The sequence below is a fragment of the Autumnicola patrickiae genome, assembly GCF_031846525.1.
GTDB classification, from domain to species: domain Bacteria; phylum Bacteroidota; class Bacteroidia; order Flavobacteriales; family Flavobacteriaceae; genus Autumnicola; species Autumnicola patrickiae.
Map to the genome: position 1 here is coordinate 346,029 of NZ_JAVRHM010000001.1, position 115,343 is coordinate 461,371.

The window sequence follows — 115,343 nt, forward strand, 5'->3', positions numbered from 1 at the left end:
CTGTTTTTCCCGCTTCCCTGGAAAGCATAATATCGCCACCGCTTACCTTTGGAAAGCTTTGCAGCGTATTATCCAGGATCTGGTTAAACAGATTCACGTTGATGTTCAGTTTTTTCAGCAGGAACGGAGTAACATTTTCATCTACTTTTGTGATAGCCTTAAAAATGTGCTCGTTTTCTATTTGCTGATGGCTCATTTCCTGAGCAAGCTGCTGAGCCTGCTGTATGGCCTCCTGTGATTTTATTGTATAGTTATTGAAATTCATGGTTCAGTTTTTTCTTCAGAAATAGCAATTTATGTACCCAACAACAAATAAGACAAAATGACATACATTCTGGATGATGTTAACGACAAAACGACACATCCTGTTAAGTTTAATTAAAATTAGCCGTTAGGATTGCTATTAAATTTATTAAGAATTAATTTTACAAAAAAGAGAAACCTATGGGATTATTTGATAAAGTATTTAAAAGTGAGCGGGATATAGCTAAGGAAGAGGTAAAAAAAGTCCCATGGAATGAACTCACGACAATTGAACAACTGGATGATATTGAAAAGGAATCAGCAGATCATGCGGTCGCTATTCTAAAACATTCCACACGCTGCGGAATAAGCCGAATGGTTTTGAAGCAATTCGAGACAGATTACAAAGAGGAGTATAAAGATGTAAAACTTTATTTTCTGGACCTGCTGAATCACAGGGAAATTTCTGATGAAATAGCATCACGTTTTGAAGTACGCCATGAAAGTCCGCAGCTAATCATTTTAAGGGATGGGAGAGTAGCACACCATGCGTCTCATCAGGATATCCATGCCGAAACATTGGCGAATCACCTGAAGTAGCGAAAAACTTTTCAATATTTTAATATCTACTGTTAAACATTATTAATCTCATGGGAATAGTTTTTCATCATTTGTAAATTTATATTATAAAAGATAAAAATTATGGTTGATAAAGAGATTGATATAAAAGAACTTGAAAAAAGATGGGACGCAATAAAAAGGGCTGACGGGAACCGCGAGCAGAAAGAGTTTCGGGATGCCACCCAGAAAAAGAAAGAGGTATTGGATTCCGATTCCAAAGATGACACTCCAGATGTGAGAACAAAAGAGGAGAGTGGTCTTACTTTCCAGGACGTGAAGCGGGAAGCTAACGAGCGGGAACAAAAGAATAAAAAATAAGAAAATCAGGATATGAAAAAAGCTGCCGGAAATGGCAGCTTTTTTTTTACTTTTTATCCGTAATAATATTATTTCTTTTTAAACTCAAACACGGGAAGCAACTTTGTTTTCACTTCACCAAAGCCTATTCTACGACCCTCGCTCTGGCAGTAACCGCGCATTATCACGGTATCGTTATCTTCAATAAATTTTCTTTCACTCCCATCCTTGAGTTTTAGAGGCTCTTTACCGCTCCAGGTAAGTTCCAGCATAGATCCATAAGAATCTTTTTCTGTTCCCGAAATTGTTCCTGAGGCCATCATATCCCCGGAATTTACCGGACAACCATTTACAGTATGATGAGCTAACTGTTGGCTCATATTCCAGTAAAGATTTTTGAAGTTGGACCTGGAGACAACCGTTTCTTCAGCATTATCAGGTTGTAATGCAACTTCAAGATTAATGTCAAAAGTCTTTTTGCCTTTGTACTTAAGATAGGAAAGCAGCTCTTTTTCCGGTTCCGGACTTTTAGTTCTAAAAGGTTCGAGTGCATCCATGGTTACGATCCATGGTGAAATAGAAGAGGCAAAGTTCTTCGCCAAAAATGGTCCAAGTGGAGCATATTCCCATTTCTGGATATCCCGTGCGCTCCAGTCATTAAACACGACCATTCCAAAAATATAATCTTCGGCTTCATCTACCGGGATTGGTTCTCCCAAAGGATTAGCATCTGTAGTAATAAAGGCCATTTCCAGTTCAAAATCCACTTTTTGTGAAGGTCCGAAAATCGGAGCATCTGCACCTTCAGGCATCGTTTGTCCTTTAGGCCTGTGAACCGGAATTCCGCTTGGGATTATAGAAGAACTCCTTCCGTGGTAACCTACAGGAATATGCAGCCAGTTTGGTAGAAGCGCATTTTCAGGATCCCGAAACATAGAACCCACGTTTGTTGCATGTTCTTTACTGGAATAAAAATCTGTATAATCCCCAACCTGAACCGGCATTTGCATTTCGATTTCGTCGAGGGTGAATAGGACCGTTTTTCTATGGTCCTGATTATCTTTTAATTCAGAGTTCTTAGCGTCAAAAATATCAGCAATTCTGTTTCTTACAAGACGCCAGGTTTTCTTTCCGTCAGAAATAAAATCATTCAAAGTATCCTGTAAAAAAATATCGTCAGTTAATGGAATTCCGTCAAAATATCCAAGTTGGTGCAGAGCTCCCAGGTCTATGGCGTAATCTCCAATTCTGGTCCCGATAGTAATAATGTCATCCCTTGTAAGAAAAACTCCAAAAGGGATATTCTGTATAGGAAAATCGGTATCCTCAGGAATATTAAGCCAGGTTTTTCGCCCCGGGTCATTAGCAGTAATTGGCATAGAAATTTTTTGTTTTTTGATAAAATCTAATGTACTCAAATATATTATTTTCCTGTAATTAACGGAATGTATTTATTACTTTTGGTGAATATTTAACGAAAAAAATCAAAATGCAACGAGACAACCAGGTTTTTAATTTAATAGAGGAGGAAAAAGAACGTCAATTAAATGGTTTAGAGCTTATTGCCAGTGAAAATTTTGTGAGTGAACAGGTGCTGGAAGCAGCAGGATCTGTCCTTACAAATAAGTATGCAGAGGGTTATCCCGGTAAAAGATATTACGGCGGGTGTGAAGTGGTAGATAAGGTCGAGCAACTAGCTATTGATCGATTAAAAGAGCTTTTTGGAGCCGAATATGCAAATGTGCAACCACATTCCGGTTCCCAGGCAAATACAGCGGTTTTCGCCACCTGTATGAATCCAGGTGATAAATTTTTAGGTTTCGACCTTTCTCATGGCGGGCACCTCACTCACGGTTCTCCTGTGAATTTCTCCGGAAGATTATACAACCCCGTTTTTTACGGAGTAGACAAAGAAACCGGTTTAATAGATTATGATAAAGTTGCTGAAATTGCTGAAAAAGAAAAGCCGAAAATGATCATTGCCGGTGCTTCAGCATATTCGCGTGAAATAGATTATAAGAGGTTCAGGGAAATAGCGGACAGTGTTGGGGCTATCTTATTTGCCGATATTGCGCATCCTGCAGGGCTCATTGCAAAAGGTCTTTTAAGCGATCCTATTCCACATTGTCACATCGTAACTTCTACTACCCATAAAACCCTACGCGGTCCAAGAGGGGGTATTATTATGATGGGTAAGGATTTTGACAATCCTTTTGGAGAGAAGTTGAAAAACGGAAAGCTAAAAAAAATGTCGGCTATGCTTAATAGCGGAATTTTCCCCGGAAACCAGGGAGGGCCGCTAGAGCATATTATCGCAGCAAAAGCTGTTGCTTTTGGAGAAGCTTTGACCGATGAGTTTTTACATTACGCGGTTCAGGTAAAGAAGAATGCAAAGAAAATGGCTGAAGCTTTTGTTGAAAAAGACTATAAAATTATTTCTGGCGGAACTGATAATCACTGCATGCTAATCGACTTAAGAAATAAAGATATAAGTGGTAAAGAAGCTGAAGAAGCTTTAACAAAAGCAGATATTACTGTAAACAAGAATATGGTTCCTTTCGATGACAAATCTCCGTTTGTCACTTCCGGAATCAGAATTGGTACCGCAGCAATTACCACACGCGGACTTATAGAGGAAGATATGCCGAAAATTGTAGATTTGATCGACCGGGTTGTAAATAATATTGAAGATCAGGCCGAACTTACTAAAGTAAAGGCTGAAGTAAATTCTTTAATGCACGGCAGACCACTTTTTCAATAAAATTTTTGATCTTAAATTACAGAAAGGTTGTCTTTATATGGCAACCTTTTTTTGTTGAAGATACTGTAGGTCGAAAACTGGCATTGTTGGTCTATAACTTATCTCCTGAATTTAGTTCTGACTGGAAACAAAGAGACACCTCAAAAATGGCGATTATCGACCTAGTCACCCTGAGCCTGACGAAGTGCAGTCTCCAACTTTTTTTCTGCTCTAAATGATAATAAAGAGGCATCTCAAAAATGACTATTATTAATTTAAGTATGCTCTCTGTGCATTTAACAGCATCTAAAGGTTAAAAAAGTGTCTATAGGCTCCTCTACAAGCAAACACAGTTTCTTTACTTAGTATTTAATCTCAACAAATTCTCCAGAGCTCATAAAGGCACCAGAACTATAAACTTTTTCTTATTTTGCTGTCTCAAATCAATCTCAATGTACAGGCAGCTCATACTTCTTTTTCTTATAATTTCTTCATCTTCAGTTTTAGCACAAATCACCGGAAAAGTTACCGATACCCGCGGCGAAGCTTTGTCGTACGTAAATGTATATACCGATAATGGGCATTTTGGGACCACCACCAATGAGAACGGAATTTATAGCTTAAAGACGTCAAAACCGGGAACTTATAACCTTATATTCCAGTTTTTGGGATATAAAAGTGTGAAAAAAGAGGTAAATGTTCAGGAATTTCCTTTTGAATTAGATATTTCGATGACTGAAGAGACCACGAGCCTTTCTGAAGTTACTGTAGATGCCAATGAGAATCCTGCAAATGCTATTATAGAGAAAGCGATCCAATTTCGTGAAGAAAATGCTTCAAAAGTTGAAGAATATACCGCAGATTTCTATTCCCGCGGACTGTGGAGAATAAAAGATGCACCCGAAAAAATACTGGGACAGGAAGTTGGGGATTTAGGAGGCAGTCTTGATTCCACCCGCAGCGGTATTGTGTATTTAAGTGAAACTATTTCAGAAATTGCTTATCGAAAACCAGATGATTTTAAAGAAAAGATCATTGCTTCCAAAGTGAGCGGGGATGACAACGGATTTAGTCTCAACTCTGCGCAGGAAGCTTATTTCTCCTTTTACCAGAACACTATTGAAATCAACAGTGAAATAGTTTCTCCAATTGCAGATTATGCATTCAATTACTATCGCTACAAGCTGGAAGGTACATTCTATGATGATAATGGCCATTTAATCAATAAGGTTAAAGTAACTCCCAAACGTCCTGAAGACCGTGTCTTCTCCGGTTATATTTATATCGCAGAAGATTTCTGGCAAATATTTGGAGTGGATCTCGAAACAACAGGAAAGGCCATTCAGGTTCCTCCAATTGAAACCCTTCAGTTTAAGCAGAATTATAAGTTTTCTGAAGAGAATGGCTTTTACATTCAGATTTCACAAACAGTGGATTTTAAATTTTCCATGTTTGGGATCTCCGGAGACGGCAGGTTCACTGCAGTTTACAGCAACTACAATTTTCAGCCAGATTTTAATGCGCGTATTTTTGGAAAAGAAGTTCTTGCTTTTGCCCCTGCAGCAAACCTGAAAGATTCAATTTTTTGGAAGAATTTGAGACCGGTGCCCCTCACTTCCGAAGAAAGAAATGACTACGAAAAAAAAGATAGCATCCAGGAAAAAAGACAATCCCGACAGTACCTTGACTCTATTGATACCGAAAGGAACACGTTAAAAATCACAGATCTTTTAACGGGTTATAACTATAACAATTCCTTTGAAAAAAGAAGTTTCAGCATTAGTTCCCCCATCCTTGGAGCAGGATATAATACAGTGCAGGGATGGAATACTTATGTAGATTTGGAATTTCACCAAAGCCAGTCTGATAATAACACAGAATACTGGAGCATCTTTTCTGAATTAAATTACGGATTGGCCGATAAAAGATTTAGAATTAACGGTGGTGTTGAAAAAAAATTTAATGCAATTAATAATACTACCCTGAAGATTTCCGGTGGTGTTGAAACTGCACAAATTAACACCCGGGAACCAATTAGAAGAATCGTTAACACTGCCGCCACGCTTTATTTCGAGCGCAACTACATGAAATTGTACGAGCGCTCTTTTGCAGAAATCAATTTTAGTCAGGAATTATTTAATGGTTTTAATTTAAATTCAAACTTTTCTTTTGAAGAACGCACACCTTTAACCAATTCTACAGACCGTGTACTTATAGATTGGGATGATGTGGAATATACCTCTAACAATCCGCTACAGCCAGATAATTTTGGCTCTGTTCCATTTGAAGAGCACCAGATTTTCAAGTTGAATATTTCCGGAGAAATTAATTTTGGTCAGAAATATATGAGTTATCCAGACAGGAAGTTTAATATTCCGAATGAAAAATATCCAAAACTGATCCTTGCTTACGAAAAAGGTTTTGGGGCTACTGCTGAAAATTACAATTTTGATCAATTTAAGGCGCTTGTGATCCAGCAGGTAAGTCTTGGCAATAAAGGAGAATTTGGTTACAGTGCAAGTGGCGGCACCTTTTTAAATGCTGAAGATATTGCTCTTGTAGACTATCAGCATTTTAATGGAAATCAGACGAGGATTGGCTTTGGAAGCTATCTTCAAACTTTTAACCTGCTTCCCTATTATGCACTAAGTACAAACCAAACGTATGCAGAAGGACATCTGGAGCATAATTTCCAGGGCTGGATTTTGGGAAAACTGCCTCTTATAAATAAACTGAATTTTAATTTACTTCTTGGTGCTCATGCGCTGTACACGCAGGAAAACAAACCATATTCAGAATATTCTGTAGGTATAGATAACCTCGGATTTGGCAAATATCGGTTCTTGCGGCTGGATTATGTAGTCTCTAACCAGGATGGAAATCGGGACGGGGCAATTATCTTCGGACTCAAATTTTAGAAAAAGAAGAGCCGGACAAAAGTTTTGAATTCATTCAGGGAAATTCAAATTTAAGTCCGGCCAGTTAAATATTGGTAAGCGAAGTCTATTCTTCTTCGTCTTTCGTTTTTTCTTCAGCAGATTCCTTAGAAAAATCTGTAAATCCGTTCTTGATCAACAGGTTGTACCATTGGATAATCTTCTTAATATCGCTCGCGTATACCCGGTCCACATCGTATTCCGGAAGAACTTCAGCAAAATAATCTTCCAGCTTTGCTTTAGAAGATTTGTGGTCTATTGCCTCTCCCCCATCTTCCTTTTCTTTAATCTTCTGAAGCACCTCTCCTAACGGAACTTCTTCAGTATAAGTATAAATAGCTATTTCGCTTAGCACACTTACATTATGGCGCAAGTTCACAGATATCTTCTTCCCGTCCACGATAGAAGTTGCAATAAACCCTCCGCGGGTTTGTGCATTCATTTCGTATAATCCCGGTTTACCTGAGATTGCCAGTATTTTTTCTAAACCCATAGTTCCTTTTAAATTTGGGTGGCAAATATGATATTCCTGCCCCAATTATCAAAATGATTATCTGCCTTTTTTCATCTCCGGAAAACGCATCTTATATTCAATGCTGATTTTTCCTTTTGAAATGTTACCTAGCTTACTTTTTATAAGTCGTTTCTTTAAACTGGAAAGCTTATCTGTAAACAAAATTCCTTCAATATGATCATATTCATGCTGAATCACCCTTGCGGCCAGTCCGGAATAACTTTCCTTATGCGTATTAAAATCTTCATCCTGATATTCAATCACAATATCCGGCTTTCTAAAAACGTCTTCCCGAACTTCAGGAATGCTGAGGCAACCTTCGTTAAAAGCCCATTCTTCACCTTCTTCCTGAATAATCTTTGGATTAATAAAAACTTTTCTAAGATTAAGAAGCTGTTCTTTTTCCTTTTCATCCAGTTCTTCATCTTCTGCAAAAGGCGCAGGATCTATCATGAACATCCTTACCGGTATTCCCACTTGTGGCGCGGCCAATCCCACCCCATAGGCGTTATACATCGTATCCCACATATTATTTATTAACTCTTCCAGTTTAGGAAAATCTTCAGGAATTTCTTTTGCTTTCTTCCTTAAAACCGGATCTCCATAAGCTACAATAGGTAAAATCATTTCTATTAGTTTAAAGTTTAAAGTTCCAAGTTTAAAGTTTAAGGCAGAGCCTCTTCACTTTTCACTCTTCACTTTCAGCCCTTAATCATTTATAAAGGTATGTTTGTAATATTATCGTAGCACTAATTTCATCAACCAGTGCCTTATCTTTTCTCTTCTTCTTGGACATCCCGCTATCAATCATGCTCTGAAATGCCATTTTTGAAGTAAAGCGTTCGTCTACTCTTTTCATTTGCATCTGCGGAAATTTTTCAGAAAATTTCTTTAAAAACTCCTGAATGTGAACTTCACTTTCTGAAGCCGAATTGTCCATTTGCTTCGGCTCTCCAATTAGCACGAGCTCCACATTTTCTGATTTAAAATAGGTCTCCAGGTAAGGTAACAACTCTTTAGTAGCAACTGTGGCAAGCCCTGAAGCTATAATCTGCAACTCATCTGTAACTGCAATGCCTGTACGCTTTACACCATAATCCAGTGCCAAAATCCGGGCCATATCAAAAATTTGCACAAATGTAAGGTTTATATCACTATGCATCCAAAATTTAGCTATAAGCTGTTATCTTTGCTAAAAACATTTAAGAATGGATCAATTACAAGCAAAAATTACAGAAGCCTGGGGAAACCGGGACTTACTTCAAAATAAAGAAACAACAGATGCTATACGTGAGGTCATCGAACTTCTTGACCAGGGAAAGCTTAGAACAGCAGAACCGACAGCAAACGGATGGCAGGTAAATGAGTGGGTTAAGAAAGCAGTGGTATTGTATTTCCCTATTCAGAAAATGGAAACACTTGAGGCAGGAATTTTTGAATATCACGATAAAATGCCTTTAAAAAGAGGTTATAAAGAAAAAGGCATCCGTGTAGTTCCAAATGCAGTTGCACGACATGGTGCTTATATTTCCAGCGGAGTAATTATGATGCCAAGTTATGTAAATATTGGTGCTTATGTAGACGAAGGAACTATGGTGGATACCTGGGCCACAGTAGGAAGTTGTGCCCAGATAGGCAAGAATGTACACCTTAGCGGTGGCGTTGGAATTGGGGGAGTTTTAGAACCTTTGCAGGCCGCTCCTGTTATTATTGAAGATAATGCATTTTTAGGCTCCAGAAGCATTGTGGTAGAAGGAATACGGGTGGAAAAGGAAGCCGTACTTGGTGCAAATGTGGTGCTTACAGCTTCTACAAAAATTATTGATGTTACAGGTGATGAACCTAAACAGTTTGAAGGTTATGTACCGGCAAGATCTGTGGTAATTCCAGGAAGTTACACCAAAAAATTCCCTGCTGGTGAATACCAGGTCCCTTGTGCTCTTATTATTGGGAAACGAAAGGAAAGCACCAATAAAAAAACATCGCTGAATGATGCTTTAAGGGAGTACAGCGTAGCAGTCTAATTCCCCCAGCCCCGACTAGAAGGGGAGTAAAAAAATTAAAAAACGTAAAAAGTTCCTCCTTTGGAGGTATCTAGGGAGGAATGAAAATACTTGTAATACAGCAAAAAATGATTGGGGATGTCCTTACATCCTCAATCTTATTTGAAGCCCTTCGGAAAGAATATCCAAAAGCGAAATTGCATTATCTAATTCATCCGCACACTACCCCTGTTGTTGAAAATAACCCCTTTATTGACAAAATTATAACCTATGATCCTCAACTAAATAGAAATCCCCTTGGTTTTCTAAGGTTTTCTAGCAGGATCAGGGAAAATAATTATACTGCTGTTATTGATGTATACTCCAAAATAAGCACAGGCATGATTAGCCGTTTTTCAGGAGCTGTTATCAGATTGAGTTTTGAAAAAAAGTATACCAGCGTTCTATATTCCCGTACTTTTAGATATCTCACCACTCCTAAAACGGCAGCAGGATTAGCAGTAGAAAACAGAATGCAACTTTTACAAGGCTTAAATAAAAACTTCCCCCAAGAATTAAAGCCAAAAATCTACCTATCTGAGAGTGAAAAACAGGCAGCCCGTGAGAAGCTTAGAAAAGCAAACATGGATATGGAAAAACCTTTGGTAATGTGTGGAGTTCTTGGAAGTTCACCGTCCAAAAGCTACCCCCTTAAATTTATGGCTACAGTTTTAAATGAGCTGGCTGATACTTTAAATAATGTTCAAATATTATTTAATTACCTGCCATCCCAGAGAAAAGAAGCGGAAAAAATTTACAATTACTGCTCTGAAGAAACAAGATCACGAATTTTTCTGAATATCTATGAAAAGGAATTAAAAGGCTTTATCTTGAACTGCGCCAACTGTGATTTATTTATTGGAAATGAAGGCGGTGCTGCAAACATCGCCAAAGCACTTGAAATCCCTACCTTTTCTATTTATTCCCCTTCTGTTAAAAAATCATATTGGGCAATATATGAAGATGGCTTGCAAAACAAATCTATACATTTGGAAGATTACCCGATTGAAGAAAGAAATCCTAAAAATAACAAAGGTTTAAAACCCGAATATTTCCTACATGAATTGAGAGATTTCGTTACTGAAATTTTCCTTAATAACTCAAAAATAAAGAAATGATCATAGGCTACGAAGCAAAAAGAATTTTTCATAATGCTACGGGTTTAGGTAATTACAGTCGGGATTTAATTAAAATCCTGAGTAAACTGTATCCGGAAAACAGCTATAATTTGTACAATCCAAAGCCTGGGAAAATTTCTATTCATGATCCAGGAAAAACCGTAGAAGAAAAACTGCCTCGAAAAAAATTAGATAAGATCTTTAAAAATTATTGGAGAAGAAAGAACATTATCAAAGATCTTAAAAGAGATAAAATTGAAGTTTTTCACGGACTGTCTGGCGAAATTCCTTTTAACTTGAAAGAGAATAACATCAAAAGTGTAGTTACTATACATGATTTAATTTTTTTACGGTTTCCGGAATTTTATTCGTTTCTGGACAGATATATATACAAAAAGAAGTTTCTGCATGCCGCCCGGAAAGCCGATGTTGTTATTGCTGTAAGTGAACAAACAAAGTCCGATATTGTTGAATTTTTAAGCATTGATGAATCAAAAATAAAGGTGATCTACCAGGGTTGCCAAAAAGAATATAAAACACGCTACCAATCTTCAGAAATAACAAATTTTTGTAAAGAAAAGAAAATACCCGAAAATTATATTCTTAATGTGGGAACTGTCGAAAGCAGGAAAAATATTCTTTCAGCGATAAAAGCAATTAAAGACATTGATACTCATCTCGTAATTGTAGGCTCCTTTACGGCATATAGCAAAAAAGTAAAGGAATATGTTGAACAGGAGCAATTGCATGAAAAAGTAATTTTTTTAGGCGGACTTAGCACCTACGAACTTGCCTTACTTTACCAGGGAGCAAAAATTTTTATTTATCCTTCTCTTTTTGAAGGCTTCGGAATTCCAATTATTGAGGCTCTTTACTCGCAAACACCAGTAATAACCACAAATTACGGCTGCTTTCCTGAAGCTGGAGGACCTGATAGCATATATGTTGATCCCAAAAATATTTCCGAAATTTCAGAAGCTATTCATTCTCTTTTAAATGATCCAGCAAAGAGGAAATTCATTTCAGAAAAAAGCTTTAACTATGTGCAGAGGTTCAATGATGAAAATATTGCTTCGCAAATAATTTCTTTGTATAAAGATCTGCTGAAATGAAGATCATTCACGTTAATCTTGCAAAAACCTGGCGGGGAGGCGAGCGGCAGGTAGCTTTGCTTATGCAGGGATTACATGAACAGGGAATACAACAGGTACTTGTTTGTAGAAAAGGAAGTGCGCTAGAGGAAGAAGCAAAAAAGAATAATATTACCTGTTATTCCTTTAATACTCTGCCATTCTTGCCGCTCTTTCAGTCACGTGTCTTTAGAAAACTGGAAAAAAAAGGGTATAAAATTATACACTGTCATGAATCCAGGGCTCATACGTTTGGCATTCTTGGAAAAATTTTCTGGAGTAAAGATCAAAAGCTAATTTTACATAGACGGGTTATTTTTCCTATACTTAAAAAACCTACTACAGGAATTAAATATTCTGAAAAATACATAGACAAGATAATATGTATTTCCAGGGCCGTGGAAACCACTGTAAAGGAAAGTATAGGATTTCAGAACACAATTGTTATTCCAAGTATGATAAATTTGGATTCTGAAGAAATTCAAAAATATGAATTGCGGGAGAAATGGAAAATAAAAACCAGATTCGTAATAGGTTACATTGCTGCTCTTACTGAAGAAAAAGATCACATTACATTTTTAAGAACTGCAAAACAGCTCTTAGAGCAACACCGGAAGGATATTCATTTCGTTATAATTGGGGAAGGACCGCTTAAAGAGGATTTAATACAGTTCGCCCGGAAAAGCGGAATATTGAAGTATGTAACTTTTACAGGTTTTGTCAAAAACATCTCGGGTGCTATACAAGAAATAGATCTTCTTCTCTTCACTTCTGTTGCTGAAGGTTTGGGAAGTACCATTCTTGATTTCTTTGTAGCGGGCAAACCGGTAGTGGCCACGAAGAATGGTGGTTCTGAAGAACTAATTACAAATGGAAGAACCGGATACTTATGCGATGTTGGCGATTTTGAAACATTAGCAGAACGTGTAAATTTTTTACTTGAAAATCCAAAGAAAAAAGAGGAGATAATAAAAGAAGCCCGGTCTTTCTCAAGGCAGTTTGGTATTTCCAGTGTAACTTCAAAAATTGTAGAAGTTTATAAAGAGGTATTATGAAAGTAAAAAAAATTCTGGTAACCGGGCAGGAAATAGACACACGCTACAACAGGACACTTGTAATTCTCAACGGATTAAAAAAACTTGGATTTGAAATTATAGAATATAATTTTAAAAAATTCGATAAAGAATCTGCGAGAAAAATCAGAGAGTTAAGCGCAGAAGCCTATTTCACCTATATACCCAGTTTTGGGCATAAATCTGTAAGTTTTGTAAAGAAGAATTCTGTTTGTGATGTAGTGTTTGATCCTCTTATCTCAAAGTACATGACAAATATAAAGGATTATCGTCTTAGTAATCCCTATGGCTACGAAGCTTTTAGATCTAAATACCGGGACAGGAGTTCAGTTCGTAAAGCAGACTTTGTGATTTTTGATACCTATGCGCACCAGGATTACTTTATCAAAAATTACAAGCTTGATATTCAGAAGACGGGAGTTGTACATATTGGTGCGAATTTGCCGGACAATCAAGAGAAAGCCCCTACAATTTCCAAACTGGAAGGAATATTTAGAATTGGCTTTGTTGGCCATTTTATTCCCTTGCAGGGGGTGGTACGTATCTTAGAAACCGCCCGCTTAATGAGCAACGAAAAAGATGTAGAGTTCTTCTTTATCGGTAAAGGGTTCGAGTTTGAACTAGCAAAAAAATATGTAGAAGAACATCAGCTAAACCGGGTTGTTTTTGAAGGAATGGTAGATTATAATGCCTTGGAGAGCTACATTAAAAGCTTCGATTTGTGCATGGGTATATTCGGAAATACTTTAAAGGCTGACGTAGTGATTCCAAACAAAATTTTTAATTACGCTACTTATGCTAAGCCGGTAATCACCATGGAATCCCAGGCTATTAAAGAAGTTTTTACTCATAAGGAAGATATTTATCTTTGTAAACCCGGGGCCGCAGCTATGGTGAAGGCAATTCAGAATTTAAAAGAAGATACTCTTTTAAGAAAAAAGCTCGGAGACAATATCTTCAAAACGGTAATGGAAAAACATGACGAAAAACAAACCGCAACCTCTTTACTGGATCAGTATAAAACCTTTAAAAACCAGTCTTAACAGGGGGATTTACTGAAGCCTAAGTATTAATCCTTCTGACTGGTCATTCGCAAGTACTTATCCATTACTGCCAAACTTATTAATTGCTCTCTCTCCTCATCCAAAAACTGCGAAACATATTGATTGGCATTTTTAATTATTTTAAGAGCCTCCTCTTCATGCTCTATATAATATTTTAAACGTTCTTCCAGATCGGAATAATCATCTTTTATTTTTATATAATGGTAACCCGGAATTAATTTTCCTTCCATAAACCACGTTTCATATTTAGGTTCCGGCATTACAGCAATAGAATTAGAAAACATAATCCATTTTAGGTTACTGGCAACATCATTACCCTCTAAAGCCAGGATAAACTTAAATTTAAAATGATAATGGATCGTATTTTTTTCTACCTGCCATGCTTCAGGAGTCTTTTTGTTCCACCTCCCTACATTGCCTAAATCACACATAGGATTTCCAAAATATTTTTCTAAAAAATCTATCCTGTGTGGCTTGTTCTCAATTTTTCCTCTAAAAATTAGTTTATTATCTTTTTCATTAAACTTCAGTTTGTCTTTTACAAAAATAAAATGCCGCACTTTTACAAGTTTTAGAATAACCGAATTTTCGTTATTCCCGTGTATAGGTCGACTTTTTACTATTGATGGAATTTCAGGAATATAAGTGATATCACCGGGCAAAAAATTCCACTTATAATCTCTACGGAACCAGGAGATAACATTATAAGCATCTAAAAAATAAACCGATTTTACCTTTTCGCTCTTTTTTAAATCCTTAAAAGCAGAAGAAAAAGAACAGGTCCTTTTTTGAGAGAGTTTGTTATAATAATTTACCCTGGAGCGGATATATTCTGAATCTTCTCCTGAACTTAAAGCTTTAAGTTTAGCTTTCAACCGAATTTGAAAAAACAATTTAGGAAGGAAAACCTTAGTGTAATTGCTAATATAATAGGGCAACTTTGGATTTTTACCCGAGAAGAAAATGTACTTTAAATCCATTTTTTTAAATTCAGGTTTAGCTTTTCTTCAACAATTTATTCTTGAAATTCCTTTTCTTTTGCCTCTTAGCAAAAAATGACTGATTAAAATGCCACATTTTTTCAAAAATTAATAAAGACGGTTGCTTCGCAAGTCTGGCATATTCTTCTGCCATAATCTCATAAATAGCTTTATCCCGCGATAATCTTTTAAAATTCTGCATTCTTTCAGAAAAATTCAAAGATTTAAAATTCATCCGATTCAAATCCACAAGATAAAACTTGTATCCTTCAGCTGAAATTTTAATTAAAGTATTACCGGGAGAATGATCTAAAAATTGGATATTCTTCTCATGTAATTCAAAAGTAAAGCGGGTAAAGGCCCTCAGGATTTCTTCATGTCCACTTTTTCTCAAATCCAGGTCCCTGAAAGTCAAATCATAATCCAGATGCTCACTTATATAATAACTCTTCTCTAAAGATAAAGAAGTAGTTTCTTCAGCATAAGCTATAGGTGCCGGTGTGTTTATTCCCCTGTTTATAAGTTCCCTGGCATAATTATAAGATCTTTCTGCCTTAGATTTCCGGAAAAAGCGATAGGCCACCCTGTTTATAAGATTAGGAATTTGAAACGCCTTAATATTGATCTCCTGTCCCTCAAAATCAATTACTTTTAATACATTTCTTTTTCCGGTACTTATATCCCGACCTCTATTTTTGAGATTATTGATAATTCCTATAAGCTCTTTTTTTTTTGGAGAATAGTCTTCGTTAACAATTAGCTTCATACAAAAATACCGGAGGTTTTAGCAAAGTTAACTTTTTGATTTTATATGAGGTTTAGCATTTGTTAAATCGTGTCTGTCAAAAATTAAATTCTTTAGAATTTATCCGCACTTCCATTGAAGAACTTTTTTAACTTCAGCTTAAATAATTTAAATCTGTAATTTTTTCTATGTTTCGCCAGGAAATAGAACCAGCCATTGCTTCTCCTTATGTCGCCATCTAAATAGGTGTATCTTTTGAAATTGTTCTTCCAAAGCACATAATCAAAACTTAGCTGATCTCTTTTGGTATAATTTTCCACAAAATACCACCAGTCTTCCATTAGCTTTATAAGTTCAGCATCATTATGCTTTCTCATTAAAACTCCCGAAGATATGAGTCCATTATTTTCGGGATATTTTTGTTCTTTCAGAAAAGTTATAAGACGCTGCATCCTTTCGGGTGAATCTTTGAAATAGCCTTGCTTATCCTGCAGATTTAAAATAGCCTGATATTCTTCATATGCGCAATTACGGGCATCATCACATTGATTATGATCAAAAAAGGCCAATACTATTTCATCTCGCAGTTTTTGCTCCAGTAGTTTCACCGGATTTTGAAGAACCAAAAAATTACCATCTATATAAATGCTCTGTTTATATTTTGACAGATGCTTATGTGCCATTATTTTGTGCCAACGGGCATCTAAAGTTGGATCTTCAAACCTTCTTTCTACGACAATTACTTTCCAGAACTTGCATTTAAGCGGGGTATCTGTAAAACATACATAATCAACACCGACATACTGAGGCTGCGGAATCAAGCCCTCATAATTGCCAAATATCGCAGTATAGATAACTGTTTTTGAACTCATGTTGCTCAATGCTATTTTGAAAAAGCAGATTTATAACTGTTGCAAATATAGCCATAGCATAAAGGAGTAAAGAAGAGTTCTATGGGAATTCCTCATTTATCAGCCATAAAGAAGTAAACTGGCGGCGAAAAACATATAAAAATCTTGTGCAGGGAATCTTTAGGCGTGGCCTCGAAAATTATCAATATCGTCCTTTATACATGAATGGATACTTTTTTTAAAAAATCTTTATTTCAAAATGAATTATCCCTTAAAAGTCGTTTTTTTGTCCTGAAACAAATCCACAATATATGATTTCTATAATTACCGGAATTTACAACCAGAAATCAATGAACGAACTTTTCTATCAGACTTTGGTAGAAAATACCTATCATCCTTTTGAACTTATCATTGTAGATAATAATTCTACCGATGGAAGCAAAGAATTTTTTGCACAAAAAGACAATGTGGTTTTAATAGAGAATAACGGCAATTACAATTATCCTTATTGTCAGAATATTGGGCTAAAGAAAGCAAAGCACGAATTGGTCTGTTTCTTTAACAACGATATCCTCGTTTCATCAAATTGGGACGTAAAGGTTATGGAAATCTTGAAAAAAGAAAAAAACATCAAGGTTTTGTCGGTCGCAACAAATGACCATGTTGAAAGTAAACCAGCACAAAAGAAGATAGCTCGAAAATGGAAAAAAATTAAATATCCCATTCAAACCATATTTGGTAACAACAAAATGGCTTTAAAACTAATGGCCTATTTAATGTACGGAGAATTTCAGAAGTTTGCTGAGAAAAGATTCTCTAAATGGGGTTATCAATTAATTGAAGGTTATAGCGGTTCTGCCATAATTAGCACGAAGAAATTTATGGAGTCTATTGAACTATGGGATGAAAGAATCCAGGCAGCAGATTACGACTTGTTCAACAGGGTGAAAAAGATTTCCCTTACAGATTCCTCTGTTTCGCCAATAGCTTTGGCACTTGGCATTTATTTTCACCATTTCCAGAGATTAACCTACAAAACAAAGTTCCCGCCATTCAAAAACCAATCAATCATGATGAGCCTTACAGAAAAATGGGGCAAGGAAACAGATGAGCTAAGAAAGGATATAGTTGGTTAGCAGAAATTCTATAACTCAGTTCTTTTTGTTTTGTAAAAGATGATAGACACTATACAAATAATAAATAAATTAAAGCAAACCCCAGGATCAGAAGATTTTTTTACTGAAGAGGCTTTTAAACTAAGAGTTACACTAACATATGATAACCATTCTTCATTTATCGGCCGTAAAGAAATGGGGTGGAGGCGAAAAACACATTGAAACCTTGTGCAGGGAACTTCCCGACGTGACCTCAAAAATTCACAATATCGTCCTTTGTACTAAAGAATTACGCTTCAGCAAAGATTTTTACAAAACGGATCCTGAAATAATTCCTGCTCCTTTATCCTTCAAAATGGACCCGCGATTTATAGCAAAGATCATTCGCGTCTGCAAACAGAAAAAGATCGATATTGTGCATATTCATGACAGCACCGCATTAACGCTTTATGTTATAGCGAACCAATTAGCTTCCCTTCCTCCGGCTGTTTTTAGTAAAAAAACATCTTTTCCAATACGCCCAAGAAAGCAGACCCTCTTTAAGTACAATTCCCCTCAAATAGAAAAGATCTTTTGCGTATCTAAAGCCACTGCCGCGATTGCTTCAGAGAATATTGAAGATAAAAACAAGATTTGCTGCATTTATCACGGCACCAACCTAAAGGATAAAGATACAAGCACTCCGTTCATTCTTCAGGATAAATTGCAGCTAAAAAAAGGAACCCGAATTATCGGAAATATCGCCAATCACATCTGGCCTAAGAGCTTGGAGACTTTTATTCTTGTTGCAGAAGAGCTTATCCATAAGCAGCAGCTAAAAAACATTCATTTTGTTCAAATTGGTGAATTTTCAAGCCTCAGCCCTCCCCTGCTAAAAATGATAAAAAAGCTGAAGCTGGAAGAACAGGTAACTTTTATGGGGAAACTTGAAAACGCTGCTAATTTTATTCCGCAGTTCGATTTAAGCCTGATGACATCGCAAAGTGAAGGTGTTCCGCAGTTTATATATGAATCTTTTTACCATCAGATTCCGGTGGTAAGCACAGATGTCGGAGGGATTTCTGAAGTTATTGAACATGGAGTGAATGGATTACTTGCCCCGGCTTTTGATGTTAAGAAATTGGCCGCACATATCGTATCTTTGCTGAATAATCAGCAGGACCGGAAAAATTTTGTCCGTATTTCACGACAAAAACTGGAAAGCAATTTTACTTCAGCAATAATGGCTGAAAACACATATTCTGAATATAAAAAAGTATTAAATGAAAGATGATTTTAAATCTGAATCCCAGGAGGCAATTAACGTATTAAAGCGCGGCGGACTTATTCTCTACCCTACCGATACCGTTTGGGGAATTGGTTGTGATTCTACAAATCCTGAGGCTATTGAAAAGGTTTTTGCACTGAAGAAAAGAAGTGAATCGAAATCGCTTATCTGCCTTGTTTCAGATTTTAAAATGTTAAACGAATATGTAGAAGATGTTCCTGAAGTGGCTTACGATATTCTGAAATATGCTGCCAAACCTACTACTATAATTTATGACGATCCCATTCGGGTGGCCGAAAACCTCATCGCCGATGATAATACTCTTGCCATACGCGTCACCAAAGACAAATTTTGTAAAGAATTAGTGCGAAGATTCCGCAGGCCGATCGTTTCTACTTCAGCAAATATCAGCGGAGAAAAAACTCCGGAATCCTTCTCTCAAATAGCTCCGGAAATTTTAAAAGGTGTGGACTATGTAGTAAATTTGCACCAGTCAAAAAAAAGCACAAAACCGTCTGCAATTATTAAGTTAAGTAACGACGGAAAGGTGAAAGTGGTGAGGAAGTAGATTTTTTTTCGTCACGAATCCACGAATAATGTCAAACATCTTATATAAAGAAGAAAGCTATAGCATCATAGGATGCTTATTTGATGTATATAATCATCTTGGAAGCGGCTTTTCAGAAATCGTTTATAAAGATGCCCTCCAAATAGAACTGAAAGCGAAAGGAATTTCTTTTGAAAGGGAAAAGCAATATTCTGTCATATATAAAGGTCATGTTCTGAATCATAAATTCTATGCAGACTTTGTAATCGAAAACAAAATAATTCTGGAAATTAAATCAATAGAAGCTATAAATGATAAACATGTAGGACAATGCATCAATTACCTAAAGGTGTCTGGATGTCGATTGGCAATATTAGCCAATTTCCAAAAAGACTTACTAGATCATAAAAGAATAGTTCTTTAAAAACTGGTATTACCTTACCAGGTCTTACTAGAAAAATGAGAATATAATCTAGACCCTATATTTTGCTACAAAGAAAACATTCGTGAATTCGTGGTGAAAAATGAGAAAAATTAAAATCAGTGAAAAACTATAAAGAAGCCTTAGATCATAAAATATTTAATGTAATCTCACTTGCTGCAGAAGAACTGGATGTGGACAGCTACGTTATCGGAGGTTTTGTGCGTGACCACCTTCTGCAGCGTGGCGATCCTAAAGATATAGATGTGGTCGCCGTGGGAAGTGGGATTGAACTTGCCAAAAAGGTTTCAGAAATATTACCCCATAAACCAATAGTCCAGGTCTTCAAGAATTACGGAACCGCAATGCTGCGGGCTTTCGATATGGAAATCGAATTTGTGGGAGCCAGGAAAGAAAGTTACCGCGAAGACAGTAGGAATCCCATTGTGGAGAATGGAACGCTGGAAGACGATCAGAACCGGCGTGATTTCACGATAAACGCACTTGCCTTAAGTCTAAATAAAAATAATTTTGGGGAACTTCTGGATCCCTTCAACGGACTCGAAGATTTAAAATCCCAGATTATCAGAACTCCGCTTGATCCTGATGTCACGTATTCAGACGATCCTTTGCGGATGTTAAGAGCGATTCGTTTTGCCGCACAGTTGGGCTTCAGAATTGAAAAAGAATCTCTGAAAGCGATCCGGGAAAACAAAGACCGGATTAAAATAATCTCCAGAGAACGCATCGTCGACGAGCTGAACAAAATATTACTTTCAGAAAAACCTTCAGTTGGTTTTGCATTACTTCATAAAACAAAACTTCTAAAACTGATTCTTCCTGAACTCACCGCCCTGGAAGGAATAGATGAAATTGAAGGGCAGCGTCATAAGGACAACTTTTGGCACACCCTGGAAGTAGTGGACAATATTTCTGAAAACACAGATGACCTTTGGCTAAGATGGGCTGCGCTTCTTCATGATATTGGAAAGGCACCTACCAAAAAATTTCATAAGAAAATCGGCTGGACCTTTCACGGACACGAATTTGTGGGCGCCAAGATGGTCTTCAAATTATTTAAGCGTCTCAGAATGCCATTGAACGAGAAGATGAAGTTTGTTCAAAAAATGGTCCTTATGAGCTCGCGTCCCATTGCTATTGTAGATGATAACACTACAGATTCTGCTGTGCGCAGACTCGTTTTTGATGCCGGTGATAATATTGAGGATTTGATGACGCTATGTGAAGCAGATATTACCACTAAAAATCCGAAACGCTATAATCAGTACCACAACAACTTTAAAATAGTAAGGCAGAAAATAAAAGAAGTTGAAGAAAGAGATCATGTGCGGAATTTTCAGCCTCCGGTAAGTGGAGAAGAAATTATGGAAACCTTTGATCTAAAGCCTTGTAGAGAAGTGGGAATAATTAAAGACGCGATAAAAGAAGCTATTCTTGAAGGAGAAATCCCTAACGAATATGATGCAGCACATGACTATATGTTGAAAAGAGGAAAAAAACTTGGGCTGCAGCCGGTTAAACAATAATCAGGTTTAGATAAAGATATTTTAGTTGATATAAAATACACCAAATTAAACTGGTAATGAAAGACAATAAAAAGGTAGTTTACTGGCTGTTAACCGGCTGTGCATTAATATTTATCATGGTAATTATTGGAGGTATTACCAGGCTAACCCATTCCGGACTCTCTATTTCAGATTACAAACTTATAAGCGGCACCCTTCCTCCCATGAATGAGCAGGAATGGCAGGAAGCCTTTGAACTCTATAAACAATATCCGGAATATCAGAAACTTAACTATCATTTCGGACTCGAGGAATTTAAAGACATTTATTTTTGGGAATATCTACACAGGGTTTTTGGCCGTTTTATCGGAATTGTCTTTATTGTTCCTTTCCTCTACTTTCTGTTTACAAAACAGCTCTCTTCAAAAACTATTAAAAAATCTATTATACTTCTGTTTCTGGGAGGTTTCCAGGGATTTTTAGGATGGTACATGGTAAAAAGCGGGCTGGTAGACCAACCCGATGTAAGTCATTACCGACTGGCGATGCACCTTACTACTGCCTTTATTACTTTTGCATATACTTTCTGGGTGGCTCTGGATTTAATATATCCGAAACGAAAGCAAATAAACACAAAATTACGGAACCTTATAAGAGTAGCCCTTGGAGTTTTATTACTGCAGATTATTTGGGGGGCTTTTGTAGCAGGGCTCGATGCCGGCTGGATTCACAATACCTGGCCGTTAATGAACGAAGGAAAACTCATTCATGAAACGGTATATATAGAACAAAATCCTTTGTGGAGAAACTTTGTTGAAGGCAAGAGCGGCGTCCAGTTTGTGCACCGCTACATGGCCTTTGTGGTTGTAGGTTTCATTTTTTCTATCTGGTATAAATCCCGTGATATGGCGTTGTTGCCTCCCCAGGAAAAAGGAATAAACTGGCTGATTACATTGGTATTTGTACAGTTTCTATTAGGAGTCTTCACCTTAATATACGCAGTACCGGTTTGGCTGGGGGTAGCGCACCAGGTTGGAGCTTTTTTCCTACTGGCAGCCATGACTTTTACGCTGCATAGATTTACCAGATAATCGCATTTTCTAATCTAAAATTGTAACTTTGCCCCTTAAAATTAAAGCTATGGTTTATAGATTCAGAGTAATTCTTGATGCGGAAGAGGATGTGTTCAGAGATATAGAAATGCTTCAGGAAAGTACCCTGGAGGATCTTCATAACACCATAATTCAGTCTTTTGGCTTTGACGGGACAGAGATGGCGTCTTTCTATGCCAGTGACGACAACTGGAACCAGGGAGAAGAATTTTCGCAATTTGATATGGGTGGCGAAGTAAGGCTGATGAACGAAACCAGCCTGGATAGTATTCTTTCAGAAGATAATACGAAAATGATCTACGTTTATGATTTCCTGAATATGTGGACTTTTCTCGTGGAACTTGCTGAAATTGCAGATCCTGAAGACAGTATTGATTATCCAAACCTTATGTTCGTGCACGGACAAATTCCGAACGCAGCTCCCGAAAAAGAGTTCATTGGCGAAAGTGAAGAAGGATCGGCAGAATTTGATGACGACTTTGATATTGACGATTACGACAATCTTTCTTTTGACGAAAACTGGAATTAATAAGCATTCCCTCACCGTATATTTTTTAACTTTTTACTTTCATTACTAAATGATAAATCTCTTTAATGCCCAAATTGAATCTTTATCTATTCACAGAGTAGGTAATAAAAGTAGAAATGAAGGAATTTTCCTTTCTGCAAGTCCTTATAATCTTGAAGATGAAATTAAACCGCTTATCAAGGAATTTTTCCTGAAGCCTTTCCGGGAAAAAGAAGAAAATTACTATCAGTTTTCTCATGAAACAGACCTGGAGTTTAACGAACTTTACAACTTTGCAAATACAATTTTTGATAGTCCAGATCAGGCCCATGATGTTTCAAAGAAGATAACCACTTTGCTTTTTGAGCAGTCTGCACATCCACATATCAAAAGTGGCGAAGTTTACGTAGTATATTTCGAAAATATGCAGCTGGACAACATTAAAATGCCGGCCATCGGAATATTTAAATCTGAGTTAAAGCATGATTTTCTTCAGTTTGAAGAAAAAGGAAGTATTCTGGATATGGTTGTTCAGCAGGGAATTAACCTGAATAAACTTGACAAAGGAGCGCTTATTTTTAATACCGGCCGCGCTGAAGGTTATAAAATTCTTTCGGTAGATTCCAACAGGTATGATACTAAATACTGGCTGGAAAACTTTTTGGGAGTAGATATTCTTGCAGACGATAATTATCACACAAAAAACTACCTCAACTTTTGTAAAAACTTCGCTAAAGACGTGGTTCTTCCTGCGGAAGACAAAAAAGAAGAAGTTATGTTTATGAACCGTAGTATGGATTACTTCGCGAAAAATGACAAATTTGATGAGTCAAATTTCCTGAATTCGGTAATTGACAATCCGCAGCTGGTTCCAGAATTTCAGAATTATAAAACAGAGAAGGCGCCAAAGTACAAAATTGAAGATCTTTCAGATTTTTCTATTGTAAACACCGCCGTTAGCGCCGCCAGGAAGAAAATTAAGAGTGTAATTAACCTTGACACTAATATTCAGATTAAACTGGACTTCATAAACCCTGAATCTGCTGAAAAATTCGTGGAAAAAGGCTGGGATGAAGAAAAACAGATGTATTATTACCTGGTTTACTTCAATAAAGAAGAAAAAAGTTAAATAAAGTACGAGGTGAGAAGTTAGAAGTACGAAATCTTTTCTCTCTTTTATTTCCTCTCTCCTCTTTGTCCTTCCAAAGTCATGCCTCGAAAATGGCAATTATCAACCCTTAGTTTAGCAGGCGTTTCATATTGACATCTTCGTAATTTCGCTTAACAAAATCCAGTGCTGTTCTGAGAATTTGACCCATGGTACTCGCTCTTTTGAACTTTACATCGTTTGTATATTTATAAAGTTCCTGCCTTAGCCTTTTCACATTATCGCCTGTAGATACATGATCGTTAATCATACATCTTATGAGCTCTTTGTACCTGCTTTTTGTATTGATAATCCGCTTGGCAAGCAGCGAGCGTTCCTCTTTTCTATACTGTTCGATAGAGGATTCCTGCAGCTTTTCTGAAACCAGCTTCACCATATTATAATTCTCTTTGAAGAACTGCGGCCGGTAAACCTTCAAATTTCCTTCATAACATTGCTGATCGAAATCTATTGCCCTAATCTGGTACTGTACATGGTCAAAATCGTGCGTAGGGATCACCACATAATTGTAAGATCGCATATCACCAAGCAGTCTGACTGTGCAGCGCTCGTTGAATTTCACAAACTGTTTGGCGATTTGCGTTTGTTCCCTGTCACTGCAGGTTGGCAAGTGATCTTCGATAAAAACATCTCCGGGAATTCCGGCAATATGCTCTTCAATTAAAGTTTCCTGATAGACCAAAAAATTAATCCGGTGAGGGGAAAGCAAATGCTCAAATTCAAGTCCGTAAATCCGTGAGGCGTCTGCTGTTTTCACGTAGAAATAAGTAAAACTGTCGTTTAAGATGTTCCGGACTTTTATCCGGAAAGGTTTGGAATTTCCGAAGGTGCAGTAGTCTATCGCATCAATATTAAGAAATTCTAGCGAATCATCACTACCATCAGAATGTAGGATAGTGTAGACTTTCTTGAGGCTCTCGTCAATTTCCAGGCGCTCATGATCGGGATAATAACAGCGCACCCAAAATGTATCCTCTTCATGTTGATCATAAACCACTATAGAACCCGAAAACCTCAGCAAATCTTCATAAAACACAGGAATCATTGTATTGCGGTTATATTTCGCCAAATATCTGTTAAATCGCTGATTTATAGGAAAAGAAGGCTTCTTCTTCGACATTAATTTCTGCTCCATATATCTATTGGTTTTACCCAAAAATACAGTTTCTAGTGCGAAACATGTAACAAATTGCCATTTTCATCGTCATATTAAAAACATTTCATCCATTGGAAACAATCCTCAGCATCAGCAATCTTACTAAAAAATATGGCTCACTTACTGCTGTAGATAATCTATCTTTTACCATTGAAAAAGGAAATGTCTACGGAATTTTAGGCCCAAATGGTAGTGGGAAATCCACGACTTTAGGAATGGTTCTTAACGTGGTAAACAAAACCAGCGGAGATTTTCTGTGGTTCGATGGGAAAGAATCCACACATGAAGCCTTAAAAAAAGTAGGTGCAATAATAGAACATCCTAATTTTTATCCTTACATGACCGCGACCCAAAACCTGGCTTTGGTTTGCAAAATTAAAAATATTCCACCCGCGAAAATTGAAGAGAAACTTGAGCTGGTTGGGCTACTGGATAGAAAAAACAGCAAATTTAAAACCTACTCTTTGGGAATGAAGCAGCGTCTTGCTATTGCCTCTGCCCTACTTAACGATCCGGAAATTCTTATTCTTGATGAACCTACAAACGGATTAGATCCCCAGGGAATTCATCAGATTCGGGAAATTATCAGGAAAATTGCCTCAATGGGTACAACCATTCTTCTTGCTTCGCATTTGCTGGATGAAGTTGAGAAAGTCTGCTCTCATGTGGTAATTATTCGAAACGGAGTTAAACTTTATACCGGTCCCGTCGACGGAATCAATGCCAGTCATGGCTTTTTCGAACTTAAAGCCAAAGACACTGCCCGTCTTCAGGAGTTATTGAAGGACCATCCCGGAATTGGAAAAATTACTCTGAATGACGATCTGGTAACAGCGATCCTTGAAGAACCCATGGATGCTGAAGTGATTAACGAATATTTGTTTGAAAAAGGCCTCTCTTTATGTTATCTCGTAAAGAGAAAACAAAGCCTGGAAGAACAGTTCCTTCAATTAACTAACCAAACAAATAAAGCCTGATGTTACGATTATTAAATATAGAATTTCATAAATTAAAATACAGCCGTTCAGCAAAAATCCTAACGCTAACGTATTTTATCCTTATCACATTTATAGCTCTTTTTGCCTCCATTGAATTTAATGTCGGCAACATTCAGTTTAGAGTAGCAGACCAGGGGATTTTCAATTTCCCATACATCTGGCACTTTAACAGCTATATTGCGGCCATGCTCAAGCTGTTCCTGGCTATCGTTATTGTTTCTATGATGTCCAACGAATACAGCAACAGGACGTTAAAACAAAACCTGATAGATGGCCTGAGCAAAAAAGAATTTGTGCTCTCCAAATTTCTCACAGTACTTGTGTTCTCGCTGGTCTCAACTTTGTTCTTGTTTATAGTTTCTTTGATCCTGGGACTCTCTTTTTCAGATTATACAGAATTTTCCATAGTCTTTTCAGATCTGGAATATCTCGTAGGATATTTCGTAAAGCTTACCGCGTTTTTTTCATTTTGTATGTTCCTGGGGATTTTGGTCAAGCGCTCGGCATTTGCCCTGGGTTTCCTTTTTATCTGGTGGATCATAGAAAGTATTGCTTATGGTCTTTTGAAGTGGCAAATTTTTAGAGGTACAGAAACTGCAGACCAGATTGCGCGCTTTTTTCCGTTAGAAAGTATGGCGAATATTATTAAGGAGCCGTTTTCCAGGCTAAATGCCTTCCAGGCCGCTGCAAATCAGTTAGGTTCTGAGTTTCAAAAAGACTACGGTATCCATTGGTATCAGCTTCTAATAGTCATTGCATGGACAGTTATTTTTGTATATTTCTCTTACCGGTTGTTGAAAAAGCGGGATTTGTAATATCTTGGTGATCTTTCACCTGGATATGAATATTAGATATTGCCTTTTAATCCTGATTTATGTGTTTTTTGCTGCCGAAGCAGAAGCACAAAATGAAGCCTCCACCTGGTATTTTGGAGATAACGCAGGCTTGTCTTTTAATGGCGACACCCCTACTTCACTTTTAAACGGAAGACTCCAGACGGTAGAAGGCTCCACATCCATTTCTGATCGTAACGGAAACCTCCTCTTTTATACCGATGGGATTACCGTTTATAATCGCAATCACAGCCCCATGCGAAATGGAGATAACCTTAAAGGTAACGTTTCCAGCACGCAATCTGCCATTGTAGTGCCAAGACCTGGAAATCCCAGTCGCTACTATATTTTTACTGTAGACAAACCCGATTATTATTTATCTGCCGAAGACCCTTTAGAAGGAGTTAATTATTCTGAAGTGGATATGACCCTGGACAGTGGCCGCGGCGCCATAATACCAGGCAGGAAAAACATCCATCTCGTTACCTACAATCCTTCAGATCCAATTGAAAATGAATTTAAAAGTTCCGAAAAAATTTCAGCAGTTATTGGGGGTGATTGTGTCTCCTATTGGGTAGTTACACAATTCACTAATAAATTCTACTCCTTCAGGGTAAGTTCAGAAGGAGTGGAAAACGCTCCTGTTATTTCAGCATTTTCTGAAAATTTTCCTCCAATTATCAACGAAATTGAAGTTAACATTACCGCAGGCGGATATTTAAAAATTTCTCCGGATGGAAAAAAAATGGCAGCGGCTTTTTCCAATTCTTCACTTCAGAATTCAGGGATGGGCGGCAGTAAAAAAAACGGAAAAGTTTTTCTTTATGATTTTGATGATTTAACAGGAAAAGTATCCAATGCCCAACTACTATTGGAAAATTCTTATCCTTACGGAGTGGAATTTTCTCCTGAATCTACAAAAGTCTACGTCACAGCAAATATCTTTCGTGAAAACGATGTCCTGGACAGAAGCGAATTGTACCAGTTCGACCTTGCAAGTCCCGGCATCGCAAATTCCAGAACAATTATCCACTCTTCCCGAAACGTGGCGGGAGCACTCCAGCTTGCCCCTGATGGAAGAATTTACAGGGCCGGCTATCCCACAGACGATGGTGGGTATTTGAACCACAATTTCTTATCTGTTATTAATGAACCTGAAAATGCCGGCGCCAACGTTAACTATGCTCATAACGTTGTAGATGTTTCTCCTAACGATGTAAAACTCGGGCTTCCGCCTTTTGTACAATCTCTGTTCAGGAACAATTTTGAGGCTGCAAATTTTTGCCTTGGTGAACCAACTGAATTCTCTACCAGCGGTGACAATTATGACGCTGTGGAATGGGATTTTGGAGATGGAAATCTTTCTTCAGAAGAAAATCCGTCGCACACCTATTCCGCTCCCGGTTCTTATACCGTTAGTCTTACAAAATCTGTAAATAACATTCCTCAGGACCCGGTTTGCAAGGAAATTACGATAATTGGCATTCCTGAAGCTGCCCAGGATTATATCCTCACTCAGTGTGATACAGATGGGAATCCAGACGATGGGCTTACAGGTTTTAACCTGCAGCTGGCCCGGGATTATCTCACCGGAAACAATAATGGCATAAGTGTGCTTTTTTATGAGACTGAAAGGGATGCAACATTAGACAACCTTAATCGGGAAGGGCTGACAGATCTTTACCACAATACCTCACCAAACCAGGAACTGGTTGCAAAAGTAACCGGATTGGACGCCGAATGCACCACACTTACCAAAATACAATTAAGAACCACAGCAGGTGTAAATATAGATGCAGGAACAGCGAGTGGTTGTGATCTTGGCAATGGAGCAGCCGAATTTAATTTAGGCAACATTGCAGAAGATTTGCGTACAGAACTTAATCTTGAAGAAAGTGTAAGCCTCACTTTTCATAAAACTGAAGATGATGCTGTGTTGGGAGCCAATCCCCTGCCCAATTTTTATAATGCTGAGGCGGGCACTATTTATGTAAAAGCCTATCAGGAAGATGTTTGCTATGGCTATGGCAGCTTAAATCTTGAAATACAAAGTTTTCCCAACTTCCAGCAGAATAATATTCTGGAGCTCTGTTCTTCTGAATTTCCTTTGCATCTGGGAAAAGATCTTGTGTTGGAAAATCCGGAAGATTTTTCTTTTGAATGGAATACCGGCGAAACAACTGCCACAATTGAAATAAATGAACCGGGAAATTACAACCTCAATATCATCAATAACAGTTTTGGCTGCGGAAGAACCATAAATTTTAATGTTGAAGAATTGGATGCACCGGAAATCACCAATATCCAGATTGACAACAATGGCGCGGTAAGCGATGTTAGCATTATTGCAAATTCTAACAGTTCCAACCTGATGTTCTCCCTCGGTAACATTGATGGCCCTTACCAATCCAGCCCGGACTTTCGAAATATTGCCGGCGGAAGACATACGGTTTACGTTCGGGCAGAGAATAGCTGTGAAATTATAGCGGAAGAATTTACCGTATTTGGTTTTCCTAACTTTTTCACACCAAATAACGATGGCTATAACGACAGATGGAAACCCTATGACCTTGATAATCCTGAATTTACCATTCGCCATATTTATATTTTCGACAGGTACGGGAAATTACTAACACAGCTTAATCCCGATGGCGCAGGTTGGGACGGAAATTTCCAGGGGCGCGCAATGCCCTCAGATGATTATTGGTTCAACATTGTTTTTGAAGATGGAACTGAGATAAAAGGTCACTTCTCCCTTAAAAGATCGAATTGATTTTCAGGAGTTTGAATAGGCACGGGAATTGCGTAATTTCGCGTGGCTAAGAAAAGAATCCATGAAATTTAAAATAAAATCAAATTATAAACCTACCGGTGACCAGCCGCAGGCTATAAAACAGCTTGTAACGGCACTCAACCGGAACGATCAATATCAGACTTTACTTGGGGTTACAGGCTCCGGAAAAACTTTTTCTGTTGCGAACGTTATTGAAGAAGTACAAAAACCCACGCTCGTCCTCGCCCATAACAAAACCCTTGCGGCACAATTATATTCAGAATTTAAACATTTCTTTCCTGAAAATGCAGTGGAATATTTTGTGAGTTACTACGACTATTATCAGCCCGAAGCTTTTATCCCCTCTTCGGGAACTTATATTGAGAAAGATTTATCTATTAATGAAGAAATTGAAAAGCTAAGGCTTAGTACCACCTCTTCTCTGTTAAGTGGCCGGCGGGATGTGCTGGTTGTTGCTTCGGTTTCCTGTCTTTATGGTATTGGAAACCCTGTGGAATTCAAGAAAAACGTGGTTTCCATTGAAAAGGATATGAATATTTCCCGGACCAAATTGCTCCACAAACTGGTGCAAAGTCTTTATTCCCGTACTGAAGCTGAATTTTCCCGCGGAAACTTCAGAATTAAAGGCGATACTGTGGATGTTTTCCCTAGTTATGCAGATAATGCTTTTAGAATTCACTTTTTCGGAGATGAAATTGAAGAAATTGAAGCTTTTGATCCCGGAACAAATGATGTAGTTGAAAAATACGACCGGTTGAATATCTATCCGGCAAACATGTTCGTGACTTCACCAGATGTGTTGCAGGGAGCGATTCGTGATATTCAGGATGATTTGGTGAAGCAGGTCGACTATTTCAGGGATATTGGCAAACACCTGGAGGCGAAACGACTTGATGAAAGGACAAATTTCGACTTGGAAATGATCCGTGAACTTGGTTATTGCTCCGGAATTGAAAATTATTCCCGTTACCTCGACGGAAGAAAACCGGGGACACGCCCATTCTGCTTACTGGATTATTTCCCGGACGATTATTTAATGGTTGTGGACGAGAGTCATGTTACCATTCCGCAGGTACACGCGATGTATGGTGGTGACCGCTCGCGGAAAGAAACTCTGGTGGATTACGGCTTTAGGCTTCCCGCCGCAATGGATAACCGTCCGTTAAAATTTGAAGAATTTGAAGCACTTCAAAATCAGGTGATTTATGTGAGCGCTACCCCTGCAGATTATGAGCTTCAGAAGACAGAAGGGGTTTATGTAGAACAGGTGATCAGGCCAACAGGATTGCTGGATCCTATTATAGAAGTACGTCCCAGCCTTAACCAGATAGACGATTTAATTGAAGAAATTCATATTAGGGTTGAAAAAGATCAGCGGGTTCTCGTTACTACGTTGACTAAAAGGATGGCTGAAGAGTTGACGAAATATCTTACCCGCATCGATATTCGCTGTAGATATATTCATTCTGATGTAGATACTCTGGAAAGGGTAGAAATCATGCAGGATTTGAGAAAAGGGATTTTTGATGTGCTTATTGGGGTAAACCTGTTGAGGGAAGGACTGGATTTACCTGAAGTTTCCCTGGTCGCCATTATTGATGCCGATAAGGAAGGTTTCTTGCGTAGTAACCGTTCCCTTACCCAAACAATTGGTCGTGCAGCGCGGCATGTGGAAGGAAGAGCCATCCTGTATGCAGATAAGATTACAGATAGTATGCAGAAAACGATGGATCAAACCGAATACCGCCGCCAGAAACAAATTGAGTATAACCAGAAGCATAAGATTACACCAACTCCGTTAGTTAAAGCTTTTGACAGTGCCCTTGTAAAGCAGAAACTTGATGTTTATGATTACGATGACAGGCCAAAAACGTTAAAGGCTGCTGAAGAGGAGGTTGAATACTTCAGTAAAGTTCAGGTCGAAAAGGTAATTCGGGAAAGAAGAAAGGCAATGGAGACGGCTGCCAAAGAATTAGATTTTATGGAAGCTGCCCGGCTAAGGGATGAAATCAAGATGTTACAGGAGAAGGTAAAGGAAAAACATTAAAAAATGTTTGATCTAAAGCACTGATCTTTAAAATATTAATTTATATTGATCAGGCCTTAGAACATTTTTTGTAAATAAAGTGATTGCAAACATTATCACTTATGAAATTATCTTTTTTATTGCTGTCGTTGGTTTCTCCCTGTTTGTTATTCTCCCAGGTTGGCATAGGAACTACCACGCCTAAGGCTCAGTTGGATATTGTTGCTTCAGATAAAGCAAGTCCGAATATTATTGACGGAATACTTATTCCAAGAATCGAAAAATTTCCTGCAACTAATCCCGGAGCTGAACAAAACGGAATGCTGGTTTTCCTCAATAAAGATATTCCCGGCTTCCCATCCGGATTTTATTACTGGAGTGCAGATACTGGTAGCTGGAAGACTCTCACCGGTAGTTCTGGTTCGGGTTCTTCTGACTTCTATAAAACAGGCACCTCCACCAGTGCAGGAAATATTACCGATCCTGTTTTTCGTGAAGGAAACATTGGGATTGGAACTCAGCAGATTTCCTCAAAACTTCAGATTGCTATTCCCTCAGGAAAAGATTTAAACATAAAAAAACCTCTTGAAGTCGACAATAATAATTCGGCTACCGACAATCTTGCAACTTACGGAATTGTAAGTGACAACAGAAGCTCCACCAACGGACTCAAATATGGTTTAAAATCTAACGTGGGAGGCACCGGTACAGGGATTCATTACGGATTCTTCAATGAAACGTATCAAAATTCAGGAACCAGTGACATTTATGGAATCTATAATAGGATTGGCCGCACCTTTGGAGCAAGGAGCAACAACTATGGAATTTACAATGAAGTGGGGAGCACGCAGGGAGTTGGAAATATTTATGGAATTTATAGCGTCGCCTACGGTGACAGGAATGCTAATGTTTTTGCCGCTTACTTCGCAGGAAGAGTGGGAATTGGAGCCACTCCCGAAACTGATTACACTTTACCCGATAGCCGCGGACTTGAGAATCAAACTATGGTAACAGATAATGCTGGTGTGGTAAACTGGAAACATTCAACTTCTACAAATATGATTTCTACAGGAAGCGCTACCGGAGAATATGTTATTGGAGAAGAAGTAGGATCATTAAGAATAAACAATCAGGTTTCAGGAATTGTAATTCCAAAAGCTTCAGAAAATAAAGGAAGAAACATTACGCTTTTTGGATGGCCGGGAACAGGAGTCAAAAACCTGGTTTTCCTGGGAACCGATAACCTGCTGGACATTTCGACCAACACCACAGTGACAACAATCCAGGGAGGAAAAACATACGTTATTCAAAGTGCCGGAAACAGATGGATCCTGCTTTTGAAGCAATAGTTTTTTTAAAGTCCACATCTTCGGAAAAATAAAAAAGCATCCGAACTTTCCGGATGCTTTTTTAACTAATTCAAGGCAAACAATCTTAAGAAATTTCGATCAAACGTTTAGGCTGTACTTTAGCTTCCTCACGTTTCGGAAGGCTAATTTGCAGTACACCGTCCTCGTAACTTGCAGAAATCTGGTTACTGTCTACAGACTCTGGTAAACTGAAGGCTCTTTTGAAATTAGTGTAACTAAATTCTTTTCGGGTAAACCTTCCTTCCTTGTCTGAAGATTCCTTTTCTTTCTTCTCTTCAGAAGAAATTGTTAGCACATCATTTTCCAATTCGATGTTGAAATCTTCCTTCTTCTTTCCCGGAGCGGCTACAGATACTGCAAATTCGTCCTCATTTTCCCTAATGTTTACAGCAGGAATACTTGTTCCAATACTGTTTACATTAGTAGTTCCTCCTAACCAGTCAGTTTTAAACATATCGTCGAAAACTGATGGCAGCCAGTTGGCCTCGTTTGTTTTAATTAAACTCATGACTAATTATTTTTTAAGGTTAAACTTTTAATTTTTCATAGATGCAATAGCAATTCAAATTCCAAAACAGAAAACAAGCCATTGTGTCACAATCAGCTCACTTTTTTATGTCATATAGTCAGTTTTCAGATACTGAAGCTTACCAGAGGTCGATAAATGTCATTTTTGAGGCACCGCTTGAAAAAGAAAAATTCAAGTTCTAACCTGAAAAAGGAAAGAAAGAGAGAACAAATTACTCCTTCTAACTTCTCACCTCGTACTTAAAATGTCGATAATTGTCATTTTCGAGGGTTCTCTTAAAAATGGAGGTTCTGAATTGGGAAATTTCATCTGAAATACAAAATCCAAAACGGAATTTTTCCTAATTCGGAAAAGAATGAGTTAAATTTGCAGTATGGGACTAACAAATAATGACATTTTTAAAAAATTAAGGGTAGCTCACAAATTACGTGATGATGATATTGTGCAAATTTGCGCCCTGGTTGATTTTAAAGTAACCAAAAGCGAACTGGGAGCAATCTTCCGAAAGGAAGATCATCCAAAATATGTGGAATGTGGCGACCAGTTTCTCCGAAATTTCCTAAACGGACTAATCATTCATCTTAGAGGACCGATGCCGGGAAAGGGTGAAAAAGTGAAGAGTGGAGAGTAAATCAGCCTGTAGACGGTAGACGGTAGACGGTAGACGGTAGACGGTAGACGGTAGACGGTAGACGGTAGACGGTAGACAAAACTAAAAAAGGAGTAGCATTTTGATTAATGCTACTCCTTTTTTATTGATTATTGTTTACTGTAAATTGTTTAGAAAATTATCTGACCAGTTTTTTGTACTTGATTCGCTTCGGCATTATATCGCCACCAAGACGTTTTTTCTTGTTTTCCTCATAATCTGAGAATCCGCCTTCAAAGAAGTAGACTTGTGAATCACCTTCAAAAGCAAGGATATGAGTACAAACCCTATCGAGGAACCATCGGTCGTGGGAAATTACCACCGCACAGCCTGCGAAATTCTCCAATCCTTCTTCCAGCGCCCGCAGTGTATTTACATCCAAATCGTTAGAAGGCTCATCGAGTAACAACACGTTTCCTTCTTCTTTTAAAGTCATCGCAAGGTGAAGCCTGTTCCGTTCTCCTCCTGAAAGCATGCTGACTTTCTTATTCTGCTCGCTTCCGCTAAAGTTAAACCTGCTCAGGTACGCCCGGGAATTAACCTGACGACCGCCCATCATTACCAATTCCTGCTCATCACTAAAGTTTTGCCAGATGGTTTTTTCAGCATCAATATCACTGTGCGCCTGGTCTACATAGGAAATCTTAGCGGTCTCCCCTACTTCAAAACTTCCTTTATCAGGTTGCTCCTCGCCCATTATCATCCTGAAAATTGTAGTTTTACCGGCACCGTTAGGACCAATTATTCCGACAATCCCGGCCTGCGGCAATTTAAAATTAAGATCTTCATAAAGAAGCTTGTCTCCAAAAGCCTTACTAACTCCCTTGGCTTCGATCACATTGGTTCCCAGCCTTGGTCCATTCGGGATATAAATTTCAAGCTGTTCGTCTACCTGCTTTTGGTCCTGACTCATCAACTTGTCGTAATTATTCAAACGAGCCTTCTGTTTCGCCTGTCTTCCCTTAGGATTCATTCGCGACCATTCCAGCTCTCGTTCCAAAGTTTTCTGACGCTTGCTCGCCTGCTTTTGTTCCTGCGCAAGTCGCTTAGACTTTTGATCCAGCCAGGACGAGTAATTTCCTTTCCACGGAATTCCTTCTCCCCTGTCCAGTTCCAGAATCCAGCCAGCAACATTATCGAGGAAATAACGGTCGTGTGTCACAGCAATTACCGTCCCTTTATACTGCGCAAGGTGATGTTCCAGCCAGTGCACAGACTCGGCGTCCAGGTGATTGGTAGGCTCATCCAGAAGTAAAATATCAGGTTCCTGAAGAAGTAAACGGCACAATGCGACACGGCGTCTTTCCCCTCCCGATAATACTGAAATTTTCTTGTCACTTTCCGGAGTACGAAGTGCGTCCATTGCTATTTCCAGCTTCGTGTCGAGCTCCCACGCATTGGTAGCATCAATTTTATCCTGAAGTTCTGCCTGCTTATCCATAAGCTTCTGCATCTTATCTGCATCTTCATAAACTTCAGGTAAACCGAACATATCGTTAATCTTGTTGTATTCGTCCAAAACAGAAACTGTTTCAGCTACACCTTCTTTTACAACATCCAGCACAGTTTTATCTTCATCCAGTTTAGGCTCCTGTTCCAGGTAACCAATACTGTAGCCAGGGGAAAAAACCACGTCACCCTGATAGTTGTTGTCCTCTCCCGCAATAATCCTAAGCAAGGTGGATTTACCAGAACCATTTAACCCTAAAATTCCAATTTTCGCTCCGTAAAAAAAGCTCAAATAAATGTTCTTGAGAACAGGAGTATTTGCATTTTTATAAGTCTTGGTAACTCCCGACATGGAGAAAATCACCTTTTTATCGTCTGCCATAATTCTTAAATTTTGATGTATCAGTCTTTTCTGAAATCTGATTTTGATCTTCAGAAGAAATGCAAATATCTTAAAATTTGATTAGAAAATAATTGATGTCTTACCAAATATCAGCTTTTATGAAGTCCGAGTAAACGCAGAATGACAAGTAGTTGTCCTGTGTGGTAAGAAGTGTGTTCTATCACCAGCATAAGCTCTCGTAAAAGACTGTGATCTTCTCCGTTCTTAACCGGATGCATTAGTTGGTTTTCCGGGTCCAGAATAAAATCTTCAAAGTCTTTACGGCACTCAAAATAATCTGCTTTTAATTCTTCCCAGTCTTCTTCGCTTTCAGGAAACTGCATCTCCGGCCAGTAATCATCGGGCCAGTTCGGACTTTTATATCCTTCAGTCATACAATAGTCTATAATATCTTTTTGAGCATAGGCAATATGGTAAAAAACTTCATAAAACGAGTACGGAAGCGTTTCCGGACGTTTTCCGACTTTATCATACGGGATTTCATCGAGAAATTTGGCTAAAGACAAATATGCCTCACCTCCCTGCAAATGCTTAACCAGTTGTTCCTTCATTTGTTTCTCTTCCATCCTATACTCTGCCTTTTAATGCATTAAATGCCCAGGAAATCGCGAAAAATCCAATCCCGACCACAGAAAATCCTATAGCGTAATCAATATATTTTAATACTCCCAGCAAGATCACTGCCGACCCAATTAAAAACAGGACGAAAGACGCCCAGCCAAAAATGGTATTCTTATTCATTCCCATAACGATATCCTTATAATCAAAAGCTTCTCCAGATAATCCTGCTTTTCAATATTCCAATAGACTTGATTTTGTATTTTAGCGGAACAGCAATTTAAGGGAGTTTTTCCTTATTGTATCATAAAAATATACGAATATTTTTAGCTTTTTCCGGTAATTCCGGAGTCTATTCTCAAATTTTAAACAACATGAATATCAATTTCAATAAAAATGAAGATCATAACCGACTTCTGGTTTCCAATCTTAATCACAGGCTAAAGGAAGTAAAACTCGGTGGTGGCGAAAAAAGAATTGCAAAGCACCACGACAAAGGCAAAATGACTGCCAGGGAACGAATTGACTATCTTTTGGATGAAAAATCAAAGTCTGTAGAAATTGGTGCTTTTGCCGGCGACGGCATGTACAAAGAACACGGTGGCTGTCCAAGTGGCGGCGTGATTGTGAAAATTGGCTACGTCTCGGGAAAGCAATGCGTTGTAGTGGCCAATGACGCCACAGTAAAAGCAGGAGCCTGGTTCCCCATCACTGGGAAAAAGAACCTCCGCGCGCAGGAAATAGCTATTGAAAACAGGCTGCCAATTATCTACCTTGTAGACAGCGCCGGAGTATTTTTACCGATGCAGGATGAAATTTTTCCTGATAAAGAACACTTCGGAAGGATATTTAGGAACAATGCGGTAATGAGCAGTATGGGAATTACCCAAATTGCCGCTGTTATGGGTAGTTGTGTAGCCGGTGGAGCATATTTGCCAATTATGAGCGACGAATCTATTATCGTAGAAAAAACCGGAAGTATTTTTCTTGCCGGAAGTTACCTGGTGAAAGCAGCAATTGGAGAGAGTGTCGATAATGAGACCCTTGGTGGGGCTACCACTCACAGTGAAATTAGCGGCGTCACAGATTACAAGGCGAAAAATGATTCTGAAGCGCTTGAAAAAATTAAAAATATCATGGACAAAATCGGTGTTTTTGACAAAGCCGGTTTTAACCGAAAAGAGTCCGCTAAGCCCAAAGAGGATGAAAATGAAATCTTCGGGATCCTGCCCAAAAAGCGCAGCGATCAATACGACATGACCGAAATTATAAAACGTCTTGTAGATAATTCAGAATTTGAAGAATATAAAGAAGGCTACGGACAAACAATTATTACCGGCTATGCGAGAATCGATGGGTGGGCCGTTGGTATTGTTGCCAATCAGCGTAAGATCGTTAAAACCAAAAAAGGGGAAATGCAGTTTGGCGGAGTGATTTATTCTGACTCTGCAGATAAAGCCACCCGTTTTATTGCGAATTGTAATCAGAAGAAAATTCCGTTGGTTTTCCTTCAGGATGTCACAGGATTCATGGTAGGCAGCAAAAGCGAACACGGCGGGATTATTAAGGATGGCGCAAAAATGGTGAATGCGGTGAGCAATTCTGTAGTTCCAAAGTTCACCGTGATAATTGGTAATTCTTATGGTGCTGGAAATTACGCCATGTGCGGTAAAGCATACGACCCGAGGCTTATCGTTGCCTGGCCCAGTGCAGAACTGGCCGTTATGGGAGGCACACAGGCTGCTAAAGTACTGGCTCAGATTGAAACTGCAGCGATGGCTAAAAAAGGAGAAAAAGTAGATGAAGAAAAGGAGAAAGAAGTTTTCGAAAAACTCAAATCAAAGTATGACGAGCAGACCTCTGCCTATTACGCTGCCGCAAGACTGTGGACAGATGCTGTAATAAATCCTGTGGACACCCGTAAGTGGATTTCTATGGGAATAGAAGCCGCTGACCATGCTCCTATTGAAAAGGATTTTAATATGGGCGTAATACAGACATAAATTTAAACCAGACATGAAAAATCTATATTTCGTAATATTTGCTCTTCTTTTAATATCCTTTAAAAATAACGCTCAAGTATTAAGCAACAAGGAGGGAAAATATACTGAAGCCGATACTCTTAGAGGTTCTCTTCGGAAGGAACGTGCCTACGATGCTTTAAAATATCATTTACAAGTGAGGGTTGTCCCTAAAGACAAATTTATTTCGGGATCCAATACAATTACTTTCAGGACCAAAGAAAAACTACCGGTAATGCAGGTAGATCTTTTTGAGAATATGAAGGTGGATTCTATTGTTCGGAAAGGAAAAAAGCTGAATTACAAGCGTAAACATAATGCTGTTTTTGTTGAATTTTCCAGACCTTTAAGGAAAGGCAAAAAGGATTCCATTCAGTTTTATTACTCCGGAAATCCGGTTGTGGCAGAAAGAGCTCCGTGGGATGGCGGATTCGTCTGGACCGAAGATGAAAATGGAAATCCATGGATAGCAGTTGCCGTGCAGGGAATGGGCGCAAGTACCTGGTATCCAAACAAAGATCATCAAAGTGATGAACCCAATGAGGTGCTTAGCGAAATTGAAGTCCCCACAGGCCTGACAAATGTTTCCAACGGCAGACTTTTAGGAAGTGAAAAATTGGGTGATGGCTACACTAGGTGGAAATGGAAAGTTTCTAATCCCATTAATAACTATAATGTGGTTCTGAATATTGGCAAGTACGCTCATTTTCATGATCAATATAAAGATCTGGACCTCGATTATTACGTGCTGGAATACAACCTGGACAAGGCAAAAGACCAGTTTGAACAAGTGAAGCCGATGATGGAGTGCTTCTATGAAAAAATGGGGCCCTATCCTTTTCCGGAAGACGGATTTAAACTTGTGGAAACGCCTTATCTCGGGATGGAACATCAAAGTGCAGTGGCCTACGGAAATCATTACATGAACGGCTACCTCGGAAACGATTTATCAGGAACCGGCCACGGACTATCCTGGGATTACATCATTATTCACGAGTCGGGACACGAGTGGTACGGAAACAGTATTACTACCAAAGATATTGCCGATATGTGGGTTCATGAAGGATTTACCAGTTATACCGAAGCAATTTTTGTGGAATGTGAGCAGGGAAAAGAAAATGCGCTGGAATACCTGAAAGGCCTTAGAAGAAATATCAGTAATCAGAGCCCAATAATTGGAGACTACGGAGTAAATGCTGAAGGATCGGGTGATATGTATGCAAAAGGAGCCAATCTTCTAAACACCATCCGTAGTATTTACAGGAATGACGAGCTATGGTGGAAAACGCTTCGGGATTATACTGAAACTTTTAAGCATAAAACGGTTACTACACAGCATGTAGAAGATTTTTTCAACGAACCAATAGCAACCAATCTTCAGCCGGTTTTTGACCAGTACCTGAGACAATCTGCCATTCCGGAATTTCAGCTAAAGCAGGAAGGAGAGACGATTTCTTTTCGGTGGGAAGCAGATGTTCAGAATTTCACCATGCCTGTAGATGTGCTAATCGATGGCGAAGAAGAACGACTAATCCCGACCGAAAACTGGCAAAAACTGGCAGGCGTTAAAGACCTTGGTAGTGTTGAAGTAAAAACGGAGGAGTTTTATGTGGGTGTGGAAAAATCTGCTTCGGAATAACAGAAAAAATATAAAAAAATAGGACTCTATCTCCAGAGCCAGTAGCAAATATTCAGGTTTTCTAAAGAGCCACTCGCGCTATAGTTTCAAAGAAGATTTATTATTAGATCTTTTTAAAGCCACTGCCCAAAAATTGGCATTTTCGGGCAGTGGCTTTTTTATGTGCTCAAAATAAAAGGTTCAACCGACTTTACTTTTTACCGTATTTTCCCGATGAATTTTTCCGGAAGAAGTTTCTTCGAATCTTTCTATGAGATATATTTTTTTCGGAACTTCAAATTTCTCCAAAATTGGTAGTTTTTCGATCTTTTTCTTTAACTGAAGCAGCAATTCTTCAGAAAAGTCATTTTCCACGAACAAAACCAGCTTATCTCCAAGCGCATCATCGGGAATTGAGGTAATAAAAAACCGCTGATCGATCACCGGACTCATTTTCTGCTCTACTTCTTCAGGAAAAACCTTAATCCCGCCTGTATTTATCACATTATCGATCCTGCCTTTCCAAACAAACTTTTTGTACGTCAAAATATCCACAATATCGTTCGTAACAATAACCTCATCTGAAAGTTTTGGCGCTTTTATCACGAGACAACCTCTGTTATCTTTGGAAATATTAATATTGGGCAAAACTTTAAAAGGCCTGTTCTGCCTCTTTTTTGAGTTGAGCCGTTTAGCAGCAATATGCGTTACTGTCTCCGTCATACCATAAGTTTCATAAACTTTGGTATCAACATCTTTTACCATTTTCCGGATACGATAAGAAACCGCACCACCGCCAACTATAAGTTTCTTAATGAGATGAAGCCGTCCAACGGAATTATCCAGCTGAAAAGGCGTCATTGCGCAAAAATCGTAACGCTTAAAAACCTGGTCTAACGGATTAGATGACGGCGGAATTAAATCCAGCTGCCAACCCAAGACCATTGCCCGAACCAACATCATTCTTCCCGCAATATAAGTGGCCGGTAAACACAACAACGCTGTCGTACCCGCCGGTAATTCAAAGAATTTGGAAGTAGCCAGAGCCGAATTTACCATGTGTTCCTTTTTCAGCTTAATCTCCTTTGGAGTGCCCGTAGATCCTGAGGTTTTACTGATGGTGAAAGAGGACGGTTTTAACCAGTCCAGGAGAAAACTTCCGATTTTCTCCTCGTAAGCCTCTCCTTCCTTAATAAAACTATACGCAACCTGGCGCAGTTCAGCATTGGTAAAATGCTGCTTGTTGAGTCTGAATTCCGAGTGCGTTTCAGGTACTTTGTATTTGTCTATCATAGCGTAAAATCAAAACTATTTTGATTTTGATAATGGGAAGTTAACAAAATGCTATGAAAACTTTAAGGTTCTTCAGAAAGTTTTAAGGTTTCCGATTTTTCTACTTTTCCGAAAAGTTTATTTTTCCAGTTTTTCCATCCGTATTTTTTAGCAAATATTCCCAGAACGATAGGATAAATAATTAATATTTCAATAAAAACTTCCCAGCCTAATAATTCCGGCGTAGAAATATCTTTAAATACCGAATGGGTTTGAAAAGCAGTATTTTCTGAAGTTAATAACAGCGCTATAAAAAGGTTGTTGGCAGCATGAAAACCTAAAGCCAATTCTAACCCTTCATCCATTAATGTTATTATTCCCAGGAACAGACCTATGCCTATATAATTGGCCATAATAAAATAGCCGTAAGTAGCAACTTCAGGATTACCAATATGTAAACCTCCAAAAATAAGAGAGGTCACTAAAAGAGGAACCCATTTGTTTCCTGCAAGTGTTCCGATTCCCTGCATAAGATATCCACGGAAAAGGTATTCTTCAAAACTTGTTTGAACCGGAATAAAAATTACGGCAATTGCCAGCAGAATGAGAAAAGGAACTAGATTAAAGTTCCACTGAAAACTTTCGGGTTCCAATAGATATCCTATTAAAATTCCACCAACTATTATGATTGCGGTAATCAGGAAAGAAAATATAACGCGTTTCCAGTCTGTTTTTTTCCGGGAGGTGGTTAAGCTGAGTAGAGATTGTTCGTGGAGGTATTTCACAGCAAACAATAGCGCTGCCAATCCTACAGCATAAGATAACATAAGGAGAAACAGGGAAAAATTGGGTTCCAGTAAACCAAGTAGTTCGGCCTGTGACATTTCAAACATGTTAAAACCTTCTTCCAAAAACATAGCATAAGTCAATGGCGCTTGACCTATTGTTAAGCCTATTGCTACAATAAAAATCCCGATAAGATATCTCCAGAAAGCATATTGGAATTTAAAAGCCTGAGCTATATACATATTTACTATAAATTAAATTCCCAGCTCTTCGCCGGATTATAATGAATTTTACCGCCCTTCACCTCCAGCGGACTCTCAAAATTATTTGTATACAAACTGCCGGTTCCCAGCCCCTGCGGCATGTGGGGTTGTTTAGTGTACGTCCACTGCGAAATCGCATTTAGACCGATATTACTTTCCAGAGCACTGGTGATCCACCAGCCTGTTCCGTGATTTTCGGCCAGGTTCATCCATTCCCGGGTGCCTCTGTAACCTCCGATTAAACTCGGTTTAAAAATGACATACTGGGGCTGAATTATTTGTAGTAGTTTCTCTTTTTTTGTTACATCGAAGATGCCTATAAGCTCCTCGTCCAGTGCAACAGGCAGCGGAGTCCTGCTACACAAATTAGCCATTTCCTCAATTTGGCCCTGTTTTATTGGCTGTTCTATGCTATGAAGTTCGAATTCGCTAAGTTTCTTCAGCTTTTCCAATGCTTCGGAAGGTGCAAAAGCTCCGTTGGCATCCACTCGCAGCTCTATTTCTTCGGAAGAAAATTCTCTTCGGATATATTTCAGAAGTTCAAGTTCTGAATCAAAGTCTATCGCGCCAATCTTCAGTTTAATACAATTAAATCCTGAAGCAATTTTTTCTTCGATCTGGGACTTCATATAAGCTTTCTCTCCCATCCAGATCAATCCGTTTATGGGAATAGCATCTTTACCTTTAGTAAATTCCGAAGGAAATAATTCAAAAGGATTAGCAGCTTCCAAAGAACGGAAAGCCATTTCCACCCCAAACTGAATGCTTGGAAATTCAATTAAATCCTCCCAAAGCTTTTCCTTACCTAAAGATATATTCTCACAGGCCCAATTCAGCTTTTCTTCATAATCGGGCCTGTCATCGATGCTCAGGCTTCTAAGAATTCCGCACTCACCAATGCCTTTCCGGCTGTTGTCATGGATAATGATAAACCAGGTTTCCTTAATAGTAAGAACGCCCCGGGAAGTTCCACTGGGGCGTTTAAAATTTAAAATGTACTTTTTATATTCTGCGGTCATTTATTATCCCGGATTTTTGAATTGTTGGATTGTTGGATTGTTGGATTGTTGGATTGTTGGATTGTTGGATTGTTGGATTATGAACTTCTGGAAAATCCACTGTTACTTTATATATATCTTTAAAAAAGATGCGGCTCTTCTTCCAAATCTTTAATTCTTTAAACCTATGCATCTTCTATCTAAGATTTCTCTTTTCCAAAATTCTAGCATTCCAAAATTCTAAACAAAATTATAGTTCTATACTCTCTCCAATGTCAAGAAGCATCAGATCCTTTCCTTTTTCATAAAATTTCTTCTTTGCTTCTTCATGGTCTATTTCTATATAGCCAAAGGTATCGTAATGGCAGCCAAGAATTTTATCACATTCTATAAAGTCACTGGCCACAATGGCATCGTCCACTCCCATTGTAAAGTTGTCGCCAATCGGCAGGACAGCAAGATCCAGTTTTGTTGTCATGGGAATCAGTTTCATATCCATGGTAAGTGCCGTATCCCCGGCAATGTAGATATTTTTATGTTCCCCTTCTATGACAAAACCGCCTGGTTGCCCGCCGTATTTCCCATCTGGAAATGAGCTGGTATGGATGGCATTTACATATTTTACATTTCCGAATTCGAAATCCCAGCTACCTCCGTGATTCATAGGATGCACCTCAATACCTTTTTCTTCGTAATGATTGGCTATTTCAAAATTAGCCACGATTACTGCGCCGGTATTCTTTGCGATTTCCTCGGCATCCAGCGTATGATCCTGGTGCGCGTGGGTTAGCAAAATATAATCTGCTTTTAGCTCCTTGATATTAATTTTATCTTTGGAAAGATCATTTCCGGTGATAAAAGGATCAACCAGAACATCTACTTCTCCTATTTTAAGTCCCAAACAATTTTGTCCGTAGAAAGTGATTTTCATATTGAAGTATTTTCAGTTAGCACCTAAAAATAAGGATTTGTTAAAAGACCTTAAATAGATTGGATATATAATTTTGTTAAAGCTGCTTTTATAAAATTTGACCGATTCCGAATAATATAGCGGTTGCAAAGGTGGATAAAGCAAGTTTCTTTAATTCCGGATCCAGCAGAATAGGATTTTCATTTTCCTTAAGCCGTTTTAAATGAAGGGCTAACGGAACAAACGCCAACAGATAGAGAAAATCATCGATTTCATGGAAATTGATGATCGTATAGATAATCAGCAAAACCGAAGCGGAAACTATCAGGAAATAATGATACTTCTTAGCCGTCTTTCCTCCTATTTTCACCACCAATGTGTTCTTTCCGGCTTTCTCGTCAGACATTCTGTCCCGCATATTATTGAGATTTAAAACTCCCGCACTAAAAAGTCCGAATGCTGAAGCGGGCAAAAACACATCCCATTCCATTTCATGGATATAAAGAAAATACGATCCGTAAACTGCCACTATTCCGAAGAAAATAAAAACAAACAAATCGCCCATGCCACGATATCCGTAAGCAGATTTTCCCACGGTATATTTTATTGCAGCGACTATAGCTGCGATTCCCAGAAAGAAAAAGAAAAGCGCCGGAATAATATTTTCAGTTCCAAATGCAGCATAAATTAGCAGGACTGCCAGGATTAAAGTAATAACCGCTGTGATTATTATCCCAACCAGCATTTCCTTTTGGCTAATTATTCCGCTTTGCAGCGCACGCATGGGTCCTACCCGGTCTTCATTATCTGTTCCTTTTACCCCGTCGCCATAATCATTTGCAAAATTGGAAAGCACCTGCAGACCTAAAGTAGTGGCCAGGGCAAGAATAAAAATGGCAATATTAAAAAACCCTTTTTCTACAGCAATAGCCGTCCCTACTAGAATTCCGGAAAGGGAAAGTGGTAAGGTTCTTAATCTGGCAGCTCCAATCCAGGAATTAATTTTCTTCATGAATTAGTGCATTATTTTTACCAGTAATTCCTTTAGCAGGTCTCCCTGTGAAACGTTTACAGATCCTACTCCTTTACTTTTTACATCGGTCTCATGTAACAGACTTATTACACCGCTCACTTTTTTCATGGGATAATTTCTCGCGCCAGTAGTATAATCACTCACGAAATACGGATTAATTTTCAATTGCCGCGCCACGTTGCCTTTGGATTTATCTGAAATTCCGTGATATTGTAATAACTGGGAAAAGTAGGAGAACAGCAGGGAAATGGTTACCACAAGAGGATTGTCCTTGGGGTTTTGCGCAAAATAATTTATGATACGATGGGCTTTTAAAGTGTCCTTCATTCCCACGGCTTTTCTAAGCTCGAAATTGTTGAAATCTTTGCTTATCCCTATGTTTTCTTCAATTAATTCCGGAGTAATTTGTGTTCCTTCAGGAACTATTAACTGCAGTTTTTGCAGTTCATTCTCGATTTTACCAAGATCGTTTCCTAAGAACTCTACCAGCATCTGTGCTCCTTTGGGAGAAATGCTGTAGTTCCTCGTTTTCAGTGTGGTTTGTATCCACTCGGCTATTTTATTTTCATAAAGGCGTTTGCTTTCAAAGATAACACCGGACTTTGCCACGGCTTTGTACAGTTTTTTCCGCTTATCGATCTTCTTGTATTTGTAACACATTACCAGTGTGGTGGTAGGCTGCGGACTTTCAGCATAAGCTGTTAACTGTTCTATGGTTCTGGAAAGATCCTGCGCCTCCTTCACAATAATTACCTGGCGTTCTGCCATCATAGGATAGCGCTTGGCATTGCTGGCAATCTCATCTATACTCGTATCGCGCCCGTACATCACAATCTGGTTAAAACCTTTTTCCTCCTCCTGCAACACGTTATCTGCAATAAAATCGGCGATTTTATCAATATAATATGGCTCTTCGCCCATTAGGAAGTAGACAGGTTTAATATTTCCGCTCTGTATGCTGTTTACGATTTGCCTGGCTTCTTCCATTGGTAAATGTGGGGATCTTTGTATCCTTCCTGTTCTTTTCAGAATTTTTCAGAGAAGGGTTATTTTTTCTTTCTTATTTTTGGCGCTATGCAAGAATTAAACTTTCCGCAGTATAGCTTTCGGTTCAAAAATACTCAAAATAAAACAGCTGTTTTTGACAAACTACGGAAAAAATTCGTCATTCTTACTCCTGAAGAATGGGTAAGACAAAATTGTGTCCGGTTCTTAACTGAAGAAAAAAATTATCCGGAAAGTCTTATAAATGTTGAAAAACAACTGAAGCTGGGCGATCTGGTAAAGCGGTACGATATTGTGGTTTTTAACCCTAACGGTGACATTCATCTTATTGTAGAATGTAAAGCACCCAAAATTAAAATTACGCAGGAAACCTTTGACCAGATTGCGAGATACAATTTAAGCCTGAATGCCAGTTACCTGATGGTCACGAACGGAATTAACCATTACTATTGTCAGCTGGATTATAAAGCAGAAAAGTATAATTTCCTGAAAGAACTACCCTCTTTTAAAAAAACCGAATCGTAAAAGCAATTATGAAAACTGCAGTAGTCATCTTAAACTGGAACGGAAAACATCTCCTCGAGCAATTCCTTCCCTCTGTCACTTCCCATTCTCCTGAAGCTACAGTTTATGTGGCAGATAATGCTTCTACAGATGATTCGGTTGAATTTCTACGGAAAAATTTTCCGCAGGTTAGTATTATTCAGAATGAAACGAACGGAGGTTATGCCAAAGGCTACAATGATGCGCTCCGAAATCTAGATGAAGATATTTTCATTCTGCTAAACAGTGATATTGAAGTAACACCCGGTTGGCTAAGGCCGATAATTGGCATTTTTGAGCATTCTCCAAAAGTGGGTGCCGTACAACCCAAAATTCTGGATTATAAAAACAAATCCTACTTCGAATATGCAGGCGCTGCAGGAGGATTTATTGATAAATACGCTTATCCTTTCTGCCGCGGAAGGATTTTTGATGAAATTGAGAAGGATAATGGCCAATATAATGACGATACCACCATATTTTGGGCCAGTGGTGCCTGCCTGGCAATACGAAAAGAGGCATTTTTGGCAGCCGGTGGCCTGGACCAAGATTTCTTTGCCCACCAGGAAGAAATTGACCTTTGCTGGCGATTAAATAACCTTAATTACAGCATACGATATGCTTCAAAGGCTACAATTTACCATGTAGGAGGTGCAACACTAAGCAGCATTAACCCTATGAAGACCTTCTTCAATTTCAGGAACAGTCTCTATTTAATTATTAAAAATGTACCTTCTCCACAGGTCTTTTGGGTTCTTTTTATGAGGATGATTTTGGATGGATTAGCTGCTTTCAGATTTTTGGGACAGGGAAGGTTCAATCACTTTTTTGCAGTTTTCAGGGCTCATTTAAGTTTTTATTCTTCAATTTCAGCAATGAGAAAAAAAAGAAAAAATTTTCCCAAAAAAGAACAATATTATAAAACAGAATCCGTTGTTTATGCCCACTACCTTCGGGGAAGGAAGAAATTTTTGGAATTATAAAAATATGTATCAAAGAAATGTTAAAATCACTTTTTAAGACAGATTTTTTTTGATACTTTTGAATCATCTAACAATAATAATATTTTCAAGTTATGAAAAAATTCATGCTTTTATCGGCAACAGCCGCTATTATGCTTTCCTCATGTGTTTCTCAAAAGAAATATGCAGAACTGGAGACTAAGCAAAGAGAAACTCAGGACCAATTAAATACAGCTACTGTTAAACTTAATTCCTGCCTCGATGAGAAAGAGAACCTTAACAGACAGGTATCCACTTTAAATAATACTAATGCTGCTTTATTGAACAACGTAGGAGATTTGGCTACTTTGTCTAAAAAAGAAGCTGAAAACCTTGAACGATCTTTAGAAAGCATTAAAGAAAAAGATTTGGCCATCAAGAGTATGCGTGATGCCATAAACAAAAAAGATTCCGTTACGCTTGCGTTGGTTACCAGCCTTAAAGGTGCTTTAGGTAACATGAGCGATGAGGATATCGAGATTAACGTTGAAAAAGGTGTTGTTTACGTATCTATTTCAGATAAGCTTTTATTTGAGAGTGGTCGTTATAATGTTTCCAACAGAGCAAAAGAAGTTCTTGGAAAAGTTGCCACTGTAGTAAAAAACAAGCCCAATATTGAATTTATGGTTGAAGGTCATACTGATGACCAGCCAATTAGCAGCGGAGCTATTGAGGACAACTGGGATCTTAGTGTGAAAAGAGCTACATCTGTAGTTAGAATTCTTCAGGATGAGTTTGGTGTTGAGCCAGCCCGTATGACTGCTGCCGGTAGAAGTTACTATATTCCTGTTGCAACTAATGAAACTGCTGAAGGTCGTGCTAAAAATAGAAGAACACGTATTGTAGTACTTCCTAAACTTGATCAATTCTACGGAATGATTGAAGAAGGAATGAAAGAAGCAAATGCCGCTTCTCAAAACTAAAATAGTTTTAAAAAATACAGCTGAAAGCCCCGTGACAGAATCATGGGGCTTTTTTATTATACTTAAGCTTTACTGTTGAATTCTTTAATCTAAAGAATGTTTACCGCCGAATTTGAGTAACGTCAAAACTGGAAGTTAAATATCCTGAAAATCGTTAATATTTTAACAGGTGTTTCTGCAATTAAAAAACAAAAAGCTACCTAAACAGACAGCTTTTTTTCGACCAAATGTTGGGTATACAAGAATTCCCTACATAATCTCGATACTACCTTTTCCCTCCCTAATCACTTCGGGAGTTGCCGTAGTTAAATCAATAACCGTTGAGGGAATATTATCACCATAACCGCCATCAATTACTATATCCACAAGGTTATCCCACTTTTCTCTTATAAGTTCAGGATCTGTGGTGTATTCCAAAACCTCATCATCATCCTTAATTGAGGTCGAAACAATAGGATTCCCCAACCCTGAAACCAATGCTTTACATATATTATTATCTGGCACCCTAATCCCAACCGTTTTCTTTTTCTTAAAAACATTTGGAAGGTTACTGTTTCCGGGAAGGACAAAAGTGTAAGGCCCCGGAAGGCATCTTTTTAAAATTTTAAAAGTAGCGGTATCTATTTGCTTTACGTAATCGGAAAGATTACTCAAATCTTCACAAATAAAAGAGAAGTTCGCCTTATCCAGTTTCACTCCCTTTATTTGGGCAATTTTCTCAAGTGCTGCAGTGTTAGTAATATCACATCCTAAACCGTAGACTGTATCTGTGGGATAGATTACCAATCCACCATTTCTTAAGGTGTCGACAACCTTTTTTATCTTGTTTTGTTCAGGATTTTCATTATAGATTCTCAGTAATTCCGCCATAGATCAATTTTTTATAAATTAAATTTTCCGGTTCCTGGTAAAGAACTATGCTTTTTCTACTTCATTTTCCAGCTTTAAAACCTTGCTCCCGTCTTCCTGCTCAATATATAAAGCTTTATTTCCTTCTTCCCCATTCCTGGTGATTTCACTTCCTTCTATGGTTTTTGTCACCTTTTCTGAATGTGTAGAAACCACTTTTCCTTCTGCTGTACCATTTCCCCATTTCCAGGAGACTTTACTTCCTTTTCTTATCATTTTTTCTTTTGAATATAAATATAATGAAATAGAAAAAAAGCCTCTATAACAGAAGTTTAACTGAAAATTATCCTAAGAGAGTAGCTTAAGCTTAGCAAAACGGAGCAACAAATTTTTAATCCCGCCATTCTCAAAATCTATCTCTGCTTTTTGATCTTGTCCCACTCCTTCTACTTTTAAAACTTTTCCTTTTCCAAAGCGCATATGTTCAACTTCATTGCCTTCAGACAAATTAACCGACTTTGTTGCCTTTGCCGGCTCTGGAGCAGCAGGCCTTAGCTTTCGTAGTTTTTGTAACTGTTGCTCTGTTGGTTTATGAGCCGGCGGCGGAGTTCCCTTTTTCGGCTTTGTTTGTCTCAGTTTACTTTTATCTACTTCTCCAAAAATATCGGTATCAATAAGTGGTTTGTACTTGTAATCATCCTGCGGAACAAGATAATCGAGAAATTGATTGTCTATTTCTTCAATAAACCTACTGGGTTCCGCATCTACAAGTTTTCCCCAACGATAGCGGGATTGGGTATAGGTAAGGTAAGCCTGGGTTTCTGCACGCGTCAAAGCCACATAAAATAAGCGCCGCTCTTCTTCCAGCTCGCTCCGGGTATTCATACTCATTGCTGAAGGAAATAAATCCTCCTCAAGTCCTACAATGTAGACATACGGAAATTCGAGTCCTTTCGCGAGATGTATGGTCATGAGCGCTACTCTGTCTTCATCTGAAGTATCCTTATCCATATCTGTAGCCAACGCTACATCCTCTAAAAATTCAGCTAAAGAGCCTGAAGAATCTGCCAATTCTTTTTGCTCCTCCACAAAATCCCTTATTCCGTTTAAAAGCTCTTCAATATTCTCAATTCTGGCAATTCCTTCCGGCGTACCGTCTTTTTTTAATTCCTGAACAAGTCCTGTTTTCTTTGTTACGGTATCTGCAACCACAAAAGCATCTGCATTTTCACTCAGAATCGTGAAGCTTTTGATCATGTTCACGAAATTCTCCAGCTTATTCCGTGTACTTTTATTGATCTTCAGATCGAGATGATCCAGGTTTTCTATGACTTCGAAGATGGATTTCCCATATTGATTTGCAGCTATACTTAACCGGTCCATTGTGGTTTGTCCTATTCCACGGGCAGGAAAATTAATGATCCGTTTCAGCGCTTCTTCATCCTTAGGATTTATTAACAGCCGTAAATAAGAAAGAATATCCTTAATTTCCTTTCGCTGGTAAAATGAAAGTCCGCCGTAGATCCTATACGGAATTTCCCGCTTCCGAAGCGCATCCTCCATAGCCCTGCTCTGGGCATTCGTCCGGTACAAAATAGCAAAATCTCCATTGGATAATTGATTTTGCATCTTTGTTTCAAAGATGGAACTTGCTACAAAGCGACCTTCTTCCCCATCTGTAAGCAGCCGGTTTACCACAATTTTAGGACCATCGTCATTTGCTGTCCAAACCACTTTCTCAAGCTTAGTCTTATTTTTATCAATTATTGAGTTGGCTGCATTAACTATATTTTTGGTAGACCGGTAATTTTGCTCCAGCCTGTACATCTGCACATTCTCGTAATCCTTCTGAAAATTCAGGATATTGTTAATATTCGCTCCACGAAAGGCATAAATACTCTGCGCATCATCACCCACCACACAAATATTCTGAAATTTATCAGATAGCGCCTTTACGATAAGGTACTGCGAATGATTTGTATCCTGGTACTCATCAACTAATATATACCTGAACCTGTTCTGATATTTATGCAAAACTTCAGGAAACCTATTCAGTAGTTCATTAGTCTTCAGCAATAAATCATCAAAGTCCATAGCCCCGGCTTTAAAACACCGGTCAACGTAAGCCTGATAAATCTCCCCCATTCTGGGTTTTTTGGACATGGCATCTGCCTCCTGCAACTCCGGATTCTGAAAATATGCTTTTACAGTGATCAGACTGTTTTTATATGAAGATATACGGTTATACACCTGTTTGTACTTATATACATCTTTATCCAGACGCATATCTTTAATCACTGCCCTTATCACACTCTGGGAATCCTGGGTATCGTAAATAGTGAAATTTGAAGGATAACCTAATTTATCTGCTTCAAAACGCAGAATTTTGGCAAAAATGGAGTGAAAAGTTCCCATCCATAAATTCTTCGCCTCACTACTACCAACAATTTTCGATATCCGGTTTTTCATCTCCCTTGCCGCTTTGTTAGTAAACGTAAGTGACAGAATATTGAAAGGATCCACTCCCTGGCTCATCAGGTAAGCAATCCTGTAGGTAAGCACCCGCGTTTTACCAGATCCTGCCCCGGCAATAACAATCATTGCACCGTCTTTTTGCAATACCGGCGCACGCTGGGCTTCGTTTAATTCAGCTAAATAAGATTCCAATTTTCCTCCTTCTTTTATGGCGTGAATTTAACCAAAAAAGCACGGTTACAAAAACAGGAAGTTCCTTCTTATAAAGAAATCTTATATGAATAATTATGAGCGAGTTCATATTTTAAATATCTTTAGATAAACCGTGCTTCTGAATCTGATACCACGGTAAGAAAAAAGGTCATTCCATAAAAAAGTAATTGCTGATAATTGCCATTTTTCCACCTCAACTTTTTCTGTCAGGAATTGGCTGGGGAGCATCTTTGAAAATTTGGCGGACAGCTATCAAGTACCCTTTTTCCGTAATACCACTAAAATCAATAAATTAATTTTGAACTAAACCTACAGCATGAAGAATATTTTATTTTTTGCATTTTCAATTTACGGATTTGGGTTATATGCCCAATCAGACCTTCAAATGGAGCAACAAATTGAAGAGTTGGAAGAAAAAGTAATAGAATGGCGAAGGGATTTTCATCAAAATCCCGAACTTTCCAACCGCGAATTTAAAACTGCTGAAAAAATTGCTGCACATCTCGAGCGCCTTGGGATGGAAGTACAGACTGGAGTGGCAAAAACCGGAGTAGTAGGAATTCTGAAGGGTAATAGTGAAGGAAAAACAGTGGCTCTTCGTGCAGATATTGATGCCCTGCCTGTAACAGAAAGAAATGATCTTCCTTTTAAATCTGAAGTTACCACAGAATTTTTAGGCTCTGAAACCGGCGTAATGCATGCCTGCGGCCACGACACGCACACGGCAATTCTTATGGGTGTTGCTGAAGTTTTATCTAATAATAAGGATAAAATAAACGGTACGATAAAACTTATATTTCAGCCAGCCGAAGAAGGTGCACCACAGGGAGAAGAAGGCGGGGCGGCCTTAATGATAAAAGAAGGAGTGTTAACCACTCCTGATGTTGATGCTATTTTTGGATTACATATAGATTCTGAAGTTCCCGTGGGAACCATCACCTATAAACCCGAAGGTATTATGGCCGCAGTGGAGCGCTTTGTAATTAATGTAAAAGGCGAACAAACACACGGTTCCCAACCCTGGTCTGGAACCGATCCTGTAATGATTTCAGCAAAGATAATTGACGGACTGCAAACCATAATTAGCCGCGAAGCTAAACTAACCGATGCTGCGGCGGTAATTACCGTCGGAAAAATTTCCGGAGGTGTACGTTTCAACATTATACCGGAATCGGTAGAAATGATCGGAACCGTGAGAACTCTTGATCCGGACATGAAGGAATTTATTTTAAGAAGAATGAAAGAGATGGTTCCCGCTATTGCTGAAGCCTACGGTGCTAAAGCTACCATCGAAATTGAAAATAAAACATCTATTACCTATAACGATCCTGAACTAACTCAGAAAATGCTGCCAACACTTCAGGAAATCGCAGGAAGTGAGAATGTAAAACTGGAAAAAGCAACTACCGGAGGGGAAGATTTTTCATTTTTTCAGGAAAAGGTTCCCGGATTGTATTTTTTTCTTGGAGGAAAACCCTTAAATTCAAATAAAGCGGCACCTCATCACACGCCGGACTTTTTTATAGATGAAAGCGGACTTATTTTAGGTGTGAAGGCGATGTCGCAATTGGCGTTGGATTATTTAAATGAATAATGATGGATGAATTTTTAGATTTTTTAGGCTCAATAAGCTGGTGGGGCTGGATATTGATTTTCCTGGTTCTTGTGGCCATAAAGGATATTTTTTTCAACAAAACTCATATCATAAAACACAATTTTCCTGTTGTGGGCAATCTAAGATATTTACTGGAAAGTATTGGCCCCGAGCTACGCCAGTACATCGTAGCCAGCAACAGAGAAGAACTTCCGTTTAACCGCGGGGAACGCGGCTGGATCTATGCCTCTTCCAAAAATGAAAATAATTATGAAGGTTTTGGGACAGATCGGGATATTTACGGCAATCATTACATTTTTGTAAATAATGCCATGATGCCTTACCGCCTGGAAAAAAACCATCACAACCATAAAGATCCAAATTTTATTGCCTGCGCAAAAGTAATGGGGCTTTATCACCAAAGAAGGCGACCTTTTCGTCCTGCTTCAATTATTAATGTTTCTGCAATGAGCTTCGGCTCACTGTCTGCCCGGGCCATAGAATCTTTAAACCGCGGATGCAAAAAAGCTGCGGCTTTTCATAACACTGGCGAAGGTGGGATTTCCAGCTACCACAAAAAAGGAGCAGATGTAGTCTACCAAATTGGTACGGCGTATTTTGGCGTTAGGGATGACGATGGGAATTTTTGTCTTGAGAAATTGGTAGCACTGGTAGATGAGAATCCGCAGATAAGGGCAATTGAAATCAAACTTTCGCAAGGCGCAAAACCCGGAAAAGGCGGAGTTTTACCAGCTTCTAAAATCACTCCGGAAATTGCTGAAATAAGGCATATTCCTGTAGGTAAGGATGTACTTTCCCCTCCAAACCATACTGCCTTTGGCAATACAGAAGAGCTAATTGACTTTATTGAAGAAATAGCAGAAGCCACAGGGCTTCCGGTAGGTATTAAATCTGCCGTAGGCCAGCTCAAGCAATGGGAAGAACTGGCAGATATTATGCAGGAGACAGGAACCGGACCCGATTTTATTAGTATTGATGGTGGCGAAGGCGGTACAGGAGCTGCCCCTCCAAGTTTTGCAGATCATGTTTCCCTTCCTTTTATCTATGCCTTTTCTGAAGTTTATAAAGTATTTTTAAAACAGGGAATTACAGACAGGATAGTATTTATTGCCAGTGGCAAACTCGGGTTTCCGGCAAAAGCCGCTATGGCCATGGCTTTGGGAGCAGATTGTATAAGTGTGGCCCGGGAGGCAATGTTAAGCATTGGCTGCATCCAGGCCCAGGTTTGCCATAATAACACCTGCCCCAGCGGCGTCGCTACTCAGAATAAATGGCTCCAGTCCGGAATTAATATTAAAGATAAGTCTGAAAGAGTGAATTACTATTTCACAAAATTCAGAAAAGAGTTACTGGAAATCACCCATGCCTGTGGTTACGAACATCCCTGCCAGATAAATATGAGTGATGTGCAAATAAACCTAAGTGACAAAACCCTTGTTGCCACCTTAGAGGATACTTTTTGTTACCAAAAAGCCAAAGTTGAATTTACCTCTGTTCAGGAGCACGTAGATTCACCATATTTAGGCGGAAAAGAAAAGTCGAAGGAAGTAACCACAAAAGAAGCTGAAACTGAAAAAACTTCGGTTTATGATAAGAATGATCGAACTAAGACAGAAGATAAATCCTGAATTTATTTACTTTTGAAGGCTTGAATATTTATCTAATTATTTAGAATATTTTATATGACCAATGATCTTATACAGCTTCTTTTAACTCTTCTTCCTGCTATAATTGTAGGTGCGGTAGCTTTTTACTTTTTTCACACCACTTCCAAAACTGAAGAGTCCAGGAGAATATTTCTGCTACACAGGGAAAATCAAAAGACTGCGCTTCCTATTAAATTACAGGCTTATGAACGAATGACGTTATTTCTGGAACGCATCTCCCCCGGGAAGATCCTTTTTAGAGTAAAACCTGTTAGCGAAGATGCAAATGCTTATGCCAATTTGCTGGTAAATACTATAGAGCAGGAATTTGAACATAACCTCGCCCAACAAATATATGTTACTGCAGATTGTTGGGACTACATTAAAACAGCAAAAAATGCCACTATTGGTTTAGTTAGAAAGGCAGCTTCCAGAGAAGAAGTAGAAAATGCAGGCAAACTAAGGGAAGTGATTCTCAACGCTCTCATGGAAAAACAAGCTCCTACAGATGCTGCCCTGGCTTTTATAAGAAAGGAAGTGCGAAAGATTATTTAAAAAGAAAACCTACTGAAAAAGCTGCTCGATTTTCTTTTTTCTTCATTTTTGGCTTTGGCATAATCGAAACCTTGCTGCCACCATTCGGTCATGGCCTTTTTATTAAAGACCAGCGAATTTTCGGTAAGTTTCGTAGGTGTATAGTAAATATTCAGTTTTACCTTCTTATTAATAGCTGCAAGTTTTCCTTCGATTATATCGTGATATTCCACCTGGTCCAGCAAAAACCCAAAGAGGTTCATCATTAAAGAAAAAGGATTTCTTCCCAGTACCTTGTTGTATTCCATATTTTCGGCTTCCAGAATAATGGCGTCTATTTCCTTTGCGCCGCGCTTTACTGCTTCCCGAATTGGAACAACACAGCCCAACCCTCCATCGGCATATTCACAATTGTCTTTTGTGGCAAGGCTCATAAAAGGAATATAATTACAACTAATCCAGATCCAGTCACAAAAATCATCATAAGAAAAGTCATGGATAGACTTATATTCCACCCGGTTTTTGGAAAGATTGGAAACGGTCACCACAACATCTTTAACTTTCGATCTCAGCGAATTAAAATTTTCTTCAGTAAAATGAATTCTGATGTGTTTCTTTAGATTTTTGCTTTCACCAAACGTCCGTTTTCGTTTAATGAACTGCCAGAACATATTAAAGTAGTTGATGGTGATATATTCGCGCCCGTCCTTTTTCCTGACAATAAAAGGATTGACACTAAATATTTTATGCTGATCTACATTGGTGTAAATCTCGTGTACCTTTTTAATATTTCCATCGGCAAGATGAGGTATAAGTAGGCTTCCCGTAGAAGTTCCCAGGAAAAGATCGTATTTCTTTTTCTCTTCTTCTATAAGATATTGTGCTACTCCTCCGGCAAAAGCTCCTTTACTACCACCTCCCGAAATTACCAGTGCCCGCATTAAATTTCTATTTGATTAACTTCTTCATTCTTCAATTTTTGCATAGTCATAGCCGCTCTTCCACCAGACCTTCATTTTCTTCTCATCAAAAATAAGGGAATTGGTAGTCAATACTGTGGGTGTATAATAGAAATTAATGATCACATCTTTATTCGCTGCGGCAAATTTTCCGATTTTTATGTTCTGATTTTCGATCCTGTCCAGCATAAACTGAAATAAAGTTGTTATTAAAGAAAATACATTCTTTGAAGGCATCCGGTTTAAATAATTTACCTCGGTCTGCAGGATTATAGCATCAATCACGGTCGCACCACGTTTAATGGCTTCTTCTATAGGAGCCATAGATCCTAATCCACCATCGGCATATTCGCAGCCTTCCTTTTGCACCAGGCTCATAAACGGAGTATAATTTCCTGAAATCCAGATCCAGTCGCAAAAATCTTCGTAGCTAAAGTCCTTAATAGATTTATATTCCACGTCGTTAAGAGATAAATTTGAAACCGTCACAACAATGTCTTTTGCGCTTTGCTTCAGTTCTTCAAATTCTTCACGGGAAAGTGTTTTTTGGATCAGCTTTCTTAAATTTTTGCTTTCGCCGAAGGATTTTCTTCCTTTTAGAAGGTTCCGGAAAACATTAAAATGATTGATGCTAATCTGATCAAATCCGTGTTTTCTTTTGATTAGAAAAGGACGATTGCTAAAAATATCCGACTGCTTTACTGAAGTAAAAACATCCTGAATTTTTTCGGTTTTATTGAGCGCCAGGTGAGAAATAAGCAGACTTCCAGTAGAAGTGCCAAGGTAAAGATCGTAATCCCGGTCCAGTTCTCGTATAAGAAATTGCGCCACACCACCTGCAAAAGAGCCTTTGCTGCCTCCTCCTGAAATTACGAGTGCCTTCATTTAATTGTTTAAATTTGTCTGTAGAAATTCCCGTTGCTTCTCCGGAACTTCATCAGCTAAAGATTGAAATTTTTTCCGGTATTCCTCTTGCTTCAGAAGTTCTTCCAGCAATTTTTTACAGTAATTCCGGAAGCTCGAGGTATGGTGCTGCGTTCCCTGCAGCAAATCTTTCAGGTTCTTATCTGTAAACGCATTAAGCTGATAAAGGTAACCAAAGGCATTTTGCCGCGTTCCGAAGTGGTAATAAGGAGAAGTATAATCACTCAATTGCTCAAAAATTTCCTGGTTCTTTTCCGCCTGAAAATTTGGAGTAGCCAGATTTAAAGCCAGCCATAAAATTTCAACGTTTTTATCCATAAATCCTGTGACTCCCTCGGTTCTTTGCAGGTAAGTATTGCGATTTTTGGGGAATTGCATCCACAAATTGTAAAGCGCGGTCTCCTTTGTAAGATAGGAATCATCTTCTAAGAGCGATTCATATTCAGTCTTTAACTCCGCCGGAATTTGATCCATACTCATTGCTATCGCCTGCCTTACATAGAGATTGTTAGTTTCAAAGGCTTTTTCGTAAAGCATTTTAGCTTCTTCAGAAGTATTTCCGGCCAGTTGAAAAACCACTTCCTGACCTATATAATCATTAACCGGAAAGTTTAGCGCAGCATTTAAATTGGTGAATTTCTGAGGTAACGGAACTTCCCGTAAGCCGGCAATGGCAAGATAATCTGTAATAAACTGGGATTTCTTCAGCGAGTTTAAAGCATCAGTTGCTTTAAAAGCCGACTGTTTTAGCCAGTTTTCAATAAAATCTGAAAGATCCTGACCTGAGGTTTTTTCAACTTCAGCAATAAAATTATCGGTAGTAACCGTACTGAATTTATACTGATTCAAATAATTTCTCACAGCCTCATTAAAAGCCTCTTCCCCTACCCTTTCGCGTAAAATATGTAGCGCCCAGGCACCTTTTTGATAAAAAGTAAGCGAGCTGGCTTTAGGATTCAAAACAGATTCGCCTTTACCGGCGTCACTCATATCCTTTAGTTGCTCTGCACTTTCGTATAACTTCCAGTAATAATAATCTTCGCCAAAGATTTCCTTTTCGGCCAGCAGTGCATAAAAAGTTGCAAATCCCTCGTGCAGCCAGTGATCTTTGCTCCCGGTTTCTGTAACCAGGTTGCCAAACCACTGGTGCGCCAGTTCATGAGCATTCACATTTACATAATTCCGGTCATTGAATCCTATAGAATCCACCACAAAAACATTGGAAAATATGGTCGTTCCCGTGTTCTCCATCCCCGCATATAAAAAATCCTGAACCGGCACCTGCTTGTAATTTTGCCACGGATAATCCACCCCAATTTCCTGCTCCAAAAAATCAAATATCTCTTTAGAATAGCGATAAGTTGGCTCTACTTTTAAAGAATCTTCAGGTTCGTAATAAAGCAGCATTTCTACTCCCGAAGCGCTTATTTTTTCCTCTTTCCTATAATTTCCCGCTGCCACGGCCACCAAATAACTGCTCATTGGCTGCTCCATATCGAAGCTCCATTGTACAACAGAATCATTTAAGACTTCTCTTTCCTGAAGCACTCCGTTTGCAATAACTTCATAACCTGGCCTAAACCTAAACTGCAGGTCGAAAATTGCCTTTTCCTGCATGTCATCAAAACTTGGTAACCAATGCGAAGTATATTTTCCCTGCCCCTGGGTCCAGACCTGTCGCGGCGCATTTACAGCTTTTGGAGCAGCCCAATTAATGAAATACATTGTCTGTTTTGGGGTTGCAGAATACTTCAGCGTGAGTTTATTCCCTTCAGAAGGTCGAAAATTGCCCTTTATCCATAGTCGCCTGTTATCATTGCTGAATTCGGCTTTATTTCCATTCAGCATCACCTCTTCAAAATCCATATTATGAGCATCGATGAAGATGGAGTCTGTAAATTGAAGAATTTCAAACAAATATTCGACTTCCCCCGCTACTTTTTCCTCTTCCGGAAGAATAGTTACCGTTGCATTGACATTTTTGAAGTCAACATCCTGAATTTGATCTAAGAATTCTGAATTTTGAGCGATTCCTGTTATTGAAATTAGAAAAAACAGGCCCTGGAAAATCTTTTTCATGCTGAAGGTTACAATAAAGTTTAAATTTACAAAAATATGAAGGGCCAAAACTGATGATGCCTCAAAAATGGCAATTTTCGTCCTACTGTAAATCCATTGCCGCTCTCCTCACAAAATTTTAGCGGGATTTAATATCTTCGTTTCCATGAAGCCCAACATCCTGCAAACGCCCATAGATTACCTGAAAGGAGTAGGTCCCGGTCGCGCCGATCTGCTGCGGAAGGAGCTCGGCATTCATACCTACCAGGATCTTCTTAATTTTTTTCCGAATCGTTACCTCGACAAAACCAGGTTTTACAAGATTTCCAGCCTGGAAAAAACGTCTGCAGAAGTACAAATCGTAGGAAAAATCACCCACCTTAAAACCGTTGAACAAAAACGCGGAAAAAGGCTCGTGGCCGATTTTGTGGATGATACCGGCAAAATGGAACTGGTTTGGTTTAGAGGGCATAAATGGATTCGTGAAAACCTGAAAATTAATACACCCTACGTGATTTTTGGGAAAACCAACTGGTTTAATGGCATGTTCAGTATGCCGCACCCCGAAATGGAACTGGTTGAAGAGTATAAAAAACAGCTGCGCACAGTGATGCAACCTGTTTATCCTTCTACAGAATTGCTGTCGAAGAAAGGTGTGAGTAACCGGATGATCAATAAGATCATGCAGCAACTTTTCCTGGAGACCAACGGAAAATTTTACGATACACTTACCACCGGAATCCGGGAGGAACTAAAACTGATTCCCAAAGCAGAAGCGCTGTTTAACGTGCACTTTCCGAAGAGCCAGGAGCTGCTGGCAAAAGCACAGTTCCGGTTAAAATTTGAGGAATTATTCTATATCCAGTTGCAGTTGCTCATCAAGAACATGCTTCAGAAAAAGAAGATAAAGGGATTTGTTTTTGATCAGATTGGCGAAAATTTTGGTGATTTTTACAAGGAGCATCTTCCTTTTGAACTTACCAATGCTCAAAAACGGGTGATTAAAGAAATACGCAGTGATCTTGGCAGCGGCGCACAAATGAACCGGTTACTGCAGGGCGATGTAGGATCTGGAAAAACCATTGTTGCTTTAATGTCTATGCTAATCGCTCTCGACAACGGCTTCCAGGCCTGTTTAATGGCGCCGACAGAAATATTGTCTATTCAGCATTACCAGGGGTTAAAGGAACTGTGCAGCGAGTTGAATATCAGCATCTATCTTCTAACCGGTTCCACAAGAACAAAGAAGCGAAGAGAAATCCATGAAAAGCTCGAAAATGGGGAAATTAATATCCTCATTGGTACGCATGCCCTGTTGGAAGATAAAGTAAAATTTAAAAATCTTGGACTCGCGATTATTGATGAGCAGCATAGATTTGGAGTTGCACAAAGGGCGAAATTGTGGAAAAAGAATACATTGCCTCCACACATCCTGGTGATGACCGCTACTCCAATCCCGAGAACCCTGGCGATGAGCCTTTATGGCGATCTCGATATTTCGGTTATAGATGAATTGCCACCGGGACGAAAGCCGATAAAAACGGTCCACCGTTATGACAGCAACCGTCTGAAGGTTTTCAGATTTATAAAAGAAGAAATTCAGAAGGGAAGGCAAATTTATATTGTTTATCCGTTGATCCAGGAATCTGAAAAAATGGACTACAAAGATCTTATGGATGGCTACGAAAGTATCGCGCGGGAATTTCCTGATAACCAGATTTCGATTGTGCACGGACAAATGAAACCGGCAGATAAAGATTACGAAATGGACAGGTTTGTGCGCGGGGAAACAGAAATTATGGTCGCCACCACTGTTATTGAAGTCGGCGTAAACGTACCAAATGCCAGTGTGATGATTATCGAAAGTGCAGAACGTTTCGGACTCTCACAATTGCACCAGTTACGTGGCCGGGTTGGCCGGGGTGCCGAGCAAAGTTTTTGTATTCTTATGACCGGACATAAACTTTCCAACGACAGCAAAACCCGCTTAAAAACCATGGTGAGCACCAACGACGGATTCGAAATTGCCGAAGTCGATTTGAAACTCCGCGGTCCCGGAGATATGATGGGAACCCAGCAAAGCGGAGTTCTCAATTTAAAAATTGCAGATATTGTTAAAGACAACGACATTCTAAAAACTGCACGACATCATGCGCTGCAAATTCTGAAAGAAGATCCGGACCTCGCTTTAGAAAAAAATGCCGTTCTAAAATACACCTACGCTCAACTCGTGAAACATAAAAATATCTGGAATTATATTAGTTAGTATCATAATTAAGGATTGCTGAGCTTTAGGAAACAATACAAGAGGCAGGAAACAAGAGAAAAGAGAAGAGTGGAAAGTGGAAAGTTGCTGCGGGTATAAAAAATTATTCGTGGTTTCCTGGTGAAACTACAGGTCGATAATTGCCATTTTTGAGGCGTCGCTTTAAAAGAGGCAAGAGATCTCAAAATTCTTTAGCAAAAAAGATAAATATGAAGCGGTTTTCTAATTTTTTGGAGCACTTCAAAAATCACTTATAATTTATGCTAAAATCAATCGTAGTACTATCTTTGCTGTCTGAAAACAGAACCCGATGAAAATTTCTTACAACTGGCTAAAGCAATTCATAAAACTCCCTGAAAATCCGGTCGAAACCGGAGATTTACTAACAGATCTTGGGCTTGAAGTAGAAGGAATTACTTCTTTCCAAAGCATAAAAGGCGGACTGGAAGGAGTTGTGGTTGGCCACGTGCTAACCTGTAATCCACATCCCAATGCCGACAGGTTGAACCTTACCACTGTAGATCTTGGAAATGGTGAGAATGTACAAATAGTTTGCGGTGCTCCTAATATTGCAGCCGGACAAAAAGTGCCGGTGGCAACAATTGGAACTACACTGTATGATGAAAGCGGGGAAGAATGGACCATCAAAAAGGGAAAAATACGCGGAGAAGTGAGCCACGGGATGATCTGTTCAGAAAAGGAAATCGGACTCGGCGGAAGCCACGAAGGGATTATGGTGATGGATAACGAACTGGTTCCCGGAACGCCTGTTGCAGAAATATTTGATATTGAAAATGATCATGTTTTTGAAATCGGCCTTACCCCAAACCGTGCAGATGCGATGAGCCACTGGGGTGTAGCCAGGGATTTAAAGGCTGGTTATAAACAACAAGGGAAGAATTTAGAATTGATCACCCCATCGGTTAGTAGTTTTCACGTCGATAGCAGAAGCCTTAAAATTCCTATACACGTAGAAGATTCCAGTCTTGCGCCGAGATATTGCGGGGTAACCCTTTCTGGAGTAAAGATTGAACCTTCACCTACATGGTTGCAAAATCGTTTAAAGGCAATTGGTATTGACCCGAAGAACAACGTGGTAGATGTAACGAATTACGTTATGCACGAACTGGGGCAACCGCTGCACGCTTTTGATGCAGATAAGATTGCAGGAAGAGAAATAAAAGTTCAAACACTGGAAAAAGGAACAAAATTCACCACTCTAGATGAAGTTGAAAGAGAACTTCATGAAGAAGATTTGATGATTTGTGACGCCGAAAAACCTCTTGCCATTGCCGGTGTGTTTGGCGGACAGGGAAGCGGAGTTTCAGCAAATACCAACAAAATTTTCCTGGAGAGCGCATACTTTAATTCGGTTAGCGTCAGGAAAACCGCAAAAAGACACGGATTAAATACCGATGCATCTTTCAGGTACGAACGTGGAATCGATCCCAGCATTTCTGAATATGCCATAAAACGTGCTGCACTGTTGATCAAAGAAATCGCAGGCGGTGAAATTACCAGCGATATTGATGATATTTATCCGAAGAAAATTGAAGATTTTCAGGTATTCCTAACCTTTGAAAAAGTAAATAAACTCATAGGTGAAAACCTTCAGGAAGAGACTATAAAGTCAATCCTGGCGTCCTTGGAAATAAGGGTAAATAATGTTACCGAAACAGGAATGGGACTAACAATTCCTTCTTACAGGGTGGACGTACAGAGGGAATCTGATGTTATTGAGGAAATTCTCAGGGTGTACGGTTATAACAATATCAAAATTGGGGAGAAATTAAAAATTTCTGTTGCCAATTCTTCGAAGTATGAAGATTATAAATTACAGAATATCATCGCCAACCAGTTGACGGGACAGGGTTTCCATGAAACTATGGCAAATTCACTTACCAGTCCAGCGTACGTAAAACTAAGTGAGCAAATAAAGGAGGAACATAGCGTGGAAATGCTTAATCCGCTTAGTCAGGATCTTAGTGTGATGAGGCAATCGTTGTTGTTCTCGGGGCTTGAAACAGTGGGTTATAACATTAACCGCCGTCACAGTGATTTGAAGCTTTTTGAGTTTGGTAAAACCTACCATAACTACATTAGCGGTCGGGTTGAAGATAAACATTTGTCGGTTTTTGTATCTGGAAACAGAAATCCGGAAGGATGGAATTCTCAGGAGAACAGAGGGAATTTTTTCTATCTGAAAGGAGTTGTGGAATCGGTTCTGGACCGATTGGGAATTAAAAACCTTAAAGCCGGTTCCGCTAAGTCTGATTTATTTTCTGAAGGAGTTGCAATGAGTTCCAAAAAAGCCAAACTGGTAGAGTTTGGAGTGGTTCGAAAGTCAATTTTAAAATATTTTGATATCGATCAGGAAGTTCTTTTTGCTGATTTCAACTGGGATGCGGTAATCGAACTTGTAAAAACACAAAAAATCACCTTCAATGCGATTCCTAGATATCCTGCGGTAAGACGGGATTTTGCACTTTTACTGGACGAGTCGGTTAAATATGAAGATATCCAGGCCATTGCAACACAAACCGAAAAGAAATTTTTAAAAGCTGTAAACCTTTTTGATGTGTACCAGGGAAGTAACCTTCCGGAAGGTAAAAAAAGCTATGCGGTAAGTTTTATGTTTCAGGATGAAAATAAAACGCTTACAGATAAGCAGGTGGATAAGATTATGAGTAAACTTCAGCAAAGATTTGAAAAAGATCTCCATGCTGAATTGAGATAAGAACTGTAATAGGTTAAACATAAAAAAACCGTGTAAAAGTGATTTTACACGGTTTTTTATTTTGAAATTATTTTCAGTCTTACCCTACTATGGAAAGTCTTTAAAAACTTCATCTATATTTTCCTGAATATCACTTTCCATTCTGCGCGTTCCAATTTCTTCAGAACTATGTGCTCTCCAAAGAATTTCATTAGTTCTTCTATCTATAAAATCAATTACAATAGTTCTTTCGGCATAAGGAAGTTGCGCAGCAGCACTTCCGCTTATTCTCTGGACAGTATAATAGTTTTCATACGTATATGGCTCATAATAAGCACCAATGTAATGTCCCGGCTTGTAATAAGAATAGCTGGTAAAAACAGGATCTGCAGTACCGGCAATGTTTTCATCAAACATAGCATGTACATAAATTAAGACATCAGGCTGACCTTTATCCAGCACATATCCCTCCTCCTGCAAATTCATATTAATTGATTCTATAATATTCTCCTGAATTGCAGCATTGTCCAACTTACGACTTTTGATAGTGTCTTTATTTGGCAAATATGCATAAGAGTCGTAGCTCTTAAGTTTTTTAGCATTATCTTTTGTAGGTCCAGCTCCAGATCCACAGGCTGCAAGTGTTAGCGTTGCCAATAAAATGAGCAGATAAGGTTTAAAATGTTTCATAGTTATTATTTTTCTTTTTACGATTGTTAAAATTAGACCTAATGTGCCTAAAAATAAAGCCTTTCAGGGACTTTTAATTAAGTTTAACAGCAAATGCAATGAAAGAATAAACAATTCTTAATTTCCTATAAACAGGAAAGCAGCATTAGAAAAGAACAAATTAAGCAGGTGGTCAAAAATGTCAATTATCGACCTGCTGTTTTTCCTGAACCTGATTATTAACGTTTGTCCAAAAACTTTATTTGGTATTTTAGAAGTTAAATCCCTAATTTAGTGCTGGATGCTAAAGAAAATGATACATGAAGCTGAACCTCCCACGAACAAATCTCCAAACTCAACTTTTAAAGTCCCGCAATAAGAGAATTTCTGAAGAAAAAATTCTGCAACAGGTTCAGAGTATTTTTAAAACTGCTGAAGAGGAAAAAATTGCTATCCTGGAAACACTGAAGAATGGATCTGCGGCAGATGAAAATAACTTTAATTTTGATTATCTAGAAAGCAACAGGATTTTCCATATTTCAGACATTGAAAAGATATGTATATTTTACAGGTTGCGGTTTTTAAGTACCAAATTCTTTAAAGGGGATATTCCACATGAAGCTTTTATTGAAATAAAACGGCTGGAAGAAAATCATGGTACTTCTTTAAAAGGATTTAAAATACTTGCCCCTTCCAGGCTTTTTAAGCTTAAAAATGCAGATGACCCAGTGTTAATGGCTCCCATGGGAAACGACTATTTTTATCTTGTACATAAATGGGGAAATGATTTGAGCCCCTATAGAAAGCTTCTAATGTGGCCTTTTAGGACAATAGAAAATTTTGCGATTATTCTACTTCTTGGAAGTTTTCTACTCACTTTACTGGTGCCAGATGGGTTGTTCTCCCCCCGACAAACTACTGCCGAATTTTTTATGATCTTCTTTTTTATGATTAAATGGGTGGCAGGTCTTGCTATTTTCTTCGGAATAAAAAAAGGAAAAAATTTTAGCAGCGAAATCTGGAACAGCAAGTATTATAACGCTTAGAACGTTAAACTCTGCATAAAGCCCCTGTTTGCGAGTAGTGATATTCGTATTTTAGATCATAAAACGTATAAAATTATGGATACAGACCAAGGCTATCAACATGTTTATACAGGTTCTGAACCGAACGTTCAATACTTACAGGAACTGTTTGAGAAGGAAGGAATATCTTCCCGAGTAAGGAATGATTTTGATTCCGGATTAAGGGCAGGTTTTGGTGGCGGACTGCGGGGACAAATCCTTTTGTTTGTAGTCAAAGATCATTATGACGAAGCCGTGAAAATAGCCAGAGAAACTTTCCCAAAGGATTTTGAGGATGAATAGCAGTGAGCCGGAAAGACCGGAAAAGAAAAGAAATATCTGGCAGCTGATTTTAGGTATAGCTTTTATAGGATATGGAAGTTACAGGCTTTTTTACCGCTTAAATTCTCCTGAAGAAGATATTCTCGGAATGGTGCTCGCAGTGGGCTTTATCGGCTTTGGGATTTACGACCTGTACAAATATTATAACCGCGCATAATTACTGCTATGACAAGACAGGTTCTGAAGAAAATTCAGAACCTGTATAATTACGTTTTCTACCATTGTATTACTGCACTTGCCCAGGTAAAACCACTACCAAAGGCAGCAAGCACCACTACATCTCCCTCTTTCACCTTTCCTTCTTCCCAGGCTTCAGTTAAAGCAATAGGAATTGAAGCCGCTGTTGTATTTCCGTATTTTTGAATATTGTTAAATACCTGATCATCATTTAGTTGAAACTTCTGCTGAATAAATTGTGAAATCCGGAGGTTTGCCTGGTGCGGGATGAGCATATCAATATCTTTTACTTCCAGACCGTTTGCTGAAAGCCCTTCCATAATTACTTCAGAAAAACGTACGACTGCATTTTTAAAGACAAATTGCCCGTTCATATACGGATAATATGGAATATCATCCCCCTGCGGATTTTCAGCAATAATCTCCGGCACCCAATGATTTGTACTGGGACCACGCAAAGAAAGCTCCAGTGCATGTTTTCCTTCAGAATGTAAATGAGTGGATAAAATGCCCTGGCTGTTATGATCACTTCTGGTAAGAACTGCTGCTCCTGCCCCATCTCCAAAAATGACTGAAACCGAACGCCCACGTGTTGTCATATCCAATCCACCACTATGATTTTCACTTCCAATAACCAGTACGTTTTTGTACATACCCGTTTTAATAAACTGATCTGCAACTGATAAGGCATAAATAAAACCACTGCACTGATTTCGAACATCCAAAGCAGGACAGGTTTTTATATCAAGCATTTCCTGTACCTGTACGCCGCAGCCAGGAAAATAGTAATCTGGACTTAAAGTTGCAAAAACAATAAGATCAATATCATCTTTTGAAATTTTTGCTCTTTCTAAAGCAATTTTAGCCGCTTTTACCCCCATAATCGCGGTAGAATTGCCATCTCCTTTTTTAATGTGTCGCCGCTCCTTTATTCCTGTTCTCTCCTGGATCCATTCATCATTGGTTTCCATGATCTTTGCAAGATCATCATTAGTAACAACATTTTCCGGAACATAACTTCCTAAACCCGCAATTTTGGATTGATACATATTCTATTTTTTTGAATTTTCTTTACTATTCCACTTCAATTTAAGCAATTCAGCAAAAATGAAGGCCGCAATATAGTAAACATTAACTTTTCCTGAAATGTCCATTTAAAGTTTCGGTGTAATGCTTTATAGCCTTTAAAAAGAAAAAGCCCGCTAATGCAGGCTTTTCTGAAAAAATTTTAAGTGGATTACATATCTCCCATAGTGTTGTAATATGAACCATAGGTATCAAATTCATTTTGGTCTAAAGAACCGTCACGATTACGATCCATGTTCCTGTAAACTCCCTCATTTATTTCATCCTGATCTACATTACCATCCATATTAGAGTCATAACTACTGTAAAAGTCGGAATCCCCTAAGCTATCCTGGAATTCTTCACTGCTCATGTTACCATCACGATTTGTGTCGTAGTCGTTAAAGCTCCTGGAATCTGCATAATCGCCATACATATTATCATAACCCATATTCCACTCCTCTTCAGAAAGCTCATCATCCCTATTTTGGTCTACGTTCCTAAAGGTGTTGTCGTAAAATTCACGTTCATCTACGTTTGCATCATTATTTTGATCCCAACTGGAGTAAGTATTCCCATACTGAGTATTAAATTCCTCCTGATCGATAGTTCCATCCACGTTACCATCATAATCATTATACCCCATGTCCTGCCCAATAGCTAGCGAGCATAAAAATAAAAAAGCACTAAATATGCTCAAAGTTTTCGTTTTCATAATATATTTTTTAATGGTTAATATTGATCCCAAAATAAATAATTAACTACCTGTTTTAAAGATATTTACCATTATTTAACAAGAGGATCTCTCTTTTTTACAACTATAATAACATATTGATAAAACCAGGAAAGTGAGAAAAACAGAAAAGCGCAATTCTCAAGAAGAGAAAGCGCTTTTCACAACCTAACCAATAAATCAACTATTACAGATACTTCTTGTACCTGTTCACGTTTACCTTCGCTTCCAGATCGTGAAGCAAGTTATAAAGACCAAAGAAAGTCCTGCTCATATATAGAAAATGGCGGCTCCCTCTGTTACCATTCATTTTGCGAAGCTCAGGATCTTTAGAGTATCTCTCACTAAGGGCCGTAAGGTGCTTCCAGAAAGCTTCATCTGTAAAATCAAATTCTTCAGACTGATATGGCGTAGAAAACATATTGAACATCTCGTAGAACATTTCAGAAAAGAAAGCAACTTCCTTTGCATTGTCAGCTTCGGTAATAATTTCCAGCTTTCGCAATTGCTCGTTAAAATATTCAGGATTATCTAAATTATTTCTTTCAGTTAAAGAAAAATAGGGCTCATAGAAATCAGCCGGAATTTTTTTAATACAGCCAAAATCTATTGCTATTAAATTATCTTCTTTATCTACAAGAAAATTACCGGGATGTGGATCTGCATGTACTTCCTTTAAACCGTGAATCTGGAACATATAAAAATCCCAGAGTGCCTGTCCAATTTTATTGGCTTTTTCCGGATCTTTATTCTGTTTGGCAAAATCACTAAGATGTTTGCCTTCCATCCAGTCCATAGTAATAATCCTCTCGCTGGATAATTCTTTATAATACTTCGGAAACCTAAGATTTGGAATATGAGCACAAGCTTCAGAAATATGGATGCTCTGCTCTACCTCTAAAATATAATTCGTTTCCTCGAGCAGTTTCCCTTCTACTTCTTTAAAATATTTTTCTGAATCTTTCGCCTGAAGGTTAAACATTTTCAACGCAATAGGTTTTACCATCGCCAGATCTGAACTGATACTGTCTGCAACCCCGGGGTATTGGATTTTCACAGCAAGTTTTTTCCCATCTTTAGTAGCCTGGTGCACCTGTCCGATGCTGGCCGCATTTACAGATTGGGTTGCAAACGTATCATATAAGTCTTCCGGAAAAGTTCCGTGGTATTTTTTAAAAGTTTTTCGAACTAAAGGCGCCGATAATGGAGGAACACTAAATTGTGCAAGACTGAATTTCTCCACATATGCACTGGGCAATAAATTCTTCTCCATAGAAAGCATTTGTGCCACTTTAAGTGCGCTTCCTTTCAGGCTTTTAAGTCCGTCGTAAATATCACTGGCATTGCTTTCGTCCAGCTCATCCCGTGTCAACTCATTGTTAAAAGCCTTTTTACTATAATATTTTATATAATTCCCACCTATTTTCACACCGGTTCGTACCATTTTGGAGCTACGACCTAATTTGCCTGTGGGTATTTTGTCTATTGTTTTCATTTATTGAGGGCTTATGCCATTTTTTCTTTCCATAGAAATTTGCCGAAATCGACTATTCGATCCAAAGGTGTACTGTCAAAAACGTCAAATATCGTATTTACAGATTTTTCTATGGCCACATCTGTACTTTCAAATCCCTGGGAATTATCATCTTTCCAGAATTTTAAGAGGAACAGGAATTGAATCCAGGCGCCTTCTGAAAACACAGTCTCAGATTGCCTGATAATTTTTAGAGACTTTTCTTCGTTATCCTGTCTTACCAGGTTTGCAGCAAAAGATTTTATTCTTTTCCGAAGACCTTTTAACTGCTCCAGATTCTTAAGCGGCATATCACCCTTATTTAGAGTAAATAGTACATAACTTCTATTAGCCGTCAGGATTTCAAAAAAAGTGTAGAAAAACGTAAGCATCTTTTCCCTGTTGGAGAAAGATTCATATTCGGGACTTTTTCCTATTACATTCAGAGCATGATCATAAAAACGCTTCCAGATTCCTTTTTCAAGTCCTTCAAAGCTTCCAAAAAACTCGTAGAATTCCTGCTCTTTAATATTATTCTCCTTACAGAATTTATATACAGTTCCCGGAGCCTTCTCTTCCTCCAGAACATAATTCATATATAAACTTATAAGACGATCCTCATCAAGTTTTTTCTTAGTGGTACCTGTTTTAGCTGTCATTGCAATTAATTTTTCTTGTTCAAATATAATTACTTGTTCAACAATTAGATGTAAATGTTAAACAAAATGTTTGTTAAATATTTCCTTTTCCATAGTATTCTATAACTTGGACGCCGAAACTGGCAAAACCTTACATCTTCCTATGTCAGTTTGTCAGCAGCAGTTCAATGGTACTTTTTTTGACCTTATGAAGGCGAATGATTAACAAATAAAAAATTATATATGGCAACCGGAAATATTAATGTGTCTGTAGAGAACATTTTTCCTCTCATTAAAAAGTTCTTATACAGTGATCATGAGATCTTCCTGAGGGAATTGATTTCTAATGCAACTGATGCTACCCTTAAACTGAAACATCTTACCAGTATAGGTGAAGTGTCTGTAGAATACGGAAATCCCGTTATAGAAGTTAAAGTTGATAAAGAAGGTAAAAAACTTCATGTTATCGACCAGGGAATTGGGATGACCAAAGAGGAAGTTGAGAAGTACATTAATGAAGTAGCTTTTTCAGGAGCCGAAGAATTCCTGGAAAAATATAAAGACTCTGCTAAAGACAGCGGAATTATAGGCCATTTTGGTCTTGGTTTTTATTCTGCATTTATGGTGGCTCATAAGGTAGAAATTTTTACAAAATCTTATAAAGAGGAGCCTGCTGCTCACTGGACTTGTGAAGGAACTACAAAGTTTACTTTGGAAGAAGGAGATAAGCAGGAGCGTGGCACAGAAATTATCCTTCATATAAATGAAGATGATGAAGAATTTCTGGAAGAAAACAGAATCCAGGAGTTATTGGTGAAGTATAACAAGTTTATGCCAATCCCAATAAAATTTGGAACTACCGAAGAAACTCTTCCATTACCTGAAGATGCTCCGGAAGACGCCGAGCCGGAAACAAAAACTGTAGATAACATCATCAATAATCCAGAGCCGGCGTGGACAAAGCAGCCAACCGAGCTTGAAGAAGAGGATTACAATAAATTCTACCGCGAATTGTATCCCATGCAGTTCGAGGAGCCGTTATTCCACATCCACTTAAATGTTGATTATCCTTTTAATCTTACCGGAATTTTATATTTCCCAAAGATGAGCCAGGATATGAACATCCAGAAAGATAAAATTCAGCTTTATCAAAACCAGGTTTATGTTACAGATAATGTTGAAGGAATTGTACCGGAATTTTTGACGATGTTACGCGGAGTAATAGATTCTCCTGATATTCCTTTAAACGTTTCCCGTTCTTACCTTCAGGCAGATTCTTCAGTTAAGAAAATCTCCAGCTATATAACCCGTAAGGTTGCAGATAAATTGAAATCGCTTTTCAACAATAATCGTGAAGATTTCGAAAAGAAATGGAACGACATTAAAATTGTTATTGAATACGGAATGCTTTCCGAAGATAAATTCTTTGACAAAGCTCAAAATTTTGCACTTTATCCTACGGTAGATAATACGTATTATACGTTTGAAGAGCTTGAAGAAAAGATAAAAGAAAACCAAACCGATAAGGACGGAAATATGGTGATTCTTTATGCCTCTAACCAGGATGAGCAACACAGCTACATCCAGGCAGCCAAAGATAAAGGTTACCAGGTGCTACTTTTAGATTCACCAATTATTTCTCACTTGCTGCAAAAACTAGAGTCTTCTAAAGAAAAACTTTCTTTTGTAAGGGTAGATTCTGATCATGTAAACAACCTCATCAAAAAAGAAGATGAAAATATCTCCAAACTTTCTGATGAAGAAAAGGAGAAGCTGAAAGCAGATTTTGAAAAAGTTGTTCCAAAGGAAAAATACACCGTGCAATTGGAAGCCATGGACAGTGATGCTGCGCCTCTTATTATTACTCAGCCTGAGTTTATGCGCCGTATGAAGGAGATGCAACAAACCGGCGGCGGTGGTATGTTTGGAATGGGCAATATGCCGGAAATGTATAATCTGGTTGTAAATACCAATCACGATTTAATTTCTGAAATCCTGAACACAAAAACTGAGAAAAAACAGGAACGTCTTATTAAGCAATCACTGGATTTGGCCAGATTATCACAGAACTTACTTAAAGGAGAAGAGCTAACCGCCTTTATTAAGCGTAGCTTTGATATGGTAAAGTAAGCAAGCAATATTTAAATTTAAAAACCGCTTTACTGCAATTCAGTGAAGCGGTTTTTTTATTCCTGAAACCCGGAAAATCATTTAATACTGAAAAAAAGGAACTAAACTTCTGTCGCTATTTTCCTGCCGGAAAGATTTCTGTATATAATCTGATAAAATTGCTGAACATCATATGGTTTGACAATAATATCATCCATACCTGCATTATAAATTTTCTGCCGCATTTCTTCTACTTCTACAGCTGTCAATGCAACAATTGGAACAAGAGAATTAAATTGTCTAATTTCTTTTGTAGCTTCTAATCCCCCCATACCAGGCATATTAAGATCCATAAGAACGAGACTATAATTCTTATTCCTCAATTTTTTAATAGCCTCCTCTCCGTCACCAGCAACCTCACATATAAATTTTTTCTTCTCAAGAATCCTGCTGGTCACTACCTGATTAATCCTGTTATCATCAACAATAAGAATTTTTTGAGAAATTAAAGTATCTGCTTTTCTTTCCTCATCCTCTACAACAGGAACGTTTTCTTCTTTTTTGGAATTATCCTTTTGGAATCCAATAGTGAAATGGAAAGTAGAACCTTTCCCTTCCTCACTTTCAAGGTGAATCTCGGAGTCAAATAGTTGCAATAATTTTTTAACAATAGGAAGACCAAGTCCCGTACCCTGATAATTGTAATTTGTAGAGTTTAACTGTGAAAACTCTTCAAAAATATGCTTTTGCTTATTCTCCGGAATGCCAATTCCATTATCTCTTATTTCGAAATTAATTAAATAAGTATCTTCTTCTGTCTTCTCTTTAAATTCTGCTATAAGATGAATATCCCCTCTTTCAGTAAACTTCACGGCATTCCCAACAAGATTCATCAGGATCTGCGAGAGCCGCACAGGATCGCCCATTAAATAGGATGGAATATCCTTATCAATCTGCATTTGAATATTATTATTGTTCTGGATACGCGCAAATTCAAAAGTATTTAAAATACTGGTCATTAAATCTTTAAGATGAAACGAAACATTCTCGAGCTTTACCAGATTTGATTCCATTTTGTTCATCTGCAAAACATCATTAATTAGCGCCAGAAGGTAATCTGCAGAAAATTTTAAGGACTTTAGGTCGCTTTGATGCCTTTTTAAACTATCATCCTCAAGTAAGAGTGAAGTTAATCCCACAACTCCGTACAGCGGAGTTCTAATCTCATGGCTAACTGTAGAGAAAAACTGTGTTTTTAACCTCGAAAGATTTTCAGCTTGATTCTTAGATTCCTGGAGTTCACTATTCTTGGTTTTCAACTCCTCAATTAGTGCGGTTCTATCCCGATTAATCTTATTCAGCACGAACAGAATGATTACCAGAACAATGGATGATACAATCATTATAAATATCTTCTCATCAGACTTTTCAATAATTTCCGCCTGAAACTCCTGCTCTCTTTTTGCTAATTTAAGATTATTTTGATATTCGTTATTATCAAATTTTGCGTTAGCTATATTAATTTGCCTTAAACGTTCTTGTTCAAAAATTTTGGAATTATAATCTTCATACATTTGTAATGCCAGATAGGCCTCTTCATATTTTTCTAATTTGAAAAGCAACTTAGAATATTCTTCATAGGCCAGCGCTGCCTCCAGTAAGTATAAATCTTTTTCGGCTATAGAAATAGCATTTTCAAAATATGGTTCTGCCTTTTCCAGCTGACCCTGACCTACAAAATATCGTCCGGTGAGGTAATTAATTTGTGATAGCAAGTAATTGTCTTCTTCGTGAGAATCTTTCACCAGATCCCAAACTTCCCGAAGGTAAGGCCCAGCTTTGTCATATTTTTCATTGTCAATATACGTCCAGGCGATATTATTTGTGGGATAAAGAATTTCCCTCTCGATTCCCATTTTTCTTGCAATGGCAATTGCTTCGTTATAATAATCTATTCCTATTTGAATTGTTTCTTCATCTTCAGAATAAATATTTCCCAGGTTGTTATTTGCCCAAAGTACAAGAGTATCATTTTTAGATTCCCAGGCATGGTAAAGCGCCTCCTCGTAGTTCCTCTTGGCGCGCAGCGTATCTTTTAAATCTGTATAGCTTCCACCCAGGATATTATAGGCATGGTAAAGATAGTGGTTATTATCCCTTAGCTTAGCTTCCTGGATTAAATTTCTTGCCTCGGTTATCGCATCGTAATAATTGTAATCGTATGAGTAAGTTGCAGATACATCGTACAGGGAATCAAGATAAGGATCCGTATATGGATTCTGCTGGGCAAAAGCCTGTATGGAAGTTAGAAAAAGAATAAGCCTGTAGTAGCTTTTTGTCAATTCTTTACTGGTTAAGTTACGATAATAGGGGCATGAAAAGTACTGCATTTCAACGACCTACACAAGTTTTTTTAATTACGAGAGTCAGCATAAATTTTAGCTAAACTGGAGAAGGAAGATTTTTCCGCTATATTTACATTAAAAATAATTATGCACCTACCCTGGCATCTATACTTCATGGCTGGAATCTACATATTTGCTGGTCTATTTCATTTTATCAGGCCTAAAATATATATGCGTATAATGCCCCGGTATTTACCTGCACATAAGGCGCTGGTATATATAAGTGGTGTCGCAGAAATTCTATTAGGTTTAGCACTTTTTTTTGAAGAAACAAGAGGCATAGGCGTTTATGGCATTATTCTAATGCTTATTGTCTTTCTCCTCGTTCATTTTTATATGTTATCTTCAGAAAAAGCCGCTGCCGGAATTCCGAAATGGATCCTGATCCTTAGGATACCGCTTCAGTTTTTTCTAATGTGGTGGGCCTGGCAATATCTTCAATATTAATAAAATGAAACCCGAAATTATTGATCTTCCTAATGCCAAACTACTTTATTTTCCACAATTTTTCTCTGAAGCCGAAGCGGATACATATTTGAAAAAGTTACTTATAAATATTGAATGGAGGCAGGACAAAATCAAAATGTTTGGCAAAGAAATTCTTCAGCCAAGACTCACAGCTCTTTTTGCAAATAATGATAAAACCTACACCTACTCTGGATTAACAATGAAGCCTGAACGTTTTTCCGAAGAAATACTCCAAATAAAGACTGCTGTAGAAGAAGTTTCTGATGTGCATTTTACCACCTGTCTAGTAAATCAATATCGTAACGGACAAGATAGTATGGGCTGGCATGCCGACGATGAAAAAGAACTTGGACTTAATCCTGAAATTGCCTCAGTAAGTTTTGGAGCTGAAAGAAATTTTCATTTTAAACATAAAACTAAAAATGAAAAATTCAAGCTTATCCTTAAACATGGAAGTTTACTCATTATGAAAGGCAGTACCCAGCACTTCTGGAAACATCAACTCCCAAAGACAAAAAAAGAAACCGGAAAAAGGATAAACCTTACGTTTAGAAGGATAGAATAAATTATTTAAAAATCTCATTTAGCACCTTCGCAAGACGAAGACCGCCTTTTTGCAACTGCTCCAGCACCATAGGGAATCTTTCGTACATATATTCGTAACCAAGTTTTTCACCCGTGTCTACAGAAGCGTATAATTCATTTGCAGTATCCCTGGATTCATACATCCAGTCCAGGACATTACCGGCTATTATTTGTTCCTCCTGTTGTTTTGAAAGCTCCCTGGTGTTTTCTGCAAGTTCAGTATAACTCATCTGGAAAGAGTTGATCATTCCGCTGTCCCACACACGGTGAATGTTAGAACCATCGCCAAACCACCTTACCTGGATGTCGTTTCCACCTTTATCCTCACTCCTGCCGGCGTGGAAAGGCTGATGAAGATCCCCCATAAAATGAACCAGCATTTTCAGATAAAATTCCTTGTCTTCCTTAGAAGCACGATTATCCTTTAAAACCTCAACACATTTCTCAATAGCCTGCACAAGGTCACCTTTTGGATTTGCTTCTTCACGATTGTAAACCTCCTCTTCAGGATCAATATTTACATAATGCCACGGCCCATATTGTTTGAATTCCGGATCGCTTTTAATATCATCTGCATAATTTGCCACAAAAGCAAGACTTCTTCCTTTTAATATTTTATCTATAGCTTTTTGCGCCTTTTTCGAAAGATGGGATTCAGCAATTTCAGCAGTGGCACGATGACCGGTTTTTCCCCAGTCTCCGGTATTAGCAAAAGAAAACTGTAAGACAAACAAAATAAAGAAAAGCATAAGGTACGATTTCATAGCAGGCAATTTTTTGCGCAAATATAAACAAGCTACACAAATTGTATGTTAAAAATAATTTCGGTTCAATTTTATTTCAATATATTTATGATATCAATTTAATATCAATTAACAATTATAATCATGACTCAGGAAAAAGATTTAAATCCGTCAAATGGATATGTAATGCTTTTTATTTTTCTTATCCTCTTCATTGGAAGTATTATAGGCTTCGCAATGCTTAAAAACGCCTGGTTCGTTTTATTCTTTTTCGTCTCGTTAGTTATTTTGCCGGGATTGATCCTGGTAAATCCTAATGAGTCAAGGGTTTTATTACTCTTTGGTGATTACAAAGGTACTGTGAAGAAAAACGGTCTCTTTTGGGTTAATCCTTTTTACACCAAAAAGAAAATCTCCTTAAGGGCAAGGAATTTTGACAGTGAGCGGCTTAAGGTAAATGATAAATTAGGAAACCCGGTAATGATAAGCACCATTCTCGTTTGGCGTGTAATGGACACCTACAAAGCTTCCTTTGATGTCAATAACTTTGAAAATTTTGTGGTGGTACAAACAGATGCGGCAGTACGAAAATTGGCAAGTTTATATCCTTATGATAACTTTGCAGATGAAGGTCTGGATGAAGATATCACCCTTCGCTCCAGTGTAAATGAAGTTAGTGAAGCGCTGGAAAAAGAACTGGAAGAACGGTTATTTATTGCAGGAATTGAAGTGCTGGAAGCCAGAATAGGTTATCTCGCTTACGCCAACGAAATTGCCAGCGCAATGTTAAAGCGACAGCAGGCAACGGCTATTGTTGCAGCCCGACACAAGATTGTAGAAGGCGCAGTAGGTATGGTAGAGATGGCTTTAAATGAACTAAGCAGGAAAGAAATTGTAAATCTTGATGATGAACGGCGGGCTGCAATGGTAAGTAATCTTATGGTAATTCTTTGTGGTGATAAAGATGCTACTCCTGTAGTAAATGCAGGAACTTTAAACCATTAATTCAAAACGAATAAAGAAACCTGAAACAGCGGAAATTCTAATTAGTACCAGAAATTAAAGCATATGCTTAAAACGACAATTATTGGCCTATATCTGGTCTTTATGATCCAGCCTATTTTTTCCCAGGAAACTTTTACCGAAGAAGAATTGACGATCAATAAATTTGTTAATGGTACGCTCACAACCCCTTTGGAAGACAATGCTTTTTCGCTGGTTATTTTAATCCCGGGATCAGGCCCTACTGACAGGAATAGTAACCAGCCGATGATGAAAAACGATGCTTTTAAGAAAATGGCTCATCGTTTGGCTGAAGAAGGAATTTCCAGCTTTCGGTACGACAAAAGGATTATAAATATGAATCAGTTGGGGATACAGGAAAAGGATATCCGCTTTACCCATTTTGTTGAAGATGCCAATGCCGTCCTGGATTACTTCAGCAAAAACAAAGGTTATAAAAGAATTATTGTAGCCGGGCACAGCCAGGGTTCTTTAGTGGGAATACTCGCTGCAAAAGACAAGGCAGATGCTTTTATCTCCCTTGCTGGCGCAGGAAGAAGTATTGATAAAATCATTACGGAACAAATTGCAAACCAATTACCAGATCTTAGAGAGAACACCAGAGTTGCTTTGGATGAAATAAAGCAAAAAGGAAGCACCACAAACTATCATCCATTTTTGGAATCCATGTTTCGACCAAACGTACAGGCGTTTTTGGCTTCCTGGATACAATTTGATCCTGCTCTGGAAATTGTAAAACTGGATATGCCTGTTTTAATTATTAACGGTACTTCAGATATCCAGATAAAAACAAAAGAATCCGAATTGCTAAAGGAAGCAAGACCAGACTCAGAAATGGCAATTATCGACAATATGAATCACGTATTTAGGGAAATCCAGGGAAACGACCAGCTGGCAAATTCAAAGTCTTATAATGAACCCAACCGGCCGCTGCACCCTAAGCTGATTCCCATAATGACAGATTTTATACGGAATCTGGAAAAATAATAAAAATGAGTAATAAAAAAGCATTTGCATTGAGAGTGGATGAGGAGATGCTAAAAGCCATTGAAAAATGGGCTTCTGACGAGTTTAGGAGCACCAATGGGCAGATTGAGTGGATGCTGAATAAATCTTTAAAGGAAGCTAAAAGACACCCTAAAAATAAAACCCAAAAATAAAAAATGGCTTACAAAATTGTATTTTCAGACATAGACGGAACTTTGTTAAATAACGAAAGAATCCTGTCAAACCACACGATAAAAATTGTAAAACATATAAGTGAAAAGCTCCCGTTCGTCCTTATTTCAGCGAGAATGCCTGCGGCTATGCGGCACCTTCAGGATGATCTTGGAATTAAACATTATCCAATCATTGCCTATAACGGCGGACTTGTTTTAGTGGATGATAAAGCTATAAGCTCCACTACTATTCCGCTAAATATTGTCGAAGATCTGCACAAATTTAATGCGGAAATGGACTGCCATTTCAGCCTTTATCACAATGACGAGTGGTATGTTCCCCGGGAAGATAAATGGTCTGCCCGCGAAGAAACCAATACCAAAATTTCTCCGCAAATAAAATCCAATGCAGATGTAATTGCAAAATGGAAAATAGAAGATAAAGGTGCCCATAAAATTATGGCTATGGGAACAGAAGAACATATTGATAAAATCAGGGATTTCCTTTCAGCTAAGTATGGAGATAAGCTCCACCTGTACAGGTCAAAATCAACGTATCTGGAAATAGCCAATAAGGAAATTTCCAAGTTTTCGGCGATTCAATTTTTACTGAAGGAGCATTACGGGTGCGATGCTAAAGACTGTGTTGCATTTGGTGATAATTATAATGATGTGGAGATGGTCAGGGGTGTAGGTACGGGAATAGCCGTTGCAAATGCAAGACAGGAAGTGCTAGATGTAGCAAAAGTAGTAACCCACGCAGGAACTGAGGACGGAGTAGCTAAAAGCCTCATTGAGCTTTTTGAACTAAAGGATGTATAAGTACCTAAAATCTTTAAAAAACCACGGTTTAAATTGTAATTTGCCGCAGTAACCATAATTATTTAAATGGAAGAATTACCGGTCTTTACCAATGATGCTGTTGTCTTTGGATTATTGATGATAGCCCTGGGCTTTGTTTTCTACACCTCATCCCAAAAAGAAGGTTTCTGGAAGAGGTTTTACGCTATAGTTCCGGCACTGCTTATGTGTTACCTGATTCCTGCCATATTTAATTCGCTGGGATTAATAGATGATTCTACCTCAAACCTCTATTTCGTTTCCAGCCGATTTTTATTACCGGCAGCGCTGGTATTAATGACGTTAAGCATAGATTTAAAAGCCGTATTTAACCTTGGCCCTAAAGCCCTCATTATGTTCTTTGCCGGCACGATTGGGATAATAGTCGGAGGCCCACTCGCCATACTTTTATTTTCTGTAATATCGCCCGAAAGTATTGGGGGTGCTGGTCCCGATGCTATCTGGCGCGGACTTTCAACAATTGCCGGGAGCTGGATAGGAGGCGGCGCCAACCAGGCGGCAATGCTGGAAATTTACGAATATAATCCCGACCTCTACGGCGGGATGGTACTGGTAGATATTGTGGTTGCGAACCTCTGGATGGCAATTGTCCTAATGGGAATTGGAAAAAATGAAAAAATCGATAAATGGTTAAAAGCGGATAATTCCGCCATTGAAGAGCTAAAAAACAGAGTCTCTAATTATGCGGCAAGCGTCACACGCAATCCATCTCTGGCAGATTTGATGGTCATGCTCTCCCTGGCTTTTGGTGCTGTAGGGCTTGCTCATTGGGGTGCCGACGGAATTTCAGCGTTTCTTTCTGCTAATTTCGAAGTTTTTAGCGATAGTAAAAGTGCCCTTTCCTCATTCTCTTCTACCTTTTTCTGGATGATTACCATTGCTACCGCCATTGGAATTATTTTATCCTTCACCAAATTCAAATCTTATGAGGGAGCCGGTGCCAGTAAACTTGGAAGCGTCTTTATTTACATTCTCGTTGCGACTATCGGGATGAAAATGGACCTGGGTAGTGTTTTCGATAATCCCGCATTAATTGGAATAGGTTTGGTCTGGATCACCATTCATGTAATAATCCTGGTGGTCACCGCAAAATTAATTAAGGCACCTTACTTCTTCCTGGCAGTAGGAAGCCAGGCAAATGTTGGCGGTGCAGCATCTGCTCCTGTTGTTGCTGCGGCCTTTCATCCTTCCCTCGCCACAGTTGGCGTGCTCCTTGCTGTATTTGGCTATGTAGTTGGGACCTACGGTGCGATATTGTGTACAATTTTAATGCAAATGGCATCCACAGGTTAGCATAAACAGGAAATTTATATGATATTTGCGCTCCAAAATTTATTGTGATTAAAATGAAAAATTTAGGTCTTCTTTTACTATTTGTTTTTTGTATCACTGCATGTTCTGAAAAGGAAAGCAATCTAACGGTAAGTGGTAGAATTGATGGGCTCAAAAAAGGTACAGTTTATCTTCAGAAAATAGAAGATACCGTTATGGTAAACCTCGACTCTGTAGTGATTCAGGGTGATCCTCAGTTTGTACTGGAAACTTATATCGAGAGTCCGCAAATAATGTATCTGTATCTGGATAAAATAGATAATTCTGAATATGATGACAGGCTTGATTTTTTTGCTGATGCAGGAGAAATAACCATTAACACAAAATTGGAGAAGTTCGAAACTGAGGCAAAAATTGTCGGTTCAAAAAATCAGGAAAAATTGGTAGAATATCGCAAAATAATGAAGCGTTTTAACAATAGTAACCTGGATTTAATTAAAGCCAGTTTTGAAGCACAGCAGGCTCAGGATGAAGATAAGTTGATGCAAATAGATCAGGAATATGATCAACTCCTGAAAAGAAAATATCTCTATACAGTAAATTTCGCTATTAATAATAAAGATCTGGAAATCGCTCCATACCTTGCCTTATCTGAAGTTTTTGATGCCAATATTAAATATCTTGACACGATCTACAACTCTCTGAACAAAGACGTGCAAAAGTCTAAATACGGAAAGGATTTAAAGAAATTCCTTAAGGAAAGGAGACAGGAAGAAGAGCTTCAGGAAGAGATTGAAGAAGAATACGCAGAAGAAAACTCCTGATTTTATTTCCATTACAACAATTCCTTTTTAAAGTATTAGTATTTATTTAAAAGTATTGGCAGGTCAATTTTCTAAATTTGAGAAAAGACTTGTATGACTTCTAAAATTTCTTCTGAGCATAAATACGATTTAATCTGTGTTGGTGGTGGTATAATGAGCGCCACTCTTGCACTAATGATGAAACTGCTGGAACCGAAGACCAGGATTCTCATTCTGGAAAGGCTGGATAAAGTAGCCGAGGAAAGTACTGAAGCCTGGAACAACGCAGGAACAGGACATTCGGCTTTATGCGAACTCAACTACACTCCCAAACAAGAAAATGGCAATGTTAAAGTTTCTAAAGCCATTAGAATTTTTGAACAGTTTGAAACCACCAAACAGTTCTGGGCTTACCTGGTAGAGCAGGGATTAATCAAAAATCCCAAGAACTTCCTCCGATCTGTCCCACACCACAGCTGGGTAAGAGGCGAAGATGATGTGAAATTTCTGAAACAACGTTACGAAGCAATGAAGTCCTGGCCTTTCTTTAAAAGCATGGAATTTTCTGAAGATTTCGAAACGCTTAAAGAATGGTTTCCGCTTATTATGGAAAACAGAAGTAAGGATGAGAAAATGGCTGCAACGAGGATGGAGCTTGGTACTGAAGTTAATTTCGGTGAACTCACCGAGAGATATTTTCATATTCTGGAGACCGAATATGATATCCCTGTTCTTCGCGGACATGAAGTTCTGGATATAGATCCTGAAAAAGTACAGGAATGGAAGGTCGAAGCCAAGAACCTGAAAACCGGGGAAAAATGTCATTATGATGCCGAACATGTTTTTATTGGTGCCGGTGGCGGAGCTTTACCCCTGTTGCAAAAGGTAGAAATAAAGGAAAAAGATGGCTACGGTGGCTTTCCTGTAAGTGGCCAGTGGCTGTACTGCAAAAACCGTGAAGTAGTGGAAAAACATCATGCCAAAGTTTATAGCAAAGCAGGACCAGATGCGCCCCCAATGTCTACACCACATCTGGACAGTAGGTATATAGATGGTAAAAAAGAATTGCTTTTTGGACCTTTTGCCGGTTTTACCACAAAATTCCTGAAAGAGGGATCTAAACTCGATTTACCAAAGACCATAAATATAGATAACATCCCTTCCATGTGGGGAGTTTTCTGGCACAATTTACCGCTCACGAAATATCTTATAAAACAAGTTACCATGGGTCACAAAGAACGCATGGAAGATTTACGGGTTTTTGTAAAAAACGCCAAAGCTGAAGACTGGGACTTGCGGGTGGCAGGACAACGCGTTCAGATCATAAAAAGGGACAAAGACCAAGGTGGAATTTTGGAGTTTGGTACAGACGTCGTGCATAGCACCGACGGGACGATAACTGCTCTTTTAGGAGCCTCACCTGGAGCATCGGTTGCAGTACCAATTATGATCAATGTACTGAAGGTTGCTTTTCCTGAAAAACTTAGAACTGCTCAATGGAAGGAAAAACTTTCAGAAATGGTACCTTTCTGGAACAAAAATATTGAGAATAACATTGAAGAATTTCAGAAAGCACAAGCAAATTCTTCTAAAAAGCTTGAACTCGACGTACTGCACTAAATTGAGGCCGATAATTGCCATTTTTGGCTCTGCATTTTCTTTAATAAGCTCAAACCCGTCAGGTTTTAAAAACCTGTCGGGTTTTATCGTTTCGAAAAGAAGATTTCCTGAAGAAAATTTAGCTGACAGTGTTATTCAGAACTGTCGGTCGATAATGGCCATTTTTGACGACCATCCTCACTAAATGCCACAAAAAAGCCCCTCCAAAAAAGGAGAGGCTTTCACAAAGAGCCGATGGAGGGACTCGAACCCACGACCTGCTGATTACAAATCAGCTGCTCTAGCCAGCTGAGCTACATCGGCAAAAAAACTACTATAAAGCGTTTACTTTTTCTACTAAAGCATTTGCCTTAGTTTCAAATTCTTCGTTTACTTCTTTAAAGTGTTGTTTATTATCTTCTACATCCTTCTTGTTAATCTTTGCAATTAAATCGTCGAAAGTAGCGATAGCTTCGTCTACAATAGCTTCAGATTTTGCAGGATCTTCGTTAGGATTGGCAGCCTGGTGAATATAAGCGGCATCTATAATATCCCCCATCACATTATTCACGTCTCTTTTCAATAATCTTTTACTTGCCATATTCAATAAATTTTCGGCTGCGAATTTAATCTATTTTTTGAAATACTGAAGCAAGTTTCAGAATTTTTTGCATAATTGTGCGGAAAAAGAATCAAGATCGCTGCGCTCCAAGAAAAAAGCATTAAGACTTAATCTTCAAAAGCAAATATAGTAATTACCCAGAATTCATGCCTGTATAGCCAATGTGATAAGCACATCCCTTAAAAATCTGCACTTTTTATCCGACACCAATGATTTCTTTATGGTAATTATTTCATCTTCTCCAGGGCAGTTAATGCTTCCGGAATATGGCGCGACGCACTCATACTGTTAAACTTATATCGTAATATTCCCTGCATGTCGAAAACAAATGTTTCCCTTCCCGGGATCATGCCCAGCAAATTCGGTTTTACACCAAAGAGATCCCTTGCCGTTTTATCTTTATCTGAAAGAAAAATAAATGGTAAGTTGTGCTTAGAAACAAATTTTTGATGCGACTCTTCAGAATCTGAACTTATTCCTATTACCTCTGCTCCCAACTCCTTAAAATCCTCGTATTTATCTCTAAAGGAACAGGCTTCTTTTGTACAACCGGGCGTAAAATCCTTCGGATAAAAATAGACAACAAAAGGCTGAACTCCTTTAACCGAAGAAAAATCGAAAGTATCTCCGTTCTGATCCTTCAACTCAATATCGGGAATGCTGTCGCCAATTTTTAATGCCATCTTAATCTCCTTTGTAGGTAACGAAATTACGCGGAGTCTCATAGAGCGTAACCATCAACTCTAAATCTTCTCTTAAATTATTACGAAGTTTGTTCCAGATCACGACCGCAATATTTTCTGCAGTTGGGTTAAGGGTTTTAAATTCCTCTACCTCCACGTTCAGGTTTTTGTGATCAAAAGGTTGTTCTACTTCTTTGTAGATAAGATCTTTCAGGATTTTAAGGTCCATCACAAATCCGGTTTCAGGATCGATTTCTCCGGTAACAGAAACCGTTAGTTCATAATTATGACCGTGATAATTTGGATTGCTGCACTTCCCGAAAACCTCTTCATTTTTCGTATCATCCCATTCTTTTTTAAAAAGACGATGGGCTGCATTAAAATGTGCTTTTCTATGGACGGTTAACCTCATGATTTTATATGTGAATAATACTTGTCGAATATTATTTTAAACCATTCGGTGTAAATATCAGGATTCTGCTTCATATCCTTCTCTACATCTTCCAGGCTAATCCACTTCCAGTCTGCAACCTCATCTGGATTCAGATCTGGTTCCCCTTCAAACTTCCCCACTAAAATATGGTCAAATTCATGTTCGGTAAGCCCGTTATCAAAAGGAGCTTTGTAAATAAAAGAAATAGTATCCTTCAAATCTGTTGTGAAGCCCATTTCTTCCTGAAGACGTCTTTTTCCTGCCTGTATATTTGTTTCTCCCTCTCTCTGGTGACTGCAGCATGTATTGGTCCATAAACCGGGGGAATGGTATTTTGAAAGTGCGCGCTGCTGAATCATGGTCTCTCCCTTCTCATTAAAAACGAAAACGGAAAATGCCCTGTGCAGGAGTGCTTTTTCATGAGCCTCAATCTTTTCCATAAGGCCTATCTGCTCATCCTTTTCGTTAACTAAAATTACCTTTTCCTTCGTCATCTTTTTTATTAAAAATCAAATGTACAAAATAGGAAATACCTTTACCAAAATAGTTTCTTAGGGTAATGCTACTTTGTGTTTTGTTTAATCCTGCCGGAATAGCGGGAGCAATCTATGGAGAGGATAAATTCTGACCGTCTGTTCACTTTATGCTGTTTTTCGGAACATGGAACGTTATTTATGCAATCATTTAAAATTTCTGTTTCACCATAACCGCGACCGGAAATCCGTTTTGAATCTACTCCTTTGTCTCTAAGATAATCAAGAGTCGCTTCTACCCTGGCTTCAGAAAGTTTCAGGTTATAATCGTCATCTGCCCTGCAATCTGTATGTGAGCGGACATCGATAAGCAATTCGGGATACTCTGTCATAAAACCAACGATCCTGTCCAGCTCCTCTTTTGCTTCAGCTTTAATTTCAGCTTCGTCCAGATCAAAAAATATATTGTTTAACTTCAAGGCTTTAGCCAAATCATCTCCAACTCTAACTGCCACCACAGATTCCTGGGATTCCTGATTATTAAATTTCACCAGGTTCTGTTTCCGCTTTACTTCCGCAGCATAAAAACTCCAGTTAAAGAAAGTACGCATCGCCGCAATATGCTCTTCAGAAGTACCAAAAATACTATGCCCCGCCTGGTACATTACAAGTCCGTTTTCCAGATTGTCAAAACCATGACCGTAAACCACAATGGCAGCTTCGGCTTTAGTTAAAGAAGGATTATCGGGAGCCGAAGGATCGATAACTATTTTCTTCACTCCAGGTCTCCACAAATTGATCTCTTTCGGATAAAAAACACGTTCTGAACCGTTTAAGTAAGCATTATCTGTGATGCCAATATATTGCGAAATAGGGTCTGCCGGCTGCAGATGTGCATATGGCGGCGTGGCGTGGCGATGTTTGTGATACGGAATTAAACCTGCACTGCCAGCTCCTGCAAATCCCGCCGAAAGGAAATTAAGCTGAATTGGTTTCTTAGCATCAGCTACAGCTTCCTGGCCCACCAGGTTTTCCAGCTGACTCACAGCATGGCAGCCCGCCCAGATTGCACCTTTATATTGGCGGTTCCAATAATATAAATTCTTGTGGGTTTCGAATCTAGGTTCGGCATGCGGCATTACAAAGATATCGTCACAAACTCCGAGCTCTGAAGGGTTTTTCCAGTTAACCGGATTTTTCCCACCAAAAGCTTCCGTAGGAATTTCTGCAGCATCAAAGAAAGGGAGCGCAATATCGCCATTTTGCTTATCCAATGTCCATTTTGGTGCAATGGAAAGCGTGGTGTAAATTGGCAATTTAAGATTCGAAACTGCAAAAATTCCAACCACCCCCTTATTTTGCCAAATTTTGATCCTTTGTTTTACCTCATCGGTAATATAAGATACCGGAATAACAAAGGAGCTGCTCCTAAATTCAATATTTTCATGCACAAAGTCGATTCCGTCCTTCTCTTTTTCAGGATTTATCACCCATTTCACCTCAACCTGCTCATTTTTGAGCAAATCATACAATAAACCATAGGGTTTTAGAGCGTTGGAAGCCGTTTGCGGCCTTACGCCCATGTTTATGAGGTAGGAACCTGCTGCAATATGCTCCATTTGGCCCTGGGCCGTACCAATTTCAGGGAAAATTAATAGTAAAATTCCCATTATCAGCAATTTATGTTCTGAAAAAGATTTCATGAAGCCCCAAATGCTTATCTGGAAAGTTACGAACTTTTAAAAAAGTGTATGCCTAAAAATGGCAATTATCGACCTTTATTCAGTAAAGAATTTGAAAGTTAGTTCTTCGAAAAATTCCTGAAAATAATAGTACTTTTGCGCTTCAATTATCAATAGATGAAGAGTTTTCAGAAAGAAATAAAGAGAAGAAGGACTTTTGGTATTATTTCTCACCCAGATGCCGGTAAAACTACCCTTACAGAGAAACTTTTGCTCTTTGGAGGAGCGATCCAGGAAGCCGGTGCGGTAAAATCGAACAAAGTAAAAAAAGGCGCCACCAGTGACTTTATGGAAATTGAACGGCAGCGTGGGATTTCTGTAGCTACTTCTGTCCTTGCATTCGAATACCGGGACATCAAAATTAATATTCTGGATACGCCCGGGCACAAGGATTTTGCTGAAGATACTTTCAGGACCCTTACCGCTGTAGACAGTGTCATTGTGGTAATTGACGTTGCAAAAGGGGTTGAGGAACAAACTGAAAAGCTCGTGGAGGTTTGCCGTATGCGGAATATTCCCATGATCGTTTTTATTAATAAACTGGATCGTGAAGGGAAAGACGCTTTTGAACTACTTGATGAAATTGAGCAAAAACTGAATCTCACGGTGACTCCGCTAAGTTTCCCTATTGGGATGGGTTACGATTTTAAAGGAATCTACAATATCTGGGAGCAGAACGTGAATTTATTTACCGGCGATCCCAGGAAAGATATCGAAGAAACTGTAGAAATTTCTGATCTTGCTTCTGAAGAACTTAACGAACTCATTGGCGATAAAGCTGCCGATACTTTAAGAGAGGAACTGGAGCTGGCGCAGGGTGTTTATCCCGAATTTGACAAGGAGGCCTATCTTGCCGGAAGGTTACAACCGGTTTTCTTTGGATCTGCATTAAATAATTTTGGAGTTCGCGAACTTTTGGATTGCTTTATAAATATCGCCCCTACTCCGCGTCCAAAGGAAAGTGACGAAAGAGTTGTTCAACCAGACGAAGAAAACTTTACAGGTTTTGTGTTTAAGATCCACGCCAATATGGATCCTAAGCATCGTGACCGACTCGCATTTATAAAAATTGTCTCCGGAAAATTTGAAAGGAACAAATCTTATCTTCACGTAAGACATAATAAAAACCTGAAGTTTTCGAGTCCGAATGCTTTTTTTGCTGAACGGAAGGAAATAGTGGATGTTTCCTATCCCGGCGATATTGTTGGTTTGCACGACACCGGAAATTTTAAAATCGGAGACACTTTAACTGAAGGTGAAAACCTGATGTACCGCGGAATTCCTAGTTTTTCTCCGGAATACTTCCGTTATATAAATAACGCCGATCCTATGAAATCCAAGCAACTGGAAAAAGGAATCGACCAATTGATGGATGAAGGTGTGGCGCAGTTATTTACCCTGGAATTAAATGGAAGAAAAGTAATAGGAACTGTTGGAGCACTTCAGTTTGAAGTGATACAATACAGGCTGGAACATGAATACGGCGCAAAATGTACTTACGAGAACCTGAATGTATATAAAGCAACCTGGGTAGAGGCAGACAATCCCAAGAGTGAAGAATTCAAGGATTTTAAAAGAGTGAAATCAAAATTCCTGGCGAAAGACAAACAAGGCCAGCTGGTATTTTTAGCCGACTCACAGTTTTCCCTGCAAATGACTCAGCAGAAATACCCGGATATTAAATTTCACTTTACTTCTGAATTTTAAGCAGAAGCAAAGTTTTTACGGGGACTACCTATTTATTTAGTATTTTCGGGCGAAACCAGATATTCTATGGATCAACTGAATGAGCTTATTGCCCAATTTGCTTCGCTCGTATGGGGCCTGCCCCTGGTGATCCTGCTAATTGGTGGGGGATTGTATCTATTGATCCTTTCCCGATTTCTTCCTTTTCGTTACCTGGGACATTCGCTGGATTTGCTTCGGGGTAAATACGATGATCCCAACGCGCCGGGAGAAATTAATCATTTTCAGGCTTTATCTACAGCGCTGTCTTCTACAGTAGGAATGGGAAATATTGCCGGCGTAGCTGTGGCCATTGCAATTGGAGGCCCTGGAGCTGTTTTCTGGCTTTGGATTAGTGCGATTGTGGGAATGTCTACCAAGTTTTTCACCAATACTTTAGCGGTAATGTATCGCGGAAAAGACACTGAAGGAAACGTGCAAGGCGGGGTCATGTATTATATTGTGGAAGGTCTTGGGAAAAGCTGGAAACCTCTGGCAGTCTTTTTTGCGGTAGCAGGCTTGGTAGGAGCTTTACCGGTTTTCAATGTAAATCAGTTAACCCAGGCAATTAACTCAATTTTACTGGAACCTCAGGGTGTGGAGACGGGATTTGTAACAAATCTTATCATTGGTATCATCCTTACAATAATCACTTCTGCAGTAATCCTTGGCGGACTTCATAGAATTAGCCGCACCGTTTCTAAACTGGTTCCGGCAATGGTTGCTGTTTATTTTGTAGCTGTAATTGTCATCCTTTTTGTAAATTTTGAAGAGTTGCCCGGTTATATGTCTATGATTTTTACCGATGCTTTTGCTGCTGAAAACTACAAGGGCGAACCGCTTTTCGGAGGAATTGTAGGTGGATTAATGATTTTAGGAATCCGAAGAGGAGCATTTTCAAACGAAGCAGGGATTGGAACTGCCACGATGGCTCACGGCGCAAGTAAGACTTCAGAACCTGTGCGCGAAGGTCTGGTGGCCATGCTGGGTCCTGCAATAGATACGCTGGTGGTTTGTACACTTACCTCGCTCGCCATTCTGGTGACCGGAGTGTGGCAAAGCAGCGATGCTAATGGCGTTAGTCTTACTGCAGCAGCTTTCAAAAATTCCATTCCGTATGTTGGGGATTATGTGTTGCTGTTGTGTATTGCGGCTTTCAGTATTTCCTCTCTTTTCTCTTATTCCTACTACGGAACAAAATGCCTGAACTTTTTACTGGGTGCCAAAAACAAACATTATTATAATTACTTCTATATACTTAGTATTCTTGTTGGTGCCACAACTTCCCTCAGCATGATGATCAACCTTATCGACGGATTTTTTGCGCTGATGGCAATCCCGACAATGATTTCTACTTTGATTCTCGCGCCAAGGGTTATGAAGGCGGCCAGGATTTATTTCAAAAAATATTCGGAATAGATTAATAGAAGAAACAGAAAGGGGGTTTCTACATGCTCAGTCTTAATGCTGAATTTGTTTCAAAATTGCTGCTAAATAAAAAAACGAGGACGCTCCAAAGAGGCAATTATCGACCTTTAGTCAGGTTTTGAATAACATTGTAAAAAGGTTGCCGGTTTCCTTTAATTAAATTGCTGCTACTTCTTCTTTTATAACTGAAAATATTTTCAACTTTTTACCGGTCACCTTTTCAAAAAGTTCAGATTTGCGCAGGGTTCCCCAAATTTCCAACTGAGGGTCGCTATAAGTAGTTATAACAAGCGTTATCTCTTCCTTACCTTTTTTAATTTCAAGTTCCTGGACATTTTGATAATGGCTCCGATCCAGGCCATCTGCCACTCGTAATAATGCAGAGAGTTTCTTTACACGCTTCCGTAAATTCTTATCCAGATCTTTGTATCTCTTGTGTCGTTTGTGCGGAGTAGATCTGCGGTGATAGCGTGCAACGTTAGCCATAAGGTTTATTTCGTCTTCTTTAAAGCCAAGCAAATCAGAATTCCGGATTAAATAAAGCGCATGTTTGTGGTGCTTACGGTGAGAAATATAATAACCAATGTCGTGCATGAGACTGGCATACTCGAAAAGTTCCCGGTCAGATTCAGGTAACTTTAAATCATCCTGAAATTCATCAAATAATTGGAGCGCAAAGCTTGTAACATGCGTGCTATGCTGCTCCGGCCAGTTACATTTGTGCAAAAGCTCATAAACACTTCTCTTACGCGGGTCTGGAAAATGCCCCACCAGTTCAAGATTAAGTTGTTCACTTTCTTTATCAATAAAATTCAGGATCATTCCTTCCCTCAAAGCCGACTCCGAAATTTTCACATTTTCGATCTTAAATTCTTCAATTAGAAATTTGAGAAGAACCATTCCCGGGTTGATAATATCCAGTCTCTTTTCTTCCAGACCTTTTTCCTTTGAACGTTTCTTTATATCCAGTTTTATAAAGTGGTTGTAAAAATCCAGGAACTCTTCAGAATTAAACTGAAGTTCATTGAGCGTCATATCGGCTGTAATAGCATTACGTCCAGCCACCATTGCCCCAATATTTTCCATGGTTCCCGAAGATCCCACTATTGTCTTTACGTTATATATCTTAAGATTCTTAGCAACTTCGCTGAGTTCCTTTTCGAAGTGCTCATTTAATGCTGCAATTTCCTTCTTCTTGATAGGATCTGACTCAACAAAACGCGCTGCCATCCTGGCTACTCCCAGTTTTACGCTGGTGAAATAAACAGATTCATCTTTATTTCCAATTATAAATTCAACACTACCTCCTCCAATATCCACCATCAGCACCATTTCTTCAGAAAGGGCAATTCCGTGTTTTACCGCATAAGCTATCATTTCAGCTTCCATTTTTCCTGATATCGCCCTCGCCTTTATCCCTGTTTCATCTATAATTTGCTGAATAAAATCACCGCCATTGGCCGCTTCTCTAATTGCACTGGTCGCATAGGCCAGAATTTGTTCCACATTTTGCCGATCACATAAAAACTTGATCCTCTTTAAAGCCTCCAGACCTCTTTCCATCGCCTCTTCACTCAGGTGGTTATCCATTCCCTTTTCACCAAGTTTTACCATTTCCTTCAGCTTATCTACCGTCCGGAAACTACCGTCAGGATAGATATCTACTAAAACAGCATGGAAGGAATTGGTTCCCATGTCTATTGCCGCAATACGTTTTGTTGGTTCTGAATTTACAGTAGCGTCTGACATAATCTGATGGATTTAATTGGCTGAAAGTATGCGTATTTACAGTGTTTCCACCTAATTTACGGAATTTGCAGAAGAAATATCGAAAAATAATAATAACAGGAGTTCGAAATAGTTCAAAAATGATCTTATATAACAAGACGTGTCAGCTTCTTAAAACCTAACACGTCTTTAAGTCATTTACAGTTGATAAACTTAAGGTTAAAATCTGTAAGGTTCTAGAGAGGAGTCAAAAATCGCCAAATTTCGTCCTCCTTTTCAAAAAGTCTTACGCCTGACCTGTAGGACCAAAATTTAAAGGAAGCGGTGCCTTTTCATAATCCTTAATTTCCCCGTGTGCCTTTTCAAATCGTTGTACATTATCTCCAAGAGCTTTTAAAAGTCTTTTTGCATGCTGCGGAGTAAGAATTATCCTTGATTTAACCTTATTCTTAGGTTTACCGGGCATGATATTCACAAAATCTACCACAAACTCTGAAACAGAATGGTTGATAATTGCCAAATTTGAATAGATACCTTCAGCAACACTTTCATCCAGTTCTATATTGATTTGTCCTTTTTTGGACTTTTTTTCTTCGCTCATATTATTATAATTTTCATGTCATATAAAAGTACAAAAAATCCCGACGAAGGCCGGGATCTGATGTATAGTAAAAAAACAGGGGCCGCAAATTGCGGCCCCTGAATTAAAGTATTAGTTATAATTAACTTCCTGCTTTTTCTCAAGCATCTGGTCGAATTCTTCTTTAGAACCAACAATAATGCTATCATATTTACGCATTCCCGTACCTGCAGGTATTTTATGACCTACAATTACGTTCTCTTTCAATCCTTCTAAGTAATCTATCTTACCACTAACTGCAGCCTCGTTCAGTACTTTTGTAGTTTCCTGGAAGGAAGCAGCCGAGATAAATGATTTGGTTTGAAGTGAAGCCCTTGTAATACCCTGAAGAACCGGAGTCGCCGTTGCAGCAGTCACGTCTCTTGCAGTAGCAAGGTTCTTATCTTCTCTTCTAAGAATAGAGTTTTCATCCCTTAATTCCCTTGGAGAAAGGATTTGTCCAGGTCTAAGATTTTCTGAATCACCTGCATCTTCCACTACCTTCATTCCGAAAATTTTATCATTTTCTTCAATAAAGTCTGCTTTGTGTACCAGTTGGTTTTCAAGGAAAATCGTATCTCCCGGATCAACAATACGTACTTTACGCATCATTTGACGTACTACAACTTCAAAGTGCTTATCATTAATCTTCACACCCTGTAGTCTATAAACTTCCTGAACTTCGTTCACAAGATACTGTTGTACAGCATTTGGCCCTTTAATGTTAAGGATATCCTCTGGTGTAATAGAACCATCAGAAAGCGGCATACCTGCACGAACATAATCGTTTTCCTGAACAAGGATCTGGTTAGAAAGTTTTACAAGGTACTTTTTAACTTCTCCAAGTTTGGATTCTACAATGATTTCGCGGTTACCACGCTTAATTTTTCCGAAGGAAACCACACCGTCAATCTCACTTACTACAGCAGGATTTGATGGATTACGAGCTTCAAACAATTCGGTTACCCTTGGAAGACCACCTGTAATATCCCCTGCTTTAGAAGATTTACGCGGTATCTTAACAAGAATCTTACCTACACCAATTTTCTCTTCATTGTCCACCATAAGGTGAGCTCCCACAGGTAGGTTGTAAGAACGGATTACTTCGTCTTTCTTACCTAAAATATGAAGTGTTGGAATAAGCTTTTTGTTTCTGGATTCAGAAATTACTTTCTCCTGGAAACCTGTCTGCTCATCAATTTCAACCTGATAAGTAACACCCTGATCTATATTTTCATACTTAATCTTACCGGCAAATTCAGAAATAATTACACCGTTGTATGGATCCCACTGGCAAACAATGTCACCTTTGGAAACTTCTGCCCCATCTTCAATAAAGATTTGAGAACCGTAAGGAATGTTATTGTTACTCAACACCACTCCTGTTTTCTTATCTTTAATTTTAAGTTCAGCAGTACGTGAAATCACGATATCTGATGTACTTCCGTCAGGCGCCTCTCCTCGAACCACTTTAAGGTCTTCAATTTCGGCAACACCGTTAAGCTTAGCGATAAGTTTATTTTCTTCTGAAATGTTACCTGCAATACCACCCACGTGGAAGGTACGCAATGTAAGCTGTGTACCGGGCTCACCAATAGATTGGGCCGCCACAACACCAACAGCTTCACCTCTTTGAACCAGTTTATTAGTGGCAAGGTTTCTACCGTAACAGTTCACACAAATTCCTTTTTTCGCTTCACAAGTAAGCGGCGAGCGTACTTCTACGCTCTCAATAGGAGCTTCATTTATTTTCTTAACTGCAGCTTCTGTGATCTCATCGCCCGCCGCAACAATCAATTCTTCGGTTAGCGGATTTTTGACATCATGCAGGGAAATACGTCCTAAAATACGTTCTCCTAGAGACTCTACAATTTCTTCATTTTTCTTAAGTGATCGTACTTCTACCCCTCTTAGAGTTCCACAGTCTTCATCATTTACAATAACATCCTGTGACACATCCACTAAACGACGGGTTAAGTAACCAGCATCGGCAGTTTTAAGTGCGGTATCGGCAAGACCTTTACGTGCACCGTGAGTTGAGATAAAGTATTCAAGAATTGAAAGCCCTTCCTTAAAGTTAGAAAGAATTGGGTTTTCAATAATTTCACCACCTCCAGAACTAGATTTCTTAGGCTTGGCCATCAACCCACGCATACCGGTTAACTGACGAATTTGCTCTTTAGATCCACGGGCTCCGGAATCAAGCATCATATATACAGAGTTGAATCCTTGTTTATCTTCACGGATTCGCTTCATAGCCAATTCAGTTAATCCTGCATTGGTAGAAGTCCAGATATCAATAACCTGATTGTAACGTTCGTTATTGGTAATAAGACCCATGTTATAATTCCCGATGATGCCCTCTACCTGTTCGTTAGCTTCATCAATCATAGCTTGCTTCTCTTCAGGAATAATAATATCCCCTAAGCTGAAGGAAAGTCCGCCACGGAATGCAAATCCATATCCAAGTCCTTTGATACTATCAAGGAATTCAGAAGTTTCAGGTACGCTGGTGACCTTAAGGATGTTCCCAATAATTTCACGCAGGTTTTTCTTGGTAAGTACCTCATTAATATATCCGGCTCTTTCAGGAACAGATTCATTAAATAATACCCTACCAACAGTAGTTTCTATAATCTGGTAAACCAGTTCACCAGCTTCATTGAAATCTTTCGCACGAATTTTAATTCCGGCATTAAGATCTACTTTCTTCTGGTTGTAAGCAATAATAACCTCTTCAGTAGAATAGAAAGTAAGGCCTTCACCTTTTACCTTTTCTTCATCTGTCGATTTCTTAAGTTTGGTCATATAGTACAGACCCAAAACCATATCCTGAGAAGGAACCGTAATTGGGGAACCGTTCGCAGGGTTAAGAATATTATGAGAAGCCAACATTAACATCTGTGCTTCCAAAATAGCCTCTGGCCCGAGTGGAAGGTGAACCGCCATCTGGTCACCATCAAAATCGGCGTTAAATGCCGTACACGCTAATGGGTGTAACTGTATCGCTTTACCTTCAATAAGTTTTGGCTGGAATGCCTGAATACCTAAACGGTGAAGCGTAGGAGCACGGTTAAGCAGTACCGGGTGACCTTTAAGAACATTCTCAAGGATATCCCATACCACAGGCTCTTTTTTATCTATAATTTTCTTAGCAGATTTTACTGTTTTTACAATTCCTCTTTCAATCAGTTTTCTGATTACGAAAGGCTTGTAAAGTTCTGCTGCCATATTTTTTGGAAGACCACACTCGAACATCTTAAGTTCAGGTCCTACAACAATTACCGAACGTGCTGAATAATCTACACGCTTACCAAGTAAGTTCTGACGGAAACGACCTTGTTTACCTTTCAATGAATCTGAAAGGGATTTTAGAGGACGGTTAGAGTCAGTTTTTACTGCTGAAGATTTTCTTGTGTTATCAAACAGAGAATCTACAGATTCCTGAAGCATACGTTTTTCGTTACGCAAGATAACTTCAGGAGCTTTGATCTCCATTAATCTTTTAAGACGGTTGTTACGGATGATAACCCTTCTGTAAAGATCATTTAAATCTGAAGTTGCGAAACGTCCACCATCAAGAGGCACCAAAGGTCTAAGTTCCGGCGGAATAACCGGTACAACCTTCATGATCATCCACTCCGGATTATTTTCGCGGTTCTTATTGGCATCACGAAGTGCTTCAACAACCTGAAGTCTTTTAAGAGCTTCAGTCTTACGTTGCTTGGAAGTTTCGTTGTTTGCTTTATGTCTTAATTCGTAAGAAAGTTCATTAAGATCGATTCTCTTAAGGATTTCTATGAGACATTCGGCTCCCATCTTAGCTATAAACTTGTTTGGATCGCTATCTTCCAGGTATTGGTTTTCCTGCGGAAGACTATCTAAAATATTCAGATATTCTTCTTCAGTAAGGAAATCCATCTTCTTAATAGGATCACCTTCTTCATTTTTGGCATTACCGGCCTGAATTACTACATATCTTTCGTAGTAAATAATCATATCCAGTTTCTTGGATGGAAGACCAAGCAAGTAACCTATTTTATTTGGTAAAGAACGGAAATACCAGATATGTGCTACAGGAACTACCAAATTAATGTGCCCCACACGATCCCTACGTACCTTCTTTTCTGTTACCTCTACACCACAACGGTCACATACGATCCCCTTGTAACGAATTCTTTTATACTTTCCACAGGCACATTCATAATCCTTTACAGGACCGAAAATACGCTCACAGAATAGTCCGTCACGCTCTGGTTTGTGCGTACGATAATTGATAGTTTCCGGCTTAAGGACTTCACCACGAGATTCCGCAAGGATTGACTCGGGAGAAGCTAAACCGATAGAGATTTTGTCAAATCTCTGTACTGTATTCTTATCATTATTTCTAGCCATAATATATGCTGCTATCTAATTATTGTGAAAAATCTGTTTTAAAGGGCGCGCCAGTAGCGCACCCGTGTATTTTAAAACAGTAGATTATTCTTCTAACTTAATATCCAGACCAAGACCTTTTAATTCATGCATAAGCACGTTAAAAGATTCTGGTAATCCCGGTTCCGGCATAGGCTCTCCCTTAACGATTGCTTCGTAAGTCTTAGCCCTTCCTATCACGTCATCAGACTTAACAGTTAAGATTTCCCTTAGCGTACTTGATGCTCCATAAGCCTCAAGTGCCCAAACCTCCATCTCACCAAAACGCTGTCCACCAAATTGTGCTTTACCACCAAGCGGTTGCTGTGTAATCAAGGAGTAAGGTCCAATTGAACGAGCGTGCATTTTGTCGTCGATCATATGTCCTAATTTCAACATGTAAATTACACCTACAGTTGCACGTTGGTCAAAACGTTCCCCTGTACCACCATCAAACAGGTAGGTATGTCCAAATCTTGGAATTCCAGCTTCATCTGTAAGTTCGTTGATTTGGTCTATAGTTGCACCGTCAAAAATAGGGGTAGCATACTTCTTACCTAATTTTTGTCCTGCCCAACCGAGCACAGTTTCATAGATCTGACCGATGTTCATACGTGAAGGTACCCCAAGTGGGTTTAGTACGATATCAACCGGAGTTCCATCTTCAAGGAATGGCATATCTTCCTGACGAACAATTCTTGCAACAATACCTTTGTTACCGTGACGTCCAGCCATCTTATCTCCTACTTTCAGTTTACGTTTCTTAGCGATGTAAACTTTAGCAAGTTTAAGAATACCTGAAGGAAGCTCATCTCCAACAGAGATGGTAAACTTCTCTCTTCTTAAGTTACCCTGAAGGTCATTTTCTTTAATCTTATAGTTATGAAGAAGATCTGCTACTAATGCATTAAGGTGATCATCTGTAGTCCATGTACCTTGTGTAAGGTGTGTATAATCATCTACAGCATTTAACATCTTAAGAGTATATTTCTTACCTTTTGGCATTACTTCTTCCCCTAAGTCGTTTTGAACTCCCTGTGCAGTTTTCCCTCCAATGATGGCAAATAATTTATCTACCAGATCAGATTTTAGAGTAGCAAACTTAGTTTCGTACTTCATTTCCAAAGCCGAAATATCCTCCTTATCCTGAGCTCTTTTACGCTTGTCTTTAATAGCCCTGGCGAAGAGTTTCTTGTTAATCACAACCCCACTAAGTGATGGAGAGGCTTTTAAAGAAGCATCTTTCACATCACCTGCTTTATCACCAAAGATTGCTCTTAATAATTTTTCTTCAGGAGTAGGATCACTTTCTCCTTTTGGAGTAATTTTTCCAATAAGAATGTCACCAGGTTTAACCTCGGCACCAATTCTTATCATCCCGTGTTCATCAAGGTCTTTTGTAGCCTCTTCAGAAACGTTTGGAATATCATTGGTCAGTTCTTCGTTACCCAATTTGGTATCACGAACTTCCAGTGAATATTCATCTATATGGATAGAGGTGAAAATATCATCTCTAACTACTTTTTCAGAAATTACAATCGCATCCTCAAAGTTATATCCTTTCCAGGGCATAAAGGCAACCTTCATGTTCCTACCCAAAGCAAGTTCCCCCGCTTCAGTAGCATAACCCTGACAAAGAACCTGACCTCTGGTTACTCTATCACCTACAGCAACGATTGGCTTAAGGTTAATTGAAGTACCCTGGTTGGTTTTTCTGAATTTTATAAGATCGTAAGTTTTAGAATCGCTGTCGAAACTAACCATACGCTCTTCCTCTGTACGATCGTATTTAATAGTAATTTGGTTGGCATCTACATATTCTACTTCCCCTTCTCCTTCAGCATTTATCAATACACGGGAATCTGTAGCAACCTGTCTTTCAAGACCTGTTCCAACAATAGGAGAATCAGCTCTCAATAATGGCACTGCCTGGCGCATCATGTTAGATCCCATCAATGCACGGTTGGCATCATCATGTTCCAGGAACGGAATCAATGAAGCCGAAATAGATGCAATCTGGTTTGGTGCAACATCGGTATAATGGATCTCTTTTGGATCTACAACCGGGAAGTCACCTTCCATCCTCGCAATAACTCTTTCAGAAGTAATGGTTCCATCCTCTTCCAAAGGAATATTTGCCTGGGCAATTTTCTTTCCTTCTTCTTCCTCTGCACTAAAATATACAGCCTCTTCTGAAAGATTTATTTTACCATCGGTAACATTTCTATATGGAGTCTCGATAAAGCCCATTCCATTCACCTTCGCATAAACTGCCAGCGAAGATATCAAACCAATGTTTGGACCTTCAGGAGTTTCTATAGGACAAAGTCTTCCGTAGTGTGTATAGTGAACATCACGTACCTCAAATCCTGCTCTTTCTCTCGATAAACCACCTGGCCCAAGTGCGGAAAGACGACGCTTGTGCGTAATCTCTGCAAGAGGATTCGTCTGGTCCATAAACTGAGATAGCTGGTTTGTTCCAAAGAAAGAATTAATAACAGAAGACAAGGTCTTCGCATTAATTAAATCTATCGGCGTAAACACCTCATTATCACGAACGTTCATACGCTCACGAATAGTACGTGCCATACGGGCCAGACCAACACCAAACTGCTGAGACAATTGCTCACCTACAGTTCTAACACGACGGTTAGACAAGTGATCAATATCATCAATCTCAGCTTTAGAGTTTATAAGCTCGATTAAGTATTTAACAATGGTAATAATGTCTTCTTTGGTAAGCACCTGCTTATCCATAGCCACATCAAGACCAAGTTTTTTGTTCATTCGGTAACGACCAACTTCTCCAAGGCTGTAACGCTGATCTGAGAAGAATAATTTATCGATAATACCACGAGCTGTTTCCTCATCTGGCGGCTCTGCATTTCGTAGTTGACGATAAATGTGTTCTACCGCTTCTTTTTCTGAATTGGTAGGGTCTTTTTGCAATGTATTGTGAATAATCGCATAGTCACCGGTAGAATTATCTTCTTTGTGAAGAAGGATAGTCTTACTACCAGTTTCAAGGATTTCTTCTATGTGATCTTTTTCAAGTTCTGTATCACGGTCAAGAACGATTTCATTACGTTCAATTGAAACTACCTCTCCAGTGTCCTCATCAACAAAATCCTCATACCAGGTATTCAATACACGAGCCGCAAGTTTACGACCCAATACTTTCTTAAGACCTGTTTTCGAAACCTTTACTTCTTCTGCAAGATCAAAGATTTCAAGAATATCTTTATCACGCTCAAATCCGATAGCACGGAAAAGCGTTGTAACAGGTAATTTTTTCTTTCTATCGATGTAAGCGTACATCACGCTGTTAATATCGGTAGCAAATTCTATCCATGATCCTTTAAAAGGAATAACACGGGCAGAATAAAGTTTTGTTCCATTAGCATGGAATGATTGTCCAAAGAAAACCCCTGGTGAACGGTGTAATTGAGATACAACTACACGTTCTGCACCATTGATGCAGAAAGTACCGCTTGGGGTCATATATGGGATAGTTCCCAGATAAACGTCCTGTACGATGGTTTCAAAATCTTCATGTTCCGGATCTGTACAATAAAGCTTTAATCTGGCTTTAAGCGGAACACTGTAAGTTAAACCACGCTCAATACATTCCTGAATGGAATATCTTGGCGGGTCCACAAAATAATCTAAAAATTCTAGTACAAATTGGTTACGGGTGTCCGTAATTGGGAAGTTCTCTAAGAAGGTATTATACAGCCCTTCATTTCCCCGCTCTTCTGATTTGGTTTCTAATTGAAAGAAGTCCTGGAATGACTTGATCTGGATATCCAAAAAGTCAGGATAATCAGGCCTGTTCTTTACAGAAGAGAAACTCAATCTTTCAGTTTGCTTTGCTAACATCTATGGACGGAATTATAATTTGTTATATATATAGGTGCGTTACAAGGACTGTGCCGTTATATACGCAAAAGGGTTTAGACCTTCAGGAGCGAATCCTGAGGCCTAAACCTAAATAATATTGCTTTTGTCAAGCTTATTTAAGCTCAACCTCAGCTCCTGCTTCTTCTAACTGTGCTTTTAATGCTTCAGCCTCATCTTTAGTAACACCTTCTTTTACTGGAGCAGGTGCACCATCAACTAATCCCTTAGCGTCTTTAAGACCAAGACCAGTAAGTTCTTTTACAAGTTTAACTACTGCAAGCTTAGCACCTCCCGGAGCTTTAAGGATTACATCAAATTCAGTTTGCTCTTCAGCGGCTTCTTCACCACCAGCAGCACCACCACCAACTGCAACAGCTGCAGCAGCAGGCTCAATACCATATTCTTCTTTTAGAATATCAGCTAACTCATTAACTTCTTTTACAGTCAAGTTAACCAATTGTTCTGCGAAATCTTTTAAATCTGCCATTTTTCTATCGTTTTTAAAAAGTTCTTTAATTTATAATTGTTAAAAAGTGCGTACGTAATTATCCTTCTTTTTCAGAAAGGGTTTTCAGAATTCCGGCTATTTTACCGCCACCAGATTTAAGTGCTGAAACAACATTTTTAGCAGGTGATTGCAACAATCCGATAATATCTCCAATAACTTCTTCCTTAGATTTGATATTTACAAGGGCATCCAGGTAATTATCGCCTACATAAACAGCTTCCTCTACAAAAGCTCCTTTAAGAAGAGGCTTATCAGATTTTTTTCTGAATTCTTTTATAACTTTTGCCGGAGCATTTCCGGTTTCAGATAACATTATTGAGGTATTGCCTTTAAGCACTGATGGGAGATCAGCAAAATCCTTATCAGTTGCCTCCATGGCTTTCGCTAATAATGTATTTTTAACTACCGATAGCTTGATATCTGCCTTAAAACAAGCTCTTCTTAAATTAGAAGTAGCTCCAGCGTTTAATCCAGAAATATCTGCTAAATAGATGGTTGGAGAATCAGCTAACTGGGCAGTTAAATCTTTTATTACTTGTGATTTTTCTTCTCTTGTCATAATAACTTATTATTGCTCAGTAAACCTTTTAGTGTCAATTGCCACACTCGGGCTCATGGTGCTAGCCATATAAATACTCTTTATATAGACACCTTTGGCAGCCTGAGGCTTCAACTTTACCAGCGTAGTTAATAATTCTCTTGCGTTCCCAGCAATTTTTTCAGCATTAAAAGACGCCTTACCAACTGCAGCATGAACAATACCTGTTTTATCAACTTTAAAGTCAATTTTACCAGCCTTAACATCAGATACTGCTTTTCCAATATCCATAGTTACTGTACCGGTTTTTGGGTTAGGCATTAAACCTCTTGGACCAAGAATTCGACCAAGTGGACCTAATTTACCCATAACACTAGGCATTGTGACAATAACATCAACATCTGTCCAGCCACCTTTGATTTTATCAAGGTATTCATCCAATCCAACAAAATCTGCACCGGCTTCTTTTGCTTCCTCTTCTTTATCTGGAGTTACAAGCGCAAGGACCTTTACATCTTTACCGGTACCGTGAGGAAGTGTTACCACACCTCTTACCATTTGATTTGCTTTACGGGGATCTACGTTCAAACGAACAGCCAAATCCACAGAAGCGTCAAAGTTTTCGTTGGAAACTTCTTTTATTAAAGCTGAAGCTTCTGCCACCGAGTAAAGCTTACCGCTTTCGATTTTAGATTGCGCTTCTTTTTGCTTTTTAGTTACTTTTGCCATTTCTTAATTTCTTTTAGGATTAAAACGGTGCGCTACCTTTTACAGTTATTCCCATTGAACGTGCTGTTCCGGCAACCATCTTCATAGCAGACTCTACAGTAAATGCATTTAAATCCTGCATTTTATCCTCTGCAATAGCTCTAACCTGATCCCAAGAAACACTAGCTACTTTTTTTCTGTTAGGTTCTCCCGAACCTTTTTTAGATTTAGATGCTTCCAACAATTGTACTGCTGCAGGCGGAGTTTTGATAACAAAGTCAAAAGACTTATCACCATAAACTGTAATCGCAACAGGCAACACTTTACCTTGTTTATCCTGTGTCCTGGCATTAAATTGCTTACAGAACTCCATGATATTAACTCCGGCAGCACCTAAAGCAGGTCCAACTGGTGGTGAAGGGTTAGCAGCACCTCCGCGAACTTGTAGTTTTACAACTTTACTTACTTCTTTTGCCATTTTCTAAATTTTTAGGTGATAGTTTGTTAGAGTGGAAGCTTTAAAAAACTATCAAAAAATATGTAACAAATATTGTTATACTTTTTCTACTTGCATGTAGCTCAATTCCAACGGTGTTTTTCTTCCGAAAATTTTCACCATTACTTCGAGCTTACGTTTTTCTTCATTAATCTTCTCAACAGTTCCATTAAAGCCGTTAAAAGGACCATCAATTACTTTTATAGTTTCACCTATAGTAAATGGTATAGCAACATTATCTGACTTAACAGAAAGTTCATCTACTTTACCTAACATCCGGTTAACTTCAGATTTTCTAAGAGGCACAGGATCACCACCTTTAGTTTCTCCAAGAAAACCTATCACACCATTTATACCTTTAATAATATGAGGAATTTCCCCTATAAGATTTGCCTGCACCATAATATACCCCGGAAAGTAAACACGTTCTTTGTTAACTTTCTTTCCGTTTCTTATTTGTATAACTTTTTCGGTTGGAACAAGGACCTGGTCTACCTGATCCTCCAGGCCGTGGTGAGCAATTTCTCTTTCTATATAATCCTTAACTTTATTTTCCTGACCACTAACGGCACGAACAACATACCATTTTTTATCCTTTACCTCTGTCATTTGTAGTTTTTTATGATTTAATCCATTCGAAATACTGCTCAATTACAGAGCTAAACAAAGAATCAACACCCCAAACTGCCAATGAAAAAATAATGGAAAATACAGCAACCAAGATGGTTAAGCGTTGTGCTTCAGGCCAGCTTGTCCAGGTAACATGGTTTTTTAACTCGTTATAAGATTCTGATATGTAATTAACAATTCCTGCCATTTCTTGATTTATTTGCTCGGATTGAGAGACTACCTTCGACTTCTCTCAGGACAGGCATCTCGCCATATTTTTTTCTAGATATCCTGAAAATAAAAATCCAATAAAGGAAATATTTTCTTTTTGCACGGGTTGAGAGACTCGAACTCCCGACACCTGGTTTTGGAGACCAGTGCTCTACCAACTGAGCTAAACCCGTAGATATATAAAGGAAGGTACCCCGATTTGACGCGGGATACCTTTTATATAATCAATTATAAATTAATCTAGAATCTCGGTAACCTGACCAGCACCTACAGTTCTACCTCCTTCACGGATAGCAAAACGAAGTCCCTGGTTCATAGCGATAGCCTGGATTAACTCAACAGTAATTGTAAGGTTATCACCTGGCATTACCATCTCAACTCCTTCAGGAAGGCTAATTGTTCCTGTCACATCAGTTGTACGTACGTAGAACTGTGGACGGTAGTTGTTATGGAATGGAGTGTGACGTCCACCTTCTTCTTTTTTAAGGATATAAACTTCAGCCTTAAATTTAGCATGAGGAGTTACAGAACCCGGTTTAGTAATTACCATCCCTCGTGATATTTGAGATTTCTCAATACCCCTAAGAAGAATACCAACGTTATCTCCAGCTTCACCTCTATCCAATATCTTACGGAACATTTCAACCCCAGTAATAGTAGAAGTAAGTTTTCCAGCTCCCATACCAATAATCTCTACAGGATCTCCGGTATTAGCAACACCAGTTTCAATACGTCCTGTTGCTACAGTACCACGACCTGTAATAGAGAAAACATCTTCGATAGGCATCAAGAAAGGCTTATCAACATCACGCTCAGGCAGTTCGATCCAGCTATCTACAGCTTCCATCAAATCAAGAACAGTTTTAGACCATTTCTCATCCCCTTCTAAAGCACCAAGAGCAGAACCTGAAATTACAGGACCATTATCTCCGTCATACTCATAGAAAGAAAGAAGATCTCTAACCTCCATTTCAACCAGCTCAAGAAGCTCCTCATCATCAACAAGGTCAACTTTATTCAAGAATACAACGATTCTTGGAATACCAACCTGACGACCTAAAAGGATATGTTCACGTGTTTGTGGCATAGGACCATCTGTCGCCGCAACCACAAGAATAGCACCGTCCATTTGAGCAGCACCAGTAACCATGTTCTTCACATAATCGGCGTGACCAGGACAGTCAACGTGAGCGTAGTGACGGTTTGCAGTTGAATACTCTACGTGTGAAGAGTTAATGGTAATACCTCTTTCTTTTTCTTCAGGAGCATTGTCAATTTGATCAAAAGCACTCGCTTCTGAATAACCAGCATCAGCCATTACTCGTGTAATCGCTGCAGTTAAAGTTGTTTTTCCGTGATCTACGTGTCCAATTGTCCCAATATTAAGGTGCGGTTTGGAACGATCATAAGTTTCCTTTGCCATAATTAATACTTATTTATTCTTAGTTATATATTAGTGTTCAATTTTATACAAAAACAAGAGCCAACGACGAGAATTGAACTCGTGACCTCTTCCTTACCAAGGAAACGCTCTACCCCTGAGCTACGTCGGCTTTTAAAGGGGCTTTTTTTCAATGCCCCGGCTCACAATCCATTTTTCTGTAAACAACAAAAATAACCCCAAACCTCGCTAGGTCTTTAGGTTAAATTTAATCTACAACAACACAGAAAGCATCACTACCTTCTGTTCTTAAATCCTGAGCCTGCAAATAAACAAAACAGAAAAACAAACTCTTAATCATTCCTTTTCCCGAAATAGTTTTGAAGAAAAAATTAAACTCTCCGTTAAATTTTCACCTCTTCACAAAGCCATCACGAACTCAAAGTTCCAGACTTTCTAGAATGAAAGGCCGCTCTTTATGCACACCTCTCCTCTAATTGAGCGGGAGACCGGGTTCGAACCGGCGACATTCAGCTTGGAAGGCTGACGCTCTACCAACTGAGCTACTCCCGCATTTCCATATTACGATTTTCATCATTGGGATTACCTAGCTACGCTCGATGATCCGTTCGGGTGGCCCCGAACACAAATTTTAAATTTGCAGTTTTACAAAAGCAAGCTTTTGACAACCGCTTCATTTAAAATTTTTGTGGGGAGAGCAGGATTCGAACCTGCGAAGTTAAAAACAGCAGATTTACAGTCTGCCCTCGTTGGCCGCTTGAGTATCTCCCCAATTTAATATTTCAGTATTTCATAGAACCAAAGCCGTTTTACCGACTCTGCTTTATGATGGTATTTTTTGCGGCTGCAAATAAATATAATTTTACAGTACCATCCAAAGCATTTGACCAAAATTTTTCAGAACTTTTTTTTAGCTAATTTAAAATCAGCTTCTTAAAACAAAAGTTTTTATAATAAAACTTCAAAATTTCAGAGCCGATGGAGGGACTCGAACCCACGACCTGCTGATTACAAATCAGCTGCTCTAGCCAGCTGAGCTACATCGGCCTTTTCACTATTTTCTTCAATAAAAAAGCCCGCTATTTCTAACGGACTGCAAATGTAATTAAATTATTTATTTCTCAAAACATTTAAATAAAAAAATACTTAAACATGAGTACTCATTTTTTCTTTTCGTTTAATTAGTTGCCGCTGCAGGGAGCTAACGCATTCATCAACACATTCTTCAAACTTTCTACAGGTCTTTTTCACCATGATGTCACCCCCGGGAATGCTTAGTAAAATTTCAGTTATTTTATTTTCCTTGCCACTCGTATTCTGAACCTTCAGATAAACATCTGCAAATACAATTTTATCATAGTAGTTCTCTAATTTATCTAATCTCCTTTGGATAAAATCTACCAGTTTCTTATCAGCATTAAAGTTGACGGATTGCACATTTACTTTCATCTCCTATAAAATTTAAGTTAAACAATAGTCGGTTTAATCTTTCTTGTTCCTGGGATGGGCTAATTGGTGCACTCTAGACAATTCTGCAATGTTATTATGGGTATAAACCTGCGTTGACGCAAGACTAGAATGACCCAACAACTCTTTTACAGCATTTAAATTAGCACCCTGGTTCAATAAATGAGTCGCAAATGAATGTCTTAAAATATGTGGACTCTTCTTTAGCTTACCAGAAACCTTACTAAAGTAATTATTAATAAGCCGATAAACAAAACTTTCATAGAGTTTCTTCCCTTTATCAGTCAAGAAAAAATAGTCCACTCCGGTATCCCCTGCCACGACTACTCTTTTATCCAGGTAAGCTTCCATACTTTTAAGAACAGAGGGTAATAATGGCAAATATCGCTCTTTGTTCCTCTTACCTAAAACCTTTAACATTCGGTTCCGGACATCTACATCCTTAAGCTGAAGTTGTATTAATTCAATACGCCTGATTCCAGTAGAATAAAAAAGTTCAACAATAAGCTTGTCACGAGCACCAGCAAAATCATTAGCCTCAAAGGTATCCAGCACATTCTCCACCTCTGTTTCCGAAAATGGAATCTGCACCTTCCCACCAGTTTTTAAAGCTCTATGCTTTGCCAAAGGTGAAAACTCTATGTGTTTGGCTTTAAGAAGAAAACGGTAATAAGCTTTTAAAGAAGATATTTTCCGATTTATACTGCGGTTGGATATTCCGCTGTCAACAAGATTAACTATCCAATTCCGGATTTCCTGATAACTTACCTCGGCAATATTCTCCTCCTCGTATTCCTGAAGGATAAATTCTGAAAAAGACTCCAGATCCTTTTTATAAGCCTTTACAGTGTGAGCCGAATAATTCTTTTCAAGCTGAAGATAATCAAGAAACTGAGGATAAGACATAAAAAAACTGTTGGTAAACAAAGTTATAAAACTTTAATTTACCAACAGTTAATATATTCATACCAAAGAAGCAGGACTTCCAAGGCTTTTAATCATTCCTCTCTAAGAGAAAGAAATACGAAATAGTTTCTGCAACGCAGAAGTTACTCTAGATCTCTTCCTGATCTCTTAGATGCTGAATATATTCAGCTTTTTGGATTTGAGCCCTACGTTCTACTGACGGCTTTGTGAAATGTTGACGGCTTCTCAACTGACGCATCGTTCCGGTTTTATCAAACTTTCTCTTAAAACGCTTCAGCGCTCTATCAATATTTTCTCCGTCTTTTACTGGTATTATTAACATAGTGTCACCTCCTTTCTTTAAAAATTATTTAAGGCTGCAAATATAGATCATTTATACAAACCCGCAATTATTATTTGTTTTATTTTCGATCCTTTTTACTTAAAAGTATCGAAAAAGGTACCACAAATCGATATTTGACTTTTTTGAGCATCCTCTAAATTAAAATCAAATTGAATGCTGAACTTTAAATTTTGAATTAAAAACCATTTCAAAAGGAACCTCTAGAGTTACTGAAGATCGAAAATTGGCATTTTTGGTCACCCTCTTTTGTAAATAATTCTAAATATTTAGATTTTGAAATAGTCCAGATAATGACTCACAACAATGACACCATAAAAGAGAATTCAGCACTTTGAACTCCAAAATCTACTTCGCTGCCGGCTTATACTCCTTTTTGTCAATTACCATTTTAGCAATAATTTCTTTTAAAATTTCAGAGGTACCGCCGCCAATAGGGCCCAATCTGCTATCCCTAAAAAGCCGGGCAAGGGGATAATCTTCCATATAACCATAACCTCCCAGCATCTGCAATGCATCATAAATCACTTTATCTGCCATTTTTGTAGATAACAATTTAGACATACTGGCTTCCTTTACAACGTACTGACCTTCTCCCAGCCTCTTCGCTATAGAATAATTAAATTCCCTGCACATTTCTACTTCGCTGGCCATTTCGGCCACTGTATGTCTTAAAGCTTGAAATTTATTTATGGTTTTTCCAAAAGCTTCCCTTTCAGACATATAATTTATCGCATAATCCAAAGCATAATCTGCACGGGCATGGGCATTTACTCCCATGATTAGCCTTTCCATCGCAAAATGCTGCATGATGTAAGAGAAACCTTTATCTTTTTCACCCATTAGATTTCCAACCGGGATCTCCACATTATCAAATGACAATTCCGCAGTGTCAGAAGCCCTCCAGCCCAATTTGTCAAGTTTTGTAGCTGAAATTCCGGGCGTATCACGATCCATAATAAAGATACTCATCCCTTTGTCACCCTTCTCCGGACTTGTTTTTGCAGCAACCACAAGATAATCTGAATATACTCCGTTAGTTATAAATGTTTTAGATCCATTTATAACATATTTATCATCCTTTTTGACTGCCGTAGTCTTCATTCCGGCCACATCAGATCCTCCAAAAGGTTCTGTAATACAAAGACAACCAATTTTGTCTCCATTTATACTAGCCGTAAGATATTTCTCTTTAATTTCTTGATTACCCTCGGCTTTAACATGGGTCATTGCCAGGTAAGCATGCGCCCACATTGCTGCAGCAAACCCTCCGGAGTCAATTTTTTGCAATTCTTCCAGGAAAATAATCGTATAGAAAATATCGAGATTTAATCCTCCAAATTCTTCTGGCTGATTTAGACCAAAATAGCCCATTTCCCCAAATTTCTTCCAGATAAACCTTTCAATTGTACCGGTCTCCTCCCATTTATCTATATGCGGAACTACCTCCTTCTGAAGAAAATCCTGAAAGCTTTTTCGAAAAAGTTGATGCTCCTCTGTAAAATATATATTGTTCATAGTAACTCATTTCATAGACTTTAGTTCCTAAAGAAGCAAAGTCAAACAATCCCGCCCCATAAGAAGAGGTGAGAACTACCGGGTTAACATTTATTTATTTTAATCCAACGTCAAATATAATTTAATCCTGTCAATTTTGTCTGATGGAAATTCGTTTATTTTAGACAGCTCTTCAAAAGACGCTATTCCTTCGTGCAGTTTACGATAATTGACAATTTCCCTTGCCAATTCATAATTAAAATAAGGGATTTCAGAAAGCTCAATGACTCCAATAGTATTTATGTTCTTCTGAAGAAAATCCGGAGCATCAATAACCCTGTAGTTCCGAAGCAAATTTTCTCTTGCTTCATAGTTAAGACCGTAAATATCCTTTAACTGAATATCATCCATAAAGCCGCCAATTTTACTTCTATAGTTGACAATACGCGCTGCCAGAACTTCCCCAATACCATTCACCTCAATAAGTTCCTCTACTGAAGCGGAGTTAAGATCTTTTGTTGCGACAGGTCGTATTCCTGCGGAAATTACTCCGGAAGCTTTTCTTTCTTTTACCCATTCCGGAAATTTAAAATAAGGAGAAAGTAAATTTAATAAAGAATCTGAAACTCCTGTAACCTCCTGAAAATCTTCAGCAGAATTTATCCATTTTCCAGCTTCCCGAAAGCGTAATAGTCTATCAATTTCATCGGTTGACATTCCCAGGGTATAACCCTTAAAGTCGGTTATATAATTCGGATTAAACGGAAAATTTCTCACAGAATCATTCTGTACACGCGCGAGCTTTATAGAATCCAATCTCACTTGATAAAGCTGTATTTCTTCTGAAGAAAGAGGCGCCTCTTCAGCATTAGAAGAAAAACTCACAGTCAAATAGATGATCTGCAGAACGACAATACTACATACCAAAAGAAAAATCCCATTTCGTTGGCTTCTATTGAAAACAAAATGGGATTTAAATTTCATTATGTAAAAAGACTTAGGTGGTCTTAGGCTTGCCATCCTTAGTGAAAAGTTCTCCGGCTTTTAACTTCCTGAAGTATTCTTTTAAGTCTGTACGTACTTCCCCTGACATTATATATAAACCTATAATATTAGGAAAAGACATTGCCAGAATCATCATATCTGAGAAATTTAAGACAGCTCCCAAACTCACTGAAGCTCCAAGAACTACAAAAACAAGGAAAAGAAGTTTATAAACCAATTCCGTTCTCTTACTTTTTCCAAATAAGTACGTCCATGATCTCATCCCGTAGTACGACCAGGAAATCATTGTTGAGAAAGCAAAAAGAAATACTGCCAATGCGAGTACATAAGGAAACCAGGAAATTACACTTGCAAAAGCTTCAGAAGTAAGTTGAGCCCCTCCTATTCCTTCTACTTCATGCATTCCGGTAAATATTAGAACCAGCGCCGTTAAAGTACAAACAACAACGGTATCGATAAATGGTTCAAGTAAGGCAACAAAACCTTCAGAAGGCGGATTATTTGTTTTGGCGGTACTGTGGGCAATAGCAGCAGAACCTACACCAGCCTCGTTCGAGAAGGCTGCTCTCTGGAAACCTACAATCATAACTCCAATTATACCACCTTTTAAGGCAGATGGACTAAAAGCTCCATCAAAAATCGCACTAAATGCAGGGCCAATATTTTCAATATTAATACCAATTACAATTAAAGCTCCCAAAACGTAAACACCAGCCATAAATGGCACAACCTTACCGGTTACATTGGCAATACTTTTAATACCTCCAATAATTACAACTCCCACAAGAACGGCAACTACCAATCCAAACCAGAACCCGTTTCCTGCAAGCCAGGAGAATTGTCCTTCCAGAATTTCAAAAGACTGGTTGGCCTGAAACATGTTCCCTCCACCAAAAGAGGCACCTATACCAAGAATTGCAAAGAATCCCGCGAGAAATTTCCCAAGGCCTCTCATATTTCGCTTTTCCAACCCGTAACGCAGATAGTTCATTGGTCCTCCAAAAATCCTACCTTCAGAATTAATAAAACGATATTTTACACCCAAGGTACATTCTACAAATTTTGAAGACATGCCGAGCAAACCTGCTATGATCATCCAGAAAGTAGCTCCGGCACCACCAAGCGAAACAGCCACAGCTACACCTGCAATATTCCCTAAACCAACAGTAGCCGAAACTGCTGTTGTTAATGCCTGAAAATGGGTAATACTTCCCGGAGCATCGGGATCATCATATTTACCCTTTGCAAGTTCCAGGGCATGCTTAAATCCTCTGATATTTATAAAGCCCATTCTAATAGTAAAAAATGCAGCTCCAAAAATCAGCCAAACTACAATAAACGGAATATCATTCGTCTGAGGATCGCCGTTGGGGTGGGCCAGAATAACCGGCTCATCATATTCAATTTCAGCTAAAAAATGCGCACCGGTTTCTATAAGGTCCTGTGCATTTTCATAGTCGTAAATTACATTACCTTCCTGCACCAGGTATCTAACATTCCCGCTTGCCTCTGCATAAACGTTGGTATCACCTTCCTTTGCGGAAGTAACCACAGCTATTTGATCCCCATTATTCACATGGGCACCTTCTTCAACCAGCCATTCCTTTAAAACGTATTTATTTTGGATATTTGGTTCCCACCCCGGAGTCGCCACTCTTTTCACATCAGAGTATACAACAGGGTCATAAATTCCTATGGCAGAAAAAGGGTCCCAGAAAAGAATTCCTGTCATTTTATCCACAATGGGAACAAAAGCTCCGTTAAAATGTTCTGTGATAGCTTCTGCTTCTACAGTGTAATTTACTGTTCTCGTGTTATTATTACTGTCCGTAATTACTATTTCATAAGGAATACCTTCTACCAATCCCTCGGCACGATTGGATTCCAGAGGAGTGCTTCGATTAGACCATTTGTAGGAATAGGGAGGAGTTCCTCCTGACACTTCAAGAGCAATAAACCCATCATTGATTATATTGGAAGGATTTCCTAATTCGGCATCTACTTCAAGTTCCTGAGCAAATCCTGTTAAAAGCGGCAATAAAAGAATGAACGAAAGCAAGTACTTTCTCATAAGGTCAGTAAAGGTTTAGATAAGTTATTTTTCCGCGGAGCAAGATGCTAAAAAATTAACCCTTTTCAAATTTTTACAAGTTAAATTCCAAAGAAATTGTTAAAGAATAGATCTCTGGATTTACACTTCCAGCCTCCTCTAACGAAGTTAATCAGCTAAAGATCAAAAACCGAAGTTCGTTTTGTATAAACCAAATCCTTCAGCTTTAGCCAGAAAGCCAAAATTAGATAAAGAACAAAACCAATTCCAACAGTAAAAAAAGAAGCGTAAATAAAGAAAAGCCTTACACTTTTAGCGCGCATTCCTATTTTATCGGCAAGACGGGAAGAAACATAAAATCCATGTCTCTCAAAAAAATATCTTGTATTAGATATAAAGCTGTGCATGAGGCAAAAATAGTAATTATTTTAATCTATTGTAAAAGATTGAGTCCCAGTTCACATTCCATACACCTGTTTTTGTCGCAGTAGTTCTTTTTTAAATGCAGTAATGCCTGGGAATGTAGCGCATCTGCCGGAAGATCTGGTTTAAAGTCATAGAACCTTGAAACTACAGCATTTTCTTCGGCTATTAATGCTCGGGCAAGTTCGACAACAGATTCTACAGACACTCCCACTTTGCTTGCATAGACAAAATTGAAAGGAACAATAGTATTGATCATGATTAAATTAATGAAATTTGCCGTGGTTTTTTTCCTCCGCTCCCGATGCTTCCGTCCAAAACTATAATGACTTAACCAATATCCATCTACCTCAACCTGAAACTTCTTCACCAGGTTTAAAAGGTTGAGAGGATTTGTTACTTCCATAAATAAATTGTGTTGCGAAGTGTAAACTTCTGCTAATTGCACCAACCGTATTGTTGGAAAATTATCGGGACGGAGCCTGAAAAATTTTGGTTTTAACACGCAGGAATTATCCAGGGAATATTTATGCTTCAGATATTGAAAATTATTTTTCAACTCCTGAAAATATGGATCTTCACATTTACCATCCAACAAACCTGCCTGCCCCAGTAAGAGCGATTGCAGTACAACCTTATCTCCTGAGTTCTTCTTAATTATTTTAAAATCGAAGCTTCGGGCTATGCTAAGGAAAGCTTCTCCATTTACATTTAGACCAAAATTCTTCGCGAGCAG

At 38.6% G+C, this 115,343-nt stretch carries 104 protein-coding genes and 6 tRNA genes (2 of these 110 cut by a window edge); 48 read left to right on the forward strand and 62 right to left on the reverse strand.

Translation table 11 applies throughout. From position 1 onward, the window contains the following. Positions 1–265, reverse strand: partial view of an ATP-dependent chaperone ClpB gene (gene clpB, locus RM549_RS01590; RefSeq protein WP_311680003.1) — the beginning only. Its footprint begins 2,342 nt before the window's first position; only the first 265 of its 2,607 coding nucleotides appear in the window; its start codon is at positions 263–265; the stop codon falls past the left edge of the window. A gap of 179 nt (positions 266–444) precedes the next feature. On the opposite strand from clpB, the gene ytxJ reads away from it, so the two are divergent. Together ytxJ and RM549_RS01600 are read left to right on the forward strand one after the other, a co-directional pair. Beyond that, positions 445–843 carry a bacillithiol system redox-active protein YtxJ gene (gene ytxJ / locus RM549_RS01595; protein ID WP_311680004.1) on the forward strand — a complete coding sequence of 133 codons (399 nt, stop codon included), beginning with the start codon at positions 445–447 and terminating at the stop codon, positions 841–843. Positions 844–945: 102 nt separating this feature from the next. Next, positions 946–1,182 (forward strand): hypothetical protein, encoded by a 237-nt coding sequence (locus RM549_RS01600; protein WP_311680006.1) that lies wholly within the window; start codon positions 946–948, stop codon positions 1,180–1,182. A 68-nt stretch (positions 1,183–1,250) separates the two neighbouring features. Here RM549_RS01600 and fahA read toward each other — a convergent pair whose 3' ends face one another. Next, positions 1,251–2,540 (reverse strand): fumarylacetoacetase, encoded by a 1,290-nt coding sequence (gene fahA, locus RM549_RS01605; RefSeq protein ID WP_311680672.1) that lies wholly within the window; start codon positions 2,538–2,540, stop codon positions 1,251–1,253. 110 nt (positions 2,541–2,650) lie between these two features. Between fahA and glyA the strand changes: the two genes are divergently transcribed. Together glyA and RM549_RS01615 are read left to right on the forward strand one after the other, a co-directional pair. Next, positions 2,651–3,922 (forward strand): serine hydroxymethyltransferase, encoded by a 1,272-nt coding sequence (gene glyA, locus RM549_RS01610; RefSeq protein WP_311680008.1) that lies wholly within the window; start codon positions 2,651–2,653, stop codon positions 3,920–3,922. Between the two features lie 431 nt (positions 3,923–4,353). Further along, the gene (locus RM549_RS01615) at positions 4,354–6,819 is read left to right on the forward strand and encodes a DUF5686 and carboxypeptidase regulatory-like domain-containing protein (RefSeq protein ID WP_311680010.1); all 2,466 of its coding nucleotides are present in this window, start codon (positions 4,354–4,356) and stop codon (positions 6,817–6,819) included. A gap of 85 nt (positions 6,820–6,904) precedes the next feature. On the opposite strand, the gene RM549_RS01620 is transcribed toward RM549_RS01615, so the two are convergent. The 3 genes from RM549_RS01620 to ruvX form a co-directional block, all read right to left on the reverse strand. After that, complete coding sequence (locus RM549_RS01620) at positions 6,905–7,330, reverse strand: DUF5606 family protein (protein ID WP_311680012.1); 426 nt, start codon at positions 7,328–7,330, stop codon at positions 6,905–6,907. Between the two features lie 57 nt (positions 7,331–7,387). Further along, on the reverse strand, positions 7,388–7,978 hold the full coding sequence (gene def, locus RM549_RS01625; RefSeq protein ID WP_311680014.1) for a peptide deformylase: 591 nt from the start codon (positions 7,976–7,978) through the stop codon (positions 7,388–7,390). A gap of 85 nt (positions 7,979–8,063) precedes the next feature. Next, positions 8,064–8,471 (reverse strand): Holliday junction resolvase RuvX, encoded by a 408-nt coding sequence (gene ruvX / locus RM549_RS01630; protein ID WP_311680676.1) that lies wholly within the window; start codon positions 8,469–8,471, stop codon positions 8,064–8,066. An 88-nt stretch (positions 8,472–8,559) separates the two neighbouring features. On the opposite strand from ruvX, the gene RM549_RS01635 reads away from it, so the two are divergent. From RM549_RS01635 to RM549_RS01655, 5 genes are all read left to right on the forward strand, one after another. Next, positions 8,560–9,375 (forward strand): 2,3,4,5-tetrahydropyridine-2,6-dicarboxylate N-succinyltransferase, encoded by an 816-nt coding sequence (locus tag RM549_RS01635; protein WP_311680016.1) that lies wholly within the window; start codon positions 8,560–8,562, stop codon positions 9,373–9,375. An 80-nt stretch (positions 9,376–9,455) separates the two neighbouring features. Then, positions 9,456–10,511, forward strand: coding sequence for a glycosyltransferase family 9 protein (locus RM549_RS01640; RefSeq protein WP_311680018.1), 1,056 nt, complete (start codon positions 9,456–9,458; stop codon positions 10,509–10,511). Then, entirely contained in the window at positions 10,508–11,623 is a 1,116-nt protein-coding gene (locus RM549_RS01645) for a glycosyltransferase family 4 protein (protein WP_311680020.1), read from the forward strand. Before RM549_RS01640 ends, RM549_RS01645 begins: the two co-directional genes overlap by 4 nt. Continuing rightward, a complete protein-coding gene (locus RM549_RS01650; protein WP_311680022.1) occupies positions 11,620–12,696 on the forward strand; it encodes a glycosyltransferase in 1,077 nt (358 codons plus the stop codon). The genes RM549_RS01645 and RM549_RS01650 overlap by 4 nt, the downstream gene beginning before the upstream one ends. Continuing rightward, positions 12,693–13,757: a glycosyltransferase gene (locus tag RM549_RS01655; RefSeq protein ID WP_311680024.1), complete on the forward strand. Its 1,065-nt coding sequence runs from the start codon at positions 12,693–12,695 to the stop codon at positions 13,755–13,757. The genes RM549_RS01650 and RM549_RS01655 overlap by 4 nt, the downstream gene beginning before the upstream one ends. A gap of 26 nt (positions 13,758–13,783) precedes the next feature. Here RM549_RS01655 and RM549_RS01660 read toward each other — a convergent pair whose 3' ends face one another. The 3 genes from RM549_RS01660 to RM549_RS01670 form a co-directional block, all read right to left on the reverse strand. Further along, on the reverse strand, positions 13,784–14,758 hold the full coding sequence (locus RM549_RS01660; RefSeq protein WP_311680026.1) for a glycosyl transferase family 90: 975 nt from the start codon (positions 14,756–14,758) through the stop codon (positions 13,784–13,786). A gap of 16 nt (positions 14,759–14,774) precedes the next feature. Beyond that, positions 14,775–15,524: a lipopolysaccharide kinase InaA family protein gene (locus tag RM549_RS01665; RefSeq protein ID WP_311680028.1), complete on the reverse strand. Its 750-nt coding sequence runs from the start codon at positions 15,522–15,524 to the stop codon at positions 14,775–14,777. Between the two features lie 92 nt (positions 15,525–15,616). Then, positions 15,617–16,375 carry a glycosyltransferase domain-containing protein gene (locus tag RM549_RS01670; protein ID WP_311680030.1) on the reverse strand — a complete coding sequence of 253 codons (759 nt, stop codon included), beginning with the start codon at positions 16,373–16,375 and terminating at the stop codon, positions 15,617–15,619. Positions 16,376–16,665: 290 nt separating this feature from the next. On the opposite strand from RM549_RS01670, the gene RM549_RS01675 reads away from it, so the two are divergent. The 8 genes from RM549_RS01675 (at position 16,666) to RM549_RS01710 (ending at position 23,979) form a co-directional block, all read left to right on the forward strand. Continuing rightward, entirely contained in the window at positions 16,666–17,490 is an 825-nt protein-coding gene (locus RM549_RS01675) for a glycosyltransferase family 2 protein (RefSeq protein WP_311680032.1), read from the forward strand. A 139-nt stretch (positions 17,491–17,629) separates the two neighbouring features. Beyond that, complete coding sequence (locus RM549_RS01680) at positions 17,630–18,742, forward strand: glycosyltransferase family 4 protein (RefSeq protein WP_311680034.1); 1,113 nt, start codon at positions 17,630–17,632, stop codon at positions 18,740–18,742. After that, positions 18,732–19,304 (forward strand): L-threonylcarbamoyladenylate synthase, encoded by a 573-nt coding sequence (locus RM549_RS01685; protein WP_311680036.1) that lies wholly within the window; start codon positions 18,732–18,734, stop codon positions 19,302–19,304. The genes RM549_RS01680 and RM549_RS01685 overlap by 11 nt, the downstream gene beginning before the upstream one ends. A 28-nt stretch (positions 19,305–19,332) precedes the next feature. Further along, positions 19,333–19,707, forward strand: coding sequence for a GxxExxY protein (locus tag RM549_RS01690; protein ID WP_311680038.1), 375 nt, complete (start codon positions 19,333–19,335; stop codon positions 19,705–19,707). A 119-nt stretch (positions 19,708–19,826) separates the two neighbouring features. Then, positions 19,827–21,251 (forward strand): CCA tRNA nucleotidyltransferase, encoded by a 1,425-nt coding sequence (locus tag RM549_RS01695; RefSeq protein WP_311680040.1) that lies wholly within the window; start codon positions 19,827–19,829, stop codon positions 21,249–21,251. 56 nt (positions 21,252–21,307) lie between these two features. Further along, complete coding sequence (locus tag RM549_RS01700) at positions 21,308–22,321, forward strand: COX15/CtaA family protein (RefSeq protein ID WP_311680042.1); 1,014 nt, start codon at positions 21,308–21,310, stop codon at positions 22,319–22,321. A gap of 49 nt (positions 22,322–22,370) precedes the next feature. After that, the gene (locus tag RM549_RS01705; protein WP_311680044.1) at positions 22,371–22,871 is read left to right on the forward strand and encodes an IS1096 element passenger TnpR family protein; all 501 of its coding nucleotides are present in this window, start codon (positions 22,371–22,373) and stop codon (positions 22,869–22,871) included. Positions 22,872–22,920: 49 nt separating this feature from the next. Continuing rightward, the gene (locus RM549_RS01710; RefSeq protein WP_311680045.1) at positions 22,921–23,979 is read left to right on the forward strand and encodes a nucleoid-associated protein; all 1,059 of its coding nucleotides are present in this window, start codon (positions 22,921–22,923) and stop codon (positions 23,977–23,979) included. 109 nt (positions 23,980–24,088) lie between these two features. On the opposite strand, the gene RM549_RS01715 is transcribed toward RM549_RS01710, so the two are convergent. Continuing rightward, entirely contained in the window at positions 24,089–25,153 is a 1,065-nt protein-coding gene (locus RM549_RS01715; RefSeq protein WP_311680046.1) for a hypothetical protein, read from the reverse strand. A gap of 92 nt (positions 25,154–25,245) precedes the next feature. Between RM549_RS01715 and RM549_RS01720 the strand changes: the two genes are divergently transcribed. From RM549_RS01720 to RM549_RS01740, 5 genes are all read left to right on the forward strand, one after another. Then, the gene (locus RM549_RS01720; RefSeq protein ID WP_311680048.1) at positions 25,246–26,151 is read left to right on the forward strand and encodes an ABC transporter ATP-binding protein; all 906 of its coding nucleotides are present in this window, start codon (positions 25,246–25,248) and stop codon (positions 26,149–26,151) included. Continuing rightward, positions 26,151–26,987 carry an ABC transporter permease gene (locus tag RM549_RS01725; RefSeq protein ID WP_311680050.1) on the forward strand — a complete coding sequence of 279 codons (837 nt, stop codon included), beginning with the start codon at positions 26,151–26,153 and terminating at the stop codon, positions 26,985–26,987. The genes RM549_RS01720 and RM549_RS01725 overlap by 1 nt, the downstream gene beginning before the upstream one ends. A gap of 25 nt (positions 26,988–27,012) precedes the next feature. Continuing rightward, positions 27,013–29,778: a T9SS type B sorting domain-containing protein gene (locus RM549_RS01730; RefSeq protein ID WP_311680052.1), complete on the forward strand. Its 2,766-nt coding sequence runs from the start codon at positions 27,013–27,015 to the stop codon at positions 29,776–29,778. Positions 29,779–29,839: 61 nt separating this feature from the next. Beyond that, positions 29,840–31,846: an excinuclease ABC subunit UvrB gene (gene uvrB, locus RM549_RS01735; protein ID WP_311680054.1), complete on the forward strand. Its 2,007-nt coding sequence runs from the start codon at positions 29,840–29,842 to the stop codon at positions 31,844–31,846. Between the two features lie 101 nt (positions 31,847–31,947). After that, complete coding sequence (locus RM549_RS01740) at positions 31,948–33,174, forward strand: phage tail-like protein (RefSeq protein WP_311680056.1); 1,227 nt, start codon at positions 31,948–31,950, stop codon at positions 33,172–33,174. A gap of 85 nt (positions 33,175–33,259) precedes the next feature. On the opposite strand, the gene RM549_RS01745 is transcribed toward RM549_RS01740, so the two are convergent. Beyond that, positions 33,260–33,703 (reverse strand): Hsp20/alpha crystallin family protein, encoded by a 444-nt coding sequence (locus tag RM549_RS01745; RefSeq protein WP_311680058.1) that lies wholly within the window; start codon positions 33,701–33,703, stop codon positions 33,260–33,262. 394 nt (positions 33,704–34,097) lie between these two features. Between RM549_RS01745 and RM549_RS01750 the strand changes: the two genes are divergently transcribed. Continuing rightward, positions 34,098–34,355, forward strand: a complete 258-nt coding sequence (locus RM549_RS01750; RefSeq protein ID WP_311680060.1) for a DUF1456 family protein — start codon at positions 34,098–34,100, stop codon at positions 34,353–34,355. A 157-nt stretch (positions 34,356–34,512) separates the two neighbouring features. On the opposite strand, the gene ettA is transcribed toward RM549_RS01750, so the two are convergent. The 3 genes from ettA to RM549_RS01765 form a co-directional block, all read right to left on the reverse strand. Next, positions 34,513–36,204, reverse strand: coding sequence for an energy-dependent translational throttle protein EttA (gene ettA / locus RM549_RS01755; RefSeq protein ID WP_311680062.1), 1,692 nt, complete (start codon positions 36,202–36,204; stop codon positions 34,513–34,515). 110 nt (positions 36,205–36,314) lie between these two features. Beyond that, entirely contained in the window at positions 36,315–36,791 is a 477-nt protein-coding gene (locus RM549_RS01760) for a DinB family protein (protein WP_311680064.1), read from the reverse strand. Between the two features lies 1 nt (position 36,792). After that, positions 36,793–36,972: a CAL67264 family membrane protein gene (locus tag RM549_RS01765; protein WP_311680066.1), complete on the reverse strand. Its 180-nt coding sequence runs from the start codon at positions 36,970–36,972 to the stop codon at positions 36,793–36,795. Positions 36,973–37,157: 185 nt separating this feature from the next. Between RM549_RS01765 and RM549_RS01770 the strand changes: the two genes are divergently transcribed. Both RM549_RS01770 and RM549_RS01775 read left to right on the forward strand, forming a co-directional pair. Then, a complete protein-coding gene (locus RM549_RS01770) occupies positions 37,158–38,786 on the forward strand; it encodes an acyl-CoA carboxylase subunit beta (protein WP_311680068.1) in 1,629 nt (542 codons plus the stop codon). Positions 38,787–38,799: 13 nt separating this feature from the next. Then, positions 38,800–40,443, forward strand: a complete 1,644-nt coding sequence (locus tag RM549_RS01775) for a M1 family metallopeptidase (protein WP_311680070.1) — start codon at positions 38,800–38,802, stop codon at positions 40,441–40,443. A gap of 180 nt (positions 40,444–40,623) precedes the next feature. Here the strand turns inward: RM549_RS01775 and RM549_RS01780 are convergent, their stop codons facing one another. From RM549_RS01780 to holA, 6 genes are all read right to left on the reverse strand, one after another. Continuing rightward, complete coding sequence (locus RM549_RS01780; protein ID WP_311680072.1) at positions 40,624–41,715, reverse strand: AMP-binding protein; 1,092 nt, start codon at positions 41,713–41,715, stop codon at positions 40,624–40,626. A 62-nt stretch (positions 41,716–41,777) separates the two neighbouring features. Beyond that, positions 41,778–42,722, reverse strand: coding sequence for a CPBP family intramembrane glutamic endopeptidase (locus RM549_RS01785; RefSeq protein WP_311680074.1), 945 nt, complete (start codon positions 42,720–42,722; stop codon positions 41,778–41,780). A gap of 5 nt (positions 42,723–42,727) precedes the next feature. Beyond that, positions 42,728–43,762, reverse strand: coding sequence for an o-succinylbenzoate synthase (locus RM549_RS01790; RefSeq protein WP_311680076.1), 1,035 nt, complete (start codon positions 43,760–43,762; stop codon positions 42,728–42,730). Between the two features lie 229 nt (positions 43,763–43,991). Next, positions 43,992–44,672, reverse strand: a complete 681-nt coding sequence (locus RM549_RS01795) for a metal-dependent hydrolase (RefSeq protein ID WP_311680078.1) — start codon at positions 44,670–44,672, stop codon at positions 43,992–43,994. Between the two features lie 88 nt (positions 44,673–44,760). Next, positions 44,761–45,663, reverse strand: a complete 903-nt coding sequence (locus tag RM549_RS01800) for a 1,4-dihydroxy-2-naphthoate polyprenyltransferase (RefSeq protein ID WP_311680080.1) — start codon at positions 45,661–45,663, stop codon at positions 44,761–44,763. Between the two features lie 3 nt (positions 45,664–45,666). Further along, positions 45,667–46,671 (reverse strand): DNA polymerase III subunit delta, encoded by a 1,005-nt coding sequence (holA, locus tag RM549_RS01805; protein WP_311680082.1) that lies wholly within the window; start codon positions 46,669–46,671, stop codon positions 45,667–45,669. A gap of 87 nt (positions 46,672–46,758) precedes the next feature. Between holA and RM549_RS01810 the strand changes: the two genes are divergently transcribed. From RM549_RS01810 to RM549_RS01820, 3 genes are all read left to right on the forward strand, one after another. Next, the gene (locus RM549_RS01810; protein ID WP_311680084.1) at positions 46,759–47,214 is read left to right on the forward strand and encodes a type I restriction enzyme HsdR N-terminal domain-containing protein; all 456 of its coding nucleotides are present in this window, start codon (positions 46,759–46,761) and stop codon (positions 47,212–47,214) included. A gap of 8 nt (positions 47,215–47,222) precedes the next feature. After that, positions 47,223–48,215, forward strand: coding sequence for a glycosyltransferase family 2 protein (locus tag RM549_RS01815; protein WP_311680086.1), 993 nt, complete (start codon positions 47,223–47,225; stop codon positions 48,213–48,215). A gap of 92 nt (positions 48,216–48,307) precedes the next feature. Continuing rightward, positions 48,308–49,156: an OmpA/MotB family protein gene (locus RM549_RS01820; RefSeq protein ID WP_311680088.1), complete on the forward strand. Its 849-nt coding sequence runs from the start codon at positions 48,308–48,310 to the stop codon at positions 49,154–49,156. Positions 49,157–49,405: 249 nt separating this feature from the next. Here the strand turns inward: RM549_RS01820 and RM549_RS01825 are convergent, their stop codons facing one another. The 3 genes from RM549_RS01825 to RM549_RS01835 all read right to left on the reverse strand — a co-directional run bounded on the left by RM549_RS01825 (position 49,406) and on the right by RM549_RS01835 (position 52,672). Then, complete coding sequence (locus RM549_RS01825; RefSeq protein WP_311680090.1) at positions 49,406–50,026, reverse strand: L-threonylcarbamoyladenylate synthase; 621 nt, start codon at positions 50,024–50,026, stop codon at positions 49,406–49,408. A gap of 45 nt (positions 50,027–50,071) precedes the next feature. Continuing rightward, a complete protein-coding gene (locus tag RM549_RS01830) occupies positions 50,072–50,281 on the reverse strand; it encodes a hypervirulence associated TUDOR domain-containing protein (RefSeq protein WP_311680092.1) in 210 nt (69 codons plus the stop codon). A 72-nt stretch (positions 50,282–50,353) separates the two neighbouring features. Next, a complete protein-coding gene (locus tag RM549_RS01835) occupies positions 50,354–52,672 on the reverse strand; it encodes an ATP-dependent helicase (RefSeq protein ID WP_311680094.1) in 2,319 nt (772 codons plus the stop codon). A gap of 406 nt (positions 52,673–53,078) precedes the next feature. Here RM549_RS01835 and RM549_RS01840 point away from each other — a divergent pair, with 406 nt between their 5' ends. From RM549_RS01840 to RM549_RS01850, 3 genes are read left to right on the forward strand one after another with little or no spacing between them, the layout of a single operon-like run. Beyond that, positions 53,079–54,287, forward strand: coding sequence for an amidohydrolase (locus tag RM549_RS01840; RefSeq protein ID WP_432264693.1), 1,209 nt, complete (start codon positions 53,079–53,081; stop codon positions 54,285–54,287). 2 nt (positions 54,288–54,289) lie between these two features. After that, entirely contained in the window at positions 54,290–55,936 is a 1,647-nt protein-coding gene (locus tag RM549_RS01845; protein ID WP_311680096.1) for an FMN-binding glutamate synthase family protein, read from the forward strand. 54 nt (positions 55,937–55,990) lie between these two features. Further along, positions 55,991–56,509 carry a DUF7935 family protein gene (locus RM549_RS01850; RefSeq protein ID WP_311680098.1) on the forward strand — a complete coding sequence of 173 codons (519 nt, stop codon included), beginning with the start codon at positions 55,991–55,993 and terminating at the stop codon, positions 56,507–56,509. Here the strand turns inward: RM549_RS01850 and RM549_RS01855 are convergent. The 3 genes from RM549_RS01855 to RM549_RS01865 are packed head-to-tail and all read right to left on the reverse strand — an operon-like array spanning position 56,506 to position 60,450. Further along, positions 56,506–57,429, reverse strand: coding sequence for a patatin-like phospholipase family protein (locus tag RM549_RS01855; RefSeq protein ID WP_311680100.1), 924 nt, complete (start codon positions 57,427–57,429; stop codon positions 56,506–56,508). The genes RM549_RS01850 and RM549_RS01855 overlap by 4 nt on opposite strands. Positions 57,430–57,453: 24 nt before the next feature. Then, complete coding sequence (locus tag RM549_RS01860) at positions 57,454–58,332, reverse strand: patatin-like phospholipase family protein (protein WP_311680101.1); 879 nt, start codon at positions 58,330–58,332, stop codon at positions 57,454–57,456. Then, the gene (locus RM549_RS01865) at positions 58,333–60,450 is read right to left on the reverse strand and encodes a M1 family metallopeptidase (protein ID WP_311680103.1); all 2,118 of its coding nucleotides are present in this window, start codon (positions 60,448–60,450) and stop codon (positions 58,333–58,335) included. 145 nt (positions 60,451–60,595) lie between these two features. Here RM549_RS01865 and recG point away from each other — a divergent pair, with 145 nt between their 5' ends. Together recG and pheT are read left to right on the forward strand one after the other, a co-directional pair. Continuing rightward, positions 60,596–62,695 (forward strand): ATP-dependent DNA helicase RecG, encoded by a 2,100-nt coding sequence (gene recG, locus RM549_RS01870; protein ID WP_311680106.1) that lies wholly within the window; start codon positions 60,596–60,598, stop codon positions 62,693–62,695. A gap of 310 nt (positions 62,696–63,005) precedes the next feature. After that, positions 63,006–65,432 carry a phenylalanine--tRNA ligase subunit beta gene (pheT, locus tag RM549_RS01875; RefSeq protein ID WP_311680108.1) on the forward strand — a complete coding sequence of 809 codons (2,427 nt, stop codon included), beginning with the start codon at positions 63,006–63,008 and terminating at the stop codon, positions 65,430–65,432. An 87-nt stretch (positions 65,433–65,519) separates the two neighbouring features. Here the strand turns inward: pheT and RM549_RS01880 are convergent, their stop codons facing one another. Next, on the reverse strand, positions 65,520–66,101 hold the full coding sequence (locus tag RM549_RS01880; protein WP_311680110.1) for a DUF4136 domain-containing protein: 582 nt from the start codon (positions 66,099–66,101) through the stop codon (positions 65,520–65,522). A gap of 299 nt (positions 66,102–66,400) precedes the next feature. On the opposite strand from RM549_RS01880, the gene RM549_RS01885 reads away from it, so the two are divergent. The 3 genes from RM549_RS01885 to RM549_RS01895 all read left to right on the forward strand — a co-directional run bounded on the left by RM549_RS01885 (position 66,401) and on the right by RM549_RS01895 (position 67,643). Then, on the forward strand, positions 66,401–67,126 hold the full coding sequence (locus RM549_RS01885) for a hypothetical protein (RefSeq protein ID WP_311680112.1): 726 nt from the start codon (positions 66,401–66,403) through the stop codon (positions 67,124–67,126). A gap of 75 nt (positions 67,127–67,201) precedes the next feature. After that, entirely contained in the window at positions 67,202–67,447 is a 246-nt protein-coding gene (locus tag RM549_RS01890) for a putative signal transducing protein (protein WP_311680114.1), read from the forward strand. Next, positions 67,440–67,643: a hypothetical protein gene (locus RM549_RS01895; protein WP_311680116.1), complete on the forward strand. Its 204-nt coding sequence runs from the start codon at positions 67,440–67,442 to the stop codon at positions 67,641–67,643. The genes RM549_RS01890 and RM549_RS01895 overlap by 8 nt, the downstream gene beginning before the upstream one ends. A 58-nt stretch (positions 67,644–67,701) precedes the next feature. Here RM549_RS01895 and RM549_RS01900 read toward each other — a convergent pair whose 3' ends face one another. From RM549_RS01900 to RM549_RS01915, 4 genes are all read right to left on the reverse strand, one after another. Then, on the reverse strand, positions 67,702–68,712 hold the full coding sequence (locus tag RM549_RS01900; RefSeq protein WP_311680118.1) for a 3-oxoacyl-ACP synthase III family protein: 1,011 nt from the start codon (positions 68,710–68,712) through the stop codon (positions 67,702–67,704). 188 nt (positions 68,713–68,900) lie between these two features. Then, positions 68,901–69,443 (reverse strand): EF-hand domain-containing protein, encoded by a 543-nt coding sequence (locus RM549_RS01905; RefSeq protein WP_311680120.1) that lies wholly within the window; start codon positions 69,441–69,443, stop codon positions 68,901–68,903. 205 nt (positions 69,444–69,648) lie between these two features. Beyond that, complete coding sequence (locus RM549_RS01910) at positions 69,649–70,956, reverse strand: ABC1 kinase family protein (protein ID WP_311680122.1); 1,308 nt, start codon at positions 70,954–70,956, stop codon at positions 69,649–69,651. 11 nt (positions 70,957–70,967) lie between these two features. Continuing rightward, a complete protein-coding gene (locus RM549_RS01915) occupies positions 70,968–71,633 on the reverse strand; it encodes a TetR family transcriptional regulator C-terminal domain-containing protein (protein WP_311680124.1) in 666 nt (221 codons plus the stop codon). Positions 71,634–71,855: 222 nt separating this feature from the next. Between RM549_RS01915 and htpG the strand changes: the two genes are divergently transcribed. Further along, a complete protein-coding gene (gene htpG / locus RM549_RS01920) occupies positions 71,856–73,742 on the forward strand; it encodes a molecular chaperone HtpG (protein ID WP_311680126.1) in 1,887 nt (628 codons plus the stop codon). 101 nt (positions 73,743–73,843) lie between these two features. On the opposite strand, the gene RM549_RS01925 is transcribed toward htpG, so the two are convergent. Next, positions 73,844–76,063: a tetratricopeptide repeat-containing hybrid sensor histidine kinase/response regulator gene (locus RM549_RS01925; protein WP_311680128.1), complete on the reverse strand. Its 2,220-nt coding sequence runs from the start codon at positions 76,061–76,063 to the stop codon at positions 73,844–73,846. A 150-nt stretch (positions 76,064–76,213) separates the two neighbouring features. On the opposite strand from RM549_RS01925, the gene RM549_RS01930 reads away from it, so the two are divergent. Beyond that, positions 76,214–76,573, forward strand: coding sequence for a DoxX family protein (locus tag RM549_RS01930; RefSeq protein WP_311680130.1), 360 nt, complete (start codon positions 76,214–76,216; stop codon positions 76,571–76,573). A 4-nt stretch (positions 76,574–76,577) separates the two neighbouring features. Further along, complete coding sequence (locus RM549_RS01935) at positions 76,578–77,159, forward strand: alpha-ketoglutarate-dependent dioxygenase AlkB family protein (protein WP_311680132.1); 582 nt, start codon at positions 76,578–76,580, stop codon at positions 77,157–77,159. Position 77,160: 1 nt separating this feature from the next. On the opposite strand, the gene RM549_RS01940 is transcribed toward RM549_RS01935, so the two are convergent. Further along, the gene (locus RM549_RS01940) at positions 77,161–77,943 is read right to left on the reverse strand and encodes a S1/P1 nuclease (RefSeq protein WP_311680134.1); all 783 of its coding nucleotides are present in this window, start codon (positions 77,941–77,943) and stop codon (positions 77,161–77,163) included. A gap of 123 nt (positions 77,944–78,066) precedes the next feature. Between RM549_RS01940 and RM549_RS01945 the strand changes: the two genes are divergently transcribed. The 7 genes from RM549_RS01945 to mqo all read left to right on the forward strand — a co-directional run bounded on the left by RM549_RS01945 (position 78,067) and on the right by mqo (position 84,661). Next, on the forward strand, positions 78,067–78,927 hold the full coding sequence (locus RM549_RS01945; protein WP_311680136.1) for an SPFH domain-containing protein: 861 nt from the start codon (positions 78,067–78,069) through the stop codon (positions 78,925–78,927). Positions 78,928–78,990: 63 nt separating this feature from the next. Continuing rightward, positions 78,991–79,932 carry an alpha/beta hydrolase gene (locus RM549_RS01950; RefSeq protein WP_311680138.1) on the forward strand — a complete coding sequence of 314 codons (942 nt, stop codon included), beginning with the start codon at positions 78,991–78,993 and terminating at the stop codon, positions 79,930–79,932. A gap of 5 nt (positions 79,933–79,937) precedes the next feature. Beyond that, on the forward strand, positions 79,938–80,105 hold the full coding sequence (locus RM549_RS01955; RefSeq protein ID WP_311680140.1) for a type II toxin-antitoxin system antitoxin: 168 nt from the start codon (positions 79,938–79,940) through the stop codon (positions 80,103–80,105). 3 nt (positions 80,106–80,108) lie between these two features. Beyond that, on the forward strand, positions 80,109–80,927 hold the full coding sequence (locus RM549_RS01960) for an HAD family hydrolase (RefSeq protein WP_311680143.1): 819 nt from the start codon (positions 80,109–80,111) through the stop codon (positions 80,925–80,927). A gap of 66 nt (positions 80,928–80,993) precedes the next feature. Next, positions 80,994–82,259 carry a DUF819 family protein gene (locus RM549_RS01965; RefSeq protein ID WP_311680145.1) on the forward strand — a complete coding sequence of 422 codons (1,266 nt, stop codon included), beginning with the start codon at positions 80,994–80,996 and terminating at the stop codon, positions 82,257–82,259. Positions 82,260–82,312: 53 nt separating this feature from the next. Continuing rightward, positions 82,313–83,062, forward strand: a complete 750-nt coding sequence (locus RM549_RS01970; protein WP_311680147.1) for a DUF4369 domain-containing protein — start codon at positions 82,313–82,315, stop codon at positions 83,060–83,062. 93 nt (positions 83,063–83,155) lie between these two features. Beyond that, the gene (mqo, locus tag RM549_RS01975) at positions 83,156–84,661 is read left to right on the forward strand and encodes a malate dehydrogenase (quinone) (protein WP_311680149.1); all 1,506 of its coding nucleotides are present in this window, start codon (positions 83,156–83,158) and stop codon (positions 84,659–84,661) included. A 229-nt stretch (positions 84,662–84,890) separates the two neighbouring features. Here the strand turns inward: mqo and RM549_RS01980 are convergent. From RM549_RS01980 to RM549_RS02005, 6 genes are all read right to left on the reverse strand, one after another. Continuing rightward, positions 84,891–84,964: transfer RNA gene (locus tag RM549_RS01980), tRNA-Thr, on the reverse strand. A gap of 10 nt (positions 84,965–84,974) precedes the next feature. Beyond that, on the reverse strand, positions 84,975–85,241 hold the full coding sequence (locus RM549_RS01985; RefSeq protein ID WP_311680151.1) for a hypothetical protein: 267 nt from the start codon (positions 85,239–85,241) through the stop codon (positions 84,975–84,977). A 248-nt stretch (positions 85,242–85,489) separates the two neighbouring features. Further along, positions 85,490–85,945, reverse strand: coding sequence for a peroxiredoxin (locus RM549_RS01990; RefSeq protein WP_311680153.1), 456 nt, complete (start codon positions 85,943–85,945; stop codon positions 85,490–85,492). Between the two features lies 1 nt (position 85,946). After that, entirely contained in the window at positions 85,947–86,357 is a 411-nt protein-coding gene (locus RM549_RS01995) for a 6-pyruvoyl trahydropterin synthase family protein (RefSeq protein WP_311680155.1), read from the reverse strand. After that, complete coding sequence (gene idi, locus RM549_RS02000; protein ID WP_311680157.1) at positions 86,354–86,872, reverse strand: isopentenyl-diphosphate Delta-isomerase; 519 nt, start codon at positions 86,870–86,872, stop codon at positions 86,354–86,356. Before idi ends, RM549_RS01995 begins: the two co-directional genes overlap by 4 nt. A 68-nt stretch (positions 86,873–86,940) precedes the next feature. After that, positions 86,941–88,521 (reverse strand): OmpA family protein, encoded by a 1,581-nt coding sequence (locus RM549_RS02005; RefSeq protein WP_311680159.1) that lies wholly within the window; start codon positions 88,519–88,521, stop codon positions 86,941–86,943. Between the two features lie 189 nt (positions 88,522–88,710). On the opposite strand from RM549_RS02005, the gene RM549_RS02010 reads away from it, so the two are divergent. Together RM549_RS02010 and RM549_RS02015 are read left to right on the forward strand one after the other, a co-directional pair. Continuing rightward, on the forward strand, positions 88,711–90,300 hold the full coding sequence (locus RM549_RS02010) for a peptide chain release factor 3 (RefSeq protein WP_311680161.1): 1,590 nt from the start codon (positions 88,711–88,713) through the stop codon (positions 90,298–90,300). 66 nt (positions 90,301–90,366) lie between these two features. After that, positions 90,367–91,737, forward strand: a complete 1,371-nt coding sequence (locus RM549_RS02015) for an alanine/glycine:cation symporter family protein (RefSeq protein WP_311680163.1) — start codon at positions 90,367–90,369, stop codon at positions 91,735–91,737. Between the two features lie 165 nt (positions 91,738–91,902). Here the strand turns inward: RM549_RS02015 and RM549_RS02020 are convergent, their stop codons facing one another. The 24 genes from RM549_RS02020 to RM549_RS02135 form a co-directional block, all read right to left on the reverse strand. Next, positions 91,903–93,495 (reverse strand): Ppx/GppA phosphatase family protein, encoded by a 1,593-nt coding sequence (locus RM549_RS02020; protein WP_311680165.1) that lies wholly within the window; start codon positions 93,493–93,495, stop codon positions 91,903–91,905. A 265-nt stretch (positions 93,496–93,760) separates the two neighbouring features. Further along, positions 93,761–94,075, reverse strand: a complete 315-nt coding sequence (locus tag RM549_RS02025) for a DUF3467 domain-containing protein (protein WP_311680167.1) — start codon at positions 94,073–94,075, stop codon at positions 93,761–93,763. Positions 94,076–94,186: 111 nt separating this feature from the next. Continuing rightward, positions 94,187–98,488 carry a DNA-directed RNA polymerase subunit beta' gene (gene rpoC, locus RM549_RS02030; RefSeq protein ID WP_311680169.1) on the reverse strand — a complete coding sequence of 1,434 codons (4,302 nt, stop codon included), beginning with the start codon at positions 98,486–98,488 and terminating at the stop codon, positions 94,187–94,189. Between the two features lie 84 nt (positions 98,489–98,572). Further along, positions 98,573–102,385 (reverse strand): DNA-directed RNA polymerase subunit beta, encoded by a 3,813-nt coding sequence (rpoB, locus tag RM549_RS02035; RefSeq protein ID WP_311680171.1) that lies wholly within the window; start codon positions 102,383–102,385, stop codon positions 98,573–98,575. A 133-nt stretch (positions 102,386–102,518) separates the two neighbouring features. Beyond that, positions 102,519–102,893 carry a 50S ribosomal protein L7/L12 gene (rplL, locus tag RM549_RS02040; RefSeq protein WP_311680173.1) on the reverse strand — a complete coding sequence of 125 codons (375 nt, stop codon included), beginning with the start codon at positions 102,891–102,893 and terminating at the stop codon, positions 102,519–102,521. Between the two features lie 58 nt (positions 102,894–102,951). Beyond that, a complete protein-coding gene (rplJ, locus tag RM549_RS02045) occupies positions 102,952–103,473 on the reverse strand; it encodes a 50S ribosomal protein L10 (RefSeq protein WP_311483087.1) in 522 nt (173 codons plus the stop codon). Between the two features lie 9 nt (positions 103,474–103,482). Further along, positions 103,483–104,181: a 50S ribosomal protein L1 gene (rplA, locus tag RM549_RS02050; RefSeq protein WP_311680175.1), complete on the reverse strand. Its 699-nt coding sequence runs from the start codon at positions 104,179–104,181 to the stop codon at positions 103,483–103,485. 19 nt (positions 104,182–104,200) lie between these two features. Then, entirely contained in the window at positions 104,201–104,638 is a 438-nt protein-coding gene (gene rplK / locus RM549_RS02055; protein ID WP_311496159.1) for a 50S ribosomal protein L11, read from the reverse strand. A 75-nt stretch (positions 104,639–104,713) separates the two neighbouring features. Further along, positions 104,714–105,265, reverse strand: a complete 552-nt coding sequence (gene nusG, locus RM549_RS02060) for a transcription termination/antitermination protein NusG (RefSeq protein ID WP_311680177.1) — start codon at positions 105,263–105,265, stop codon at positions 104,714–104,716. A 10-nt stretch (positions 105,266–105,275) separates the two neighbouring features. Beyond that, positions 105,276–105,473, reverse strand: a complete 198-nt coding sequence (gene secE / locus RM549_RS02065) for a preprotein translocase subunit SecE (protein ID WP_311680178.1) — start codon at positions 105,471–105,473, stop codon at positions 105,276–105,278. Between the two features lie 123 nt (positions 105,474–105,596). Continuing rightward, a tRNA-Trp gene (locus RM549_RS02070) sits at positions 105,597–105,669 on the reverse strand. A 62-nt stretch (positions 105,670–105,731) separates the two neighbouring features. Then, the gene (gene tuf / locus RM549_RS02075) at positions 105,732–106,919 is read right to left on the reverse strand and encodes an elongation factor Tu (RefSeq protein WP_311496156.1); all 1,188 of its coding nucleotides are present in this window, start codon (positions 106,917–106,919) and stop codon (positions 105,732–105,734) included. Positions 106,920–106,977: 58 nt separating this feature from the next. Next, positions 106,978–107,049: transfer RNA gene (locus tag RM549_RS02080), tRNA-Thr, on the reverse strand. Positions 107,050–107,377: 328 nt separating this feature from the next. After that, positions 107,378–107,450 (reverse strand) — tRNA-Gly (locus RM549_RS02085). Between the two features lie 137 nt (positions 107,451–107,587). Then, positions 107,588–107,669 (reverse strand) — tRNA-Tyr (locus RM549_RS02090). Between the two features lie 202 nt (positions 107,670–107,871). After that, a tRNA-Thr gene (locus RM549_RS02095) sits at positions 107,872–107,945 on the reverse strand. 99 nt (positions 107,946–108,044) lie between these two features. Next, a complete protein-coding gene (hpf, locus tag RM549_RS02100; RefSeq protein ID WP_311680179.1) occupies positions 108,045–108,347 on the reverse strand; it encodes a ribosome hibernation-promoting factor, HPF/YfiA family in 303 nt (100 codons plus the stop codon). 33 nt (positions 108,348–108,380) lie between these two features. After that, complete coding sequence (locus RM549_RS02105) at positions 108,381–109,271, reverse strand: tyrosine-type recombinase/integrase (protein WP_311680181.1); 891 nt, start codon at positions 109,269–109,271, stop codon at positions 108,381–108,383. A gap of 148 nt (positions 109,272–109,419) precedes the next feature. Continuing rightward, positions 109,420–109,614: a 30S ribosomal protein S21 gene (gene rpsU / locus RM549_RS02110; protein WP_311483079.1), complete on the reverse strand. Its 195-nt coding sequence runs from the start codon at positions 109,612–109,614 to the stop codon at positions 109,420–109,422. Positions 109,615–109,980: 366 nt separating this feature from the next. Then, positions 109,981–111,150: an acyl-CoA dehydrogenase family protein gene (locus RM549_RS02115; protein ID WP_311680183.1), complete on the reverse strand. Its 1,170-nt coding sequence runs from the start codon at positions 111,148–111,150 to the stop codon at positions 109,981–109,983. Between the two features lie 99 nt (positions 111,151–111,249). Beyond that, positions 111,250–112,113, reverse strand: coding sequence for a ComEA family DNA-binding protein (locus RM549_RS02120; protein WP_311680185.1), 864 nt, complete (start codon positions 112,111–112,113; stop codon positions 111,250–111,252). Between the two features lie 13 nt (positions 112,114–112,126). Then, complete coding sequence (locus tag RM549_RS02125) at positions 112,127–114,205, reverse strand: amino acid carrier protein (RefSeq protein ID WP_311680187.1); 2,079 nt, start codon at positions 114,203–114,205, stop codon at positions 112,127–112,129. A 155-nt stretch (positions 114,206–114,360) separates the two neighbouring features. After that, positions 114,361–114,591 carry a PspC domain-containing protein gene (locus RM549_RS02130; protein ID WP_311680189.1) on the reverse strand — a complete coding sequence of 77 codons (231 nt, stop codon included), beginning with the start codon at positions 114,589–114,591 and terminating at the stop codon, positions 114,361–114,363. 26 nt (positions 114,592–114,617) lie between these two features. Next, positions 114,618–115,343, reverse strand: partial view of a DUF2851 family protein gene (locus RM549_RS02135; protein ID WP_311680191.1) — the 3' portion only. Its footprint extends 543 nt past the window's final position; only the last 726 of its 1,269 coding nucleotides appear in the window; the start codon falls outside the window, past its right edge; the stop codon is at positions 114,618–114,620.

Coding starts and splice junctions, on each gene's coding strand:
- RM549_RS01640 (WP_311680018.1), top strand. CDS start 9,456: ATGAAAATACTTGTAATACAGCAAAAAATGATTGGGGATGTCCTTACA.
- RM549_RS02005 (WP_311680159.1), bottom strand. CDS start 88,521: ATGGGAATTTTACTATTAATTTTCCCTGAAATTGGTACGGCCCAGGGC.
- RM549_RS01915 (WP_311680124.1), bottom strand. CDS start 71,633: ATGACAGCTAAAACAGGTACCACTAAGAAAAAACTTGATGAGGATCGT.
- RM549_RS01670 (WP_311680030.1), bottom strand. CDS start 16,375: ATGAGTTCAAAAACAGTTATCTATACTGCGATATTTGGCAATTATGAG.
- RM549_RS01645 (WP_311680020.1), top strand. CDS start 10,508: ATGATCATAGGCTACGAAGCAAAAAGAATTTTTCATAATGCTACGGGT.
- RM549_RS02010 (WP_311680161.1), top strand. CDS start 88,711: ATGAAGAGTTTTCAGAAAGAAATAAAGAGAAGAAGGACTTTTGGTATT.
- RM549_RS01615 (WP_311680010.1), top strand. CDS start 4,354: ATGTACAGGCAGCTCATACTTCTTTTTCTTATAATTTCTTCATCTTCA.
- RM549_RS01905 (WP_311680120.1), bottom strand. CDS start 69,443: ATGAAAACGAAAACTTTGAGCATATTTAGTGCTTTTTTATTTTTATGC.
- pheT (WP_311680108.1), top strand. CDS start 63,006: ATGAAAATTTCTTACAACTGGCTAAAGCAATTCATAAAACTCCCTGAA.
- recG (WP_311680106.1), top strand. CDS start 60,596: ATGAAGCCCAACATCCTGCAAACGCCCATAGATTACCTGAAAGGAGTA.
- htpG (WP_311680126.1), top strand. CDS start 71,856: ATGGCAACCGGAAATATTAATGTGTCTGTAGAGAACATTTTTCCTCTC.
- RM549_RS01675 (WP_311680032.1), top strand. CDS start 16,666: ATGATTTCTATAATTACCGGAATTTACAACCAGAAATCAATGAACGAA.
- RM549_RS01770 (WP_311680068.1), top strand. CDS start 37,158: ATGAATATCAATTTCAATAAAAATGAAGATCATAACCGACTTCTGGTT.
- RM549_RS01910 (WP_311680122.1), bottom strand. CDS start 70,956: ATGAAAACAATAGACAAAATACCCACAGGCAAATTAGGTCGTAGCTCC.
- RM549_RS02125 (WP_311680187.1), bottom strand. CDS start 114,205: ATGAGAAAGTACTTGCTTTCGTTCATTCTTTTATTGCCGCTTTTAACA.
- RM549_RS01880 (WP_311680110.1), bottom strand. CDS start 66,101: ATGAAACATTTTAAACCTTATCTGCTCATTTTATTGGCAACGCTAACA.
- RM549_RS01885 (WP_311680112.1), top strand. CDS start 66,401: ATGAAGCTGAACCTCCCACGAACAAATCTCCAAACTCAACTTTTAAAG.
- rplL (WP_311680173.1), bottom strand. CDS start 102,893: ATGGCAGATTTAAAAGATTTCGCAGAACAATTGGTTAACTTGACTGTA.
- rpoC (WP_311680169.1), bottom strand. CDS start 98,488: ATGGCTAGAAATAATGATAAGAATACAGTACAGAGATTTGACAAAATC.
- RM549_RS01725 (WP_311680050.1), top strand. CDS start 26,151: ATGTTACGATTATTAAATATAGAATTTCATAAATTAAAATACAGCCGT.
- RM549_RS01600 (WP_311680006.1), top strand. CDS start 946: ATGGTTGATAAAGAGATTGATATAAAAGAACTTGAAAAAAGATGGGAC.
- RM549_RS02130 (WP_311680189.1), bottom strand. CDS start 114,591: ATGCACAGCTTTATATCTAATACAAGATATTTTTTTGAGAGACATGGA.
- RM549_RS01705 (WP_311680044.1), top strand. CDS start 22,371: ATGGTTTATAGATTCAGAGTAATTCTTGATGCGGAAGAGGATGTGTTC.
- RM549_RS01955 (WP_311680140.1), top strand. CDS start 79,938: ATGAGTAATAAAAAAGCATTTGCATTGAGAGTGGATGAGGAGATGCTA.
- nusG (WP_311680177.1), bottom strand. CDS start 105,265: ATGACAGAGGTAAAGGATAAAAAATGGTATGTTGTTCGTGCCGTTAGT.
- mqo (WP_311680149.1), top strand. CDS start 83,156: ATGACTTCTAAAATTTCTTCTGAGCATAAATACGATTTAATCTGTGTT.
- ruvX (WP_311680676.1), bottom strand. CDS start 8,471: ATGGCCCGGATTTTGGCACTGGATTATGGTGTAAAGCGTACAGGCATT.
- fahA (WP_311680672.1), bottom strand. CDS start 2,540: ATGCCAATTACTGCTAATGACCCGGGGCGAAAAACCTGGCTTAATATT.
- RM549_RS01865 (WP_311680103.1), bottom strand. CDS start 60,450: ATGAAAAAGATTTTCCAGGGCCTGTTTTTTCTAATTTCAATAACAGGA.
- RM549_RS01850 (WP_311680098.1), top strand. CDS start 55,991: ATGACCAATGATCTTATACAGCTTCTTTTAACTCTTCTTCCTGCTATA.
- RM549_RS01655 (WP_311680024.1), top strand. CDS start 12,693: ATGAAAGTAAAAAAAATTCTGGTAACCGGGCAGGAAATAGACACACGC.
- RM549_RS01685 (WP_311680036.1), top strand. CDS start 18,732: ATGAAAGATGATTTTAAATCTGAATCCCAGGAGGCAATTAACGTATTA.
- RM549_RS01730 (WP_311680052.1), top strand. CDS start 27,013: ATGAATATTAGATATTGCCTTTTAATCCTGATTTATGTGTTTTTTGCT.
- RM549_RS01945 (WP_311680136.1), top strand. CDS start 78,067: ATGACTCAGGAAAAAGATTTAAATCCGTCAAATGGATATGTAATGCTT.
- RM549_RS01760 (WP_311680064.1), bottom strand. CDS start 36,791: ATGGAAGAGAAACAAATGAAGGAACAACTGGTTAAGCATTTGCAGGGA.
- rplA (WP_311680175.1), bottom strand. CDS start 104,181: ATGGCAAAAGTAACTAAAAAGCAAAAAGAAGCGCAATCTAAAATCGAA.
- uvrB (WP_311680054.1), top strand. CDS start 29,840: ATGAAATTTAAAATAAAATCAAATTATAAACCTACCGGTGACCAGCCG.
- RM549_RS01930 (WP_311680130.1), top strand. CDS start 76,214: ATGCACCTACCCTGGCATCTATACTTCATGGCTGGAATCTACATATTT.
- rplJ (WP_311483087.1), bottom strand. CDS start 103,473: ATGACAAGAGAAGAAAAATCACAAGTAATAAAAGATTTAACTGCCCAG.
- RM549_RS01970 (WP_311680147.1), top strand. CDS start 82,313: ATGAAAAATTTAGGTCTTCTTTTACTATTTGTTTTTTGTATCACTGCA.
- RM549_RS01765 (WP_311680066.1), bottom strand. CDS start 36,972: ATGGGAATGAATAAGAATACCATTTTTGGCTGGGCGTCTTTCGTCCTG.
- RM549_RS01635 (WP_311680016.1), top strand. CDS start 8,560: ATGGATCAATTACAAGCAAAAATTACAGAAGCCTGGGGAAACCGGGAC.
- rpoB (WP_311680171.1), bottom strand. CDS start 102,385: ATGTTAGCAAAGCAAACTGAAAGATTGAGTTTCTCTTCTGTAAAGAAC.
- RM549_RS01650 (WP_311680022.1), top strand. CDS start 11,620: ATGAAGATCATTCACGTTAATCTTGCAAAAACCTGGCGGGGAGGCGAG.
- RM549_RS01775 (WP_311680070.1), top strand. CDS start 38,800: ATGAAAAATCTATATTTCGTAATATTTGCTCTTCTTTTAATATCCTTT.
- RM549_RS01780 (WP_311680072.1), bottom strand. CDS start 41,715: ATGATAGACAAATACAAAGTACCTGAAACGCACTCGGAATTCAGACTC.
- RM549_RS01740 (WP_311680056.1), top strand. CDS start 31,948: ATGAAATTATCTTTTTTATTGCTGTCGTTGGTTTCTCCCTGTTTGTTA.
- tuf (WP_311496156.1), bottom strand. CDS start 106,919: ATGGCAAAGGAAACTTATGATCGTTCCAAACCGCACCTTAATATTGGG.
- RM549_RS01895 (WP_311680116.1), top strand. CDS start 67,440: ATGAATAGCAGTGAGCCGGAAAGACCGGAAAAGAAAAGAAATATCTGG.
- RM549_RS01745 (WP_311680058.1), bottom strand. CDS start 33,703: ATGAGTTTAATTAAAACAAACGAGGCCAACTGGCTGCCATCAGTTTTC.
- RM549_RS01840 (WP_432264693.1), top strand. CDS start 53,079: ATGGAGCAACAAATTGAAGAGTTGGAAGAAAAAGTAATAGAATGGCGA.
- RM549_RS01890 (WP_311680114.1), top strand. CDS start 67,202: ATGGATACAGACCAAGGCTATCAACATGTTTATACAGGTTCTGAACCG.
- RM549_RS01660 (WP_311680026.1), bottom strand. CDS start 14,758: ATGGATTTAAAGTACATTTTCTTCTCGGGTAAAAATCCAAAGTTGCCC.
- RM549_RS01690 (WP_311680038.1), top strand. CDS start 19,333: ATGTCAAACATCTTATATAAAGAAGAAAGCTATAGCATCATAGGATGC.
- glyA (WP_311680008.1), top strand. CDS start 2,651: ATGCAACGAGACAACCAGGTTTTTAATTTAATAGAGGAGGAAAAAGAA.
- RM549_RS01960 (WP_311680143.1), top strand. CDS start 80,109: ATGGCTTACAAAATTGTATTTTCAGACATAGACGGAACTTTGTTAAAT.
- RM549_RS01700 (WP_311680042.1), top strand. CDS start 21,308: ATGAAAGACAATAAAAAGGTAGTTTACTGGCTGTTAACCGGCTGTGCA.
- secE (WP_311680178.1), bottom strand. CDS start 105,473: ATGGCAGGAATTGTTAATTACATATCAGAATCTTATAACGAGTTAAAA.
- RM549_RS01715 (WP_311680046.1), bottom strand. CDS start 25,153: ATGGAGCAGAAATTAATGTCGAAGAAGAAGCCTTCTTTTCCTATAAAT.
- RM549_RS01900 (WP_311680118.1), bottom strand. CDS start 68,712: ATGTATCAATCCAAAATTGCGGGTTTAGGAAGTTATGTTCCGGAAAAT.
- RM549_RS01820 (WP_311680088.1), top strand. CDS start 48,308: ATGAAAAAATTCATGCTTTTATCGGCAACAGCCGCTATTATGCTTTCC.
- RM549_RS02020 (WP_311680165.1), bottom strand. CDS start 93,495: ATGTCAGACGCTACTGTAAATTCAGAACCAACAAAACGTATTGCGGCA.
- rpsU (WP_311483079.1), bottom strand. CDS start 109,614: ATGTTAATAATACCAGTAAAAGACGGAGAAAATATTGATAGAGCGCTG.
- rplK (WP_311496159.1), bottom strand. CDS start 104,638: ATGGCAAAAGAAGTAAGTAAAGTTGTAAAACTACAAGTTCGCGGAGGT.
- RM549_RS01795 (WP_311680078.1), bottom strand. CDS start 44,672: ATGAAAATCACTTTCTACGGACAAAATTGTTTGGGACTTAAAATAGGA.
- RM549_RS01940 (WP_311680134.1), bottom strand. CDS start 77,943: ATGAAATCGTACCTTATGCTTTTCTTTATTTTGTTTGTCTTACAGTTT.
- RM549_RS01810 (WP_311680084.1), top strand. CDS start 46,759: ATGCAAGAATTAAACTTTCCGCAGTATAGCTTTCGGTTCAAAAATACT.
- RM549_RS01665 (WP_311680028.1), bottom strand. CDS start 15,524: ATGAAGCTAATTGTTAACGAAGACTATTCTCCAAAAAAAAAAGAGCTT.
- RM549_RS01815 (WP_311680086.1), top strand. CDS start 47,223: ATGAAAACTGCAGTAGTCATCTTAAACTGGAACGGAAAACATCTCCTC.
- RM549_RS01845 (WP_311680096.1), top strand. CDS start 54,290: ATGGATGAATTTTTAGATTTTTTAGGCTCAATAAGCTGGTGGGGCTGG.
- ytxJ (WP_311680004.1), top strand. CDS start 445: ATGGGATTATTTGATAAAGTATTTAAAAGTGAGCGGGATATAGCTAAG.
- RM549_RS01620 (WP_311680012.1), bottom strand. CDS start 7,330: ATGGGTTTAGAAAAAATACTGGCAATCTCAGGTAAACCGGGATTATAC.
- RM549_RS01825 (WP_311680090.1), bottom strand. CDS start 50,026: ATGGCGGAATTACTGAGAATCTATAATGAAAATCCTGAACAAAACAAG.
- RM549_RS01990 (WP_311680153.1), bottom strand. CDS start 85,945: ATGGCATTAAAAATTGGCGACAGCATTCCCGATATTGAGTTGAAGGAT.
- RM549_RS01680 (WP_311680034.1), top strand. CDS start 17,630: ATGATAACCATTCTTCATTTATCGGCCGTAAAGAAATGGGGTGGAGGC.
- RM549_RS01785 (WP_311680074.1), bottom strand. CDS start 42,722: ATGTATATAGCTCAGGCTTTTAAATTCCAATATGCTTTCTGGAGATAT.
- RM549_RS02115 (WP_311680183.1), bottom strand. CDS start 111,150: ATGAACAATATATATTTTACAGAGGAGCATCAACTTTTTCGAAAAAGC.
- RM549_RS01995 (WP_311680155.1), bottom strand. CDS start 86,357: ATGAGGTTAACCGTCCATAGAAAAGCACATTTTAATGCAGCCCATCGT.
- RM549_RS01950 (WP_311680138.1), top strand. CDS start 78,991: ATGCTTAAAACGACAATTATTGGCCTATATCTGGTCTTTATGATCCAG.
- RM549_RS02105 (WP_311680181.1), bottom strand. CDS start 109,271: ATGTCTTATCCTCAGTTTCTTGATTATCTTCAGCTTGAAAAGAATTAT.
- RM549_RS02025 (WP_311680167.1), bottom strand. CDS start 94,075: ATGAGCGAAGAAAAAAAGTCCAAAAAAGGACAAATCAATATAGAACTG.
- RM549_RS01860 (WP_311680101.1), bottom strand. CDS start 58,332: ATGAAGGCACTCGTAATTTCAGGAGGAGGCAGCAAAGGCTCTTTTGCA.
- RM549_RS02120 (WP_311680185.1), bottom strand. CDS start 112,113: ATGAAATTTAAATCCCATTTTGTTTTCAATAGAAGCCAACGAAATGGG.
- ettA (WP_311680062.1), bottom strand. CDS start 36,204: ATGGCAGACGATAAAAAGGTGATTTTCTCCATGTCGGGAGTTACCAAG.
- RM549_RS02015 (WP_311680163.1), top strand. CDS start 90,367: ATGGATCAACTGAATGAGCTTATTGCCCAATTTGCTTCGCTCGTATGG.
- RM549_RS01965 (WP_311680145.1), top strand. CDS start 80,994: ATGGAAGAATTACCGGTCTTTACCAATGATGCTGTTGTCTTTGGATTA.
- def (WP_311680014.1), bottom strand. CDS start 7,978: ATGATTTTACCTATTGTAGCTTATGGAGATCCGGTTTTAAGGAAGAAA.
- RM549_RS01935 (WP_311680132.1), top strand. CDS start 76,578: ATGAAACCCGAAATTATTGATCTTCCTAATGCCAAACTACTTTATTTT.
- holA (WP_311680082.1), bottom strand. CDS start 46,671: ATGGAAGAAGCCAGGCAAATCGTAAACAGCATACAGAGCGGAAATATT.
- RM549_RS01855 (WP_311680100.1), bottom strand. CDS start 57,429: ATGCGGGCACTGGTAATTTCGGGAGGTGGTAGTAAAGGAGCTTTTGCC.
- RM549_RS01790 (WP_311680076.1), bottom strand. CDS start 43,762: ATGACCGCAGAATATAAAAAGTACATTTTAAATTTTAAACGCCCCAGT.
- RM549_RS01830 (WP_311680092.1), bottom strand. CDS start 50,281: ATGATAAGAAAAGGAAGTAAAGTCTCCTGGAAATGGGGAAATGGTACA.
- idi (WP_311680157.1), bottom strand. CDS start 86,872: ATGACGAAGGAAAAGGTAATTTTAGTTAACGAAAAGGATGAGCAGATA.
- hpf (WP_311680179.1), bottom strand. CDS start 108,347: ATGAAAGTAAATGTGCAATCCGTCAACTTTAATGCTGATAAGAAACTG.
- RM549_RS01750 (WP_311680060.1), top strand. CDS start 34,098: ATGGGACTAACAAATAATGACATTTTTAAAAAATTAAGGGTAGCTCAC.
- RM549_RS01710 (WP_311680045.1), top strand. CDS start 22,921: ATGATAAATCTCTTTAATGCCCAAATTGAATCTTTATCTATTCACAGA.
- RM549_RS01800 (WP_311680080.1), bottom strand. CDS start 45,663: ATGAAGAAAATTAATTCCTGGATTGGAGCTGCCAGATTAAGAACCTTA.
- RM549_RS01985 (WP_311680151.1), bottom strand. CDS start 85,241: ATGGCAAGTAAAAGATTATTGAAAAGAGACGTGAATAATGTGATGGGG.